We start from the raw sequence: 115,343 nt of genomic DNA on the forward strand, positions 1-115,343 counted from the left end.
ACTGCCCATTGGAAAAGCTGATATAAAAAAAGAAGGTTCGGATGTTACGGTAATCAGCTATGGTTTATGTCTTCACTTTGCTTTACAGGCAGCAGAAAAGCTAGAGGAGGACGGAATATCTACTGAAATACTTGATTTAAGAACGATCTATCCTTTAGATAAAGATGCAATTATAGAAGCTGTTTCAAAAACTGGTAAAGTACTGCTCGTAACAGAAGACAATAAAGAAGGAAGTGTTATGAGCGAAGTGTCTGCTGTAATTGCAGAAAACTGTCTATTTGATTTGGATGCCCCTGTCCAGCGTTTAGCAGGCCCGGACGTCCCAGCGATGCCTTATGCTCCTGCGATGGAAAAATATTTTATGATGAATCCGGATAAAGTCGAAAAAGCAATTCGTGATTTAGCAGAATTTTAGAAAGGAGGGGGCCATATGGCTGAAGAAATAAAAATGCCGCAGCTTGGTGAAAGTGTAACCGAAGGTACGATTACAAAATGGCTGGTAAAACCCGGGGATAAAGTGAACAAATATGATCCGATAGCAGAAGTAACGACAGACAAAGTGAATGCTGAAGTACCTTCTTCTTATTCAGGTACCATTACTGATATCGTGGCAAAAGAAGATGAAACTGTTCAGGTCGGAGAGCTTATTTGTTATATGGATACAGCTCAAATAATGAAAGAGACAACAAAAAAAACAGAAGACGATGCTTCAAACCCTGACCCTGCAGATAACTCTTCAATGAAAAAAAGGTATTCTCCTGCAGTAATGAAGCTGTCACAAGAACATAACATTGATTTATCTAACGTAGAAGGAACAGGAAGAAGCGGAAGAATAACAAGAAAAGATTTAGAGCATCTAATACGTTCGGAAAATGTTTCAGAAACAAAAGCTGCAACAAAGCCAGTTCAGGAAGAAGACGAAATATCCACTCCGATGTACCCGACGTATAAACAAAAGCCAGACGAAAAACCAGAAGCTGGTGATCAAGATACAGAAATACCATTAAGCGGGACGAGAAAAGCAATTGCTGCAAATATGGTGAAAAGTAAACAGGAAATTCCTCACGCTTGGACAATGGTAGAAGCTGATGTCACAAACCTTGTTTCTTATCGAGATAAAATTAAAAATGATTTTAAACAAAAAGAAGGATTCTCTATAACCTTTTTGCCCTTTTTTATAAAGGCTATTGTTGAAGCTCTAAAAGAATTTCCGGAAATTAATTCGGTATGGGGCGGTAATAAAATCATTCAAAAAAAAGGTATTCATATTTCAATAGCAGTTGGTACCAACGAGGCGCTTTATGTGCCAGTTATTAAAAACGCGGATGAAAAAAGTATTAAAGGTATTGCCAAGGAAATAAATGAATTGGTCCATAAAGTAAGAAGCGGGAAGCTTAGCAGTGAAGAAATGAAAGGTGGAACCTTCACTGTTAATAACACAGGGACGTTTGGATCTGTGCAATCAATGCCAATTATTAATTATCCACAGGCTGCAATTTTATCTGTTGAATCAATAAATAAAAAGCCGGTTGTTATGCAAGGAGACATGATTGCCATTCGAAGCATGGTGAATCTTTGTTTATCCCTCGACCACCGTATTTTAGATGGATTGATTTGCGGAAAGTTTTTAGCAAGAATTAAAGATAAAATGGAAAATTTTGATCCTGCATCAGCGAATATTTATTAAAGAAAGTCAGGAGCTGTTCCAAATTATATAGGAACAGCTCTTTTTTTCTATTTGCAGACACTAAAACCTTCAAATCACAAGCAGTGTTTTTCTAATAAAACAGAATGATTCTTGTTTACAAATCGTAACTTTTACGATAAAATGCTGAGAGAAAAAGCGTAATGATTACGAAAGGGGAAAGAAAATGAAAAAGCAAGGTATTTTCCTGCTGTTATTAGGAGCATCTATTTCTCTTGCAGCATGTGGAACAGAAGAACAAAATCAAGGTGACACAGAAGAAAATGAAAGCGAACCCCTGCAAATCTATACGACGTTGTACCCATGGGAAGAATTCACAGAGATAATCGGCGGTGATGCAGTTCAAGTAGAGAATCTAGTACCAGCTGGCAGTGATGTCCATAGCTTTGAACCAACAGCTCAAACAATGGTAAAAGTCGCAGAATCAGATGCTTTTATTTATAATGGAGCAGGTATGGAAGGGTTTGCTGATGCAGTTAAAGATACAGCTCAGCAAGAAGGTGCAGCAACAATTGAAGTAACAGAAGAGTTGGATTTAAATATTTATGATGCGCATTCTCACGAAGAAACAGAAGAAGAAGGGCATGATCATGGAAGTGGTGGACACGAGGAAGAAGAACATGATCATGGAAGCGAGAACCACGGAGAAGAAGAAAATGATGGAAAAGAAGATGACCATGACCACGGTGACCAAGACCCGCATGTTTGGTTAGATCCTATACTTGCTGGTGAAGCAGCCGAAAAGATTAAAGATGAACTAATTGAACTTCAGCCTGAAAATGAAGAAGTATTTGAAGAAAATTTTAATAATTTGAAGACAAAATTAAATAATATACATGAGCAATTTGATGAAATGGCAGCAAAAACGGAAAATAACACGTTTCTAGTATCTCATGCCGGATATGGGTATTGGGAGGAGAAGTATGGTTTACATCAAATCGGAATTTCAGGTCTTTCTCCTACAAATGAACCTTCTCAAAAGCAATTACAAAACATTGTCCAATTAGCGGAGGAAAACGGATTAAAACATGTTATGTTTGAACAAAATGTTTCCTCTAAAGTTGCACAAGTGGTTCAAAGTGAAGTAGGGGCTGAATCCTTGTATTTACACAATTTAGAATCTTTAACAGAAGAAGATATTGCTAATGACGAGGATTATTTTACTCTTATGAATAAAAATATTGAGAATTTAAATGAAGCATTAAATCACTGATTCTGAACATTTTTCTTTCAAAAAGTAAAGTTACTTGCTGTCTTTTCCATTTTTTCGATACAATAAGATCAGAACATTACATTTTGATATGAAAGGATGGATAAAATGGATTTTAACTTTATGATAAATGATGTTGTACAGACGGCAAGAAAGGAAATGGAAGAAGCAGGTTACGAATCATTGAGTACTCCCGAAGAAGTAGAAGAAGCATTAGGTGGAGAAGGAACAACACTAGTAATGGTCAACTCTGTTTGTGGCTGTGCAGGCGGGATTGCTCGTCCAGCAGCAGCGTATATGAGAAATTACGAAAAGAAACCTGACCGGTTCGTAACTGTCTTCGCTGGACAAGATAAAGAAGCAACCGAAAAGGCTCGTTCCTATTTTACAGGGTATCCACCATCTTCTCCTTCATTTGCGCTCGTTAAAGATGGGGAAATTCAAAAAATGGTTGAGCGTCATGAAATTGAAGGCCATGAGCCGATCGAGGTCGTTCAACAACTCGAAAAAGCATTCGACGAATATTGTAATTAATAAAAAGAAATACCGCTTTCCGTTTTACAGGTGGCGGTATTTTATTTTGAAAGGTAAGAAATTATAAATATTTGGCGTTTTACATGTCTAGCTTCAGCGCCCAGCCGCTCGGGGTTTCTTCCCTTTCGACTCCGGGCCGCAGGCGACCCTGCGCGAAAGCTCCAGAACCTGTCGCGGCTGACCAGGGCGCTTGCGCTTTTCTAATATGAGAACGATTATTCAACGTACAGGACATAAATTGCAGCCGTTTACAGAGGACGAAGTGTTTGAAACGTTTCTTATACGCGCAAACAAACAGAATTTTTCTAAACCTTGACTCTTCCAAAAATTGTTGTGATATAATAACGTAAGAATTCATACATAAAGGGCTGAAAAAACAATGGATAAATTATATGATCAAGTGCAGAAGTATTTAAATATGGATGAAGAAATTCCTTTTAAAGAATTTCAACAATTTTATCAGGACGTCATATCTAAATTAGACAGAGAAGCGGAAAGTTTTGAGGAAGACAGTATTTGGAAAGGTTTGTTTGTTGTAGAAAGCATTATGTCAAATGCTGAAAATCGTGCGAAGACAACTAAAAATGCGTCAGAAACAAAAAAATACAAAAAAATGGCTAAGCGAACTAAGTTATATGCCCAGAATTTCACGAAACGTCTTCACCAATTTGGATATACACAAGAACAAATTGGTGAAAAGTTTGAACAAATGCTTGAAGAAGGCACAAAGGAAGAGGTTGAAGAATAACCTTAGCTGCCGCAGCTGATATACTCAGCTGCCTTCCTTTTCTGATTTCTCCTTATATTTCTATTGACAGAGAATGGGAAATCAGATAGAATAGACGTTGTCTGAGAAAAAGATACGTTTGCGCCTATGGTGAAAGGGATATCACGCGAGATTCCGGTTCTCGTATTCCAGGTTCGAATCCTGGTAGGCGCGCCATAAATGAATACATACTAGCAGCACTGCACAATTAGTTTGTGCAGTTTTTTGTACTTCACAGCCGAATTTTTAAAATCGAAGGAGATACACATGCCAAAATGGAGAATTGGTTATAGAACGTTAAAAACAGCAGTCGGTGCGGCATTAGCTATTTTTATTGCACAGCTTTTACAGTTAGAATTTTTTGTTTCAGCCGGAATTATTACCGTTCTTTGTATATCTATAACAAAAAAAGAATCCGTGCGTGCTTCTTGGGAACGATTTGTCGCTTGTGTTATCGGATTAGGGTATGGAAGTGTTATTTTTGAAGTGTTAGGTTATCATCCTATTTCGATTGCCGTTCTATTTTTGTTGTTTATTCCAACGGCTGTAGCAGCAGGAGTAAAGAAAGGTGTAGTAACTAGTGTTGTAATCATGCTTCATCTGTATACCTATGGGAATGTTTCCGTTACTATATGGATAAACGAGATTTTTTTGATTACGATTGGAGTAGGTGTTGCTCTTGTAATGAACATGTATATGCCTAGTGCAGAAAAGACTTTGATTTGGAAACAAGTAAAGCTTGAGGAATGTTTTAAAAAAATATGGAAAGAATACGCTTCTTATCTCCGTTACGGTGATAATTCCTGGGACGGAAAGGAAATTGCAGAAGTTTCCTCTCTTATAGAAGAAGGAAAAAGTTTGGCAATGAAAAATATTGACAACCATTTTTTGCGGCATGATGACTATTTTTATCACTATTTTAATATGAGAGAAAAACAATTAGATGTTATAGAAAGTATTCTGCCTTTTATTTCGACTTTAGACAGAACGGTTATTCAAGGAGAAAAAATGGCAGGTTTTATGGAAGAATTAAGTCAAGCTGTTACTCCAGGCAATACAGCTGGATATTTTTTAATTAGACTGAATGAACTAAGAGAAGAAATAAAGAAAATGGAGCTTCCAAAATCAAGAGCAGAATTTGAAATAAGGTCGTCACTTTTTTATATTCTACATGAAATAGAAGAGTATTTACTGATAAAAAAAATGTTCAAACCAGATCCAAAGCGCACCCGTACAGTGTCTGAGAAACGATTGAATAGAGATCATAATGGGAGAGATACTAATTAAAACTTCATTCTCAGTAATGGACGCGGGGGCGTTGAGGAAAATGAAATTATGTAATATCGCTATAATTTCTTTCATGCTACAATCTGTTTTATGGCCGCTGAACGCAGTACCTGATGCAGGCGATCCCTATATTATAATAAACAAACGGACAAATCAGCTCGCTTTTATAGAAGGTGGAGAAATCGAAGAAACATATCATGTTGCGACCGGGAAAACAGAGTTATTGACACCTGAAGGAGAATTTACAGTCATTGTGAAAGCAATCCGGCCATATTATCGAAAGTTGGATATTAAAGGCGGTGACCCGAAAAACCCTTTAGGAAGCAGATGGATTGGTTTTGATGCTGAAAACACAAATGGAAGGATTTACGGGATACATGGCACGAACCGTCCTGAATCGATCGGCCGTCATATATCGAATGGATGTATCCGTATGAAAAATGAAGAAGTGAATCAATTATTTGAAAAAATTATTCCGGGAACAAAAGTATGGATCGAAAGCAGTCCAAAATCCATTTCCCAGATCGTTAATGAAAGAGGGCTTCGTTACGGAGATAAACCGTATTATTTAGAAGAAGATTTAAAATTGTTATAAATTAAGCAGTAAGCCCCTCCGAATGGCTGGGGGCTTTTTACATTCATTCAATTTTAACTTAAAAGAAAGTGGCTGCACCTGTGAGGACACTTCCGACGACTAATGTTATGATCATTATATAAATAATCGTTTTTTGAAATTTTTTAGGCATGTTTTTCCCTCCATACATATTGTTAGTTTATATTTTACGGGGCAAAAGGACAACACTCAACCTTTAATTGCTTTTGAAAACAGGAAAAAAGCTACTGCACCTAGAAGCTATACATGCTGAAAACGACTAATAAATACATAAAGTAGGGATGATAATGCAAAAACCACCAAAAAAAATCGATCATATTGGAATTGCAGTAAAGTCAATAGAAGAGCAATTACCTTTTTATGAAAATGTACTCGGGTTAGAACTTTTGAAAATGGAAGAAGTAAAAGCCCAAAAAATTAAAGTTGCTTTTATAGCTATCGGTGCTTCGAAAATAGAACTGCTAGAGCCATTAGACTCTTCAAGTCCAGTAGCAAAATTTATTGAAAAAAAAGGCGAGGGTATACATCATGTAGCACTTGGTGTAGCAGACATTGAAGAACGGCTCCGCGAAATAAAAAACGATGGCATCCAAACATTAAATGATAAACCGGTAAAAGGAGCCGGTGGAGCTGACATTGCTTTTTTACATCCGGCTTCAACAGGACGAGTGCTATTTGAGTTTTGCGAAAAGAAATAAAGCTTATTATATACTTTATAAACAAAAATTCATTAGGAAATGAACATAGCAGGAGGAACGCTTATGATTAATGAAGAACGCCTTGTTAATGAATTTATGGAGCTAGTACAAATTGATTCCGAAACAAAAAATGAAAAACAAATCAGTAAAGTGTTAACACAAAAATTTGAAGAACTTGGGATTAAAGTAGAAGAAGATGACGCGGGTGAGACAACGGAGCATGCTGCCGGGAATTTAATATGCACATGGGAAGGAAATACCGAGGCTGATTGTATTTATTTTACTTCCCATATGGATACCGTTGTCCCAGGACTTGGAATTAAACCGTTAATAAAAGACGGTTATATTCAAACAGATGGAAGCACTATTTTAGGCGCAGATGATAAAGCCGGAATTGCCGCAATGCTAGAATGCATCCGGGCAGTTCAAGAGAATAATTTAACTCATGGAACGATTCAATTTGTAATTACCGTAGGGGAAGAGTCCGGGCTGGTAGGCGCAAAAGCTCTGGATGAAACTTTATTAAAAGCCGAATACGGATATGCTTTAGATAGTGACGGAAAGGTTGGCAACATTATTGTCGCAGCCCCAACTCAATCAAAAATAATAGTAAAGGTGAAAGGGAAAACAGCACATGCCGGAGTTGCACCAGAGAAAGGAGTATCAGCAATAACAGTAGCGGCGAAAGCTATTTCGAAAATGCCTCTCGGTCGTATCGATGAAGAAACAACAGCAAATATAGGCCGATTTGAAGGAGGGTCACAAACGAATATCGTCTGCGACGAAGTTTATGTGCTTGCTGAAGCAAGGTCACTAGTTAAAGAAAAAATGGAAAAACAAGTTGAAAAAATGAAAACAGCGTTCGAACAAACAGCAAATGATATGGGTGCAAAAGCAGAAGTTGAAGTTACCGTTATGTACCCAGGTTATAAATTAAATAAAAATGATCATGTTGTTTCTACAGCTGTGAAAGCGGGACAAAAAATTGGACGAACTCCTAAACTGTTGAAAAGCGGTGGAGGAAGTGATGCGAATATTATTAGCGGTTATGGAATTCCAACGGTAAATTTAGCTGTGGGTTATGAAGAGATCCATACTACAAATGAAAAAATTTCTGTCGAAGAACTAGTAAAATTAACAGAAATGGTGACAGCCATTATTGAAGAAAGCAAATCTAAAAGATAACATTTCAAAAGTTCTAGGAAGTACTAAGTTAAACATATTAAGGGTGAAGAGGAACCATGGAAGATCAACATCTTAATTATCATTCCTATTTAAATTTATTGCGTGGAGCACTTAAGGTAGTCGAAGAAGATTGGCAGTCTGCTGCAAACGACTTAGGAATCACTCAGGCAGAACAGCATATTCTTTGGATTTTATTTATGGAAAAGAAAGCTACTATGTCCAAAATAGCGGAACTTGGGCTATGGGATTTATCCACTGTTATGCAGATTATAAAAAGATTAAAAAGTAAACAATTAGTAAAAATAGAAAAAAATGAAAATGATTTGCGCGTTTCTTATGTTACTCTAACGGAAAAAGGGGAAGAGATACGCAAAGCTTCAAGTGAAAAAACACATCGATTTTTACAGTTTATAGAAGAATACGGCAGATCTAACCAAGATTTTTTAAAACATTTTCATTTGTTTTTGCAAGCTGCTAACAGCCGTTTCCATGGTGAAAATTTTGTGCGCTGGGTCGAAAAAACGAGTGATTTTAGCAAACAATAAAATAAGGTGCTCTTATTCCCCTTATAGGGGATTTTCTTTTTTTTACACTGATAGGAAAGCATAAAATTTTAGCGTGGATGAATCATCGACGTCGTTAAAATGTTGAGGAAATTAGTATAAGTGCAACTAGGCAATCGCCTGTACCTAAAGGTATTTGCGCTAAGCCAAGTTTTCTTTATACTTTAGGCAGGCGATTTGCACTCGGCCCAACCAATTTTTTGAACAACGGCATTCGCTGCACTCGAGAAAGAACAAGGAGGATTCGATGGGAAGGCAATGGAAAGGAAAAGTAATTTTTCATGTAGATATTAATAGTTTTTATGCTTCAGTAGAGAGAATACACGATCCTTCTTTAGCCGGAAAACCATTAGCTATAGCAGGCAACCCAAAAGAAAGAAAAGGAATCGTAGTGACAGCAAGTTATGAGGCAAGAGCGTATGGAGTGAAGACTACGATGCCTGTTTGGGAAGCAAAAAGAAAATGCCCCGGTTTAATTATTCGACCTCCTGATTTTGATAAGTATAGAGCATCTTCTGCCGAGATGTTTCATTTATTAGAGGAATATACAGAGTTAGTAGAGCCTGTTTCCATCGATGAGGGTTATCTGGATATGACCATTCCTTTTAAAGAAGGAAAAACAGTTCAAAACGCATATGAATTGCAAAACAGAATGAATAGAGAGTTAGGATTGCCATGCAGTATTGGAATAGCTCCAAATAAATTTTTAGCAAAAATGGCAAGCGACATGAAAAAGCCGTTAGGCGTGACGGTCCTTAGAAAACGAGAAGTACCCCAAAAATTATGGTCTCTTCCCGTTGAAGAGATGCATGGTATCGGACATAAGACAGCCGTAAAATTAAAAGAGTGGAATATATTTACTATCGGAGATTTAGCTGTTTGTTCGGCTTCTTCTCTTAAAGGGCGCTTTGGAGTGAAAGGCAAAAAATTAAGTGAACGAGCCAATGGAATAGATTATCGTAGAGTGGACCCAGAAGCTGCAAAGGAAGTTAAAAGTGTGGGAAATTCAACAACGTTGTCTACCGACGTACAAGATAAAGAAGAGCTGATGAACGTTATTCAGACTCTTTCTGAAAAAGTAGAAATAAGATTAAAACGAAAAGGAGTGTCTTCGGCTAACATACAGTTGATGATTAGATATAGTGATCGACAGACGATAACAAGAAGCAGAAAACTTCCCAACCCGCTTTTTACGGCGGCAGAAATAAAACGACAGGCAGCCGAATTGCTCAATAAGCATTGGAATGGTAAACCGGTCCGATTAATAGGGTTGACCGCATTAAACGTTATTCCTCATTCAGAAGCTTATAAACAACTAGACTTATTTTCTTACAAAAAAGATGTGAAAGAAGCTGAACTATCTCATTCTATTGCTAAACTGACCAATAAGTATGGGGACAACATTATTTCAAAAGGAAGCTCTCATAAAAAATAGGCTGTGTGTGAAATACACAAGCTTTTTTAAAAGGTAAGAAATTAAAAAATTCGGCGTTTTATATGTCTAGCACAAGCGCCTACTCGCTCGAGATTCCTTCGGTTCGTCAATGGAAATCAAAGATCAGCTTTCCATATGCCGACCCTCCAGGACTTGTCGCTCGTGAGCAAGGCGCTTGTGCTTTTCTTAATTTACGAAAACGCCGTATTTTAATGTATCTAGTCCGTAAGTCTTATAAATATAACCATAATGAAACCGATAATAAAGATAGAGTGATTGATCGGGGTGAACAGCGTGAAATTGTCAGCAAATATATCTTCAAAACAAAACCACTCCCCCTCCTCTTTACCATTACGAGAGGGTGCTGTATATCGTGCGAATATATTAGAACGGCGAGGAAACAATGAAGCGACAATACGTCTGCAAAACACGAAAATAAATGCAACGTTTCAAGGTGCCATGCCTAAGCAGAACAACATTGCTTTTCAAGTAACTAACAGAAAAGATGACGAACTGCAGGTTCGAGCTATTACCAACAACCAAAATAATATAGCCGGACAAAACCGGGCAGTTTCTACTTCTTCTATTTTAAAAAACTTAGGAGTTCATCAGCCTTCCAATTCCGTAAAAAACGGAGCTTCAATTTTGTTAGATTCAGGCACAGCACTTACCAAAACATCCGCTCGCTCTCTACAAAACTTCATGGAAAAATCATCAGGTACAACAGAGCAAAAATTACAAACGGTGCAAGCGGCAGCTAATAAAAGGATTGAGATAACAGAAAATAACTTAAGGGATATACATGAAGGTTTACATAGTAAAAGTGCTGTTAATTTTATGAAAAGTCTCTCTGCATCTACTTCCAATCCTCAAGAATCACAAACTCAAATATCAGATGACCAAGTAAATGAGGCAGTAAAAAAAGGAATAAGAGCAGCGGAAGCGAGTGATAAAGAAGGATTAAAAGAAACAGTACAGAATTTACGAACGCAGCTGCAAAAAGGAGAGGAACCAGCTGCAACCATAAAAGAAATCAAAGAAAAGATAATCAATCATTCCGCTCTAACAGAAAGACAAAGATCAGATGTAGAAAAAGGAGTAAAAGAAGCAGAAAATTTTATTTCAAAAGGGAAGACACGTCAAGCAAAAGAAGTATTGTCTGATACGTTGAAAACGGTTGACGGGGCATTGCCTAGAGAGAAAGTTGGATCAGGGAGTTCGTCTTTAAAAGAAAATATTCAAGAAATTCGTCATGCATTACATAACGGAGGCTCTGCTAAAGAAGCGATTAAACAAATACAACGTGAAGTATTAAATCATTCGGAACTTACTAGAGAACAAGCTTCTCAATTAAAACAAGCTATAAAAGAAGCAGAACAACTAAGCAACGCTGGACGGGAAAAGCTCGATAATGCCTTGGGAACGTTAGCAAAAAGTGCAGGGACTAAAATTGTCCCCGCACCAATGGAAAGACTAGAAGAACCTTTGCATCAGCTGCGCAAGGATTTACAAGCTGGTGCACCTGCCGATAAAGTGCTTCAAAACATAAAACAGCTTTTACAACACGGGGATAAAAGGGAAATAGCACAAACATTAGATCGAATGCTTTCCCAAACAGCAAGTTCATCAGCCGGAAATAAGGGAGCAATACATCTTGACATCGAGCAAGCTTTAGAAAAAGCAGGATTTGATAGGGCGGCTGTGCGTGAAATTGCAAAACTCATTAATCAATCAGAACAGCTGCATGAAGCCGGAAGGAAGCACATGACAAATAGACTGGAAAAAATTGAAGTAACGGGAAAAGAAAGAACAAATGTTCAAGATTTGCTGCCATCTTTGACAAAAAAGGTAAATCAGGAACCTGACATGAACAAGTTATTAAATCAGGTGAGAGATGAATTGATTCCATCACTGCCAAACCGTTTGCAGCCATCGGCGGCTGAACAGACAGCCACGGCTCAAATCCTTTTAAATCAGGGAAAAGAATTAGCGTCGAGACAGCATACTCATCACTTACTTGAAGATTTAACTAAGACTGTGCAAGTAAATGACAATCAAAGTAAACTTTCTTCCTATGCAGTTAATGAAGCAATCCAGACATCGGTACCGTTTGAATCAAAACAGCTGCTTGAAACGAGAGTTACAGAGAAACTAATAAAAGTGACGGATGATTTTAAACAAATAAAACAAGATACATTAAAGCAATTAGAGCAAGCATCGAAATTAATACAGCAAGAGAAACATTCAGCGCCTCAAGCTAAACAAATTCTAGAGGCAGCTATTAAAAAATTAGATCGGGCCATTTTAAGAAGCGATGTCATGCTTTTTACGGATATGAAAACAGAACGCCAATTACTTCAAGCAAGTGGACAGCTTGCCGAAGCTAAACAATTGCTTGGAAAAGGAAAGATTGCAGAAGCTCATAAGGTTGTAAACGAGGTACAAGATTCAATGAGTAAATTAGAATTCAAACCAACCGAACAAAAAGTGAAACAATTTATTATGAATGAAGAAAGGCTGTTTGTTAACAAATCTTCAAATGCTTCTTTTCAGCAAACATCAGAGCAAGCTCGAGCTGTCATGCAGGAGCCGTCGTCAAGGCAAGTTTTTGAACTTGTTCGCAGCCTCGGCTTGAATAGAGAAAGTGAAATTGGACAAATGTTTGCATCTGCCAATAAAGAACAAAATAGTCAGCAGCAAAGTAATCAGCAAAACATGAAAAATGCATTGCTGCAGCTCATAAAACATGAGGAAGAAGGCAGCAATATCCAGCAGAAATCAAGTCAAGCTCTTTCGAATATTACAGGGCAGCAATTAATGAGTAAGGCAGATCACGGTAATAACTTGCAGCATTTATTGTTTAACCTTCCCGTACAATTGAAAGATCAACTACAGCAATTACAAGTATACGTTCAATCAAGACAAGAAGGAAGTCAACTCGACTGGGAAAATTGCAATCTTTATTTTCTTATTGAAACTCCTTCTTTAGGGGAAACAGGGATAATGGTGCAAGCTAGTGACAGGCAATTGTCTGTGACATTAAAAAATGATCATGAAGAATTTGAGCAAATGATGGAGCCGCTTGTAAACAAGACGCTAGAAGGCTTAAGCGAGCTTGGTTATAACATTAAAAGCATCAATTACCAATCATTGAATACAAAAGAAGAGGATGATTTTCAGGCAGAAAAACATGACACAGAAAATTTACCTTTTTATACCGAGAAAGGGTTTGATTATAAGGTATGATGATTTCTAACTATTATAATCACAAGCAGCGGAAAATAAAAAATGGACCGACCGCTGCTGTTATAAAATATGATGAGGGAGAATCTCCGAAAGTAACAGCACAAGGATCAGGAGAGGTAGCTCGCCGCATTTTATCATTGGCTGAACAAAATAATATTCATATGCAGGAAGACCCTGGACTACTAGAAAATTTATTAGATATGGACCTTGGTGATAATGTCCCTCCGCAGCTTTATTCTGTTATAGCAGAAATTTTGCTGCTTATCGAAGAAATGGAAAAGAAATATTAAGGCTGAGGGTCATAAAACCGATAGTAGTAATAGATCACCCGAAAGGGGCATGATAATGACTTTTTTATCAGATGAAATCCTACAACAAAAAACCTCACAAGAATTGACAATGATGTTATACGAAGCATGTGAACAAAGTCTAGAAGAAGCAATTTCCTCTATTGAAAAAAAAGATTATATGCTCGCAAACAAGAAATTTCAGCGGGCGGTAGATATTCTCGAACGCCTTGGTGTTGGCTTAAATTATGATGCCGGCATCATAGCAGATGAATTAGATGCTTTGTATAACTATATGAGTGAGCTCTTAATAATAGCGAATATCGAGAAAAATATAGAAAAAGCCAAAGAAGCAGCAAGTATATTGCACGTCATTTCTGCTGCCTGGAATGAGGCAATTCTTACACAAACAGATAAACAATCAAAAACTGTGCGGGCAAGAAAAAATGCTTATGAAAAGAATGCATTGTATGCTGAATAGTGGAAAAGGGGCGTAAAGAGTGAAGATAAATAATAACATTCAAGCATTAAATGCTTATCGGAATTTAAATCAAAACCAAAATCAAGTATCAAAAAACTTAGAAAAACTTTCATCCGGCCTTCGGATTAACCGTGCTTCTGATGATGCAGCTGGACTTGCGATTTCTGAAAAAATGCGTTCCCAAATTAGAGGGTTAAAGCAGTCTGAACGAAATTCAATGGATGGCATTTCATTAATGCAAACTTCAGAAGGTGCCATGCAGGAGATTCACTCAATGCTGCAGCGCATGAGGGAACTGGCAGTACAAGCATCCAATGATACAAATACAGAATATGACCGTGAACAGCTGCAAAAAGAAATATCAGAGCTGACAAAAGAAATTGACAGTATTTCTGATAAAACCGAATTTAATACGAAAAAACTGCTCGATGGGTCAAGTGCTGTTTACTCGTATTTAAACGAAGATGAAAATAATGCTAATCTAGCCTCTCCGCCAGTTCCGTTGGATACTGAAATGCAGCCAGGTGACTATAGTATATCTGTTACAGAAAAAAGTTTAAAAATAGATGGTGCAGACGAGGTGCTGTCAATCCAAGATGAAGTGACTGTAAATGAAAATCAGAGATTGGGTGAATACACTATAGAAGTAGAAGATTTAGACGATGAATCTGCATTCGTAACACTTTACGATGATAAAGGAATTGAAATAGACAGTCAAAAAATCTCAGATGAAGAACAATCGAACGTAGGCGGGATTGAATTATCCTTGGATGACATTACTGCAGAGGGTAAAAGCAAGTTCAGACTCGAAGCCGAAGGAACGTTTGAATTGCTTATCGGTGCTGAAGATAACATTGAATTAAAAGAAGAAGTTTCAACGAAAGATGGCAAAATCCAGCTGGGGGATTTAGAGTTGGAGTTTAGCGCTAACATTAGTGATGGGTCATCTAATTTTCATGTTATCAACAACTCTCTTGCTTTTCAAATCGGTCCAAATACAGGCCAGCAAGTCATGGTGGACATCCCTAAAATGGACGCAGAAAAATTAGGTGTTGATGAGGTGGATGTCTCAACTCACGAGGGTGCTAGCAAAGCGATTATACAATTTGACGATGCTATTAATCATGTGTCAGATGCAAGAGCAAAACTTGGAGCTGTTCAAAACCGTATGGAGCATACCGTAACGAATTTGCAGGTTACTCATGAAAACCTCACTTCATCCGAGTCAAGGATTCGGGATGCGGATATGGCTAAGGAAATGACTGAATTTACGAGAAATAACATTATTAATCAATCTGCAACAGCAATGCTGGCCCAGGCCAATCAGCTTCCACAAGGCGTTTTACAGCTGCTTCAATAAACGGGAAAAATCTGGAAGAGTGAAAAAGAGGCACTTTTCCGGATTTTTTTACTTTATAAAAGTTTAACTTGTTAAAGGAATTAATTTCAAAAGTGCTATTTGGTTATCAAAAACCAACATTATATCGGTGAATGCGTCTGCCTGAAGCGAATATTGAACAATAAATCTTTTCCGCCTTTTTGCTATGGTATGGTAAAATGTAACAAGAAATATAGTGTAAAGGTCGTGACAATAGTGGATATTCAAAAAGTCATGCAAACGGGTGTCCATCCGCCTTCTTCTAAAGGGAAAGAAACATCCCGGACAAGCGTCTCATTTACAGAAATAATGGATCAACGACGTCAGGATAAAGCATATGATCGTTTCACCAAAATGATTGAACAAATAGATGATCAAGGTAAAGTCTTATCTGAAACCCGTACTGTTGAAGAACTGCGCAAATATAAACAGCTGGTTAAAGATTTTATGAAGGAAGCTGTAGATCATGGCTTGAATTTAGAAGAAAAACGTGGTTTTAACAGGCGTGGAAGAACAAAAATTTATAAAGTAGTAGAGGAAGTTGATCGTAAATTGCTTGATCTAACAAACGCAGTAATGGAAAAAGAAAAACAGGCAATAGATATTCTTGATAAAGTTGGAGAAATTAGGGGATTGCTTGTTAATCTCTATGCCTAAAAAGATAAGGGGCTGTTTAACCGGATTAAGAATAAAAATGGACTTAGCCAATCACCAATTTGAATGGCAAACCTAATTTTTCTAATAAAAAATAAGAAGGCGTTTTCATCTAGAGGATTTCCATGAAAAAAGAATGATAGCAAAGATGAATTTACTAATCAGGGTATAAAACGCAAAATAATTGCATATAAAGTTATATTAAAGATTGCAAAATCCTTACATCTTTCATAAGATACAGGTTGTGCTTCAAACGAAGGGAGTGGTTAACTTCACCTGAAGACTTTCATATGATTTGTTTATCATTTACAGGTTGTTAACCCTTTTCGGCTATAAGAAGTATTTCGATAACGTGCCACGAGAAAAAACTACAAAGATAAGGAAGTGTCCATGTGATAGTACATGACCTGGTGGAAGCGAAAGAGTATTTCGAGAATGAAACAAAGAACGATTACCTAGTTCTTTATGAAAAGTTTCAAAATAGTAAATGTGACTTTGAGGAAAATGGACGGTTTTGTATGAAGGAAGCTGATCAAAAAGAAGTCGTTCAAATCCTAAGAGGTCGAGAAGACGATACGTTGTATAGTGTGAAAAATTATGACGTTAATGAGTTTTCTTCGGTAGAAGCCATTCTCGAAAAAGTAAAAACGGAATATCAAGAAATTTTTGTATAGCTTCACACCATAAATAGATATAAATCGCTGCCGCCTATAAAGTGGCAGCGATTTTTTAATAGGTTATATTTTCTATTTTCGTGTTTTAGCAGTTTTCTATTTTGGCTCTATACTAAATGTGGATGAAAACATTTAAACGTTGGAAACAAGAGATTCTACAGTCATTTTGTATCCGTTCAATATCGGGTGCATTGAAGGTGTGAACAACACCATTAAAGTGGTAAAACGTATGTCCTATAGGGTTAAAGACGTTGAACGAAAACATTGTTGGAGACAAGAGGTTAGAAAGGCTCTAGCCTAAAATAGGAATGGTTTACCTAGCAGAGGAAATATGCGAGACTCTGCGGAAAAACGGGCAACCGAGACCCCGTAGCGTGGGTTTGACGAGGATGCTCGGGCGTTCGTCCGCGGAAAGTGAATATATTCTCCTCAGCGGCCTATGTGAAATCACTATTTTTATTGAAAGAGCCTTTTAAAAATAGATGGTGGAGTGAAAATCACACCACCACATTTGACAGAGAAACTCTATTTTAAAAGATTCCTTATTGTAAATATCAAAAGTGTCCAGGATGCTTCTGTGTTTTTTTACACTGTCAAGAAAGTTTAAGATTTTATTGGTTAACAATATAAGAAAGTTTTGTCAGAAGTAACCGTGAGCAGTATAATAAGAATAAAAGGAGCATTCGCAGGAAATGAAAATTAATGTGTTATTTGTTTGTCTTGGAAATATTTGCCGTTCTCCTATGGCAGAAGCGGTATTTCGAAAAAAGGTCTCTAGTGCAAGGTTAAGTGATCAAATTCAAATGGATTCTGCAGGGACCGGTCATTGGCATATTGGCAAGCCGCCTCACGAAGGGACTAGAAGCATACTCAAGAAAAAGGCTGTATCTTATGAAGGAATAATAGCGAGACAGATAAGCACTGATGACTTCAAGAACTTTACATATATTATTTCGATGGATGAGGCTAACATATCAGAGGTTGAGAAACTACAAAAAGGTAAAACCGATACTTTATATGCAGGTAAACTTCTTGATTTTCATCCTGAATTTAGTGGCGGAGATGTTCCAGATCCGTATTTGACTGGAAATTTTGAAGAAGTTTACGATATGGTTGATTTAAGTTGTACAAACTTATTAGCATGGATTCGGAGAAGAGAAAGCGTATGAAGACATCTATTCATAGAGCATTGACAGGAGCAGGGATAAACGAAAAGATTGAAAGTATTCAACCGGTTTCTGGAGGCAGTATTAGTGCAGCTTATCTTGTACATACAAATAGTCAATCATACTTTGTGAAGTGGCACGAAGAGGCTCCTACTGATTTTTTCCGACAGGAAGCATTAGGACTGCGCTTTTTAGAAGAAGCAAAAGATCTTTTCGTTCCTAGCATATATGGGTGGGGCAAAAAATATATTGTGATGGAACCAGTTATAGGAACAGCTTCTATCCAGACAGAGGAAGAGCTCGGACGGGCGATAGCGTCATTACATTGCAGCAGCGGATCATTTTTTGGATTAGAAGAAGACAATTTCATTGGTGAATTACCACAAGTAAATGACTATGAAGAATCATGGGTAGCTTTTTTGCGTGACAAAAGACTGCAGCCTCAAATAGAACTAGCCAGATCTCTCGGCCGCATGCCGAAAGAACGTAACAGAAAAGCGCATTATATACTTGATCATTTAAATGATTGGGTTCCTGATCATAAGCATCCGGTAAAGCTCCACGGAGATCTTTGGGGAGGAAATTGGCTTCCTGGTGAAAATGGTCAGCCTTACTTTATTGATCCTGCTGTATGGTATGGGGATCATGAATTTGAACTAGCTTTCACTTATTTATTCGGTGGTTTTTCCAAAAAGGTGTATGATGCATATCAAGAAATGAAAACGATTGATGTTTTATTTGATGAGAGAAAAGCCCTCTATCAGCTTTATTATCTGCTCGTTCATTTAAACATTTTCGGTGAAAGCTACGGGAGACAAGTGGATCGAATATTAACAAAATACGCTAAATAAAAAAACTAATTAGCAGAAGGAAGTAAACGCCCATTAAGAAAGTTATAAACGTAACATGTATAAGGTTATTTTATAGAAACATAAAATAAAAGGGCACATTTCACCCCTGTCTGAATAGCATGAATTAGTATGTTAGACGGCATACTTTGCTGCAGAGAGGGGTTTTTTTAATGTGCGGAATTACAGGATGGCTGCAATTTAATAAGGACATGAAACAGGAACAATCTGAAATAAACAAAATGACAAATACCCTTCGTTACCGGGGCCCAGATGAACAAAACACGTATAGCAGCAAGCACATCATTTTTGGCCATTCTAGATTAATTGTCATTGATCCTGCAGGTGGAAAGCAGCCAATGCTTAAAGAACGAAATCAAAAACGTTATGTCCTCGTTTATAACGGAGAATTGTATAATACGGATGTGTTACGTTCTCAACTAAAAAAAGCAGGTCACACGTTTTCTTCCCATTCCGATACAGAAGTAGTGTTAACTTCTTATATAGAGTGGGGCAGCAGCTGCGTTGAGAAAATGAACGGTATATTCGCTTTTGCAATTTGGGATGAAGAGAATGAAAGTCTTTTTTTAGCAAGAGATCGATTAGGAGTCAAACCATTATTTTATACAGAAACTAAAAATGGATTTATATTTGGATCAGAATTAAAAGCTTTGTTAGCTCACAGAAGTGTAAAACCTATTGTTAAAGAAGAAGGTTTGCTTGATTTATTTAGTTTAGGTCCATCGAGAACCCCGGGATCTGGTATTTATGATGGAATCAGTGAATTAAAACCAGCACATGTTATGAATGTTTCTAAACAAGGTTCAAAAATGACACGTTATTGGAATGTACAAGGTAAACCTCATAACGCAACGGCAGAAGAGACCTCTGAAGCCATAAGAACTTTGGTTTATCAAGCTGCAAAACGACAGCTGATATCAGATAAGCCGGTAAGTACTTTTTTATCTGGAGGATTGGATTCTAGTGCCTTAACAGCTATAGCTGCCCAGGAATACGAAAAAGAACTGCATACCTACTCGATTGATTATGAAGATAATGAAAAATACTTTAAATCAAATGATTATCAACCAGATAGTGACCAAACATACATTGATAAAATGAGAAATACTTTTGGCACACAACATCATTACGAATCAATAACGATTGAGGAGTTAACGGACTCATTAAAAGAAGCAGTGCTTGCACGAGACCTGCCAGGGATGGCGGATATAGATTCTTCATTATTGTGGTTTTGCAAAAAAATAAAACAGCAAGCTGTAGTGGCTTTATCAGGGGAATGTGCCGACGAAATATTTGGAGGGTACCCTTGGTTTTATAGGGAAGATCTCATAAATAAAACTGGTTTTCCGTGGATTTCGTCGCTTAATGAACGACACCAATTACTAAATGATAAATATCGTAAAAACATAAACATGGAAGAATACGCTTTAAAAAGATACAGGGAAACGGTAAATGAAACTCCGTATTCCCCAAATGATAATGAAAAAGAGAAACGACACAAAGAAATGTCTTATCTAAACATGAATTGGTTCATGGCGACTTTGTTAGAAAGAAAGGACCGCATGAGCATGAGAGCTAGTCTAGAGGTAAGGGTCCCGTTTGCTGACCACGAGTTAGTAGAATACGTGTGGAATGTTCCGTCAGATTGGAAAAGATGGGGCGGGAAAGAAAAAGGGATATTGCGAAAAGCATTGGAAGGAATATTGCCTGATGATGTGTTATATCGAAAGAAAAATCCTTATCCGAAAACACACCATCCGAAATATACAACAATGATGACAGAAAAAATGAATGATATTTTATCTAAAAACGAAGCGCCTCTGTATGAGCTTATGGATCCAAGCCAGTTAAAAAAACTGGCAGAAAGTAACGGAGCTTCATTTAAAGTTCCATGGTTTGGTCAATTAATGACGGGGCCGCAGCTGCTTGCATATTTATGGCAAGTAAACTATTGGCTTGAGACTTATCAGGTAACAATAAAATAAACAATTACTGCCAACTTCTGCTGTGAGCGTAAGTTGGTTCTTTTTTAAAAGGTAAAAAATTATAAATAGTTGGCGTTTTACATGTCTAGCGCAAGCGCCTACTCGCTCGAGATTCCTTCGGTTCGTCAATGAAAAACAAAGATCAGCTTTCCATATGCCGCCCCTCCAGGACTTGTCGCTCGTGAGCAAGGCACTTGCGCTTTTCTTATTGAATCATCCAAAAAAAATAATATTTTTCCATATTCGCCCGGTCAAATGACTATCTCCATACATATAGTAATTCTGAAAATACAAAAAGGAGGAAATATATATGTCTGGTGGATATGGATATGGAGGCGGTTTTGCGTTAATCGTCGTTCTGTTTATCTTGCTTATTATCGTAGGAGCTGCGTGGGGTTATGGCGGATATTAAAAACCATTAAAAAAGGAACCGTTCCAATTGCGGAGCGGTTCTTTCCTTTTATACTGTGAGACCAAAAAATATAGCCAAATCTCTGCTTTCAACGTACAGGACGATCTGAATGTTATTGCTGCTGTTCTCAAGGTTCGTTAAAGAAAATCTTTTTCTAATTACACGAACGTTTTTCATGGGATTCCAATTATAAGGTTTTATGTCTTGAGTCTTTAAGCGGTGGATTCTCTTTACGTAACTGGAAACGGTTATTTCTTTAATCCAAATAGTAAAATGGCTTGATATTTGGGGGCTGCTTTAAAAGACTAGAGCAGCTTTAGAAGTGCTCTAGCCTCCGTGTACTAGATAGTGAGTCGCTAAAACCAAGAAAATCGCGGACGATCATCGTTTTCGGTATGCTCATCATTGCCTTCGTCTGTGTTAGAAGTAGGTTGCGGCCTTCCAAACAAGAGATCACTCCAAGGGTCTCGAGCTACTGGTTTTTCTTCCGTATTTTCTTCTTTTTCCGAGCGTTTAGCGTTATTATTTTCTTCTTTCAAGAAAGATGCGGAATAATATGGTGTATTTTGGTTAATCATTCTTTCACTCCGTTCCTCAACTTTTAGTAATGAATTCATTCATATTCACTATATTCATTGTTATGAAGTGTGTTTAGGCACTTATAAAAGTTTCCTAAATCAGGCTTTGATTTTTATACGGTTAAGAAAGGATGAGATTTTGTTAGGAATGAAATGGAAAAAAGAACAGGACTGTCCTGTTCTAGGAGCAGCCCTGTTCTCGAAGAGAGAAATGAGAGTTTTTCATTGATTCACTGCAATTCTTTTAACTGATTGCGTACTGTACTTTATGAAAAAAATCAAAAAATGGCAAGGTTAAAGCCTAATATGTATAAAGGAATCATGATAGTGTAAGAAAAGAAGGTTTGCTATATCATGTTAAATGGGTAAGAAGAAAAAATTAATGTATAGGATGCTGTAAACAAAATGTATAGACATTTAAATGCAAAGAAGTGGTTATATAGATTTTTCTCCTTGTTCATCGTTATCAGTTGTTTATATCTTTTTTTTGAAATAGCTGGCTATCTTCAAACAGATAAACTTATTATAGTTGACCAACTAGTCATGAAAAGTATTCCCTTTTTTCATTCTGAAGGTCTTACAGCTATTTTTTCATTTCTTACCTCATTAGCTTCTGTAACGTTTACTAGTGCAATTACCGTTATACTATGTGTATGTTTTTTCTTTTTTAAAAAAAGGAAAGAAGGATGGATATTGGCCCTTTCTGTCGCAGGAGGAGGCTTATTTAATTATGTACTCAAAGCTGTCTACGAAAGACAAAGACCTGATATTGACCAGCTTATTGAAGTCTCCGGCTTTAGTTTTCCGAGCGGTCATTCAATGAATGCTGTAACTTTATATGGTATGCTTGCTGTTCTATGTTTTTTTATGATGAATCGTTTAATATTAAAGCTTATGAATGGTATAGGTTTTTGTCTTTTGATTTTTTTAATAGGTGTCAGCAGGGTATATTTAGGGGTTCATTATGTAAGTGATGTTATAGCAGGATATCTTGCAGGATTTGCCTGGCTTAGTGCGGCAATATTATTTTATCGTTCCATGTCAGTTAGAAAGAAATAAGTTTAAAAATGTTTTCATTGCGCTGTGCAAAGGAATGCCTTATGATAGCAGAGGTGTTTGAAATATTAGTTTTTCGGCAATACATGGAATAATGAGGTGAGAGTAAATGTTGAAAAAGTTGTTTGGTAAAAAAGAAGAACCTAAAGATGTAAGTATCACATCACCTGCAACTGGTAAGTTTGTTGATTTAACGGATGTTCCTGATCCCACTTTTTCAGAAAAAATGATGGGGGATGGTTTTGCTGTAGAACCTACTGAAGGAAAAATAGTCTCGCCTGTTGACGGAAGAGTTGTACAAGTTTTTCCTACAAAACACGCAGTCGGTATAAAATCAAATGAGGGACTCGATGTACTTATTCATATCGGTCTTGAAACGGTATCACTAAATGGAGAAGGCTTCGAAGGGCGTGTGAGTGAAGGGGACAAAGTGAAAAGAGGAGATGTGCTAGTCGAGTTTGCTATCGAGGATGTTAAAGAAAAAGCAAAGAGTACGATTACTCCTGTTGTTTTCACAGAAGGTGACCAGGTTGATAACCTGGAAAGAAAAGAAGTTAGCAGTTTGACAGCTGGAGAAACGGAAATCATGACAATAACTGTAAAAGGTTAAAAGGCAGACAGAACGGAATCTGCAAGTATCCATTTTTAGGATGCTTGCAGATTTTCCTTTAAAAAAGAAAGGCTTTTCCTTACAATAATAATCATTACTAGTTTGTAAATGGAGAGGTCGACATGGTTATCCAAAAAGTATTAAATCACAATGCTGCTATAGTACTTCATAATGAAGAAGAAAAAGTCGCTATAGGCTCTGGCTTGGCTTTTCAAAAAAAGAAGCATGATAAGATTAATCCAGAAAAGGTAGAAAAACTTTTTGTTCACAACCCAAATAGTCAAACCCCGTTTGTTCATTTGTTAGCTTTAACAGAAAATGGCGATACGAAGTTAGTGCAGGAAATCGTTTCATGGCTGGAACAAAAACACGAAAAACATTTTGACAGTCATTCCTATGCACTGTTTTTTGATCATTTGGTTCATTTAATGAAAAGGCTTAAACAAGACAAGAAAATTAACAACCATTTGCTGCAGGAAATTAAAACCCTTTATCCTGATGCCTTCGAGCTCGCACAAAAAACAGCAAAAAAAATTGAGATATATGTCAATAAAGACGTAGCACAAGACGAAATTGGTTTTTTAGCATTACATTTGTATAAATCCACAAAAAAGAAAATGTCTCCTCAAATTTTAAAAGAGCATACAGAAGCATTACATTACATGGTAAACATTATGGAAGAGGAGTTAAATACTATTTTTCCTAAAAACACGATAGCTTATGAAGGTCTGATTAGTCATTTGCATGTCACCGTAAAAGCTGCCGAAGTAGAGGAAGAATTAACTAAAGCTCCAGCAGAATTAATAGAAATGATGAAGATGGGCTACCCAAAGGCTTTTCGAGCTGCAGAAATGGCAGTCTCTGCCTTTGAGAATCGCTATAGACTCTCCCTTCCCGAAGATGAGAGCGTCTATATTGCGATGCATACACAGCGGTTAGTGAGCAGAAGAACAAACTAATAATAAACAGCTGAAAGTGTGTCTATACCCAGTGGTCAAATGTCTTTTCATGTGCTATACTATGTGTCATCATTTTAATCGAAAAGTGTTTCAATTATTTGAGAAATTAAGAACGTAAAGTGGGGGAATGGCAGTGGCAGCACAGGTGAAGTTGTACGATACAACATTACGTGACGGCACGCAAGGGGAAGGAATCAGCTTATCTGTAGATGATAAAATAAAGATTGCAAATAAATTAGATCAAATGGGTGTTCATTATATTGAAGGCGGCTGGCCTGGAAGCAATCCGAAAGACTTGAACTTCTTTGAACGCGCAAAAGACTTATCCTTAGATCAAGCTATTATTACAGCATTTGGCATGACCCGCAGACCTGGTTTAAAAGCCGAAGAAGATCCTAATTTAAAAAGAATTTTAGAAAGCGGGGTAGAAGCCGCAGCCTTAGTCGGTAAAACGTGGGATTTTCACGTAACAGAAGCAGTCCAAACGTCTCTAGAAGAAAATGTAAATATGATTTATGATTCCGTATGTTTCTTAAAAGAACACGGTTTAGAAGTTATTTTTGATGCGGAACATTTTTTTGATGGATTCAAAAATAATAAAGCATATGCTTTAAAAACAATTTTAGCAGCCGAAGACGCAGGAGCAGATTGTGTAACGCTCTGCGACACAAACGGAGGGTCTCTTCCTTCTGACATAGCCGCCATACTAACAGAGGTCCAAAATGAACTAAAAGTAGAAATAGGCATTCATTGCCATAATGACGGAGAACTTGGAGTAGCAAATACACTCGAAGCAGTAAACGCCGGAGCTAGTCATATTCAAGGCACGATTAATGGCTACGGTGAAAGATGCGGCAACGCTAACTTAGTATCCGTAATTCCAAACTTGCAGTTAAAAATGGGTATAGAGTGCGTGTCTTCTGATCAGTTAAAACAATTAACAGAGACATCTAAATACATTCATGAATTAGCAAACCAAACACCGCCAAATGGTCAGCCGTTTACAGGGAAAAGTGCTTTTGCACACAAAGGCGGTATGCATGTGAGCGCTGTATTAAAACATCCAGAAACGTACGAACATGTTACCCCTGAAAAAATCGGCAATGAAAGAAGAGTACTAGTATCAGAATTAGCAGGTCAGAGCAACTTATTATTTAAGGCAAAAGAATTGGGTCTTTCTCTTGATAAAAGCAACCCGGCCGTCAAAGAAACGATTGAAAAAATGAAGGATATGGAGCATAAAGGCTATCAATATGAAGCAGCAGAAGCATCTTTTGAACTGCTTATCCGTAACGGCATGGGAGAAAATCACGATTACTTTCAACTGGATCATTTTAAAATCATTACCCATAAAGAAAAAGAAGGAAGCTTTACGACCGAAGCAGTTGTGAAAATGATTATTAAAGACCAAACCGTAATGACAGCTGCAGAGGGAAATGGCCCTGTGAATGCACTCGATCATGCTCTTAGAAAAGCAATAGGAGAATTTTATCCTCTTGTACATGAGATGTACTTGTCTGATTATAAAGTACGTGTTCTCGATGAGGCAGAGGCGACCGCTTCCACCGTAAGAGTCTTAATTGAATCTTCCGATGGAAAAGAAACGTGGAGTACTATTGGGGTGTCTGCTAACATTATTGAAGCAAGCTGGCATGCACTTGTTGACAGTATTCGTTATTATTTTATGAAACAAAGAAACAGACTCGAAGAAGTGGAACTTTTCTCTTCTATGCCTACAGAGGGTGTTAAAAACCATTAAGACAAAGATTTATTTAGGAGAGAGCAGATGATGAATAATTATTCAGAAGAAAAAGGTTATTTTGGAGAATTTGGCGGAAGTTTTGTACCGGAACAATTACAAGCTGTCCTCGAACGATTAGATGAAGCATTCTTAAGGTTTAAAGATGATCCCGAATTTTTGAGAGAATATCATTATTATTTAAAAGAATATGTCGGAAGAGAAAATCCTTTAACCTATGCAGAGCGTTTAACCAAAAAATTGGGAGGCGCAAAAATATATTTAAAAAGAGAAGATTTAAATCATACTGGTGCCCATAAAATTAATAATGTAGTAGGTCAAATCTTACTTGCTAAAAAAATGGGAGCTGCTCGCGTTATTGCTGAAACAGGGGCCGGCCAGCACGGGGTTGCGACAGCAACAGCATGTGCCATGATGAATATAGACTGCACTATTTATATGGGAAAAGAAGATGTGCGAAGACAGGAATTAAACGTGTTTCGTATGGAATTATTAGGAGCTGAAGTTGTAGCTGTTAACCAAGGGGGAGGCCGTTTAAAGGACGCGGTCGATGAAGCGTTAAAAGATCTGGTTGCAAACTATGAATCCACCTTTTACTTGATTGGGTCTGCAGTTGGCCCTCATCCATATCCGTCGATTGTTCATTACTTTCAATCAGTAATTAGTAAAGAATCAAAAAGACAAATTGTTGAAAAAGAAGGACGCCTGCCCGATGCTGTTGTTGCTTGTGTAGGCGGCGGAAGTAATGCAATTGGAGCGTTTTCTGCTTATCTGGAAGATAAAGACGTTCGTTTAATTGGGTCTGAGCCAGTTGAAGCGGCCACTTTAACACAAGGAAAGCCAGCAGTGCTGCACGGTTTTAATAGTCTTTGTCTTCAAGATGATGAAGGCAATCCGCTGCCGACAGAATCTATTGCAGCTGGTTTGGATTATCCTGGAATTGGTCCTGAGCATAGCTATCTTAAGATCTCGGGACGGGCCGAGTATGTTACCGTCACAAAAAAAGAAGTACTTGAAGCTTTTCAAGAAATCTCACGGACGGAAGGGATTATTCCTGCGCTTGAAAGTGCCCATGCGATTGCACACGTTATGAAATTAGCTCCATCTTTACAGGAAGATAATATAATTATCGTAAACTTGTCAGGACGAGGAGACAAAGATGTGGCTGAAGTGAAAAGACTTTTAGAATTAAATGTATAAATAACAAAAGTGCCCGAACTCAGTAAATTTCAGATTCGGGCACTTTTTTTACTTAGGAAAGTTTAACTTTGTTAAAGTGAAAAGAATAAGAAAAACTACGTCTTTTCGGCATAAGGACTTCGGGGACAAGCCAAATTTTAATCTATTTTATTCTGCTTGAATAATAGTGGAAGGATCGAGCATCGTAATAACGATGATAGCTAATAAAAAGCAGTAAATGGCAAAATAAATTAACTTTCCTTTGTTTAAAAAGTTAATCAACCATACAATCCCAATCCACGACGTAATAAAAGAGGCTATAAACGATACAATCAGCTGCATTGTACCAATAGAAGCGAGGGCACCTGTATTTAAGTCATCAATAGCAAGGACTGAAGAACCTAAAATGACCGGTATAGATAATAGAAAGGAATAGCGGACGGCTGTTTTTCTATTTAATCCAGCATATAGTGCAGCAATTAATGTGCTGCCCGAACGTGATATCCCTGGAAGTACAGCTAAAGTTTGTGCAAGTCCAACAATAACTGCATCAAGCAGGTTCATTTCTTTTTCTGTACGATGTCCAATTTTATGATATCTTTCGATTAATATTAAAAAAAAGCCTGTTATTGCTAGAGATGATGCTACAAAAATAGGAGTTTTAATAGATTCTGCAAGGAAGTCTTCCAATAACAGTCCTAAAAAGCCTGTAATCAATGTGGCAATGACAATGTAAATGGCAAAGAAAAATTCTGGACGATCCTCTGGATGCCTTTGGGCTATAAAACGGAAAAAAGCATTTATAAGATGGATAATGTCGCTGCGAAAATACAATACGACCGCTACTATCGAACCTAAATGAAGAATTACTTCAAATGATAACCCTGGAAAAGAATATCCAAATAATAATTGAGCAATTACAATATGTGCCGTACTCGATATAGGAAGGAATTCCGCAATCCCTTGTACGATTCCAAAAATCAAAGCTTCTATAACACTCATTTATTCCACTCCTTCATCCGTCTACATTTGTGTCTTGACAAACGGTTTTCATATCCCTTAGTTAGTGTAGCAAAACCAAGTCGAGGTGGGAAGAAAATTTTGGCTCAAAAACTCAATCATCAAAAAGCGTTCACAGAATGAAGGTAGGAGATAAAGTATAAAACTAGTAAAATAGAAATCAAGATACAGCGGGTTGAACAGGAGGATAATGGAAAATGAATAAAAAATTCATCACGAGCATGGTTCTTGTAGCAGCCATAATAATTATCAGTTATGTGATATTTACAAATATTTCTGCGCAAGAAGTTGGTACACAAGAAGGTGATGCTGCAGCTGACTTTACCCTTCCTTCGTATAATGGAGAGGAGCGCTCTTTATCTTCTTATGAAGGCAATATCGTAATTATGAATATGTGGGCTTCCTGGTGTGAGCCGTGTACCGAAGAAATCCCTGAATTAATGGAATTTCATGAACAATATGAAGAACAAGGTGTTGTTGTATTAACAATTAATATGAATTCTTTCGAACGAAAGCAAGAGCACGCAGAGAAATTTGTAGAACAATTTGATATGAGACAAACTCCAGCTTTAATTGATGAAGAAGGCGAAGTGGCTGATTTATACAACCTGCAGTATTTGCCGACAACATACATTATTACTAGAGATGGTACAATAGCTGAAAAAATAGCAGGAGAGATTGACTTTAAACAGTTAGAAGAAAAAGTAGCGGATCAGCTATAATTAATAATAATAGACCTGCACACGTAAAGTAGAAGAGAGGTGAAAAAAATGTATGAAGAGAAAACGGTGCAGGTTACAGATATTCTTGAAGAAGATCAATGGATTCAAAAACTAAAAACAAATGGAGGAGCAGGGCAGGCGATATTATATTTCGTTTGTAGCCCCCGTGTTAACATTGGAGATACAATAAAGGTAAATACTACGGCAGCTGAATTAAATTTAGGTACTGGTGGATGGGATATAGTCATAACTTCCTTTGAAAAGGATAACTATAACGAAGGCAGCGGTCATATCATGAAAGCACGTTATACTCCTTGCCAGCATAGTGTTTTTGCTGTAGATTCTCCAGAACACCCTGATCATGACCTTTTTAAGCTTCCATTTGAATTACACCAAAAGAAAGTTTTACTCGCTGAACTTCATAGTATGCTGCCGATAATTTTGGGAGCAGCCTTTATGTGTAAAAAAGATCAGCATATTGGGATTGTTTTATCAGATGAAGCTGCAATACCTGCAGGGCTTAGTGATCATATGAGAGCGTGGAAAAGTGATCCAAGAGTGCATGTCGTAACAACTGGTCAATCTTTCGGGGGGACGGCTGAGGCTGTAACAATTCCAAATGCCTTACAATGGTTAATATCGAAAAAACAAGTGGATGTAGTCATTATTTCTATGGGACATGGAACAGTTGGCACCAATACGCCTTTTGGGTTCAGCGGTATGGCACTGGCAGGATGGGCAAATATAGTAGGAGCGTTAAAAGGCGAATCGGTTTGGACGCCGCGAATTTCTTTTCATGAGAAAAGGAGCCGTCATTTTGGATTAAGCCATCATACGATAACACCGCTGCAACGTTTTACTTACGCACCTTCCACCCTGGCCCTGCCGGTTTTGGAAAGATATAAAAGGGAAAAGTTCGATGAGCAGACGCAGGCACTTCGACGTCATTCGTTTATTAAAATAAAATATGAAGAAGTAGAGAAGTGGATGCCGCTTTGGCTAGATTGGTATAAAACGAATCTCCCCTCTATACATACAATGGGGGTAAAAGTCGAAGAACATACCGACTATCTAAAAGGAATTATGGCTGCAGTGAAATATGTTCAAGAACCAATAGATAAGGACACGATACAATGATTGAGGAGGAAACGATGAAACTAACAGAAAAAACAACACACAAAGAATCAATTTATAAAGGAAGAATTGTTGATTTGAATCTTCATGAGGTAGAATTGCCTAATGGAAAAACTAGCAAGAGAGAAATTATTAATCATCCTGGAGCAGTGGCTTTAATTGCTTTAACGGAAGATGGCAAGCTTTTAATGGTTAAACAGTTTCGAAAAGCTCTCGAAAAAGAAATTGTTGAGATTCCGGCTGGGAAATTAGAAGCAGGTGAAAATCCTGAAGATACTGCTAAAAGAGAATTAGAAGAAGAAACAGGTTATAAAACGGGGCAATTGAAAAAGGTAATCTCTTTCTACACTTCTCCTGGATTTGCGGATGAAATTGTTCATATTTTTGAAGCAAATAACCTAACAAATGGATGCTCATCTACAGATGAAGATGAATTTGTGGAGGTAATGGAAGTGTCGTTAGAGGAAGCTGAGAAAATGATAGAAACAGAAGAAATCCATGATGCAAAAACTGTTTTTGCTGTTCAGTACATACGAAATAAGACAGCGGAAAGTTCATCCTAAACTTGATTACGAAATAAAAAAGGAACTGTAATAGAAAGGTTTCCCGGCTCATAGAGTGTAACATGTCCTATTAAGCAGGGAGGCAGTTTGAAATGTTCCAAACAACGTCTTTACTGATACAAAAACATTGGCTCGAATATCGTTCCTTTTATTGGTTTTCCCTCATATTGTTATTTATGGGAGTGATTTTTGGGGCAGTTTTAGTTAATAGTTTGTCGCTGCCTTTGAAAAATGACCTTTATTATTACCTTCAGCAATTTCTTACCCAATTTGAATCCGGGACAGATATTACTGCTCGTCAAATATTTTTACAGAGTATTTCTCACCACGCTGGTTATATAGGCTTAATGTGGGTGCTAGGGCTGTCCGTGGCAGGAGTTCCTTTTATTTTAATTCTGTTGTTTCTTAAAGGAGTTGTTTCTGGATTTACAATTGGATTTTTAGTTCAGCAAATGGGAAGCGGTGGATTTTTTCTAGCTTTTGCCTCCATTTTGCCGCAAAATATAATCGTTATTCCTGCTTATATAATTATGGCAGTTACTTCAATTGGAATATCATTAAGTATTATAAAACATTTATTTAAACAAAGCCGTTCCACACCGGTCCCTGCGGTAATCTTAAAATCGGTAATTATATCAGGAGGAATTCTCTTACTTCTCAGTGGGGCTGCAGCAATAGAAGGCTTTTTATCTCCTGCGATGATGAGAAATGTGATAGAGTGGGCAATTTAATTCTTACTTTATAATCATTTTAATTTAATGATAATTATTATTATCATTTGACACTCTTCCCAGCTCTCATTATAATAAAAACGTAGCCGCTTATCAGGGGGAGGGTAATCATGGAGCAAAGAATCGATAGGATTAAGAAGCAACTTCATTCTCAAAGTTATAAGCTAACGCCCCAAAGGGAAGCGACTGTAAGGGTGCTTCTTGAACATGAAGAAGATCATCTAAGTGCAGAAGATGTTTATCTGCTTGTGAAAGAAAAAGCTCCGGAAATCGGATTAGCTACCGTATATCGTACACTTGAGTTACTTAATGAATTAGAAGTCGTGGATAAAATAAATTTTGGGGACGGTGTTTCCCGATATGACCTTCGTAAAGAAGGAGCTGATCATTTTCATCATCATCTTGTCTGTATAGAATGTGGATCGGTAGATGAAATTCAAGAAGATTTATTAGGTGATGTTGAAAAAGTAGTTGAAAGAGATTGGCATTTTAAAATTAAAGATCACCGTTTAACCTTTCATGGTATTTGTCATCGCTGTCAAGAAGATGGAGATACAGAGAAAAAAAATCAATCTCCAGAAAAAGCAATTAATAAAGTGCGCTAAAACCTTTTCATCAGGAAGAGGTTTTTTTATTTTTTCTATAAAGTTTTCGCCATATTGACTTGAAGGAAGCAATTTTTGTAAACATACATCTGCATTTATTTATATACGGAATTGCTCGTCTATATAGTCAGGAAATTTTTAAGGATACGTATAATAAAGGCTGTTTTTGTCATAGATAATTCTAGCTGTGTTAGATAGGAGGGACTTCATCATGGAAAAATGGATGTCATATGGGGTAGAAACAATTAAAATTTTCTTTATTTTTATAGTGTGCCTTTTAGCTTTTTATTATGGTATTCTATGGTTAAGTGATAGTTATGAAGCTGACGAACGACTATATAAGCCAGAGAAAAATTATGAGGAAGTTAAATTAGATAGTGAATTAAGTTTTTATTAAGACAACAATATCAAGGGGGGGAAGGGTTTTGCAGCATGACGTATTAGATTTTCTCCACTATTGTCAAGTTGAAAAAGGATTATCTGAAAATACGCTTAGCTCTTATAAAAGAGATTTACTTAACTATATATCTCATTTAGAGAAAAATTATTTAAATGACATAGAACAAATAGAGCGTTCTCATATCGTTGACTTTCTATTTACATTGAAAGAAAGTGGACGCTCTGCCTCTACCATAGCAAGAACGATTTCATCTATACGAGCCTTCCACCAATTCTTGTTAAGAGACCAAAGATTAAAAAAAGACCCTTCTGAGTTAGTTGAAATCCCAAAAGGAGAGAAAAAACTACCAGATGTCCTTTCTGGCTCAGAAGTAGAAAAATTGTTATCTGCCAGTGAAGGTGTGACGGCCTTTGATCTTAGAAATAAAGCTATGCTTGAATTAATGTATGCAACAGGTCTTCGAGTGACTGAACTTTGTGAGCTTGAAGTTGGTGATATACATTTGCAAATGGGATTTGTACATTGCATCGGAAAAGGTAACAAAGAAAGAATCATTCCGCTTGGAAAGATGGCTCAGGAGGCATTAGAGCAGTACATACATAAAGGTCGGTCTTTTTTAATGAAAAAGAAAAGGCATGATGTTCTATTTGTAAATCATCATGGAAACCAGTTATCAAGACAAGGATTTTGGAAAATATTAAAGAGTGCTGCAGAGAAAGCCAATATCCAAAAAAAATTAACTCCACACACACTTCGTCACTCGTTTGCTACTCACCTTTTAGAAAATGGCGCCGATTTACGAGCGGTACAAGAAATGTTAGGGCATGCTGATATCTCCACAACCCAAATCTATACCCACGTTTCTAACCATAAATTAAAAGATGTCTACATCCATTTTCATCCAAGAGCTTAAAGGTGCAAAGCGTTTGCTATCAACATCGTTTAGAAACTACATTATGGAAAAGGTGGTAAAATGTCAAATTATCATTTTAAAAGAATATTTGTCATCGTTATGGATTCCGTTGGAATTGGAGAAGCTCCTGACGCGGAAGAATATAATGATAAAGGGGCTGATACATTAGGTCACATTGCTGAAAAAATGAATGGTCTCCATATGCCTCATATGGAAAAACTTGGGATTGGAAATATTAAAAATACAGATGGAATAGAAGCAGTAGATCAGCCGCAGGCTCATACCGGCATAATGGAGGAAGCTTCTCACAGCAAGGATACAATGACAGGGCATTGGGAAATTATGGGACTTCATATTAAGGAACCTTTTCGCACTTTTCCGGAAGGTTTTCCAAAAGAGCTTATTGCGAAACTAGAGCAGGAAACGGGACGAAAAATAATTGGAAACAAAGTGGCCTCTGGCACAGAAATTATTAAAGAGCTTGGCGGCGAACATATGTCATCTGGAGATCTTATCGTTTATACATCCGCTGATTCTGTACTGCAAATAGCCGCACATGAAGATGTTGTGCCAATTGAAGAACTTTACGATATTTGTGAAAAAGCAAGAGCAATGACTCATAAAGCGCCTTATATGATTGGCAGAGTTATTGCAAGGCCGTTCATAGGTCAACCAGGGGCATTTGAAAGAACAGCGAATCGTCATGACTATGCTTTAAAGCCTTTTGGCCGTACAGTAATGAATGAATTAGCGGATGCAGGATTAGACAGCTTGGCAATTGGTAAAATCAGTGATATATATAACGGGGAGGGAGTAACTAAATCCATTAGAACGAGTTCGAATAACGATGGTATGGATAAAATAATTCAGACAGCAAGGAAAGATTTTACCGGCTTATGCTTTTTAAACTTGGTAGATTTTGATGCTAAATTTGGCCATAGAAGAGATCCTTTAGGTTATGGAAAGGCACTTGAAGAGTTTGATGAAAGACTACCTGGCTTAATGGAAGAATGCGGAAGTGAAGATGTAATTATCATTACAGCTGACCATGGAAACGATCCCGTCCACCACGGAACCGACCATACTAGAGAATTAGTGCCATTGCTTGTTTATACCCCGGCATATACACCTGGAAATACCTTAGGAGTAAGAAAAACGTTTGCAGATATTGGTGCCACTCTGGCTGATAATTTTAACGTTAAACGCCCGGAAAACGGTACGAGCTTTTTGAAAAACATTACAAAATAAGGGTGATGCATTTGACAACCAAACGCCTCTTAGAGAACGCAGCAGAAAAACTTCAAGAAAAAGTTGATTTTGAGCCAAAAGCAGGGCTGATTTTAGGTTCCGGGTTAGGAGTATTGGCAGAAGAAATCGAAAATGCTGTAAAGGTACATTATGAAGACATTCCTGGTTTTCCTGTTTCTACAGTCATAGGACATGCCGGACAGCTAGTGTTCGGGCACTTAAAAGGAGTTCCTGTTGTAGCAATGCAAGGGAGGTTTCATTATTATGAAGGCTACACCATGCAGGAGGTGACATTTCCCGTCAGAGTCATGCGTGCACTTGGAGTGGATACACTGCTTGTTACAAATGCAGCAGGGAGTGTGAATGAATCCTATTCTCCTGGCCATTTAATGCTCATTAAAGATCACTTGAATTTACAAGGAGATAATCCGCTGCTTGGAAAAAATGATGCAACACTAGGACCAAGGTTTCCAGACATGTCATCAGCATACAGTGTGGAACTCATGAAAACAGCAAGAAAAGCTGCTTCTAGTCTTAACATTACGTTACAAGAAGGTGTGTACGCTGCAAACACAGGCCCAGCATATGAAACACCAGCAGAAATAAGAATGATTAGAACTTTAGGTGCAGATGCAGTTGGAATGTCGACTGTTCCAGAAGTTACGACTGCGGTTCATGGCGGAATGAAAGTGTTAGGAATTTCATGTTTGTCCAATATGGCAGCCGGTATTTTAAACCAGCCGCTAAGCCACGATGAAGTAATCGAAACAACTGAAAAGGTAAAAGAAGAATTTCTTTTGTTAATGAAAGAAATTATATACCAAATAGGTAAGGGAGAGGCTTAGCATGAAGCAATTATCGGAAAAAGTAACAGAAGCAGCCATTTATCTAGAAGAAAAAATTGTAGATAAGCCGAAAATTGGTTTAATATTAGGTTCTGGATTAGGTGATTTAGCAGAAGAAATTGAAGCAGCCGCAGAAGTTGAATACAGTTCTATTCCTTATTTTCCTATTTCTACGGTGGAAGGACATGCAGGAAAATTAGTTACAGGAAATTTACAGGGAAATGTAGTTATAGCTATGCAAGGGCGTTTTCATTACTATGAAGGTTACAGCATGCAAGAAGTAACATTTCCTGTAAGGGTCATGCAAGCATTAGGTGTAGAGACACTACTGGTTACTAATGCATGCGGTGGGATGAACCCGTCCTTTCAACCTGGAGATTTAATGGTAATAGAAGACCATATAAATATGACTGGAACAAATCCATTAATTGGACGAAATGATGATAAATTGGGACCACGCTTTCCTGATATGAGTCAGGCTTATGATAAGTCACTTCAAAAGATTGCAGAAAATGCGGCTGAGTCACTTGGTATATCGTTGCAAAAAGGTGTCTATACAGGGATTTCCGGACCTGCTTTTATGACGGCAGCTGAATTAATCATGCTAAGACGTCTAGGAGGAGATGTAGTTGGAATGTCTACTGTACCTGAAGTAATCACAGCACGGCATGCAGGCCTTAAAGTGCTTGGTATTTCGTGTATTACTGATATGGCAGTAGGAGAAGAAGTTGAGGGCGTGTCTCATGAGGAAGTTATGGAAACAGCCTCTAAAACAAAACCTAGATTTATTGCTCTCGTAAAACAAATACTTAAAATGATGTAAATTAAACTTTCCATTTACCGTGTATTATAGTTATATAGGATGCAGGTGATTAAACACTGCTGCAGTATGCGGCAGTGTTTATCTGCGTACCTTCTAATACTGTTGTTCTTACTCCTTTCTCAGAATATCATAAATGGGATAAGGAAATAGAATAGAAAGGGTGCGTGTAATATGAGAATGGTAGATATCATTGCAAAAAAACGTGACGGCGGGGAGCTTTCTGATGATGAAATTCGTTGGTTTGTAAATGGATACAGTAACGAAGAAATCCCAGATTATCAAGCTTCGGCATTTGCAATGGCTTTATACTTTCAAGGAATGACTCAAAAAGAAGCTGCTTCTCTAACATTTGCGATGGCTGAATCTGGTGATCAGCTTGATTTAACTGCAATAGATGGGACGAAAGTAGATAAACATTCAACAGGAGGAGTAGGAGATAAAACAACCCTTATACTAGGTCCGCTTGTGGCTGCTCTTGGAATTCCTGTTGCAAAAATGTCTGGGAGAGGATTAGGGCATACAGGCGGTACTATTGACAAGCTCGAGTCGTTTAAAGGGTTTCGAACAGAACTGAAACAAGATGAATTTATCAAGCTTGTAAATGAGAATAAAATAGCGCTTGCTGGTCAAAGCGGAAATCTAACTCCTGCCGATAAAAAGCTATATGCCTTAAGAGATGTGACAGCCACCGTTGATTCTATTCCGCTTATAGCTAGTTCTGTAATGAGTAAAAAAATTGCAGCAGGTGCTGATGCAATCGTATTAGATGTAAAAATGGGTTCCGGGGCCTTTATGGAAAATCTGGAAGATGCAAAAGCGTTAGCGCAAGCGATGGTTAAAATAGGACTTTCTTTAAACCGCAAGACGATGGCTGTTATCTCTAATATGGATCAACCTTTAGGGCGTCTTGTTGGAAATGCCCTCGAAGTAAAAGAAGCGATTGAGACCTTAAAAGGAGAAGGACCTGATGATCTTCATGAATTAAGCGTTACACTTGCTGCTCATATGGCAGTAGCAGGCGGAAAAGCTTCGAATGAAATAGAAGGCCGTCAGTTAATTGAAGAAGTAATCTCAAATGGCAAGGCGATTGAAAAGATGAAGCTGTTTATTGAAAAACAAGGAGGAGATGCAGCGGCAGTAGATAATCCGGATTTGTTAAGTACAGCAGCGTTTAAAAAGCAAATAAAAGCTCCAAAATCGGGATATGTAAAATCAATGCATGCTGCACAAATAGGAAGAGCAGCTATGGTGTTAGGTGCTGGCAGAGCAACAAAAGAAGATATGATTGATCACGCCGTTGGTATAGAGCTTCATAAAAAAATAGGCGATGAGGTACAAGAAGATGAATTAATGGCAACATTGCACAGTAATCAACCAGATACAGAACAAGCGGAAGAGATGGTAAAAAATGCTTTTTCTTTGGTGAAAACTAAAACAGAAAAGCCGCTTCTTATTTATGAGACTATTTATAATTAAATAAGGAAAACATTAGGGTCTGTATGGATGGAGTATGACATCTATGCAGGCTTTTTTAAAAGGTGAAAAATTATAAATATTTGGCGTTTTACATGTCTAGCGCAAGCGCCTACTCGCTCGAGATTCCTTCTGTCCGTCAATGGAAAGCCAAGATCAGCTTTCCATATGCCGCCCCTCAGGACTTGTCGCTCGTGAGCAAGGCGCTTGCGCTTTTCTTATTGTCTAATTATCAACGCGGAATACATTTAATAAAACTAGCCGGCAAGCAACTTTCTTTATTATGAAATTTCTTAGTATATACGATGAAAATAATGGAAAAAATAATCGTATCATTATGGGAGGTGTCTGGAATTGTTAAATAGTCTATCTGCGTTAAAAACCAGTTTTCTTTGTGTATTGACACTGGTTACATTCATACATTCTGAACCGGTTTTCGCAAATGAAGAAGAGGAAAAAAACCTTGAACTCGCGGAAGATGCTAAGTCGGCCATTATTATGGAAGTGGATACAGGACAGGTTCTATATAACAAAAATGAAAATGAAAAACTGCCTCCAGCTAGCATGACCAAAATAATGACTATGCTGCTAGTCATGGAAGCATTAGAAAGAGAAGACATTAGGTTAGATGAACAGGTTACGGCTAGTGAACATGCTGCCTCGATGGGAGGGTCGCAAATATTTTTGGAGCAAGGAGAGCAAATGACAGTTCATGAACTGTTAAAAGGGGTAGCAGTAGCTTCCGGAAACGATGCATCGGTAGCTCTGGCTGAACATATTGCAGGAACGGAAGAGAAATTCATTAAAAAAATGAACGATAAAGCAGACGAGCTGGAGCTTAAAAATACACACTTTAACAATACGACAGGATTAACCGAAAAAGATCATTACACTACAGCCAGAGATCTTGCGATTATGAGTCAAGCCTTGCTTCAATATGAAAAAATTTTAGAATATACAAGTATTTACGAAGATTATTTACGTCAAGGTACTGATAAAGAATTTTGGCTTGTTAATACAAATCGACTCGTAAAACATTATGATGGCGTAGATGGATTAAAAACAGGTTTTACCTCGGAGGCTAAATATAATTTAACCGCAACGGCACAAAAGGATGGAATGCGTATAATAACTGTTCTAATGGGAGCAGAATCACCGAAAAAAAGAAATAAACAAACAACTGAAATGCTCGATTATGGTTTTCAAAACTATCAAAAGGTTGTCTTAGCTAAAAAAGGAGAAGAAATAGCTTCTATTCCAGTTGAAAAAGGTAAAACCAAAACCGTACCAGTTACACTGGAAAGAAACGCTGCCATTGTCCTTCCGAAAGGCAAAAAAATTGAAAAAATCGATAGAGAGATAGATATTAACGACAAAGTTATTGCTCCAGCTGAAAAAGGTTCAGCAGCAGGTGTTGTACAATTTTATGATGGAGAGAAAAAACTTGCTGAAAAAGAGTTGGTATTAGATGAAGAAGCGCAATCTGCCAGCTGGTATGTATTATTTAAAAGAACTCTTTCTTCTTTAACGGGACAAATGTCGTAAAAAAGCGCTGAATGAAAATAGTCACTTGTTTTACCGAATAAACACTAGTTTTGTCATGAAGAAAGGAAATGTTTGAAAAGAATTGAATATTATCATCACAAAGCAATGACAAACGTTTAGGGGGGAAATAGGATATGAGTTTATCAGTCAATCTAGAGCAAGTCGGTGATGTCTTGTGTATTCGATTAAGAGGAGAATTAGATCATCATTCTGCAAGAGAATTGCGAAGTCAAGTTGACGAATACTTGGAAGCTCATCAAATACAGCATATCGTCTTAAATTTGGAAGAGCTTATTTTCATGGATAGTTCAGGTATTGGGGTGATTTTAGGCAGGTACAAACAAGTCAGGAGAAATGGAGGAGAAATGGTGGTCTGCTCTATTTCTACACCGGTAAAGCGGTTATTCGAGCTGTCGGGTCTCTTTAAAATTTTGCGTTTGGAAAACCGGGAGACAGATGCACTACGAAAGCTGGGGGTGGCCTAAAAGTGAAAAATGAGATGAAATTGGAGTTTTCCGCGGTGAGTGAAAATGAAGCATTTGCAAGGGTGAGTGTTGGTGCCTTTACTGCTCAGCTGGACCCTAATATGGACGAGCTGACAGAGTTAAAAACCGTAGTCTCTGAAGCTGTAACCAACTCCATTATACATGGATATGATGAGAACCCAGCCGGCACGATTACGATTATGGTGAAAATTGATACAGATATGGTAGAGCTAACCGTAAAAGACAACGGTGTAGGCATAGAAGATATAGGAAAAGCAAAGGAGCCTTTATATACGTCAAAACCGGAATTAGAACGCTCGGGGATGGGATTTACCATTATGGAGAATTTTATGGATGAAGTGGAAGTGATCTCCAAACCAAGTACCGGTACTACTGTTTACTTAAAAAAGCGTTTAGCTAAAAGCAGATCACTTTGTAATTAAGGAGAGTCTGTATGGATGTAAAATTAAAAAAGCACCAGCCTCTTCAAGATGACAAAGTAAGAGAGTTAATACGACAAAGTCAGGATGGAGATCAAAAAGCACGAGAAGAAATCGTAAATAAAAATACTAGGCTGGTTTGGTCGGTAGTTCAACGTTTTATTAATCGAGGATATGAAGCGGAAGATCTTTTTCAAATTGGTGTGATCGGGTTAATTAAATCGGTGGACAAATTTGATTTGTCCTATGATGTTAAATTCTCTACTTACGCTGTCCCAATGATTATTGGAGAAATACAGCGTTTCATTCGAGATGATGGTACAGTTAAAGTAAGTCGTTCCTTAAAAGAATTAAATAATAAAGTGAGAAAAGCAAAAGAAGAATTAACAAAAGAATTAGGCAGAGTTCCGTCACTTCAAGAAATTGCTGAATCTATGGAAATGCCAATGGAAGAAATCGTGTTTGCTACAGAAGCAACAAGAAGTTTATCGTCATTACATGAAACCGTGTATGAGAATGACGGCGATCCAATAACGTTAATGGACCAAATTGCTGATCAAGGAGACTCAAAATGGTTTGACCAAATCGCTTTAAAAGAGATAGTTGAACAACTAGAAGAACGGGAACGATTAATCGTTTATTTACGTTATTATAAAGATAAGACCCAGTCTGAAGTAGCACAAAGGTTAGGAATTTCTCAAGTACAAGTTTCACGGTTAGAAAAAAGAATTCTCCATAAAATGAAAAGTCAGTTGTCAGATTAGACAGCTGGCTTTTTTGTGATTAGTAAGTAGTGACCTTTACAGCAGCAATCTGCGTTTTTCTAAGTTATAGCACCGCTATTTACATATTTCTCCTAAAGGGATGAAGGCTATGGTATACGTATGCATCTTCAGTGAAACTTTCTTTTTCAGAGACTGAGCTCTTTACCTCCAGATTGAAGTATGATCCATTTGTTTACGTTCATACTAAGCAAAAAGGGAGGGACGGATATGCACCAACAAATATATATGCAGTTATATACCGGAATAACGGTAGAGCCAGGCCAGAATTTGTATCTTAAAGATGTTGCACGTCTCGAAGGGGAAGCAGAAACTGTTCATCCGCTAATGTCTGTTCACTTGTACAGTATAAGCCGCACAGATAAAACCCACGTTGTTCTTGATATATTAACTATATTACAAAAAATCCATAAACAATTCCCTGAAGTTGATATAACTGTAGTTGGGCCCGAGCAAACGGTAATTGAAGTAACGATTGAAAAAAAACTTATTTCTCCCCTGATGCTCGTTTTAGTCTGGTTTCTATTGTTTACTGGTGCTGCTCTGGCTATCATGAATTTTCACGAAGATGTCAGTATGCTGGCCGTTCATCAAAAGCTGTATACCCTTGTTACTGGAAAACAGAGTGAACAGCCTTTATTACTGCAGATTCCTTATTCGATTGGACTAGGCCTTGGCATGATCTTATTTTTTAACCATGTGTTCAAAAAAAGAATCAATGAAGAGCCTAGCCCGCTTGAAATTGAAATGTTTCATTATAAAAAAGATATTGAAGAATATTTAGCTGACACAGAATCTGATCGGAGTTCAAAACCTTGGCAGTCGAAGCTTTATTCGCCATCCTCATCGGATTAAGCGGCGGACTGGCTGTTGGAAGCGGGTTTGTGGCTTTTATAACTGTGTTAGGGATTATACCAAGGCTTGTCCAGCTGACAAAAACCCAAAAGGCTATTCAAGCATACGAAATAGCAGTCATTACAGGAGCTGTTATAGGGTCCATTGCAACTCTTCATGATATTAAAGGTACATTTCCAGCTTTGTTAACCATTCCAGTAGGCCTGGCTGCAGGAATGTTTGTAGGAATGCTTGCGGCAGCCCTGACAGAAGTTTTAAATGTATTTCCAATCTTGGCTCGGCGTATAGGAATGGAAAAAAATATTATCGTTCTTGTAATGGCGATTGTGTTCGGAAAAATTTTGGGGTCGCTTTTTCACTGGATATTTTTTGTGAAATTTTAATAAAAATGAATGGGGGAAAGTAATTTGATTCGAAGAAAGAAGTGGAAATTTCAAAGCCTTCACAGTGATCACCAACATAAGAGACAATCAGAGGATAAGAATGAAGAAACACCTATCTCTAAACAGATAGAGGTAAACGAAAAAGAATTAAAAGAACGCCTTGGTATTGGGGTAAGTTTTGATGTAGGTGTTAGAAAACTTAATATATTGGGGAAGGAAATTCAAATATATTTTGTTAATGGTCTTTGTGACATGGAATATATCATTGAATTATTAAAAGAATTAATGGACTTAGAAGCAAGAGGAAGAGAAACCCTCCATGTCAGAAAAGCTATTGAAAACCATCTGACTCATGTTCAAGTGGAATACAAAGATACATTAGAAGATTGTATAGTTGAAATGCTTTCGGGTCTTATTTTTATATTAGTCGAAGGCGAAGATAGAGCTTTTGTTGTAGATGTTCGGAGCTATCCTGGACGAGGACCAGAAGAACCTGATAATGAAAAAGTGATACGAGGTGCAAGAGACGGGTATACCGAAAATATCATCGAAAATACGGCACTTACAAGAAGAAGAATAAGGGATGAAAGGCTTCGTCATGAAATTTTGAGAGTTGGGGTACGGTCAAAAACTGATATTTGTATTTCTTATATTGAAGGAGTTGCCGACCCTAATTTAATAAAGATTGTTCGTAAAGAATTGGAGTCGATTGAAATAGATGGTTTGCCCATGGCGGATAAAGTAGTAGAAGAATATATGGTGAACCAGGGGAATAACCCGTTTCCTCTCGTTAGATATACCGAACGTCCTGATGTTGCAGCTCTTCATTTGTTTGAAGGACATGTTATTGTAATTGTTGATGCTACACCAAGTGTAATAATAACCCCCACTACCGTATTTCACCATGTGCAGCATGCTGAAGAGTATAGACAGGCTCCTTTTATAGGAACATTTGTAAAGTGGATTCGATTTTTCGGGATGTTTATTTCATTGTTTGTATTGCCGTTTTGGCTTTTATTTGTATTAGAACCAAATTTACTTCCAGCCCAATTTGACTATATTGGTCCCAGTGAAGATGCGAACGTGTCAGAATTTATGCAGATCCTTTTGGCTGATATTGGATTGGAACTACTAAGAATGGCAGCTATACACACGCCTTCTCCTCTGACCACAGCTCTTGGACTTGTGGCTGCGCTGTTACTTGGGGAGATAGCTATAGAAGTTGGACTATTTACGTCTGAGGTAGTATTATATGTTGCACTCTCGGCAATCGGTGCCTATTCTAATCCGAGTTATGAATTAGCAATTGCTATTAAAATGTTAAGGCTTCTATTATTAATTGTTGTAGTAAGTTTTGGAAGTATTGGGTTTGTTATTGCTAGTACGATTCTATTTTTAATGCTTATTCGAATTCGCTCTCTAAATAAACCTTATTTATGGCCATTAATACCGTTTGATCCTCAATCTTTATGGCAAATTGTGATGAGAACAACAGTACCAAGCTTACGCCGCAGACCTAGAATCGTACATCCGCAAGATACGATAAAACAGACTTCGGAATAGGAGTGTCGGATTTTTAGAGTCCGGCGCTCTGCTTTTTCAATGTTTAGTCCTTTTTATCCTGTGAAAATGATGCTAAAATGTAAACATTCATTTGTCGTAGATAAGGAGAGAACGAGTCATGTATTTACATGGAACGAGTAAAATAAACAGCCTCGGACACCTTGTAATAGGCGGGGTGGACACGGTTGATATTGCAAAAAATTATGGCACTCCTGTGTACGTGTATGACGTGGCACTGATTAGAGAGCGTGCCAGAGGATTTAAAAAAGCGTTTGAAGAAGAAGGGGTGCAGCATCAGGTAGCTTATGCCAGTAAAGCGTTCAGCTGTATCGCTATGGTACAGTTAGCAGATCAACTGGGTTTAAGTCTAGATATTGTTTCAGGCGGTGAATTGATGACTGCCAAAAAAGCAGGTTTTCCTATGGAGAGGGTTCATTTTCACGGAAACAACAAAAGTCCTGAAGAAATAAAATTTGCACTAGACCTTGGTGTAGGCTGCTTTGTACTTGATAATTTTTACGAAGTCGCTCTTTTACAAGAAGAAGCTGTTTCTAGAAACCAAAAAGTAGATGCTTTAATACGTACCACACCGGGTGTAGAAGCCCATACCCATGAATATATATCAACAGGTCAAGAAGACTCTAAATTTGGTTTTGACCTCTCAAGCGGTCAAGCCGATAAGGTAATTAAGATTCTTCAAGAAGATACAAATGTTAATTTACGAGGAGTCCACAGCCATATCGGTTCACAAATTTTTGACACGAATGGGTTTGTCCTAACGGTAGAAAAACTATTTTCTCAATTTAAAAGGTGGAAAGAGAAGTATGGTTTTGTGCCGGAAATTCTTAACGCTGGCGGGGGCTTTGGCATTAGATACGTGGAAGGAGATGAACCGCTCCCCCCTGAAGATTATGTAAAAGACTTAATAAAAGCTGTGAAAAAAGAATCTGAGAAAGCAAACATGGACGTTCCAGAAATATGGATTGAACCTGGCCGTTCTATTACAGGGGATGCAGGAACCACTCTTTATACTGTCGGTTCCAAAAAAGATATTCCAGGAGTACGGAGGTATCTTTCTGTCGATGGAGGAATGACAGATAATATCAGACCAGCTCTGTATCAAGCAGAATATGAGGGGATTTTGGCTAATCGAGCAAACGAGCAGGCAGAAGATCACTTCGCTGTGGCAGGGAAGTGCTGTGAAAGCGGAGATATGCTTATCTGGAAGCTGCCGCTGCCTGAAGCAGACCATGATGATATTTTGGCTGTATTTTGTACAGGCGCCTATGGATATTCGATGGCTAATAATTACAATCGCATAACAAAACCTCCTGTAGTCTTTGTAGAGGACAATCAAGCAGATCTAGTTGTTAAAGGAGAAACATTAGAAGATATAACGAAAAATGATCTTCCCTTACGTTCAAAAGAACGGGTATAATCATTATAAACAGCAGCAGGTGTTATTATTTCTGCCAGAATAGCTGCATTAAATATTTCTGATTATAAAATAACTATTTGAGGTGAGAATCACATGAAAAAAGGAAGCATCGCATTTGAAAATGGAGAACAAATTACGATTGAATTTTTCCCGGATGCGGCTCCGGGAACAGTAGAGAACTTTGAAGCCCTGGCAAACAAAGGTTTTTATAATGGTTTGAATTTCCACCGCGTTATTCCGGGTTTTGTAGCACAAGGAGGCTGTCCTAATGGAACCGGAACCGGGGGACCTGGCTACACGATTAAATGTGAAACAGAAGGCAATCCACATAAACATGGCCGTGGTTATCTTTCTATGGCACATGCTGGGAAAGATACAGGCGGAAGTCAATTCTTCATTTTATTTGAACCGCAGCCTCATTTAGATGGTGTGCATACTGTGTTTGGAAAAGTAACGGATGGTATGGAATCTGTTGATAGAATACAACAGGGTGACGTTATGAAAGAAGTAAAAGTATGGGATGAGTAAATGTAAAACCGGCAGGAATTAAATCTGCCGGTTTTTTCTATAGATTTGGGAAGGTCAAGCTGCAAAAGGAGGATTCCATGAAAGAAAAGGTCGGTAATTGTACGGTTTGTGGTAAAGAAGTGTTTTGCTTGAATGGATTTTTAAACGGTGTATTAGATGATCGAAAAAATTTATTTTGTTATAAATGTATAGAAAAAAAGGAAAAGCAAGCATAATGAGTTGACGTTTTATATAGAAAAAGGATAAAATCAGTTTATAAAGTTAGTAAACTTTATGACTAGTTTATTTAACGATATATTAAGCGGTACCTTCGGGGTCGGGTGTAATTCCCAACCGGCGGTGATAAAGCAAGCAATGTTTTTCAGTCCGTGACCCGTAGTAATTTCATTATTACGGTGGATCCGGTGGAAGTCCGGAGCCGACAGTAACAGTCTGGATGGGAGAAGGATAAGCCGTGTTCAAAAATTATCATACAGCAGTCTTAGGATACGTTTATGTTTTTTTAAATAATCCTATTGCGAGAGAATGATGTATAATCCCTTGAAAAAGGGCTTATTTGAGCACGTTTAAACCCTGAAGAATCCCTGTGTTCTTGAGGGTTTTTTATTATGTACGAATGAGCCAAACAAGTGAGGCTCATTCAAATATTTATCAAATAACACTCCGAGAAATGGGGGCGCTTAAAGCATGACAGATAAAGACTATATGAAGCTGGCTTTACAAATGGCCCATTCTACAAAAGGGCAGACGTCCCCTAATCCTGTAGTTGGAGCTATTGTTGTAAAAGATGGAAGAGTTGCCGGTATGGGCGCGCATTTAAAAGCTGGTACAGAACATGCAGAAGTCCTTGCATTGAATATGGCAGGCAGTGATGCAGAAGGCGCAACCATTTATGTTACTCTTGAGCCTTGCAGTCATTTTGGAAAAACACCGCCATGTGCTGATTTAATAATAGATAAAAAAATAAATCGGGCTGTTGTGGCAACACTAGATCCAAATCCTCAAGTATCTGGAAATGGTGTTGGAAAATTAAAAAAAGCAGGAATAGAAGTGACAGTAGGGGTGGAAAAAGAAGAAGCAGATTGGCTGAACCGGCATTTTTTTCATTATATCCGGACAGGACTACCATACGTAACCTTAAAATCAGCAGCTTCACTAGATGGAAAGACAGCAACTTATACAGGTGAAAGCCAGTGGATTACAGGACCTAGTGCACGTGAAGACGGACACGTTTTGCGTCATGAACATGACGCTATATTAGTTGGTATCGGTACGGTATTAAAAGATAATCCGTCCCTTACAGTAAGAACGTCTAATGGCGGTATACAACCAGTAAGAATAATACTCGACCACCGATTAAGAATACCTCTTACATCGAAATTGCTAACTGATAAGCAAGCTCCCACTTGGATTTTTTGTTCAAAAGAAGCTGACAGCGCCAAAATAAAACGCTTGGAGAAGGCGGGGGCTGAGGTAATACCGGTTCATTCAAAAATTGAGGCGGGGGAAGTACTGCAAATATTGGGGAATCGAAAGCTTCAATCTGTTTATGTAGAAGGCGGCGCAGCCGTTCACGGAAGCTTTTTAGAAGCAAAAGCTTTCCAAGAAATTGTTTGTTACATTGCACCTAAATTAATCGGAGGTGCAAGTGCTCCTACCGTGATAGGAGGAACAGGATTTTCTTCGATGTCACAAGTGCCTGAACTAGATGTAATTTCATTAGAACAGCTAGAGTCAGACATTAAAATGGTAGCAGTTCCCAAAAATAAGGAGTGACTGAATTGTTTACAGGGATTATAGAAGAAAAAGCCGCTATTAAAAAAATCGAGGAAACCGATGAGGCTATGATTTTAACCATTGAAGCTAACACTATTATGGATGGTATACGTCTTGGTGACAGTATTTCAGTTAACGGTGTGTGTTTAACGGTTACTTCCTTCCAATCAAATTATTTCACTGTGGATGTTATGCCTGAAACAATAAAATCCACCAGTTTAAGGATGCTCTCAGAAGGGGCTAAAGTAAATCTTGAACGGGCAATGTCTTTTGATGGCAGATTTGGAGGACATTTTGTTACAGGGCATGTTGACACAACGGGTACGATCCGTTCCATTACTCCATACGAAAATGCTTATTATATTGATATTGAGCTTCCTAGACAGATCATGACATACGTCATGGTGAAAGGATCAGTCGCAGTGGATGGTATAAGCCTGACTGTATTTGGAGCTGATGATGAAAATAGCATTTTAACTATTTCCATTATTCCCCACACGTGGCAAGAAACGATTTTAAGTGATAAAAAGATCGGAGACCCTGTGAATATTGAAGCAGATATGCTGATGAAATATACTGAAAAATTGTTAAATACCCGTCAAAAAACAACTGAAAATATAACGGCGGAAACATTAAAAGATAATGGTTTTATGTAATAAACATTAGGGGAAAGAAGGGATGAAAAAATGGCAGAGGACCGCGTGTTTGACCCAATCGAAGAAGCAATATATGATTTGATGCAAGGTAAGGTAGTAATTGTGTGTGATGATGAAGATCGTGAAAATGAAGGTGACTTTGTGGCTCTTGCTGAAAAAGTGACACCAGAAACAATTAATTTTATGATTACACATGGTCGTGGACTTGTTTGTACTCCTATTTTGGAAAAAAGAGCTCAGGAATTAGAGCTTGTTCCAATGGTGGACCATAATACAGACCCCCATGGAACTGCCTTTACAGTGAGTGTAGACCACAATTCTACGACTACTGGAATTTCTGCTCATGAACGGGCAGATACGATTAAGGCATTACTGCATCCGGAGAGTAAAAGCCATGATTTCAAACGGCCGGGTCATGTCTTTCCTTTAGTAGCAAAAAATGGCGGTGTCCTTCGAAGAGCAGGTCACACAGAGGCGGCTATCGATCTAGCTAGATTAGCAGGCTCTGAACCAGCAGGCGTTATTTGCGAAATTATTAAAGATAATGGAGAAATGGCAAGAGTACCAGATTTAAAAGTAATTGCAGATAAGCACGATTTAAAAATGGTAACTATAAAAGATCTCATTCAATACAGACATAAAAAGGATAAACTTGTCAAACGAGAAGCAGAAATTAAACTCCCTACCGACTATGGCGACTTTAAAGCGATTGGATATACATCTGTTGTTGATGATAAAGAAAGTATTGCTCTTGTGAAAGGACAGCTTCGCCCGAATGAACCGACACTTGTTCGTGTGCATTCAGAATGCTTGACTGGAGATGTATTTGGTTCCCATCGCTGTGACTGCGGACCTCAGCTTCAAGCTGCATTGCAGCAAATTGAAAAAGAGGGAACCGGCATATTATTATATATGAGGCAAGAAGGACGCGGAATTGGCCTCATTAATAAAATGAAAGCTTATCAGCTTCAAGAAGAAGGGTATGATACAGTAGAAGCTAATGAAAAACTCGGGTTTAAACCTGACTTACGGGATTATGGAATAGGAGCTCAGGTTTTAAGAGACCTTGGTATATCTAAAATGAAGCTTCTTACAAATAATCCAAGAAAAATTACAGGACTAAAAGGATATGGTCTTGAAGTTGTCGAACGAGTAGCATTACAGCTTCCTTATAACAAGGAAAATGAAAGATATTTACGAACAAAGTATACTAAATTAGGACATATGCTTCATTTTTAATTTAATGTACAGCTTGCTTTAACAACATTGTAGAACGAAAGTAGCTATTTAAAAAATAAAGGAGTTTGACAATGGCAAATATTTATGAAGGAACCCTTGTAGGAACCGGTTTAAAAGTAGGGATTGCAGCAGGAAGATTTAATGAATTTATTACGAGTAAACTTGTAAGCGGAGCTGAAGATGCGTTAAAACGTCACGGATTGGATGAAACGGATATTGATGTCGCATGGGTACCTGGAGCTTTTGAAATTCCATATGCTGCAAAAAAAATGGCCGAAACCGGCAAATATGATGCAATTATTACGTTAGGAACGGTCATTAAAGGATCGACACCACACTTTGATTATGTTTGCGGGGAAGTTGCAAAAGGGGTAGGAAACTTATCGTTAGAAAAAGGACTACCAGTCATTTTTGGTGTATTAACGACGAATACCATTGAACAAGCCATAGAAAGAGCTGGGACAAAAGCAGGAAATAAAGGTGCAGAAGCAGCTTTAGCAGCAATTGAAATGGCGAATCTTGATAAAAACATAAAAAAAGAGTAGACTATAAATAACACATTTAAAACTCGACTTGCCGCCTTGTGCTACCGGCGGCATTCGTATGTGTTCTGTACTTAGAACGCTGTAGTTTTTCTTCTGCTGTTTACCAATAATTATAACGATTGAACAGGGAAATAAAAAAACATGACGGTTTATCTGTCATGTTTCTTCTATGTCATGTGGGATGGTATAAGCTTTTTACTCTTTATAAAAATAAATACTATAAAATTGGGCGAAATTTACCAAGAAATTTGTATAAAATATTGATATGGTTGGCGAAGATAAAAAGTGCAAAGAAATATTTTATTGCTCCGCAACCTCTTTTCATAAATATGATTTGAAGTATAATGAGAGAAAAGCAATTACAAATTATTGTTTGGCAATAAACTTCTCTCAAAAATAAGGGATGATCAGTATGTTTATTAAATTCAAATCAGCCTATAAAAAAATTGCCATGGGATTGCTCTCTTATATGCCTGAAGAAAAGGACGTTAAGAAATTACAGGAAACAATAAGAAACTATGAAGAAAACGAACAGTGGCAGTTATATTTGTGGAAAGAAGCTGATGATATTATCGGTGTACTTGGTCTTTATTTTTATGAAGACAATACAGCGAGATTACAACACCTATGTGTAAATCCATCTTATCGGGATGAAGGAATCGGCAGAAAAATGGTGTTAACGATGAAAGAAAGATTAGATGGAGATCTTATTGGCTGTGATGAAACCATAGAGTTTTTAGGAGCATGTATAGAAGACAATGAAAAGAATAAACAAACAGATGAAGTGAGCGGGTAAGAGCAGGTTATTCCAAGCTTTTCATTATAAAAAAAGCTGTTCCGTAATTAACTCCGGGACAGCTTTTTTTGCTCTCTTAATAATTTCTGATGAAGCCGTTCTTCTGTGACACTTGTCCGGTCTCGTAAAATATGACGGTGAATAATATACGGATCATCAAGGTCACTGTCAGCTAACCATGTTACTTGATTCGCTTCGCATTCCTGTCTGCATTGTTCAATTAATGCTGTATCCGTAATAGGAAGGTTCATATCAGTGTAGCCCTTATGGAGTAAAAGGTCAGAAAGTCTTTCATCAATTAATTGAATTAATCGGCTTGTATCAAGACCTAACTGTTGTAGAGAAGTTTCATTTTCTTGTATTATACTCCGGGCATTTTGAAATGTTTTTCGAGCTCCGCGCCAATTTTCTCTTCTATGATGATAAAGGCCGACAGCCACTTGAATTAAACCTACCCAGTATTTGTCCCGATTTCGAACCTCTTTTTCTTTCCAATGTTCTTCAAGAATTTCGTGACATTCAAAAAAATCTCTATAACCATGAAATTGTATTAAATATTGAATGTATGCTTCAGGATACATAGTCCGTACCTTCTTTCCATACCGGTTTACTGTGCATAACATTTCCTAGTGTAACATATTCAAGAACGTAATATCTAATCTTACATAAAAAAATAGGTAACAGGATTTTAACAGTGTATATGGTATAATTTTTTCTAGAATCAGTACATAAGAATTATCGTTTACATTGCGGGGGTTAAAAATGAAGCGTTACAACGTTAAAATCGACAGCTTCGAGGGACCACTAGACCTTTTATTGCATTTAATTCATCAAGCAGAAGTTGATATTTATAATATACCGGTGGCTGTTATTACGGAACAATACTGTGAATATGTACAGACCATGCAGGAGCTTGAACTTGATGTTGCTAGTGAATATTTAGTTATGGCTGCGACATTGTTAGAAATTAAAAGCAAAATGCTTCTGCCGCAAGACTCAGAATATAGTGAAGAAGATCCTGTAGACATAGAAGAAGATCCGAGAGAAGAACTATTAAGCAGGCTAGTGAAGTATAAGAAATATAAAGAAGCTGCTTATCACTTAAAAGAAAAAGAAAAAGCAGCAAGCTCTTATTATGCTAAAGCTCCTACAGTACATCATCAAGATAACGATGATTCCTCGGAAAAAGAAAGTTCATTACCGGAAGGTTTAACTTTATTTGATATGCTTGAAGCTTATCAAAATCTGCAAAAAAGAATCCGAGTATCTTCTTCTCAAGTGACTACTGTTAAAGCGGAAGAAATTTCAATTGAAGAAAAAATGGAAGATATTGTACATATTTTAGAAAAAAAACAGGGAGAAATAAAATTTTATGACTTGTTTTTAACCCGTGAGAAGCCTCATATTGTCGCTACCTTTTTAGCCGTATTAGAGCTAATGAAACATAGGAAGGTAACATGTATACAAGCGGCTAATTTTGAAGATATCAAGGTGGAATATATAGAGGAGGCGGCTTATTAATGGAAGAATTAGAAATGCAAGCCGTAATAGAAGGCCTTTTATATGTTTGTGGAGATGAAGGTTTAAAACTAGAAGAAGCAGCACGGACATTAGGTGTTTCAGAACAAGAAGCAGAGAAACAATTATCTGTTTGTAAAGACAGAATTCAGAACAATTTGCTAGGACTAGAGGTCAAAATAAATGGAAATAAATATCAGCTTGTAACAAATGAAAAAACAGCTCCATTTATTGAAGCGTTAGCATCTGTTCCGGAAAGAGGTAAATTGTCCCAGGCCTCTTTAGAAACGCTTGCAATTATAGCGTACAATCAACCCATTACAAGAACAGAAATTGATGATATACGTGGTGTGAAATCGGAAAAAGCGATTCAAACATTAATAAATAAAGTATTAATAACTGATTCTGGAAGAGCGCAAAGCATTGGCCGGCCAAAACTTTATAACACTACCGATCGATTTCTAGAATATTTTGATCTTTCCTCATTAGATGAGCTGCCAACTTTAGATGATGTAGAAGAGCATGATGTAACCGAAGAAGCTGACCTGTTTTTTGATGCTTTAAAATAGTTTTTGTCAATAAAATCGCCTTAGCTGTTTATAAACATGAACAGAAGGCGATTTTTGTATCCTTGCTGAACCAATCAGTGTTAGTAATGTACATGTAAATAGTTCACATGACTTGGAATACATATCATAACGGACAGCTCTCCATTACGAATCATAAGTTTGAATAAATAAAGGAAACGAACCATTCCATTCTGCGTAAAGTATTCGATTTATTTCAGGAATATTTCTTGAGTAAATATGCTGAAGGATTTGTTCTTTGGAAACGCTTGTTTCCATAATATTATCCTCTATCCATTCCCCATCTAAAATAAGCGCCAATGGTAATTCAGGCTGTGGAGGAGATTCGGTCATCCACTGCTTATTTGTAGGGGTGGAAGCCTCCGAAGTTTTAAGTACATTAACAGTGCCGTTTGCTTCTAATATAGCGTAGTGTACATCTTGCAGACTGAATACATCCCTATCTCTCAACAAATGCTGAAGCTGATTTAAATCGAGTTTATTTTTTTTCATTGCCTCATAATCAAGCTTTCCTTTTCTAATAACTATAGAAGGTTTACCTTCAAGCAGACTCCTCGTCTTCTTTTGTTTTTGAGTAATGGTTTCAATCGTGCCAATAAGCAATGCCCACAAAACTATGGCATAGAGGACGTAATGGAGGCCAATTTCTCGATCATATATAGCATTACCGACTAACTCACCAAGGACAAGGGCAGAGATGAAATCAAAAGGCGTTAACTGGTTAATCTGCGTTTTCCCAAGTATTTTCGTGATTACAAGCAAAGCAAAAAAACCAATAATTAGTTCAAAAGTTAAATGTAAAAAATTAGTAGATTGCATAGCTGTCCTCCTGTTGTCAGTTATGCTTTTTTTAGTATGGCTTATCTATAAATTATTACCCTTCTAAAAATAGTAATAATAAAATATCCCGCCTAGTTTTTAGAGGAAAAAGGCGAGATGACGATCGAGTTTATTTAATAGCTGCACTGAGGCTGAAGTAATCTGTTCTCTTTCACTAAAGCCCTTATTTGAATTTGCTCGAAAAACTTTTTTTATTTGACCATTAGAAGTTTTCCAAAATACTTCGACGTATTCATTGTAGTAATTAAAAAACTCTTCCATCCCTTTTGCTTTTTCCGCAGTAAACGTTTTATAGATGGTTTCAATATTGTATGAAACCATTCCAGGAGTTTCTTCGATCGCTCTTGGATGGGGAGATTTTGTTTGTTTGTAAACAACATCTCTATTGCATATGAAGATGATGGCGCATTTCTTCTTTTAGCTCTTTATTATCCTGAATTTCTTTGTTTTTATGTAAAGTTTGCAGTTGTATTTCTAAATGTGCTTGGAGTTTTGCTATTTTTCTTACATGAAATAAAACAAATAACAAAATGGTGAAATTACATCCTATAAATAGAGCCAGTAAACCATGTAAGGCAATGTCTTTCATAAAAATCACCATACCTTTCAAGTAAAAACCAAAAATTGACATACAAAGATGTAAATAAAATAGATTACCCTATTTCATACTATAAAGGCAGGCATTGAGGGAGGAAAGAAAAAATGCAAAAAAGTTCAGGATTAAAAGTGATATTATTGACGAGTATTTTTTTGGTATATGCTGCAGGTTGTCAACAACATGAATCTCCTGAGCCAACACGTATTATTAATAAAGAAACGCATGAAGCAGAAGAGCTATTAGAAGAATTAGAACCAATAACAACAGCTGTTGCCATAACAAGCGGTAAAAAGTTATATGCCGCAGCAGAAGTGAAACAAATGGACAGATTTCAACTTGAATCAGTAAGAAAAACAGGTTATGACCGATTATCGAAACGATGGCCTGATTATAATATACATTTTTCTACAGATAAAAAAGCAATGCTGGAGTTGCAAAATTTAAATAAAGATATGTCCGCTATAAAAATGAAGAAAAAAGAAAGGGAGCAGCGTTTAACTAAAATTGAAGAATTCATGAAAGGATAACGGTGGTTGTTATGAGCCAGCAAAAAGAAGATTTAAAAACAACATATCAAAAATTTGCTTCTAAAGATGAACCTAAACGCCCGGTAGTAGCCAACTGTATTAAAGCATTTTTTATTGGAGGATTGATATGTATAGCAGGCCAGGCTATACAAAATTTCTTTTTATACAATTTTGATTTTAACGAGCAAACTGCAGGTAATCCAACGATAGCAGTATTAATTTTAATTGCAGTATTACTTACAGGTTTTGGCATATACGATAAATTTGCACAGTTTGCTGGTGCTGGGTCAGCTGTACCCGTGACCGGATTTGCCAATGCCATGGCTAGTGCAGCCATTGAATACAGAACAGAAGGACCAGTTTTTGGGATCGGGTCCAATATGTTTAAATTAGCTGGCCCTGTTATTGTGTTTGGTACGACGGCAGCGTTTGTTATTGCTCTTATTAAAACACTTTGGATACAGATTGGAGGATAAAAAATGCTGCAAGGGAGCCAGTCTTGGACATTTAATAATTCACCGGTCATTTTATCAACCGGGACAATAGGTGGTCCATTTGAAGCGGAAGGTAATTTAGGAAGAGATTTTGATCACCTTTTTTCTGATATTTGGATGTCCGAAGACTCATTTGAAAAAGCCCAAACGAAATTAATGGAAGAAGCAGCGTATGCTTCTTTGTCAAAAATTAATAAGAAACCAGAAGATATGCAATTTGTGTTTGCTGGAGACTTAATAAACCAAATAACGGCTACTAGTTTTGCATGCCGGTCTCTCGCAATTCCTTATATAGGTTTATTTGGTGCGTGTTCTACGTCAATGGAAGGGCTTGCATTAGGAAGCTTTATTGTTGACAAAGGCGGCGCGGACTATATTTTAACAGGTTCAGCGAGCCATAATGCAGCAGTAGAAAAGCAATTTCGTTATCCTACTGAATACGGGGCGCAAAAACCGCCTACTTCACAATGGACAGTGACAGCTTCCGGAGCAGCAGTAATTGGTAAAGCAGGTACAGGACCAAAAGTAACATCTGCTACGATTGGAAAAGTAGTAGATATGGGTTTGACTGATCCATTTAACATGGGAGGTGCGATGGCACCCGCAGCAGCTGACACGATTGAAGCGCATTGTACTGATTTAAACAGAGATCCTTCCTATTACGACTATATAGTAACCGGAGATTTAGGAAGCGTCGGCTTACCTTTAATGAAAGAATTGCTGCAGCAAAAGGGAGTAATGGTAACAGATGACCAATGTATTGATTGCGGACTTTTGATTTATAACGAAGATCAAAATGTACAGGCAGGAGCTAGCGGGTCAGGGTGCTCAGCAGCTGTTGTTTATGGACATTTACTTAATCGCATGAAAGATAAGGAGATAAATAAAATGTTAGTGGTAGCGACGGGAGCTTTATTAAGCCCTCTTTCATATCAGCAAAAAGAATCGATTCCATGTATTGCGCATGCTGTCTCTATTGAAAGGGGACAGAATTAACATGATGTTTTTCTGGGCTTTTATCGTTGGAGGAATAATTTGTGTTATTGGCCAGCTCTTAATGGATGTCGTAAAGCTTCCCCCTGGTCATACCTTGAGCGCTTTAGTGGTTGGAGGAGCCATTCTAGATGGGGTAGGGTTATACGAACCATTAATTGATTTTGCAGGAGCTGGGGCAACTGTACCTATTACTAGTTTTGGGAACTCCCTAGTTCACGGTGCTATGGCAGAAGCTGAACAGCATGGCATTATTGGCGTTATTACTGGAATTTTTGAAGTCACTAGTGCAGGTATCTCAGCTGCAATCATTTTTTCATTTTTGGCTGCTCTTTGTTTTAAACCAAAAGGGTAAGGCAAGAATTAGCGTCTTCTGTTTTTAACCAATAGAAGGCGCTTTTTTCTGGGTTATTATGGTGACACATTCGATGTCTCTTATTCTTTTTATTTAAGACGAGCATATTCTAATGATTTAAACATACTATTTAAACAAAGTTATTTGGTGGACAAGGTAAATTGTACAAGGAAGACGGGGTGGCAAATGAAAAAATTCTTCGTACTGTTTGTAATAACGATTGTACTAGCAGCAAGCATGCCTCCTTATAAACTAAATGCTGAAAATGAAGATGCAGTTAGTGTATCCGGGCGGACAGCTGTTTTGATCGAACAAGACAGCGGCCGGGTGTTGTATGGAAAAAAAGAGCATGAAACGCGCAAAATAGCAAGCATTACAAAGATTATGACTTCCATTTTAGCCATAGAATCGGGCGATTTTGAAAATACAATAAAAGTCAGCTCTAAAGCATCTGGAGTGGAAGGTTCTTCTCTGTTTTTAAAACCCGGAGAAAACATTAAATTAAAAGATTTAACATATGGATTAATGCTTCGTTCTGGTAACGATGCAGCGGTCGCAATTGCTGAACACGTGGGTGGCAGTCTAGACGGTTTTATATATATGATGAATGAGAAAGCAGAACAAATTGGAATGGAAAATACACAGTTTACCAATCCGCACGGCTTAGATGATGGGGACAATCATTACTCGACAGCTTATGATATGGCTTTACTCATGCAGTATGCCATGAAAAATGAACAATTTAGAGAAATTTCCCAAACAAAGCGTTATAAAGCTCCACAAGAAGGGGAAGCGTGGGATAGAATCTGGACGAATAAAAATAAATTATTAACTTCATTGTATGAGCATAGTACTGGCGGAAAGACAGGGTATACAAAAGCAGCTGGAAGAACGCTTGTTTCAACAGCTCAAAAAGATGATATGTCATTAATTGCTGTTACTTTAGATGCTCCCTCCGATTGGAATGATCATATTTCAATGTTTGAATGGGGGTTTTCTACCTTCCAAAAAGAAGAATTAGGAAAAAAAAGAGAAACAATGAATGTGAAAGACATGAAAGAGGGGACATTTTTTATACCGTATTCTGTTTATTATCCGTTAATGGAAGGGGAACAAGAAAAGCTAAAACAGAAAATAACGTTGAATGATAATTTTTTTCATAACCGTCAGGATGTAACAACAGCTGGAAAAATAGAGTGGTATATAGATAACACACTCATTCACAGCATGCCGCTTATGTATGAAAAAGAACAAGTGAAAAAAGAAGGCTTTTTTCATAAATTAGGAGATTTTATTCGGACGTTGACAGGAGGGACAGGTTGATGGTCCATGCCATTTGGATTTTTATGCTGACAACTGGAATAATTACAGCTATGTTCAACGGTCGAATGGAAAACGTCTCAGAAGCGATTTTTTCAGGAGCGGAAGAAGCAGTTACTCTTTGTTTTGGGTTAATTAGTATTATGGTTTTTTGGCTCGGCATTATGAATATTGCTAGAAAAAGCGGCCTTATGGATATTTTTACGAAGCTGCTGCGCCCGGTTGCTGTACGGTTATTCCCTGACGTACCAGCTGGCCATCCAGCGATGGGATATATTATGTCAAACATTACCGCAAATCTGATGGGACTTGGAAACGCTGCTACTCCGATGGGAATAAAAGCTATAAAAGAATTAAAGAAATTAAACGGCGGAAAAGATGAAGCAAGCCGTCCAATGATAACATTAATGGCTTTAAATACTGCAAGCTTAACATTAATACCAACCACCGTAATTGCTATTAGAATGAATTATGGCTCTGCAAGTCCAGCTGAAATTGTAGGAACGACCATTTTTGCAACTGCTTGTTCTACTATAGCTGCATTATGCATTGACAGATATTTCTATTTTAGAAGATTCCGGAAAAGGAAAGAGTATTCATGAGTTGGATAAGTACGGTTTCATTATGGATACTTCCTTTGTTACTGCTTACTGTACTGATTCACGCAGCTGTGAAAAAAATTCCTGCTTATGATTCTTTTGTGGAAGGCGGAAAAGACGGATTTCAATTAGCAATTTCTTTAATTCCATATTTGGTAGGCATGATGGTTGCCATTTCTGTTTTTAGAGCTTCTGGGGCTATGGAGCTGTTACTTGGTTCAATAAAACCATTCTTAATCTTTATTGGTGTACCGGCTGATATTGTCCCGTTGGCATTTATTCGTCCAATATCAGGAGCAGGTGCTCTTGGAATGATGAGTGATCTTCTAGCTGAGCACGGACCCGATTCATTTATTGGCAGGTTAGCTTCTACTATGCAGGGCAGTACGGATACTACCTTATATGTACTGACTGTTTATTTTGGGGCTGCAGGTATTAAATACATGGGAGACGCATTAAAAGTGGGTCTCTTGGCGGACGCCGCTGGAGTAGCTGCTTCTATCATCATTGTAACCATTGTATTTGGGTCATAATCACTTCCCATGTTATTGGAAGTGATTATTTTTTTTGAGGCTGTCTCAATAGGTTCGTTTTGGGTCTTTAAATTTGCTAAAAGGAGCAAAATATAAATAAAATTACGGCTCCGTCACACAAGGACTCGGCAGTATGCAGAGTTTTTCTAAAAAGGTAAGAAATTATAAATAGTTGGCGTTTTACATGTCTAGCGCAAGCGCCTACTCGCTCGAGCTTCCTTCGGTTCGTCAATGGAAAGCAAAGATCAGCTTTCCATATGCCGCCCCTCCAGGACTTGTCGCTCGTGAGCAAGGCGCTTGCGCTTTTCTTATTTTTCATAATAAAAATATTTTTTCAAACCTGCGCTCGGTTTGTTAAAACGCTTGTGAAATCAGATTTGGATGGTTATGATGGACAATGAGGTGAAAAACATTGGAACGAATTCAAAAAGTAATTGCGAATGCTGGAGTGACATCCAGACGCAAAGCAGAAAAATTAATAGAAGAAGGAAGAGTAAAAGTAAACGGAAAAACAGTGCGAGAGTTAGGTACAAAAGTTTCTCCCCATAAAGATACTGTAGAAGTAGATGGAGTGCCTGTTGATAAAGAGGAGCCAGTGTACTATTTATTTTATAAGCCTAAACAAGTAATCTCAGCAGTCGAGGATGATAAAGGAAGAAAAGTAGTTACAGATTTTTTTGAGGAAGTAGAGCAGCGTATTTTCCCGGTAGGCCGGCTCGACTATGATACATCAGGCCTGCTGCTTCTTACTAATGATGGAGACTTTGCTAATTTAATGATGCACCCTAAAAACAAAATTAACAAAACATACATTGCAAAAGTCGAAGGTAAACCTGATAAAGAAGCATTAAAGCAATTGAAAAGCGGTGTGAAAATCGATGGAAAGAAAACAGCTCCTGCTAAAGTTAGAATAAAATCAGCAAATAGAAAAACGAATTCCTCCATTGTCGAGCTTACTATTCATGAAGGAAGAAATCAGCAGGTGCGAAAAATGTTTGATGCTGTTGGTCATCCCGTAAAGAAGTTAAAGCGAGAACAGTATGGATATTTAACATTGGGAAACTTACAACCAGGAGAAAAACGTATTTTAAAACCGGTAGAAGTAAAAAAGTTAAAGGATAGTGCTGTCACATAAGTTTCATAAAAAGCAGTCTATAATAACCGATATTACAGAGTTATAATAAATAGTGAGTGATTTTTTCCACTCTGCGTTTTTTGCCATAAGAACTTGGTGAAAAGCCGCGCTTTATTATAAAAAGAAAGACTAGTGCGTTGATGTCCATTAAATACGCAGTCTTCATTCCCGGCCCGATATGAGGGGGGTAGCTCCGTTTTCTGCGTTAGATTTTGAGGGTATGATAGAAACCCATCAAGGCTCTTGTTTTTCTTGTCGAGGTGTTCTTATGAACGAAGTGAAATGTGATTGCGGCCATTCAAACCCATATGGCACAAATTTATGTCAGTATTGTGGAAAACCATTGCAAGATAAAGACAATAAAGCTTCTTTATTGGACATGCGGTATGAAGGAGCAGCCAGAAGGTCGCAGACTTATAACAAATCGATTGTAGATAAAATTTGGAACTTCTTTTCTTCAGTTAAAGTAGGTATATGGATAATTGTATTAACGTTGATTGCTTCTTCAATAGGTACTATTTTTCCGCAGGAAATGTACATACCAAATAATGTAGACCCGGCTGAACACTACAAAGATGAATATGGCATCGCTGGTCAAATGTATTACACGCTAGGTTTTCATAACTTATATGGATCCTGGTGGTATATGGCGTTAATTGCTTCTCTAGGTATTTCTCTTATAATAGCTAGTATCGACAGAGTAGTCCCCCTTTATCGTGCTCTGAAAAATCAAAGAGTAACACGGAATGATGCTTTTTTGAAAAGACAGCGTTTGTTTGGCAGAAGCAAGGTTGAACAAGCAGACAAAACGTTGATAAAAGCAAAATCGTTACTGGAAAAGAGAAAATTTAAAGTTCGAGAAGAAAATGGAAACTTACTAGCAGAAAAGGGAAGGTTCTCCAGGTGGGGACCGTATGTTAATCACCTTGGTCTTATAATTTTCTTATCGGGTGCAATGCTGCGATTTTTCCCCGGAATGTATGTAGACGATATCGTATGGGTGAGAGAAGGAGAGACGGAAGTAATACCCGGTACTGATGGAGAATTTTTTATTGAAAACGAACAGTTTTTCATTGAGCTTTACGATGAGGATGATGAAACCTTTGGTCCTGCAATGGAAAGAGCAGGCGGACAGACCATTCAGAACTACCAAACTAATGCTGTACTTTATGAGAGAGAAAAAACGGATACAGTTGGGGCGGTGCCTGAATTAGAGGAAGTTAAGAAAGATGAAATACGAGTGAACCATCCACTTCGGTTTAATAACTTTGCGCTCTACCAAATGGACTATAAGCTGAATGAATTAAACACGATGTCTTTTACGCTTGATAATCGAGAAACAGGGGAGAGTATAGGGACAATAGAAATTGACCTTTTTGATCCACAAGATGAATACGATCTTGGAGATGGCTACAAAGTAGTGATTGATTCTTATTTCCCAAATTTCGAATTTAATGATGATGGGGAACCATCTACCGTTTCAAGTATACCGGACAATCCGGCCTTTATATTTCAGATGTTTTCCCCTGAACATCCTGATGGAGAGTACAGTTTTGTAGGAATACAGCGGAATGAAGATGTGTTTGGAGAAAATGATTATGAAATGAGTTTTGCCGATGTGGATACAAAAAATGTAACAGCATTAACAGTTCGAAAAGATTTAACGCTTCCGTTCATCATTACAGGAGGAGTTATTTTTATGATAGGTTTAATTCAAGGCTCGTATTGGTCTCACAGACGAATTTGGCTTAAACGAACAGACCGGGAAATTTGGATGGCCGGTCATGCAAATAAACACTGGGAATCCTTAAAAAAAGACTTTCGAACATTGGCAGAAGAAACAGAGTTAATAATCCCGGAAGACCAATCAAAAAAGGCTAAAAAGGAAAGGTAACCACAAGGGAAGGGATGACGGGAATGGAAGCAGTCAGTGGAAATTTCTTATTAATAACGTTTTTTATGTATTTGCTCGCTACTATTTGTTTTACTGTTTCAGTAACGGGAAGAAAATGGCGTGATAAACAAGGAGAGATGAAAGGAAACCGCTGGGGTTCATTTGGATTTATCGTGACGCTCATTGGTTTTATATTTGCGCTTGGCTATTTTGTGACAAGGTGGATGACGGCCGGTCATGCACCAGTTAGTAATATGTTTGAATATACAACTTTCTTAGGGATTGCACTCAGTTTAGCTTTTATTATTTTATATGCTATATACAAGACAAATGTACTAGGTATGTTTACCATGCCGATTGTTATGCTGATTATTGCCTTTGCCTCTGTCTTTCCCTCTGAAGTGGAGCCGCTCATTCCGGCTTTACAGAGTAATTGGTTAAAAATCCATGTCACCACAACAGCATTAGGACAGGGGATTTTGTCAATTGGTTTTGCGGCTGGCCTTATTTATTTAATTCGGACATTGGATTTTACAAAACGGGACAAAAAAGTGTTTTGGCTTGAGTTTATTATGTACAGCTTAATAAGCATTATTGGTTTTGTGCTTGTACGATATATTTTTTCGATGTTTCAGTATCAAGCTGAATTTCAATATATAAATGAAACAGGAAATGAAGCAGAAATGACATATAATCTTCCTCCTCTATTAGGACCAAATGAAGGGGAGGTCCTGACCTCCGGTGCCATGGAGCCGCTGATTTCTATGCCTGCTTGGCTCAGAAGTGATGATGCGAACGCTGTTGTTTGGTCTTTAGGGGCAGGACTGATTTTGTATGTATTGTTACGAGTATTATTTCGAAAACCAGTCGGCGGCAAAATTCAGCCGCTCTTAAAAGGCATAAATCCAGACACGGTAGATGAAGTGAGCTATCGAGCTATTGCTATAGGGTTTCCAGTTTTCGCACTTGGTGGTTTAATTTTTGCAATGATTTGGGCGCAAATCGCATGGACAAGGTTTTGGGGCTGGGACCCGAAGGAAGTTTGGGCATTAATTACTTTTCTTTTCTATGCTGCTTATTTGCACCTTCGATTATCTCAAGGATGGCACGGCGAACGATCTGCCTGGCTTTGTGTAATAGGGTTTGTTATTATAATGTTTAACTTAATATTTGTTAACCTCGTCATAGCTGGTTTGCATTCCTATGCTTGATGAATAATAGAATAGCTGTTCCTGGAAAGCAATGCAGGGGACAGCTGTTTTGTAAGTTTAAAAAATGAACAGCAGGGGGATTGAAAAATGGCAGATGAAGCAAAAGTACTAGTCGTAGATGATGAAGAACGTATTCGCAGATTATTAAAAATGTATCTTGAAAGAGAAGATTATATTGTAGAAGAAGCAGAAAACGGGGAAGAAGCACTTGATTTAGCAATGAATAATGATTATGACGTCATATTACTCGATTTAATGATGCCTGGTATAGATGGGATAGAGGTTTGTCAAGAATTAAGAAAGTCGAAAGCTACACCAGTCATTATGCTTACAGCAAAGGGAGAAGAATCAAACAGAGTTCAAGGATTTGAAGTCGGTACGGATGATTATATTGTAAAACCCTTTAGTCCAAGAGAAGTCATATTACGGGTGAAGGCTCTTCTTAGACGCTCTTCATCTACTAAATTTCTTCAAACAGAAACACAGGCAAAGGATGTTCTGGTATTTCCTCATTTAACAATAGATAACGATGCTCACAGAGTAACAGCTAACAATGAAATCATTAGCTTAACCCCAAAAGAATATGAATTACTGCTATATCTTGCCCAAGCTCCTGATAAAGTATTTTCAAGAGAGCAGCTGCTAAAAGATGTTTGGAATTATGATTTTTTTGGTGATTTGAGAACCGTAGACACTCATATTAAACGGTTGAGAGAAAAGTTAAGTAAAGTATCACAAGAAGCTGCTGATATGATTTCAACAGTATGGGGAGTTGGCTATAAATTTGAGGCAGTGAACGAGTAATGCTTTGGAGAAGCGTCGTTGGTAAGCTATGGATCACGATATTACTATTAGTACTTGTTGTTCTTTTAATACTAACCGTCTTGCTGCTGCAATTTTTTGAACGGTTTCATATTACAGAAGCAGAAGAACAATTGACGAATCATGCAAATGTTATCGTATCTGTATTAGAGGAGTATGACAATCCGTCCGAAGCGCTTAATACCGTAGAAAAAATTGCAGATTCGTATGATACCACTGTAGTTGTTTTTCAAAATGGAGAGGAATGGGAATCTTCGAATTCGGAAACAGAAATTCATCTGCCGCTATCCTTGTTTAAAGAAGATGAAAGGTTATCTCTTGTTAGTGCTGATGAATCAGTTATAACTCACGGTGATTTTCCTATCTATGAAGATGGAGAAGAAATCCATAATGAGATTTTTGTCGTAGGGATGCCGTTTGAAACAACAGATGGAGAAGCAGGTTCTTTATATCTATATCAATCGCTGTCTATTATTGAAGATACAACCGGAGAAACAAAACAAATTATTTTATTATCTGCTGGAATAGCCATTATTTTAACGACAGTATTTGCTTTTTTTCTTTCTACTAGAATAACTGCTCCTCTTCGCAAAATGCGCGAGCTCGCATTAGAAGTGGCAAAAGGAAATTTTGAAACAAAAGTCCCGATATTGACTAATGATGAAATCGGTCAATTAGGTAACGCCTTTAATAAAATGAGGCGGGAATTAAACCAAAACATAACTGCTTTAAACCAAGAGAAAGAGCAATTGAGCAGAATTCTAAGCAGTATGGCTGACGGAGTTATCACAATGGATAGAAAAGGGACAATAGTGGTGACTAATCCGCCGGCAGACCGTTTTTTACAGTCATATCAATATGAACACTATCATGAATTAAACAATGAAAAAGAGCTTCTTCCAAAAGAAGTTAAAAAATTGTTTCAGAGGGTTGTGGCATTAGAACAAGAACAAATGATAGAAATGGACGTACAGGGTCGAAGTTATGTCGTACTAATGACACCGCTCTATGATAAACAATTTGTACGAGGTATTGTGGCGGTCATACGGGATATGACAGAAGAAAGGCAGCATGACAAACTCCGTAAAGATTTTATAGCTAACGTATCACATGAACTGCGCACCCCTATTTCTATGCTACAAGGCTACAGCGAGGCAATTATCGATGATATTGCGGCTAGCGAAGAAGATAAAAAAGAAATCGGCCGTATTATTTATGATGAGTCTATGAGAATGGGCAGGTTGGTTAATGAACTTCTGGACCTGGCACGCATGGAGGCAGGTCATATACAACTTGAAAAACAATGGATTCATATACCATCATTCAGCGAAAGAATTCATAAAAAATTCCAAGGTTTAGCTAAAGAGGCAGAGGTAGAACTGAAATTAATCCAAAATAATGAATTTGAACAAGCATATTTAGACCCAGACCGTGTGGAACAAGTGATGACCAACCTTATTCATAACGCCATACGCCATACAAGTGTACACGGCTATGTGAAGATAATGATTCATAATTCAGCAAACGGTGTAACGGTAGAAATAAAAGATAGTGGTTCTGGAATACCAGAAGAAGACTTGCCGTATGTGTTTGAGCGTTTTTATAAAGCAGATAAAGCAAGAACGAGAGGAAAAGGCGGTACTGGGTTAGGTCTTGCTATTGCTAAGAATATTGTCGAAGCTCATAGCGGTGAAATAACTGTTCACAGTAAGCTGCATGAAGGGACGACATTTCGTTTTTATATTCCAAGAGAAAAAGATAAGGAATAAGAATGTATAAACATTTGGAGGAAACCTATGAAATCATGGTTTGAAGAACATTTTCAAGAAGACTACCTGCGTATTTATGACCATAGAGACGAAGAAAAAGCAGCAAATGAACTAACTCATATCATGAAATATTTACCGCTTGAAAGAGGGATGAAAGCGATAGATTTATGCTGTGGCAACGGCAGACATGCAAGGTGGCTGGCAAGAAAAGGGCTGCATGTAACCGGAATAGATTTGTCACCAGCTCTATTGAAAAAAGCCATCGATCTAACTGCCGGCCTTTCCGTTCATTATCAGAGAGCAGACATTAGGGATGTGCCTTTGCTGCAGGAGTTTGACGCTGCCTTTAACTTATTTACGAGTTTTGGCTACTTTTCGGATGATGCAGAAAATGAACTTGTATTTACCCGAGCTGCAGAAGCATTAAAAAGCTGGGGCTGGTTTTGTTTTGATTATTTAAACCCTGCTTATGTTAAAAATACACTCGTTCCAAAAGATGAATCCATCAAAGATGGTCTGCACGTGATCCAAGAACGTGAAGTTTCACCAGAGTTTGTTTTTAAGCGAATTACAATAAAAGAAGGCGACACAAAAAGAGAATATCAGGAACGTGTTAAGTTATACGAACAAGATGCTTTAAAAAAAATGCTTGAAAGAAATGATTTTAAAGTTTTACACCTTTTCGGTGATTATGATGCTTCTTCTTATGATAGTGAGAGTTCACCTAGACAAATTTTCATCTGCCAAAAAAATTAGCTGAAAATATATTACATATGAAGTTTTTTTATGTATAATTAAAAATAACTGTAAAATAAAAAAATCATGCTAAAGGTCATACATGAATACATGAAAATGTATGTTAAAAGGGAAGTCCGGTGTAAATCCGGCACGGTCCCGCCACTGTAATCGCACGCTGTAAAATTTGTTCTTCATGCCACTGTCTAATAGATGGACGGGAAGGTGAACATTTTTGCGTAAGTCAGGAGACCTGCCTTTAAGCACGGTGATGAACCTTCGAGGAAAAGGTGCGGCCGAATGACTGACCTGTACTGGTAACAGTAAGATCATGAACATTCCGCGCTCTCCTTTTTGAAGGGGAGCTTTTTTAGTATCCAATTACGTACATACAAGGGGGAAACATTATGAAAAAGTGGATAGGATTCATTTTTACTTCTATTAGTATTTTATTTATGTCAGCATGCGGGACGGATGAAGAAAATCCTTCTTCTGATGGGAATGAAGAAAATAAACAAGAAGAACAATCAGCTGGAGATTTTCCGATTGAAGTAACAGATGGCATGGGGGAAGAAGTGAGTATTGAAGAAAAGCCTGAACGTATCGTAAGCCTCGTGCCAAGTAATACAGAAATAGCATTCGCACTTGGGCTTGGTGATGAGATCGTTGGGGTAACAGATTATTGCAATTACCCAGAAGAAGCCACAGAAAAACAAAGCGTCGGGGATATGGAGTTTGACGTCGAAACTCTTCTATCATTAGAGCCGGATCTCGTTTTAGCACACGCCTCTTCGGCTCATGGTTCAGAAGAAGGCTTAAAGCAGATTGAAGAGGCTGGTATTGATGTATTAATCGTAAATGACGCTTCTTCATTTGAAGATGCGTATGGCTCCATCGAAATGATTTCACAAGCTACCGGAACAGAAAAAGAAGCAGAAACGATTATTTCAGATATGAAAGAAGATATAACTGAAATTGAAGAACAGGCAGAAAGTATAACGGAGGATGACCGCAAAACGGTTTGGGTAGAAATACAGCCACCTCCTGAAATCTTTACAACGGGAAAAGGAACTTTTATAAATGAAATGCTCGAAACGATTAACGCAGAAAACGCAGCTAGAGAGGAAGAAGGCTGGATTCAATATAGTGAAGAGGAGGCAGTTGCTCATAATCCAGATGTGATTATAACTACATACGGACATTATGTAGATGAGCCATCAGCTGAAATCAAGGAACGGGAAGGGTGGGAACAGGTGCCTGCTGTTGAAAACGATGAAATTCATGATATTGACAATGATACTGTAAGTCGTCCTGGTCCACGGCTGACTGAAGGAACGGAACAATTAGCTGAGCTGGTATACCCAAATGAATTCTCAGAACAGTAATGCGATCACTTGTTATTTAATCGGTGCAGTATTTCTATGCGTTTGTATTACCATTGGTATTTCAGCAGGCAGTTTATCCATCCCTTTTTTGACGAGTGCGGAAGTTTTATGGCGTTCGATATGGAATTTGGATATGCCAGCTGAAATAAATGAAACGCATGCAGCGATAATATGGAATATACGGCTGCCGCGCGTACTATTAGCTGCTCTGGTTGGCTCATCTCTAGCTTTAGCTGGAGCAGCATTTCAAGGTTTGTTAAAAAATCCTCTAGCAGATCCCTATACTCTTGGTGTGTCTTCAGGGGCAGCTTTAGGAGCTGTTTTCGTATTATTTTTAGGATTGTCGCTTCCGCTTTTAGGTAGCTTTACTTTACCTGTTGTCAGTATACTTACTGGATTTCTAACCTTGTTCTTCTTATTGGGCTTTGTGCGTTTCATAGAAAAATCATTAACAACAGAAACCATTATATTAGCAGGTATCATTGTTAGTTCATTTTTAGGATCAATGATCTCTTTTATCATTGCTTTAACAGAGGATGAGTTAAGGCAGATTGTATCGTGGCTGATGGGCAGTGTAGCAATGAAAGGCTGGGACTATATATGGTTAAATGTCCCTTTTTTTGTATTAGGAGCAGGTTTGTTGTTCGCAAACAGAAAAGAGTTGAATGCATTAGTGTTTGGAGAGGAAACGGCAAAAACGTTAGGCGTAGATACGGATAAGCGCAGGATGACTATTCTAGCTGGTGCTTCTCTGTTAACCGGTGCAGCTGTTTCTGTGTCTGGAACAATTGGGTTTGTTGGACTAGTCGTTCCTCATTTGGTTCGACTGATATTTGGCCCCGACCATAACCTGCTTTTGCCAATGTCGATCTTTGCGGGGGGAGGATTTCTCGTTTTAACCGATTTAGCAGCCCGAACTATAATTGCTCCGACAGAATTGCCTATTGGAGTTATAACGGCAATTATTGGAGCGCCAATATTCGGAATTCTTTTGTTTCAAGAGCGGTGCAAAAGGATGAAATAATCATACATACCGGGGGTGATGAATTGCTCGAGTTAAAAGGTGTAACTGGCGGCTACGGATCTATTCCAGTAGTAAAGAATATTAACTTTCAAATGAATGCTGGTGAAATATTGGGAATTATCGGCCCTAATGGAAGCGGGAAATCAACATTATTAAAATTCATCTATGGCTCTCTTCATCCAGAAAAAGGTCAGATTGTGATTGATAATCAGCCCCTTGACCGCTATTCTCAAAAGAACTTAGCCAAAAAGATTGCTGTCCTTCCTCAACAGACTGATAGTGCTTTTTCTTATACGGTAAGACAGGTAGTTGAACTTGGAAGATATCCTCATCAAACCGGTTGGTTTTCTTCTAACAGTGATAAAGATGAAAAAGTAGTCAATAAAGCAATGACCGAAACCGGAGTTTTTTCATTTGCTGATCAGCCCATTGATAGTTTAAGCGGAGGAGAAAAGCAAAGAGTGCTGTTAGCCAGGGCTTTGGCGCAAGAGCCTGATATTTTACTTTTAGATGAACCAACCAACCATTTGGATATCTCTTATCAGCTCAGTTTACTTGATACGTTAAAAGAATGGACCGATTCAAAACAATTAACAGTTATAGCTGTACTGCATGACTTAAACATGGCGGCCATGTACAGTCATCGGATTCTTCTGATGGACCAGGGAGAGCAAAGAGCACTCGATAAACCATCGTATGTGTTGGAAAAGACAGTATTAGAAGAAGTATATGACGCCCATCTGCAAAGAAAAGAGCATCCTTCCGTTCCGAGCCCGCTGATTACCTTGGAACCTTCTAAAAGATCATTTGACGAGCGATTTGATTTACTAGATACGTTGACATTTGATGAAACAGAAGAGAGAGTTTGCATTTCTTCTCAGTTTTATTGGAAAACTTTATCATCAGCAGTTATTGGAGCAGGATTTGGATGGCATCGATTTTTTGTTAACAGGCACGTCGAAAAAGACTATCATTGTGATAATCCACAAGAAGAGTACGGTGCTTATCTCCAAAATATTTCTTTGGACACAGCTGATACTGCGGGGATGATGACGGCTGCTTTATTGAAAGACGGATCATTCATACGTTTGAAAGATTCTGAAGGGGACATTCTTGTATATGCTACTGCCGGTACTTCTAATGCTGTTGATGTCTCCAAAGCATATGAAAATACAGACCTGTCTTTTGCAATTGGCACGATTAATATTTGGATATTTATTGATGGCAAACTAAACGAAGCTGCTTATGCTCAAGTTATGATGACAGCAACAGAAGCTAAATCAAAAGCTTTGCTAGATCATAAAATTATCGATAACCATTCTAGAACGCTTGCTACAGGCACGTCTACAGATAGTATGTTAGTAGCTGCTGTTCACCGTGGCAAAGAATTTATGTATGGCGGCACAGCATCTACTCTCGGGAAGAAAGTTGGTAAAGCTGTGTATGATGCAGTTACAGAAACATTAGAAAAATATAATCAAAGAAAGAATGAGAATGAAAAATGGGAATAATTGCTGCCCACCTAATCGCCATTACAGTTTCATATCTTTTAGACAGATTATTTGGGGACCCGCACTTTTCATTCCATCCGGTAGTATTAATGGGGCGGATGATTTCTTATATAGAGAAAAAATGGAATAAGGGACGTTGGATTAAAGGAAAAGGTATTCTTGCTAGTTTTCTTCCGGCCATTTTATTGTTCGGTCTTTCTTATGTTTTAACGTTTACAGCATATCAGTTTTCAATATGGACTGGGATTTTAACAGAAGCGCTTATCATATGGTTTATGATCGGCGGCACAAGTATGGTGAAAGAAGCCAAGCAAATATACGATTATTTATCGCAGGATGATTTAGCAAAAGCCAGAGAACAAACGGCGATGATTGTATCTAGAAATACAGATCAAATGGATGACACACAAATTACTCGTTCTGTATTAGAAAGTACTGGGGAAAATATTTCTGACAGTGTGACAGCTCCGTTCTTTTATGCGTTCATTGGTGGTGCACCGTTAGCTGTCTTTTATCGTTATATTAATACATCTGATGCGATGATTGGCTACACATCAAAACGTTTTAAGGAATTCGGCTGGGCGGCTGCCCGGTCTGATGATGTTTTAAATTACTTACCAGCACGTTTGACTGCATTAGTGATGACATTGACGGTTTGGAAAATAAAAGCATCTTCTTGGCTTTCAACAGTATTAGTGATTAAACATTACGCTCCCTTACATGAAAGTCCAAATAGCGGGTACGGAGAGGCAGCAATGGCGGGAATTTTACATGTGAAACTTGGCGGCCCAACACCTTACCTGGATAAATGGGTGAAGCGTCCTTATTTTGGCAATGGAGATCGTTGTTTACATGCTGAGCTTATTAAAGAAGGATTAATAGTTTGGCATCTTTCTATTATTTATTTCATCAGTTTACTATGGATAACAGGAGGCTTATATTATGTCTTGGCCTGAACACGGAGCGATGCCGGCGGCTCTTTCTAAACAACTGAGTCAAGCCCGCTGCAGAGAAATAATAGATTTCAGTGTAAATACCAACCCTTTTGGACCTCCCGCTGATTTAAAAAGAAAACTAAAAGAATGGACAGATACTATTTACCAGTATACTGATCCGAGCCACTGTACTTTAAGAGAACATATGGCGGAGAAAATCAGCTGCAAGCCTGATCACGTTTTGCCTGGTAATGGAGGAGCAGAATTGATTTTTGCAGCAGCAAGGCTCTTTGCTAATAAAAAGGTTGTTTTAATAGAACCGACTTTTACTGAGTATAAACAAGCATTACAAGCAAATGGTGCAGAGGTTATTTCTTTTTACACAAATGAAGAAACAAGATGGCAATGGTCATTTCAACACCTCAAGCCATTGCTAGAAAAATCAGATGGCATATGGTTTTGTCATCCGAACAATCCTACCGGAAGCGTCTCTGCCAAAGAAGATATAGTGCAGCTTTTAACATACTGTCGTGCCGCTAACAAACTATTAGTAGTAGATGAGGCCTTTTATGATTTTCAACAAGATCCGTTTTTATTTCACCGTTATATAAAGGGAAATGATCCTATCATTCTCCTTCGGTCTATGACAAAAATGTATGCCGTTCCAGGCTTGAGGCTTGGATATATGCTCGCTTCAGAAAATTTAATAGAAAAAATAAATAACTATTTACCACCATGGAATGTGAACAGTATTGCTGAACAGGCAATGAGCTATTTGCTGAATCAAGAAGCATTTGTGAACCAAACAGTTCAACGACTTCATAAAGAAAAAAACCGTGTATTAAAAGGGTTACAGACTTTAAAAGAGATAGAAGTTTTTCCATCAGCGGTGAACTTTTATTTAATACGGCACATAAAAAATATTGATATGCGGCCCCTGTTAACGTTTTTAGCACAAGAAGGAATTCATGCTAGACATACTTATCATTTTCCTGGGTTAGATGGAAAATATCTTCGATTAGCAGTAAAAACAAAAAGTGAAAATGATCAATTACTACAAAGTCTTGCGAGGTGGAGTGGAGGATGCTGACTTTTGTATGCGGGGGTGTAAGAAGCGGAAAAAGCAGTTGGGGAGAAAAAGCTGCAGAAAAATTAAGACGAGCAGACGGAAAGCTTATCTATTTAGCAACTGCTAGGCAAAGCGATGCGGAAATGAAAAATAGAATCCTTCTTCATCAAAGAGAACGGCAAGCAAAATGTGCAGAATGGACCACCATAGAACAGTCTATAAAATTAGAAACCTGTGCAGACTTTTTAAGAAATCATGATATTCTTTTTTTGGATTGTTTAACGACCTGGCTAAGTAATGAAATGTTTAAAGATTTTAACCAACCAGTACAACCAAAAGATATAAAACGTCGTATTATTGCAGCGGTGGCAGCCTTAGAGGGAGCCTGCAATCACGTTATTATTATTAGTAATGACTTATTTCACGAACCTATCCCTCGTGACAAACACGTGTACAGGTACATAAGGGTACTCGGAGAACTCCACCAATACTTTGTCCACCATGCAAAAACAGCAGTGAAAATGGAAGCAGGCAGACCAGTAGTGATGAAAGGGGAAGTTCTCAGATGAAAGGTTTAATCGTGTGGGGAACAACGTCAGATGCAGGCAAAAGTTATATCGTAACGGGATTGTGCCGTGCACTAGCCAATCGCGGTTTGAAAGTTGCACCTTTTAAAGGACAAAATATGTCAAACAATTCCTATGTTACATTATCTGGACATGAAATCGGCAGATCACAGGGTTTGCAAGCAGAAGCTGCTAAAGTTGCTCCTACTGTACATATGAATCCTGTATTATTAAAACCTAGAAGTGACCGGAGCGCAGAAGTAATTATGCAAGGGGAATCGCTAGGCAGTCCTGTTGCAGCAGAATACCGAAAAAGCTTTTTTGAAAAAGCGAAGCAAGCAGTAGAAAATTCTTTAAATATTTTATCAAAAGATTATGACGTCATATTAATGGAGGGGGCAGGCAGTCCGGCAGAAGTTAATTTAATGGATAAAGATCTTGCAAATCTTGTAACGGCGGAAATGGCTAATGTTCCTGCCTTGCTTACTGGTGATATAGAAAGAGGCGGCATTTTTGCAAGTATTACCGGAACCCTTAATCTTCTGCCAAGTATTCACAAACAAAGAGTCAAAGGGCTGATTGTTAATCGTTTTCGGGGAGATCCTGCTCTATTTCAAAACGGAATATCCTGGCTGGAGAAAAATACAGATATCCCCGTACAAGGTGTTCTGCCCACTCTAGACATCAGAATGGAACAAGAAGATTCCCTATCATTTGCTGTTCTTAATAAAATTAACAGTTCTAGAAAGTTAAACATTGATATCGCTGTTATCGCCATGCCTTATGTCTCAAATTATACAGATTTAGAACCATTTGCTGCAGAGCAAGATGTATCCGTTCGTATTGTGAAAGAAGCTGGCGAATTCGGTTCACCTGATGCCGTTATCATACCAGGTACAAGAAGTACCATTCATGATTATGAACACTTGCATAGCAAAGGAATTTTAGAAAAGATCCTTGAACATAAAGATGATACGTTCCTTGTTGGGATATGCGGCGGATTTCAAATGATGGGAGAACTGTTAATCGATAAATATGGGGCTGACACCGGGCATGTAGGGAAAACAGCCAAGGGGCTTGAAATGTTTCCGATGCGTACCATTTTTATGGAAAGGAAAAAAACGACGCAATGGAAAGGAACCTTTCAAGAAAACGAGAAAAATATGGAATTAACAGGTTTTGAAATACACACAGGAATAGAAGAAGTCGATTACGGAGAAGAATGGCAGCCGCTTTTTATTGATGAAAACAATAATCCAGAAGGTTTAATCTCATCCGATAAAAAATGTTTTGGCACTTATGTACATCATGTGTTTCATAACGATAACTGGCGGAATTGGTGGCTTAATCTTATAAGACGAAGGAAAGGACTAAAAAATATGCCAGCCGTTCATTATTCTGCCAATAAAGATAAAAGGCTGGATGCTTTGGGAGAAGCAGTGGAATCTCATCTTGATGTGAGCAGCATTATTCGAATAATGGAAAAGGGATTGTCATGAAAGTAAAAGCACATCTTATGCTGCAAGGTTTTCAGATGGCGGTCGCTTTTCTCACTGTGTTTCCTTCAAAAAATGGGGTTTGGAAAGAATCTGCTGCACGTTTTTCAATTTTCTTTTTTCCGGTATGCGGATTATTCATCGGTGCTGCCGCTGTGTTTGTAATTTACGTACTGCTTGCTCCTTTTGCATTACCCGATTACATTATCGCTTTTTTTATAGTTGCTGCATTGTTAGTGATGCATGGGGGACTGCACCTTGATGGCTGGATGGATGTTAGTGATGCGGCAGCTTCTTGGCAGAGTAAAGAAAAAAAATTGGAAATCATGAAAGACAGCAGAACAGGATCTGCTGCTGTCTGGACAACGGTTTTATTACTTGGCGGCCGATTTCTATTTGTTTTATTTGTCCTTCAAACGGATGTTTTGGCCGCATGGTTCCTTCTAATCCTTATTCCTGTTTTAACTCGCACCGCAATGGGACATTTAATTATTGCAGCCCCGCTTGCTAAAAATAATGGGCTGGCTTCTTGGTTTAGAAAGGAATCTAAAAAGTATGATACTTGGATTGTTATTTTCATATGCGCTTTATTGATTAGTTTTCTATTTATACTTCAATCTGATTTTTTAGCGGCCGGGTTGTTTATTACAGCAATAGTTATAGTTGTATACTGGCTTGCACGATATTTATTTTTCTCTATGTTTGGAGGCATTAATGGTGACATGGCTGGAGCACTATGTGAGGGGATGGAAACAGTAATATGGTTGAGCAGCGCATTGTATATTTCTTACGTCATGGTATGACAAGCAGTAATTTTCATAAACAGTATTGCGGCTGGTCAAACCCTCCGTTATTAAAATCAGAGGTGGAACGATTGAAATGTTATGCATGGCGCGTGTTGGTAGACGAGGTGTGGTGCAGCGATCTGTTAAGAGCGGTACATACAGCAGATTTATTATTTCCCAATGCCTCGTTACGTAGTATAAAAAGCTTAAGGGAAATACATTTTGGAGATTTTGAAGGAAAAACATATAAAGAATTGAAAGAGAACAGTGAATACCAAGCCTGGCTGGAGGATTTTTTTCATACTGCTCCAAAAAATGGAGAAAGTTTAACAGCTTTTAGAAAACGTATTCAATATGGATGGGAAAAAGTAACGCAAAGCAAACAAAAATCAATTGCGGTTGTTACGCATAGTGGGTGGATCAGAGAATGGTGCCGACTTTACATCTCTGAGAGTAAAGCAAACTGCTTATGGAATATACCGTATGGCGGGGGAGTGGCTGCAAGATTTGAAATGAAAGGAGGAGATTGGCATTGTATTTCATTACAGGAGGTGCGTTTAACGGAAAAAAAAGATGGGTTTTAACGAAATACTCGTATGATGTGAATGATGACTGTAAATGGTATCACTGTTATACGGAAAAAAACAAATATATTATGACCCTGCCCTATTCAAAAGAAAGTACATTAGTGATAGAAGGAATAGAGAAAAGTTTGGAAGAATATTTAAAGAATGGTCATGGCACAGCAAAAGATTTTTACGATAGATACTTATTAAAGTTATTAACATGGGAACAGCAAGATGAGAAAAGAAAACTTATTATTATAGGTACGGATATGACAAAGGGAATTGTACCAATCGATAAAGATGTCAGGCATTTTCGAGATGAATTGGGGCGTCTTTATCAAAAGCTTGTACAGATGGCTGATGACACCATTATTGTATGGTTTGGACTGGGGCAATCATTATCCTAGGGGAGGAATTATGATGAGACTATATACAAAAAGCGGCGACAAAGGCAAGACTAGTATAATAGGCGGAAGAAGAGATAAAGACCATATAAGAGTAGAAGCTTATGGCACGTGTGATGAATTAAATGCGTTTGTAGCAAAAGCATCGGCAGCACTTGATAAAAATGTGTTTCCTGACATTCAACCTGAACTAATAAAAATCCAGCATGAATTATTTGACTGCGGAAGCGATCTTGCTAATATTAAAAAAGATAGAGAATTTAAAGTCAAAGAAAGTATGATTACTTTTTTAGAAGAACGTATTGATGAATATATTAAAGAGCCGCCAGAATTGGAACGTTTTATACTGCCAGGAGGATCTCCTGAAGCAGCTGATATGCATGTGTGCAGAACAGTGGTAAGAAGAGCAGAACGAGTAACAGCAGCGCTTATGAAAGAAGAAGAAATCAATAACGAAGTCTTCAAGTATTTAAACCGGTTATCAGATTACTTTTTTGCAGCAGCGAGGGTTGTCAATTATCGGCTGAACGTAGCAGATGTAGAATATGAAAGAAGTGCTGTCGTATTTCGGTCTCCCAAAAAAAAGAAACAAGAATAGTTTTAAAGATTGCAAGCTTTCCCATCCATTCGGGAAAGCTTTCTTATGTTTTAAGAAAATTCGATTTTGCTAAAAGGAAAAATATAAGAAAAACTACACTTCCGCTATAGCGACTCGGCGGCAAGTAGAGGTAGAGTTTTTTCTAATGGCTAAAAAAGTATAAATATCAAATATTTTCTCATACTAACTGTGACTTTCATATGGAAAGGAGCAGAGTATGAATTTTTTTAAGCGAAAAAAAAGTTTTCAAGCAGCTTCACCGAAATCAAAAAATTTATCGGAGTGGCTTTCTGCTCTTTCTGATGGAAATGAAGATTTCATGGAAGAAATAATTGAAACGCCTTATGGAAATATAAAGATTTGTTACTATACTACGCTTATCGACCACCAACGTTTGAATGTCGATTTTTTGCAGCCTCTGAAAACAACACCGTGGAGAACCTATAAAGACATTCAGCGAAATATATACGTAGACGATACAGCAGTCACCAATGATATCCCTACTACTAATGAAAGGCTGTTACAAGGATTTGCAGCATGTCAGCTTCCTGATCGAAAAGAAGAAGTGCTGTTAATTAACGCACCAGCTGATGTGCAAAGAGAGGTTAGTATTCCCGAAACAGAATTTAGTGTAATCGGTCCACAGGAAGCTTTTGTAGAAAAATTAGAGACGAATATTTTTTTAATACGAAAACGGCTGCCTATTGAAGATTTGCGGATTCGAAAGTTGAAAATAGGGACACTCTCCAGTACAGAAACAGCTGTTTTTTATATAGATGGAATCGCCGATCAAGAAAATGTGAACACAATTATCCAACGGCTTAAGGAAGTAAATTTTGATGACGTGTTAGGCGCTAATGCGCTGGCACAAATGATCCAGGATCATTCTTATACAGTATTTCCACAATTTGTCAATACTGAAAGACCCGATCGGGTGGCTGCTTCATTAGCAGAAGGTAAAGTAGTTTTTATGAGCAACGGGTCTCCACAGGCAATTATTGGACCATCTACATTAGTTGAATTATTTTCATCTCTTGAAGATTATTATCTTCCATGGCATATTGCCTCTTTTGTACGTATGCTCCGTTTATTTTCTGTCGGTTTTTCTATTCTGGCTACTCCTGTTTATGTAGCCGTGCTCACATATCATTACGAAATGATTCCAAAAGATTTACTTTCTACGTTAATAGCTTCTCGTAGCAATATTCCATTTCCACCGCTGATAGAAGCGTTGTTTTTGGAATTTACGATTGAACTTTTAAGAGAGGCAGGTGCTAGACTGCCGACAAAAGTAGGCCAAACGATTGGTATTGTTGGCGGTATTGTAATCGGGCAGGCTTCTGTTGAAGCTGGCTTAACAAGTAATATTTTGTTAATTGTTGTAGCGCTTGCTGCTCTTGCTTCTTTTACAACACCAGTTTATCAGATGGGTAACACAGTTCGTATTATAAGATTTCCATTTATTGTAATGTCAGCAATGTTTGGAGCAATTGGTATTGCTTTAATGCTCGCTTTTGTCATTGCTCATTTAATTCGTCTTGAATCATTAGGGCGTCCTTATTTAGCACCTTTTTATCCGCTGCGTTTCACAGATTGGAAAGATACATTTGTACGCTTGCCCTATAATATGTTTCAGCAGCGTCCACAGCAAATGCGCCCAAAATCAAAGGCAAGAAAAAAAGCTTCCAAAACACAGAAAAATAAGGATATTGATGAATGACAGATAGAAATAAAGGGAGGAACAGAAAATGCATTCGAAAGTAAAAGAGCAATTTCAAGTTTCTCCTCCTATGGTGTTTTTTTTGATACATGCTATGCAGGTTGGAGTAGGGATGCTCGGTTTTCAACGAATTGTTGCGAAATACAGCGGCTACGATAGCTGGATAGCAGTACTTATTGCAGGAGTACTAATCTCTATTCTTATAAGTATGATGTATTTTGTATTAAAAACGAATCATAACGATATTATTGAAATCCATCGCAACCTTTTTGGCAAATGGGCAGGTGGAGTATTAAGCCTAATTATAATTCTGTATTTTTATGCGCTTGGGATTCTTGTTATAAGAACATATATTGAAGTTATTCAAGTTTGGGTGTTTGAAGATATGCCTACTTGGATTTTAGCATTATTAGCTGGTTATTTTTTTTATTATGTAATTGAAGGCGGCTTTCGAACAGTGACCGGCCTCTGTGTAGCAGGAGTTTTTATTCCTTCTATATTATTTTTTGTTCTATTAATGCCTCTTCAATATGCAGATTTTTTAAACTTTCTGCCGGTATGGAAACATTCTGTGAAAAATATTCTTTTAGGTGCGAGAGAAACGACACTCACATATTTAGGTTTTGAACTGCTGCTCTTATTTTATCCATTTATAAAGGACGGGCAGCGTTCTCAAAAATGGGCTCAGCTTGGCCACTGGGCCAGTGTGTTTGTTTATACGCTGTTAATGTTTGTAACTTTGTCTTTTTTTAGTGAAGGTCAATTAGACATGACAATATGGCCTACTTTGACTCTTCTAAAAGTTATTGAATTTCCTTTTATCGAACGATTTGAATATTTAGGGATATCACTATGGCTTATTATTGTTATCCCTAACATTGCTATGGCATTTTGGGGAGCAAGCAGAGGTGTAAAGCGATTGTTTTCTATAAAACAGCGTTACGTCATTATTGTCATGATGATTGTGATGGTCTTTATCCTTCCACCGCTCGACAATCGCCAAGCTGTAAATACATTAAACGATATTATTTCACAAATTGGATTTTGGGTAATAGTAGCTTATATTACATTCATATATATTGTTCAATTTATTGTTCAAAAAATAGGAAGGAAGCGGAGTTCATGAAGAAAAAAAAATTTATATCCTTATCCGTTCTTATCTTATTAACTGGATGTCTTGATACTCAAATTATCGATGAAATTCTATTAATACAAACAGTAGGTATTGATAAGCATGAAGAAAACAAACTCAAATATACGGTTACCTATCCATTTTTTTTAGAACAAGGCGAAGAAAGTACACTAAATATGGAGCAGCTCTCTGTTATTTCAGAAACAACCGAAGAAGCACGCAGTCTTTTGAACACTAGGGCGCAGCAGCCGCTTAGATATGGTCAAGTAAGAGTTATTATGTTCGGCAAAGAGGTAGCAGAAGAAGGATTAGAGAAATACGTCAAATCTTTTTATCGTAATCCAAGAATAGGCAGTCAAATTTTTTTATCGCTTGCAGAAGGAAAAACAGAAGAAATTTTAAGACTGAAAGGAGAAAAACAGCAGCGTATAGGTATGTATTTTTCAGACCTTATTGAGCAGAATATCGAGTTTGAGAATATACCAGAAACGAACATGCATCTTTTTTTGTTTGATTTGTACAGCGACGGTAAAGATGCCATTTTGCCGTTAATAACAAAAGAAGGAGAAGAGCCTAAGTTAATTGGTACGGCATTGTTTGATTTTGATCGTTACATCGATAATATCGACTTAAATGAGACCTACATTTTCAAGCAATTACGAGACGGCAGTGAGGGTGGAACTAGCCAATTTATGGTAGAGCATGAAGGGAAAAAAGAGTACGTTGTAATCGAAAATGTGTTTACCGACGTCCAGTATAAAGAAAAAAAACGAACCCCCTATCCTGAATATGATATTCAGGTGGAAATCCAAGGAGAGATTACTGATAATACTGGTAATATCGATCTGAATGATTCTAATCAAGTTACAAAAATAGAGGAATCTGTAGGAAAGCAGATTAAAACAGAAAGTGAGAAATTAATAAAGAGATTTCAGGAATTAAAAGTTGATCCTTTAGGGTTTGGTGAAAAGTATAGAAGTAAGACAAGAAATTGGAAACCAAATGAATGGAAAGAAAATATTTATCCTCAAACAAAATCGAATGTAAAAGTAGACTTAGAAATTTTACAATCTGGAGCCATTGAGTAAACAAATCAGTTACACATAAGTAATACAAGCTTTCATAAGGTAAATATGTGATGATTTATAAGTGGAGGCAGATATGAATTATTTGAGACGGTTTGTTATTGTAGGGATTTTTTCTGTTGTCCTGTTTCTCATTTACTTATTTATTGGTGTGTCGGCCACATATGCAAGTGAAGGTGAATATATTTGGCCGGTACATGGGGAATTAAGTGACACATTTGGTACAAGAGATGGAACACATTACGGAATTGATATAGCTGTAGAGAAGGGTACAAAAGTATACGCTGTAAAAAGAGGTGAGATAGTAAAATCCTATTTATCATCTTCTTACGGCAATGTCATTATTGTTGCGCATGCAGATAATGAGGAAACGTTGTATGCACACTTAGATAAAAGGTTAAAAGATGAAGGAGATTCGGTTAAACAAGGGGACGTGATCGGAACAATAGGCACTACTGGCCATTCCACGGGACCACACTTGCATTTTGAGTTGCACGAAAATGAATGGAGAGAAGATAAAAAATTTGCAGAAGATCCTTTAACGGTCTTAAATACTGCTTCGTTAAAGGAAGGATATTCGACGGAAGTGAGGTCACGTGATACCAATAGAAAGGAGAGATCAAGTGGAAAAAAGTATAAAGTTCAATCTGGTGATACTCTTTGGGAAATAGCAAAACAATACGGTACTTCTGTTGAAGTTTTGATGCAGTCAAATAAACTTAATGATTCTGTTATTCACACAGGACAATTATTAATCCTGCCTTAAACGTTCGCAGCAAAAAATATGATAAAATGTTAGAAGCATAAAATAAAGGAAGATAAATCGATGAATTATCAGACAAACCAAGCCATTTATATTGACACGTCCTTTTTGATTTGGCTTAACAAACAGAGTGGCGGGCACCAGGAAGAATGGATGCTTGACGGATTTTTGTTTGTGTTAAAAAAATTATCACTACATCAGCAAATTAGGCTGGATCGGGATGGACACCTTCACCGGCGGTTTTGGAAAGGAATGGAACAAGTTTTTCAAAGACAGTTATTAACGAAAAGTAAAAAACCAAAAGATGTGTTTTATTATCAATTTATTGAGATGATCGCTGTCAAAGAGGGATGGATAGAAAAAGGCAGCCATTACGCGTCTATTACATCCCACGGACGTGAGTTTTTAGATTTGCCAAGACGAATGCAATGGAATCATATTCTTAGATACATATGGCCCGAAAAATAAAGAATCCCTATGTTCAAATGCATAGGGATTCTTTATTATTTATACCTCAATTTTGTCTGCGTGTTTAATTTCGTCAATAGATGTTAAGTCAGCCAGTACCTCTTCATTCGCTTCTTTATCAACAGCAAGCATCATAATAGCGTCTCCGCCTTCTTCTTTACGGCCTACTTGCATTGTCGCGATATTCACTTGATGTTTTCCAAGAAGCTGTCCCATTTTACCGATTACCCCAGGTTTATCCGTATGTTTAATATAAATTAAATGACCTGTTGGATAAAAGTCGACATTAAAATCATTAATTCGAACAATTCTTGGTCCATATTCTTTTACATACGTTCCATGAATTGTAAATGTCCGGTTTTCACCTTGTACTGTAGCTTGAACTAAATTTGAGTAGCCAAGAGCATTCGTCTGATGTTTTTCTCCGTAAGTAATTCCTCGCTCTTTAGCAATTAAAGATGCATTTACATCGTTTACCGGAGCATCAATACGGCTCTGTAAAAAGCCTGCAATCAAGGAGCGGGTAAGTACGGATGTCTCTAATTCTGTTACTTCACCGCTATAATGTACATCAATATCTTGTACTGGTCCTTTCATGCTTTGAGATAAGATATGCCCCATTTTTTTTGAAAGCTCATAATAAGGCTGAAGGGTTTCAAATTTCTCTTTAGACATAGCTGGAAGATTTATGGAATTTAATGCCGGCATACCTTTTAAAAACTGCAGTACTTCTTCAGAAACTTGAGCGGCAACGTTTAATTGAGCTTCTTTTGTAGATGCAGCAATGTGTGGTGTAGAGATTACCTGGTCAAAATTCAACAGCTCATTGTGTTGGGCAGGCTCTTCTTCAAACACATCGAGGGCTGCTCCAGCAACATGGCCATTTTCAAGATAGTGTTTTAAAGCTTCCTCATCAATGATCCCGCCGCGCGCGCAGTTAATGAGAAATACACCTTTCTTTGTTTTATTGATGTTCTCCATGCCAAGTAAACCTTTTGTGTCTTTTGTCAGCGGTGTGTGAACTGTAATAATGTCAGCTTCAGTAAATAATTCTTCAAGCTCAGCGAGGCGGACACCAGATTTTTCAGCTCGTTCTTTGGTTAGAAATGGATCATATACTACTGTAGACATATCAAAGCCGCGTGCACGCTTTGCAAGTTCGGAACCAATCCGTCCAAAACCAACAATACCGAGAGTTTTTCCACGAAGTTCTGTTCCTTGAAAAGCCTTTCTGTTCCATTCTCCGCCTTTAATGGATGCATTAGCTTGGGGTACTTTTCTTGCTAGGGAAATAATCATAGCAAACGTATGCTCAGCTGTGGAGATTGTATTTCCATCTGGAGCGTTAATTACTACGATACCGCGCTTTGTTGCAGCCTCAATATCAATATTGTCAACTCCAACCCCTGCACGTGCAATAATTTTTAAACGGTCCATTTTGTCCATTAACTCAGCTGTTACGGTTGTACCGCTTCTTATGAGGAGCGCGTCATACTCTTCAAGATCGTTTGTTTCATCTACATTCTGCTGTACACATTGCATGTTCTCATTTTTTAGTAACGGTGCAAGACCTTCTTCGCTCATGGGATCAGATACGAGAACCCGATAAGTCCCATTGATGGTTTTCTCTTCTGCTTTCTCTGCTACTGGCTGTTGAATCATCTAACTCTCCACTCCTTTTTTGTATCTAAAATATGTAAACCAAGTTCCGCCACTTCACTTTTTTATCTAAGTGTGTGTATGGGTCCTGGTTTATTCGCTTTGTTATTGAAAGCGCTGTAATGTAAAAAAACTTCCACCCACACGAATATTTTCGTGAGGGGCGGAAGTTTCCGCGGTACCACCCTCATTTTCAGAATTAAGCATTCTGACTCTTAGGGAGCTCCTGCTCCAATATAACGGGTCATCCGTCCGCTTCTACTTTACTGTTCGAAGCAGCTGCTAAGAAGTGCTATCAGAAATGGATCATACCGGTTCCCAGCTATGCCGGCTCTCTGAAATGATAAACATTTCTTCATTCTTCCTCATTGCATTATCTATATACTTGTTCACTCTTGAAAGACAACTATCTATCGATTACTTACTTAGTTGTTTGCAATTTATCATATGTTAATGTAAATGTCAATTCTATTTATAGTAGAAAGACATATCATTGCAATGAGTGTACTAATCAAAAAGGGGGACCGCAATGATTTCTTATAAAGTAAAAAAAGGAGATACTTTAGCAAAAGTTGCTTACAATAATAAAGTAAGGATAACAGATCTGCTTTTTTTTAATAGAGACATTTTATCAGAAATGGACTATATCACCCCAAACACTTATCTTCAAATACCCGAACCTGGGCCTGTCTCTCATATAATGGAAAAATCCGCTTGTTTGTTTGAATATGGCTTTCGAGAACTTGAAAAAGATAGAGAAGTCTTAGCGGAAAGTTTTCTTTCAGAAAAAATCGGTACGTCTAGACTGGGAAAACCGATATGGTTGTTTAAAGCGGGACAGGGGAAAAAGAAAATTTTTTTCTCGGGGACATGGCATGGGAATGAATGGCTGAACACTTGGCTGTTAATGGAGTTTCTAAAAGTTTTGCAAAAAAAAATGAAAAATAAAGAACAGTGGCACGGAATAGATATAAATGTGTTGTTAGATCAAACAAGTATTTACATTGTCCCATTAGTAAATCCAGATGGAGCCGAGTTAGTACAAGAAGGCCTTACCGAACAACACCAGTACTATAATGAAATATACGAAATAAATCAAGGATTTAATGTTTTTCATCATTGGTCTGCAAATGCTCTTGGTGTCGATTTAAATCACCAATGGCCAGCTGGCTGGAAAGAAGAAGCAGCTTCGAGTCCAAAATGTCCATTTCCACGGCATTACGGTGGAGAAGCTCCTTTGACCGAACCAGAAGCAAGAGCGATTTACGAACTCACAATGAAAGAAGAATTTTCCTGCGTTCTGGCCTTTCATTCCCAAGGGGAAGAAATATATTGGGGATATCGGGAGAAGGAACCGTCGATAAGTTTCGAACTAGCAGAAAGGCTGGCAGGAGCAAGTTCTTTCAAAGCTGTTCAAACGGCAGATAGCAAAGCAGGGTATAAAGACTGGTTCATAAAAGAATTTAAACGTCCGGGATTTACGATTGAGACAGGAGTAGGACAAAACCCGCTTCCTTTAAAATCCTCTGTAAGAATTTGGATAACTTCGATACCTCTTATTTTAGAAAGTCTTACTTTTCCAGATTTTTCATAAAGAAAACGGACCCAATCAGACGGGTCCGTTTTCTTTATCATTTTATTTTTTATATCGTTCAAGGCAAGCATCGGTAAGTTCAGCTGCAGCTTGGGCATCTTCCCAGCTTCCGATTTCAGTCTTTTTGTTTTCTAAATCTTTATATGTTTTAAAGAAGTGAGCAATTTCCTCGAGTTTATGAGAAGGAACATCATTGATAGAATGAACATCTTTAAATCTTGGATCTTCAGTAGGTACAGCAAGCAGCTTTTGGTCTTCTTCCCCGTCATCAATCATATTTAGGTATCCGATAACACGTGCATCGATCACGCATCCTGGGAAAGTTGGGTTGGTAACAAGTACTAAAATGTCTAATGGATCACCATCAAGCGCAAGTGTTTCATCAATGTAGCCGTACTCTGCTGGATAAAACATGGAAGAAAAAAGGACACGGTCTAGTTTGTAAACCCCTTTTTCTTTATCAAATTCATACTTGTTTTGACTGCCAGTCGGAATTTCAATAATAGCTTCTACTACTTTATTTTCTGCAGCCATACGTTTCGCCTCCTTTATTATGTATAACAACACGGTTAAAATTATAGCAGGAAACAGCACAGATTAAAATCTAACAAAAGAAAAAGTAAGTAATATTGTATTGGACCAAGTCCAAATAGTGATATGCTTTGCTCCTTCAGCAACGATTACACTTCTTAATATAAAAAAACACCGGGAGATACCGGCGTTTTCAATTCTATTCATATTTTAATGCATCACCATCAAATGGCTGATCTGCAATTTTAATAGAATCTGTTGGGCAGCCCTCAAAGCCGTCCATCATGTCTTCTTCGAGTTCTTCTGGAACTTCGACCGTTCCTGTGTTATCGTCAAGGATCACTTCCGCGAGTCCTTCATCATCATAATCATAAATATCGGGTGCCGCAGCCCCGCATGCTCCGCAGGCGATGCATGTATCTTTATCTACGATAGTATATTTTGGCATGAAAAAACCTCCTGAAGAATCATTTAATCTCCAAAAACAGTGATAAAGGCCTCACATAAATCGACTATTTAACACTGTAAGGAAAATATAAAATGTTATTAATAAACAATATTAGAGAAACCACGGCCATTCGCTGTATAGACTCGGCGGCAAGCCGAGATTTTCTAAGGACATTTCCTAAACCGAGTTTCTTTAATGTCTATTTCATATTGTATGCTTTCGTGATAAACTTTTCAACAGAAAAACAGTAAATTCGAGCCTGATCCCAGAATGAAAACGCTGTTATTTCAAGTTCTTTGATAGATTCCTACTATTAATTTGGAGGCTGGGATTATTGAAAAACCTCTCCTTCCGCCATTTCCTTTTCCTTTATTTACTAAGTCGTTTTAAAGGTGATCGTACAATAAAATCTGTTTTTCACCTCTTAAATGGAAAACGGTCTTCACAAACAATACAAGATATTAAATGGTATGGTTTGACAGAATTTTTTTCGATGCTTCCAACTTGGAAAGTTTCTGTTTTTGAACAAGAGACTAAGTGGATGGAAAATCACTTGTTTACAATTAATAGTGATAATAAAGCACATGTGACGAAAAAAGGTAATATAGTTGTTGAAAATTATTTTAATAATTACGACTGGCCGCCGCAAATGAATGGATGGAAATATGGACATACTGCTGCTATTTTCTGGAAAAGGCTGGCTTTACTCGTCCAGTGTTTGTCATTTTCATTAGAAGGAAACCGTTCGTATGTGCCTGTTTTTGATGACCGTGATATTCAGCAGTGGCTAAAACAAAGGTGGCCGCGAAACAGAACGGCCAAAAAAGAGATGGCTTTTCATCTATATAATGAATTATTTATTTTGTTAGACAGACTCCCTGAAAAAGATGCTTTTTTGTTTACGCACAGACTTTCAGGGCATCAACATACGGGAAAAACGATACAGCAGTTAGCAAGTTTAATGAATCAGGATCCTGATGAAAGTTACTTCCGCTTTCAATCTACCCTTCATTATTTGTTAGCAAATGCACATCAAACAACCTACATAAAGGACACAGCAGGTGGGCTGCTTCAAAAGCATGTTTTAACAGACACCGCCAAAAAAACAAACATGTATTTACAAAAAGGTTTAACCATACAAGAAATAGCAGCAATAAGAGGATTGAAAAGCAGTACGATCGAGGATCATATTGTAGAACTGGCATCAGAAGGAGCTGACTTTACAATAGACTGCTATGTCTCTACCCATTTGCAAAGATATATTACAGATACCGTTCAACGGTTACGTACATTTCGCTTGAAGTTAATTAAAGAAGCACTAGAATATGAAAATATTCATGCAGACTACTTTTCAATACGAGTGACTTTAGCTTATTTTGGAGGAATCCATGAAAATGCTTGATCATTATTTATATAAATATTTTGGTTACAAGTCATTTAAAGAAAACCAGCAAGAAATTATTGAGGAAGTAATGGCCAAAAGAAACGTGTTTGCAATGCTGGCTACTGGTTCGGGTAAATCCCTTTGTTATCAACTTCCTGCCTTAATTAATGAAGGGTTGACGATAGTGATTTCGCCGCTATTGGCTTTGATGGAAAATCAAGTGCAGGAATTGAAACAAAAAGGAATAAAACGTGCAGCTGCCTATAATAGTTTTTTATCATTTAAGGAAAAAAAATATATATTAAACAATTTGTCTTCCTATAAAATCCTTTACATATCACCTGAGAGCATTCAACAACAGGATGTATTGTTTCAACTTGCTAAACAAAACATTTCTTTGTTTGCTGTAGATGAAGCTCATTGTATTTCACAATGGGGGCATGAATTTCGAACGGATTATTTGAAATTAAGCAATGTACGCGACGCATTAGGAGCCCCTCCTTGTTTGGCTTTAACAGCTTCGGCAGCTCCAGAAGTAAAAAATGATATTCTAGAGCAATTACAACTAAAGGAACCTGTCATTTTCTGTGATTCTATTGATCGTAAAAATATCTCTATAGAAGTTGTGCCAGCTAGTAATGAAGAGGAGAAGAAAAAAGCATTACTTGATTTCTTAAACGTACTTCCTATGCCTGGAATGGTGTACGTATCAAGCAGAGAAAAAGCTGAGAAGTTATCCATTATGATAAAAGAGGAAACTGCTCTCACTGCCTTTTCGTATCATGGAGGGATGACACAAGAAGATCGAAATTTAATACAGCAGCAATTTTTAGCAGGAGAAACGAATGTTATATGCTGCACGAATGCATTTGGTATGGGAATAAACAAACCAGATATTCGGTTTGTACTCCATTACCACTATCCAAAAGACTTAGAATCATATATTCAAGAAATAGGCAGAGCAGGAAGGGATGGATTTCGAAGCACTGCGATACTTTTAAGGTCCGATGAAGACAAAATTTTTCCCCGCCGATTAATTGAAAATGAGTTCCCTGCCGAAAAACTAATTAATGAAGTAAGTATTGAATTGGAAAAAAACGAACAGCCAGAGTGTTCTGAACGATTTTTGATAGAAAGATATGGATTTGAAGAAACTCATGCTCGTTTTTTTACTCATTATTGGAATGAATGGCACAAACACTCATACAAGCTGAACGAAGTGAAAGAATACATTTTAAAAATTATTGATAAAAGAAAGAGATGGAAATTTACAAAACTGAAGCAAATGGAAGAATGGATATGGAATGATGACACATGCAGAAGAAAAAGGTTATTGGAATATTTTGGGGAGAGACAGCTGACAAAGCCGGAACAATGCTGTGGAATATGTGGAGCGGCTCCGTTAAAAAAGGAAAGACATATAAACAAATCATTTCAAAACATGACTTGGAAAGACCGCCTGGCTTCCTTGTTTCATCAGTGCAGTTAAGCACTTAAAAGGGAGCTTGAAACCTGAAGATGTGTTAAAATGATAAAACAAGCCTTTTCTATCGTACAAAAAGGGTGATGGTAATGACGAATTCTAGCCGTCAAGGAGACCAGGCTGAAAGTCTTCGCAAACGAACACATCAAAATAAGATAAGTGAAGATAGATCCATTGACGTTAATTCACTTCCTCCAAGAAGTGAAGCGCATAAGAAGAGAAAGAAAGTTATGCTTAAATATCCGATGATACGTTTTTTGCTTATTTTATTTATCCTTATCGTACTGATTGCTGTATTCGTTTCAATTCAAATAGGTTCGAATGTATAAAAAATGTTATGAAGTGACCTGCTCTAGTTGTCTCTGACCTATAAAAATAAAATCCTGTCTGTCAAAACATGAACCAGCTACGCAAATAATGTGATGGGAATATCTTTCAATTTGTCCAAATGCAATGGTTGACTCTGAATGAGTACAAAAGACTTCTACAGGGATACCCAGCCGGAAGTTGTAGTCAACATCTTTGTCAGTTATAAGCGAGCGGCACGTCAATTTGTTTAATAACATTGGTTCCGCCTCCTGTTTAAATGAAAGGTTATGTACAGTATAACGCAACTTGTTAGAATTTTCAAATAAATATAAAAGTTAACCCCTCTGCGAGAGAGGACTTCAGCTAGTACACATGGGAACGTTTACCGATACAAAAACTGTTTTTTCATCGTCACACTATGTAATGTAAGTTGAGCTTCTTCTGTTAAAGGAGAAGAAAGCAGCAGTCCAATAAAGCAAACAATCACTCCAACCCCCATTAATACAAAGGGCACAACCAAACTTTTTTTCTTTAACAATAAAAAAAGCAAAAGAAAGAATCCTCCTCCAAATAAACCAGCACCAATTAAGAATATGGTTAAGTCCACTCTTTACTGCCTCCTTCTTCATGTTTTCCTTATTATTATAATTCAGTCTAAAAGCTATTTTCCATCATGAATGTAAAAAAATTACGAAAACGTTCTTAATAATACGGATCTATTATGTAACAGATTAAGGTTGTTTCATTGATTTAAGTAACGATATACGTGTATGTTGTTGGCCGGATTTAACAAAAAGTGCAATGTAATAAGGTTTGGTCATGGAAGTTACTAGGCATTTGTCTCCAATTTAACCTTTTTATAATAAAGAATAATTAGGCAAAAAATGTTCTAAAACAAGTTGACAAAAATAAAACTGTTATAATACAATGAATGTAAGAAAAGATCGAAAGGGGAACTTGTTAAATGAAAAAAATTACTGAATTTTTCAGAAATCTGCCGCCAAAACATTGTTCGGATTGTGGAGAAGTGATGGAAGAAATGCATGAGTCCTATATGAATCAATGCGATAAATGTTTGAGAAACACCGATATATAAAAACCTGATATTCATTATATGATAGAACGGGCAACCGTTCTTTTTTTTGTACTTTTAAAGAGTTTAAGATTCCATTTTATTAACCAATACTCTTATGCTATTATTTTAGCTGCTGATAATATGAAGAAGTGAAAATAAAGATTGGGTAGGCGATTAGAAAATGAAATGGTTTAAGGTGTTGTTTTATCTTTTATCCTTGTGGGTTTTACTGATGTTTATTGAAGGAAAGCGAACGAGAATACGAAACGAAAATCTATACTTAACTCACTTACCTAAAAGTTTCTGGGAGAGAAATATTTTTTTTATCTCAGACATACATTTCCGCTCTATTCCCAATCGGTTAATAAACAAGGTGAAAAATAAAGCAGAACTCGTTATTATTGGCGGGGACATTATGGAAGAAAATGTTCCTTTAGAGAGAGTACGAAAAAACATTAGAAAACTAAGTGAAATTGGCCAAGTTCTGTTTGTTTGGGGAAACAATGATGCAGAAACGAAAGAATGTTTACAGGTTTTACTTGAAGAAGAAAAGGTTATTACTTTAGAAAACAGTATTTTCAACTGGCAAATAAATAATGAAGAATTAAAAATTGCCGGTTTATTGGATAAGGAACAAAGATTAAACGAAGCAGTGTTAACTGATAAAAAAGAAAAAGGAATTCCTATATTAGCTGTACATGATCCAGCAGTATTAAATCAATTGTCAAATCCATCTGTATTTGAAGCTGTTTTAAGTGGACACACACACGGAGGACAAATACGATTAGGGCGTATAGGCCTGCGTGAGAAAGGCGGCTGGAAAAGTCGCCGAGGTGTTAAGCTGTTGATAAGTAATGGATATGGGACGACTTCGTTACCTCTCCGCTGGGGAGCTCCAGCCGAATCGCACCTTATCACTTTGAAGGCAAAAGCCTAATATATCTTCACCCCTCCTTGCCGACATGAATATAGTATAGCAAGTTTCGCAAGTAAAGACGGGAACAATGGCAAATTCAGGAGGACACAAAATGGAGATATATACATGGCCTGGAGATCGTTTGAAAGTTCATCTTAGCCAGCAAGAGCTTTCCCAATACGGAATCGATCCATACAATGGCTTAGTTAACAATGATCGTGCCGAATTGTTTTTTTCCTCCCTTCTTTGGATGGTTTCCAACCACTTCAATATCGACCAAAATGCACAAGTTGACGCAGAAATCAACGAAGGAGAAGAAGGTACTATTTATCTTATTATCAGTTTTTTTGATGAAGAGGGCAGTAAAATGAACGTATTAAACGAAACAAAAAAAAGTGATTTTATGGTCTTGTTTCGTTTTTCGCGTAAAGAAGATCTATTTGCTTTAGCAGAACGTGCCGCACATCATAATATAAAAGGCGGTATGTTAATCGAATGGCCCCCGTATTATTATCTTTATTTTACTTTCTATCAATCAAAACAGCCTGTTCTTCTTATACCGTTACTCGAAGAATACGGAGAAAAGGCATATGTAGATCCAGTCATTGTAAGAAAAAAAGGAAAAATACTAAAAACGAAATCGGCTCTTCAATCTTTGGCCTCTAGTAAATTATAATTTTACGTTTCCAATATTTGAGTGGAAATAATGGCAGTAATTCTTTATAGTAGTAATTAATTAGGTACCGTAAAAAGGCAGACATCAAGCAAATGTTTCAGAGGTGAGAAGTGATGGAGGAACATGAGAAAAAAGATCATGAACATCCTAAGAATGAGCAGCTTGAAAATATGAATGTACTTGATTCTACCCAAACAGTTATTAAAAATGCTTTAGATAAATTAGGTTATCCTGAAGAAGTATTTGAACTAATGAAAGAACCGATGCGATTATTGACCGTTCGCATTCCTATACGAATGGACGATGGTTCTACTAAAGTTTTTACAGGCTACCGGGCTCAGCATAATGATGCAGTTGGACCAACCAAAGGCGGTGTCCGGTTTCATCCGGATGTTACAGAACAAGAAGTAAAAGCACTTTCTATTTGGATGTCATTAAAAGCAGGCATTGTTGACCTTCCTTACGGAGGTGGAAAAGGCGGCATTATTTGCGATCCAAGGAAAATGTCGTTTCATGAATTAGAACGATTGAGCCGTGGATATGTACGTGCTATAAGTCAGGTAGTAGGCCCGACTAAAGATATTCCTGCTCCTGATGTTTTTACAAATTCTCAGATTATGGCATGGATGCTTGATGAATACAGCAGAATTCGCGAGTTTGATTCACCGGGTTTTATTACCGGAAAGCCCATTGTTCTTGGAGGATCTCACGGCAGGGAATCTGCCACAGCAAAAGGCGTTACGATCTGTATCAGAGAAGCTGCAAAGAAAAAAGGGTTAAATATAAAAGATGCAAGAATAGCTGTTCAAGGCTTTGGTAACGCAGGAAGTTTCTTAGCTAAATTTATGCACGATGCTGGAGCGAAAGTTGTTGGAATTGCAGATGCTCACGGGGCTTTATATGACGAGGATGGACTTGATATTGATTATTTACTAGATAGAAGGGATTCCTTTGGAACGGTAACAAACCTTTTTAAGGACCGGCTCTCTAACCAGGAGCTGCTTGAAGTAGAGTGTGATATTCTAGTGCCCGCTGCGATTGAGAACCAAATCACCGAAAAGAATGCTCAAAACATAAAAGCTGGAATAGTAGTAGAAGCTGCAAATGGACCAACGACATTAAAAGCCACAAAAATATTAGCGGACAGAGGAGTTTTATTAGTACCAGATGTGCTTGCAAGTTCAGGTGGCGTTACGGTTTCTTATTTTGAATGGGTCCAAAATAACCAAGGATATTATTGGACAGAAGAGGAAGTAGAAACAAAACTGGAACAAGTTATGGTTCAAGCCTTTGAAAACATATATAAACTCTCTCATGGAAGAAGAATAGATATGCGGTTAGCAGCCTATATGATCGGTGTCCGTAAAATGGCCGAAGCTTCACGGTTTCGCGGCTGGATTTAACAAACATAAAAGGGTTAAAAAATATGCTCAGAGACTCGCCCATTATCCTGGCGAGTTTTCTTTCATTCAACCGAACAAAAGATAGAGAAATGGTTAAGGAGAGATACTTAATATGCAAGAAGAAGAGATTATCATTATCGGGGCTGGGCCTTGTGGACTAGCGACAGGAATTGCCTTGCAAAAAAAGGGGTATAATCCGCTGCTTATAGAAAAAGCAAATATCGTACATTCTATATACAGCTATCCGTCTCATCAAACGTTCTTTAGTTCTAGTGAAAAATTAGAGATAGGAGACATACCTTTTTCTTCCATTGAAAGGAAGCCAAAACGTCATGAAGCGCTTGTGTATTATCGGCAAGTAGCAAAGCGGCGTCAGCTGAGAATTCATTCGTATGAAAAAGTACAGAAAGTTCACAAATCAGCGGATGGATTTAATGTTTTAACGTTATCAAAAAATGGAAAAGAAAAAGTTTATCATTGCAATTATATAGTAGCTGCTACGGGGTACTATGATAATCCGAATATAATGGAAATAGAGGGAGAAGAGCTTCCTCATGTATTTCACTATTTTAAAGAAGCTCATCCTTTTTTTCAAAAAAAAGTGACAGTCATTGGAGGCAAAAACTCTGCCGTTGATGCTGCTCTTGCTTTAGAACAAGCAGGTGCAGAGGTCACCGTGTTGTATAGAGGCAAAGCATTTTCAGATGCAGTAAAGCCTTGGATTCTGCCTGATTTTTATTCGCTTGTAAGACAGAAAAAAGTGGACATGGTTTATGAAGCAGATGTAAAGAAAATAACGCCAACGTCTGTATATTATGTAAAAAAAGGCAAGGAACACTGTGTTGAGAGCGAATTTGTGTTTGCTATGACGGGTTATCATCCAGATCATTCATTTCTGCATAGTATGGGTGTTAAAACAAATTCTGATAGCGGACGTCCCATATTTAATAAAGATACAATGGAATCGAATGTACAGGGGCTTTATATTGCTGGTGTATTAGCAGCAGGTAATGATGCCAATGAAATATTTATTGAGAATGGTCGTTTTCATGGCGAATATATTGCAAATTCAATAGAAAACAAAATAAATAACGAATAAATCAAAACGTGAGCATGTAGTGAGGTGAGAGTATGAAAAGGGTGGTTTTAGTCGCTACAGGCGGTACAATTGCAAGTAAAACAAAAGAAGGTTCAGGTTTATTAGCTGCCGGTGAGCTGACAGGAGAAGAACTTGCTTCTATGTTTGATTTGCCAAACCATGTGGAAGTAATCATAGACTCTTTTATTCAAAAGCCAAGTATTCATTTAACATTTGATGATTGGCTGAATTTAAGGCAAAGAATTCAAGATTATTTAAATAACAATACGATTGACGGTGTAGTAGTCACACATGGAACAGATACATTGGAAGAAACAGCCTATTTCCTTGATATAACGATCAACAATAAAAAGCCAATTGTTATGACCGGTTCCCAAAGAGCTCCAGAAGCATTAGGTAGTGATGCTTACATAAATATCCGCTACGCGATTTTGTCTGCATGTGCTAATGATTTAAAGGGTTTAGGGACGGCCGTAGTATTTAATGAAAGAATTTTTTCAGCAAGGTACGTGAAAAAAGAACATGCTTCTAATATTCAAGGATTTAATTCGTTTGGTTATGGATATATAGGCATTATTGACAATGATAAAGTAATCCTTTACCAAAAGCCGATTAGAAGAGATTATTTAGAATTAGGAAATCATTTACCTAGAGTAGATATTGTAAAAGTACATTTAAATGCAGATGGCAGTCATATCGATGCCTCAGTAAATAGCGGTGCGAAAGGTATTGTGATAGAAGGCGTTGGGCGTGGGCAAGTTACTCCGAAAATGGTAAATAGTATAAAGAGCGCAATCGACAAAAACATTAAAGTTGTTCTTACCACAAGTGCCGAAGAAGGCCATGTCTATACGACTTATGATTATGAGGGAAGTGCTTATGATTTAGAGAAAATCGGGGTGGAATTAGGAGGAGATTTAGATTCTAAAAAGGCGAGGATTAAATTAGCTGTTTCATTATCTTTAAATAATGAAAAACGTAATCTCTAATTTAATGTTTAGTTTATATAATAAAGAATAAGAGTAACATAAGAAGAGAAAAGTGTATGGATATTCTTACCCGGAACCCTTATTTTCATCGATAAAATAGCGTGTTACGATAATATAATAAGAGGGGACGGGATGAAAGTGATTGCGCTTATTATTGCAGCTTTGGCACCTGCCATTGCTCTGCTAAGTTATTTTTATTTAAGGAATGAATATGAATCCAATATTCTTTTACAAGTAGTAAGAACTTTTATTATTGGCGCATTGCTTGTGTTCCCTATTTTGGTTCTGCAATATGCTTTAGAAGCAGAAGGTGTTTTGCGTACTGAATGGTTACATGCATTTCTAGGAGCAGCTGGATTAGAAGAGTTTTTTAAATGGTTTTTATTGTTTTTTACTATTTATAAATTTGTAACTTTCCATTCTCGCTATGAGGGAATTGTATATGGTGCATCGATTTCTTTAGGGTTTGCTTCGGCTGAAAATGTAATATATCTCATGGCGACTGGAATTGATTATGCAATCGGTAGAGCTCTCCTTCCAGTTTCCAGCCATGCTTTATTTGGAGTAGTAATGGGGTATTATATAGGATGTGCTCAAATTGCATCAACAAAGATAAAGAAAGTAATCTGGATGATACTCTCGCTTATTGTGCCTCTTGTTTTACATGGATTATATGATTTGATATTATTGACCGTCCATGAAAATGTACTAATTATCATTGTACCATTTATGTTTTTCTTATGGTGGTTCGCATTGTCGAGGTCAAAAAAAGCGAATGAAAAAATGGCATAAGAAAGGATGGAAGTTATGGCTGTTCAGACTCGTTATCGTGTAATTGTCCGCTGTCCGAAATGTGGTGAAAAATATATTCTTCGAGGAAGAAACAATGAAAAAGGTGAACTTGAAACAGGATTTAAACGATGCGTATGCGGTAATGAAACCAATCTTCACATTGATGCAACCCCGGAATAATTTGTTATTGCAATTATGCTTTTTATCGTGTACGGTTTTACTAACAACAATTACATTTTTATATTCTTATCGAGAGAGATGGAGGGATAGGCCCTATGAAATCTCAGCAACCAGCCACGCCGTGGTCAGGTGCTAAATCCGGCAGACGATATACCAACTCGTCTGAAAGATAAGATGAAGTGTACATGCCTTTATAAAGCAGGCCTTCTTCTTATCGAGAAGAAGGCTTTCCTATTAGAGAAAAAAGAATGACTGTAAAGCAAATACATAAAAATGAGGTGCATTAAAAATGAGCAGTAAACACCATATAGAAACAAACTTAGCACAAATCGGCAATAATCAGGATGAAAAAACAGGGGCAGTCAGTGCTCCCGTGTATTTTTCAACTGCTTATCGTCATGCTGGAATTGGACAATCCACTGGTTATGATTACTCTAGAACAGGCAATCCGACAAGAGAAATACTTGAAAATGCAATTGCTGCACTTGAAAATGGAAGAAAAGGATTTGCTTTAAGTTCTGGAATGGCAGCTATACAAACGCTCTTTGCTATTTTTGAAAGCGGAGATGAAATTCTGGCATCACAAGATTTGTACGGAGGTACTTACAGGCTTTTTGAAGAAGGCTGGAAAAATTGGGGAGTAACTATACAATATGGTGATCCGCGTAATGTAGAAAATTTTGAGAAGTTGATAAATGAGAAAACTCGTGCTTTGTTTATCGAAACACCAACGAACCCATTGATGCAAGAAGCTGATATTGACGCTCTTGCTGCACTCGCAAAAGACAATCAACTACTGCTTATCGTAGATAATACCTTTTACACTCCTGTTTTGCAGAAGCCTTTAGACATGGGAGCTGATATAGTTATCCATAGTGCTTCTAAATACTTAGGAGGTCACAATGACGTTATTGCTGGACTAATTGTTGCTAATGATGAAAATATTTGTGAACGTATAGGAGCTTTTCATAATGGGATGGGCACTATTTTATCACCGATGGATTCTTGGCTGCTTATGAGAGGGATGAAAACATTATCCCTTCGTATGGATAAACATACAAAAAATGCACAAGAAGTTGCAGACTTTCTAAATAAACATGACAAAATTGCAGATGTTCTTTATCCAGGTAAAGGTGGAATGTTATCTTTCCGTGTTCAAAATGAAGAATGGGTGGATACTCTTCTCCAGGAACTGAACTTAATAACATTTGCAGAAAGCCTTGGCGGTGTGGAAAGCTTCATGACCTATCCTGCAACCCAAACTCATGCGGATGTACCAAAAGAAGTAAGAATAGCAAATGGTGTATGCAATCGGCTGCTTCGTTTTTCTGTTGGTATTGAAAATGCTGAAGATTTAATTGCAGATTTAGACCAGGCTTTAGCTAAATTATAAGGGCGCTCTTAAAAAGAAAGGATGACAGAGTAGTGAAATTTCTTAATAAATTGCAGCAAAACATGCTTGTCGGTGACGGTGCTATGGGTACTTATTTATATGATAAAGGTATTACTGGTTGTTTTGAAATGTTGAACTTGAGTGATCCAAATAAAATTAAATCTGCTCATAAGGAATATGTGAAAGCAGGTTCTGATATCATTCAATCAAATACATATGCTGCAAACAAAATAAAACTTGAAAAATACGAGCTAAGTGAAAAAACAGAAGAAATAAATAAGGCGGGAATTCGCATTGCAAAAGAAGCTGCTGGTTCAGAAGCTTTTGTTTTTGGGACGATCGGCGGCATCAAAGGGGTACAGCAGCTCGATGTCAGCAGTGAAGATATACAAAATGCTTTTAAAGAACAAGCAGAAGCATTACTTTCAGAAAACCCTGACGGTTTAATGTTGGAAACCTTTTATGACTTAAAAGAAACAATAGATGCGGTACAATTAATTAGAACGTTGACGGATTTACCGGTAATTGCTCAAGTCGCATTAGGCGAAGTTGGGGTAATGCACGGAGGCACTCCAGTTAGTGAAGTCTTTCAAAAGCTTAAAGATGCGGGTGCTGACATAGTAGGGCTAAATTGCAGAATGGGCCCATATCACATATTGCGCTCATTAGAAACTGTCCCTTTAATGAAAGACACCTATTTTTCTGCATATCCGAATGCGAGCCTGCCTGATTTAGATGATGGTAGATTTGTGTATCAATCGAATCCGGACTACTTTTATGAGAGAGCACAAGATTTAAAACAACAAGGAGTAAGATTGATTGGAGGGTGCTGCGGAACTACTCCTGATCATATTGCAGAGGTAGCTCGTGCCGTAAAAGGGACGGCGCCCGTAAGAGAAAAAGTAACAGTAGAGGAAGCGTCGGCTGATCAGCCAGTATCTGCACAAGTGCCGTCCAACATCGTTCGTTTAAACGAAAAAAAGCAAAAACCTTCTGTAATAGTCGAATTGGACCCACCTAAAAAACTAGCAACTGAAAAGTTCATTCAAGGTGCTCAAGAATTATATAAGGCTGGAGCAGATGCTGTTACGATGGCTGATAATTCCTTGGCTACGCCTCGCATTGATAATTTAGCGATGGGAGCAATGGTTAAAAATAAAACGAGTGCAAGACCACTTCTTCATGTTGCGTGCCGTGATAGGAACTTAATAGGATTGCAATCTCATTTATTAGGTATACATGCACTTGGTATTCAAGATGTATTAGCGGTTACTGGTGACCCGACGAAAGTGGGTGACTTTCCTGGGGCAACCTCTGTATACGATGTTAATTCTTTTGATTTAATTTCTTTGATGAAGGAAATGAATGAAGGGCGTTCCTTCTCTGGTAAATCGTTAGGGGAAAAAACGTCGTTTACAGTAGCAGCCGCTTTTAATCCAAACGTAAGAAATCTGGAACGTGCCGTGAAAAGGCTGGAGAAAAAGATAGAAGCTGGTGCTGACTATTTTATGAGTCAGCCTGTATATGGAAAAGAGCAATTTAAAGAGATATATGATGCAACAAAGCATTTAACCGTTCCAATATATATAGGAATAATGCCTCTTGTTAGCAGTAGAAATGCAGAATTTCTCCATAATGAAGTACCAGGGATTAAATTAACAGATGAAACAAGGCAGAAAATGGCAGCGTGTGGAGAAGATAAACAAAAAGCTCAAAAAGAAGGAACAGCAATAGCAAAATCCCTTATTGATGAGGCCTTAAATTATTTTCATGGAGTATACCTCATCACCCCATTTTTGCGGTATGATATAACAGCAGAATTAACAGCGTATATAAGAGAATCGGCTTTACAGCGTTAGCAGCAGCTACATGAAGGAGTGGAAGACTACAATGGTTCAATTTAAAGAAAGATTGAAACAATCGATATTGTTACTAGACGGTGCAATGGGAACGATGCTTCAAAATGCAAATTTAAAGCCGGAGGATTTCGGAGGAGAACATTATGATGGGTGTAATGAATATTTAAATGTTACATCTCCGCATGTAATTGATCGAATACACCGCGAGTATTTAGAAGCTGGTGCCGACATTATAGAGACAAATACATTTGGGGCAACCAGCATTGTACTTGCCGATTATGATCTTGAAGAAAAAGCAGAAGAACTGAACATAGCTGCAGCAAAGCTTGCCAAAGCCGCAGCTGATGATTATTCAACTCCGGAATTTCCAAGATACGTGGCTGGAGCGATGGGACCGACGACAAAATCATTATCGGTAACGGGAGGCACAACATTCGAACAATTAGCGGATGCTTATGAAGAGCAAGCTGCAGGATTAATAAAAGGCGGCATTGATGTGTTCCTGTTAGAAACAAGTCAGGATATGCGTAATGTAAAAGCAGCTTATGTTGGTATTAAACGTGCAGAAGCAAACGCAAAAATAGAATTGCCGCTTATTGTCTCAGGAACAATAGAACCGATGGGGACTACTCTGGCAGGACAGACGATTGAATCTTTTTATATTTCACTAGAACATATGAAACCTACTGTTGTTGGGTTAAATTGTGCTACGGGTCCAGAATTTATGAGGGACCATCTGCGTTCCTTATCTGATTTAGCTACGACCTATGTTCATTGCTATCCAAACGCAGGATTACCTGATGAAGAAGGACATTACCATGAATCGCCTGAATCTCTTGCTTCCAAATTAAAAACATTTGGAGAAAAAGGCTGGCTTAACATTGTAGGCGGCTGCTGCGGGACAACCCCGGAACATATTAAAGTAATGAGAGATACTCTGAAGGATTACTCTCCAAGAGTACCTGTTGAAACTCACCCGCACACTGTTTCTGGAATCGAGCCGCTTGTCTATGAAGAAGACATGAGACCGCTGTTTGTTGGGGAACGGACAAATGTCATTGGTTCTAGAAAATTTAAAAGACTTATTAACGAAGAAAAATTTGAAGAAGCTTCGGAAGTGGCGCGGGCACAAGTGAAAAGAGGTGCTCATGTTATTGATGTTTGTCTAGCTGATCCTGATCGTGAAGAGTTAGAGGATATGGAAAAGTTTCTCAGTTATGTAATAAACAAAGTAAAAGTACCGTTAATGATCGATTCAACAGACGCTCATGTTATTGAAAAAGCACTAACCTATTCGCAAGGTAAAGCAATCATCAATTCTATTAACTTAGAAGACGGGGAAGAACGTTTTGATGATATTATTCCAATAGTGAAACGATTTGGAGCAGCAGTTGTGGTAGGAACCATCGACGAACAAGGAATGGCTGTTACTGCCGAAAGAAAACTTGAAATTGCTAAACGTTCACATGATTTGCTCGTCCATAAGCATGGCATGAACGCTAAAGACATTATTTTTGATCCGCTGGTATTCCCGGTTGGAACGGGAGATGAGCAATACATCGGGTCCGCTGAGGCTACCGTTGAAGGAATTCGTTTAATTAAACAACAACTCCCTGATTGCTTAACAATTTTAGGAATAAGCAACGTGTCATTTGGACTTCCTCCAGTTGGTCGAGAAGTTCTAAATGCAGCTTTTATGTATTACTGTACCAATGCAGGTTTAGACTATGCAATTGTTAATACAGAAAAACTCGAACGTTTTGCAAGTATTCCAGATAACGAAAAGGAAATGGCCAGAAAATTATTGTTTGAAACTTCGGATGAAACATTGGCAGAATTTACTGCTCATTATCGAGGGAAAAAAGCCGAGAAAAAGAAAGTCGAAAAGAACCTTTCTCTTGAAGACAGATTAGCTGAGTATATAGTGGAAGGAACAAAAGAAGGGTTGTTTGAAGATTTAGATGAAGCACTGAAAAAATTCGATGATCCTCTTGATATTATTAATGGTCCACTAATGAACGGAATGGATAAAGTCGGAAAATTGTTTAATAACAATGAATTGATTGTAGCTGAAGTGCTGCAAAGTGCAGAAGCAATGAAGGCGGCCGTTGCCCATCTTGAACCCTACATGGAGAAAAAAGAAGATGATGATTCAGGAAAAGGGAAAATATTGCTTGCTACTGTCAAAGGTGACGTTCATGATATCGGGAAAAATTTAGTAGATATTATTTTATCAAATAACGGGTTTAAAATCGTTAATTTAGGAATCAAAGTCACTTCAAACGAACTAATCGAAGCAGTTAATAAAGAAAAACCGGATGCTGTAGGTTTAAGCGGTCTGCTTGTTAAGTCTGCTCAACAGATGGTACTTACAGCGCAAGATTTAAAAAACCAAGAAATATCCATACCTGTGCTTGTAGGCGGAGCAGCTTTAACACGTAAATTTACTGAAGAAAAAATAAGTGCAGAGTATGATGGAATGGTTTTATATTCAAAAGATGCAATGAACGGTTTAGATATAGCAAATAAACTGGCTGTACCTGAAGAACGGACCAAACTGCAGCAAGAATTGATAGAAAAACGGAAAAAACGGTTAGATAATGTGCAACGAAAAAAAGTTGTAAAAACGGTAAGCGAAGAAACACCGGCTCGTTCAGAGGTATCGACAGAAGTGCCTGTACAAACTCCTCCAGATTTAAAAGAACATGTGCTGAAAGATTTCAGTATTGCTCATTTAGAACCGTACGTAAACTTGCAAATGCTCATGGGGAAACATTTAGGTTTGCAAGGAAAAGTCAGCCGGTTATTAAATGAAAAAAATGATAAAGCAGTCGCGTTAAAAGAAAAAGTAGATCATTTAATGAATAGAGCTAAAAAAGAAGGTCTTTTAAAAGCGCACGGGATGTATAGATTTTACCCGGCTCAGTCAGATGGAAATGAGATATACATCTATAATGATCCAGTAGAAAAGAAAGTGCTTGAACGCTTTTCATTTCCAAGACAGCCTCGCGCTCCTCATTTATGCCTTGCTGATTTTATTCGTTCTGTTGACAGTGGTGATATAGATTATGTTGGATTTTTAACTGTCACGGCTGGAGAAGGTGTAAGAGAAATGTCTGCCGAAACGAAAGAAAACGGAGATTATTTATTTAGTCATTTAGTCCAAGCTGCTGCCTTAGAAGTGGCGGAAGGATTTGCGGAAAAAATTCATCAAATGATGAGAGATCAATGGGGGATTCCGGATTCTCCTGAATTGACAATGGAAGACCGTTTTTCTGCCAAATATCAGGGAATAAGGGTTTCTTTTGGTTACCCTGCTTGTCCTGATTTGAATGATCAAGCTAAATTGTTCCGATTGCTAAGACCAGAAAAAATCGGTGTTCAATTAACAGATGAATATATGATGGAACCTGAAGCTTCCGTATCTGCGATGGTTTTTGCCCATCCCGAAGCAAGATATTTTAGCGTTCTATAAAGATAAGCATTTTTGGCCCTTTTCGACTTGTTGTCGAAAAGGGTCTTTTTGCACTTTATGAATGTATAACTTTGTTAAATGAACAAGTTATAAGTAAAACTACAGCTTATGCCTAACTTGGCGGCAAGCCAAGTATTTAATTAATAATGAAAGTATTTCCTGGTAATAGGTAGGAAAACTAAGTCGTTTACCATAATGATTCGGCAAAAGCAGAGCTTTTTAGATAAATAGCATGGAATAAATAACTCTTTATGAATAAAAAAACCAGCACAGAAGAAAATAAGAGCAACCAAGTGTTATGGAGTAAAAGGAGGGACAACCGTAATGAAAATATATCAAAAAAAATTAACCAAACTTATTTTCATTTCCTTATGCTTTTTTATTTTCAGCTATGCTTATCCCAATTCAACAGCAGAAGCTTTTACAGATCAAGTCATTCAAAAGGGTGCTACTGGTGATGATGTGGTAGAACTGCAAGCAAGGCTTCAATATAACGGTTTTTACAACGACAATATTGATGGGGTATATGGCTGGGGTACCTTTTGGGCTGTTAAGAACTTTCAAGAAGAATTTGGTTTAGAAACAGACGGCCTTGTTGGGAAAAAAATGAAAAGCATGCTTGAAAAATCTACCGAATATGACGAAGCGTTTGTAAAAGACGCTTTAGAAAATGGTAGGAAATTCACCCATTATGGCGGTACACCAAAAGAAATTCAAAGAGGTGAGAAAGGAAGCAAAAATAAGAAAGGAAAACAACAGCAAAAGCAGCCCCAGCAAGAACAACAGCAAGGCGGCAGTCAGCAGCGTAATGGACAGCGCAGACAAGATGGAAATCAAGGAACAGAAACAGAGCAGCCGCAAACAGATCAAGAGCAAGTAGATGAAGATCAATCAAATGAACCTAATATTCAAAAAGCAATGAATGTCCCGGAAGGTTATTCTGAAAATGATATTCAAATCATGTCGAATGCTGTGTATGGTGAAGCGAGAGGAGAGCCATACGTCGGCCAGGTAGCTGTTGCTGCAGTTATTATAAATCGAATAAACAGTTCAACATTTCCAAATACGGCAAGCGGTGTCATATTTGAACCGAGGGCATTTACTGCAGTTGCTGATGGTCAAATATACATGGAACCTAATGAAGAAGCTAGAAAAGCTGTTCTTGATGCTTTAAATGGACAGGATCCTTCTGAAGGATCACTATATTACTATAATCCAGTGACAGCAACATCGGGTTGGGTGGCGCAAAGACCAGAAGTGAAAACGATTGGAAAACACGTATTTGCTAAATAACGGAGGTGAACATTCATATGGTTCGTAACGTCTTAATAGGTTTATTAGTCATCGCCTTGATTGGAACAGGCTGGTGGGGAGCTAATCAAGCAAATCAAAAAGAAGCTCTGCTTGTGAATAACGAAAACAATTATCAGCGTGCTTTTCATGATTTATCTTTTCATCTTGACCAAATAGAAGATGAAGTAGGTTCTACGCTAGCCATGAATTCGAGAAAGCAGTTATCGAGCTCGCTTGCGCAAGTTTGGCGCCTTACATCGTTGGCCCAAAGTGAGTTGGGACAGCTGCCGCTTGGAATGATGGCTCTTAACGAAACAGAAGATTTATTGCATAAAATTGGAAATTTCAGCTATGAAACGACGATTCGTGATTTAGGAAAAGAACCGCTGTCAGATAAAGAATATAAACAGTTGAACAATTTCTATAAAGAGGCAGGAGAAATTAAACATGATTTAAGAAAACTGCAAGCATCAACGTTAAAAGAAAATGCTAAATGGACAGATGCAGAAGAAGCAATGGCCAATAACGATGAGCCAATGGATAATTCGATTGTGAATGGGTTTCATATGATAGATGACAAAGTTAAAGGTTTTTCTGAAGCAGAATTTGGCCCGGAAATGGAAGAAGGATTTGCCCCAGATTTAGATAAGAAAATTGCTGAAAATGTTAAAGGGAAAGAAGTAAGTAAAAAAGAAGCAGCCAAAAAAGCGAAAGAATTTGTAGGCCTTCCAGATTCAATGAGTGTTAATATTGATGAATTAAATAAAAAAGGTGTTGAATTCGAAGGATATACGTTAACTATAGAGGAGCCTGAGGGAGAAGACGAAATTTACATGGACATGACGAAAAAAGGCGGACATCCTCTTTGGTTTTTGCAATCTAGACCAATAGATGAACCAGAAATTAGTTTAAATAAAGCTTCAAAAAAAGGTTTAGAGTTTCTAGAGAAAAATGGATTCGAAAACATGGAAATGGTAGATGGTAAGCAATATGACACGGTGGGAGTATTTCAATATGTATCCATGCAAGACGAAGTAAAGATGTATCCGGATACTGTTTATGTAGAAGTGGCTCTTGATGATGGAGAGATTGTTGGTTACAAAGGAGCAGAATATATAACGAACCACAAAGAACGAAATGACTTTAATCCATCTCTTAGTATAGAAGAGGCAAGAGATGAAATTAATCCAAATGTTGAGGTTAGAGAAGAGGGTCTAGCGTTAATTCAAAATGAAGATGAAGAAGAAATTTTGTGTTATGAATTTTACGGTACTATTGATAAAGATACCTACAGAATTTATATCAATGCAGAGAACGGAGACGAAGAAAGCGTGAAAAAATTGGAACAAGCCGAACCAGTATATGATACAATGTAATCGAAAAAGTAATGACCAATATAAAAAGTGAGAAAAAGAAGAGGCTCTCTGCTTCTTCTTTTTCTCACTTAAAAGAATTATTACTCTATAGTCAAGTTAAGGGTCAAACCATTAAAAATATGAATTAAAAAGCGAGTGAAAATTGTACAGCAGAATGATTGATAAATAAGAATGATTTATCAAGCGGTGAACCCAACTATAACATTAATGAAAAGGAATGCTTAAAGTCGGAATCGTTAGATTTGTTCATTGCTTTATGGTATGATACTCTGTGAATATATAAGTTTTAGGGAATCTTAACCGCCCTTAATCATCGCAGTAATACATATCGTCTCGATGGGGTGCACTATGAAAAAAATCAACATTGCTATTGATGGACCTGCGGGTGCAGGAAAAAGTACGGTCTCAAGAAAAGTAGCCTCTGCATTGGGGTATATTTATATTGATACAGGGGCAATGTATCGTGCTTTAGCATGGAAAGCCATTCACTCGAACGTAGATATTCAGGATGGACACGTTCTATCTTCGATGTTAGAGTCAACAAATTTGCAATTAACTTATGCAATCGATGGAAACAGGATTTTTGTTGATGATAATGAAGTCACTGACGATATACGCTCAAGTGAAGTAACAGCTTCCGTTTCTGCTGTGTCTGCACATGCAGGAGTCAGGGAAAAAATGGTAAAAAAACAACAAGATTTAGCCAGCAGCAAAGGTGCAGTTTTAGATGGAAGGGATATAGGAACGACCGTTCTTCCACAAGCCGAACTAAAAGTATTCCTGACAGCTTCTGTTGAAGAAAGAGCAAAACGCAGACATTTTGAAAATGTAGAAAAAGGGAGAAAATCAGATTTACAAATGATCATGAATGATATTCAATTAAGAGATGACAAAGATTCTACGAGAAAAATATCTCCTTTAATAAAAGCCGAAGATGCTGTGGAGATTGATACAACAAGTTTATCAGCAGATGAAGTGGCAGAGAGTATATGTTCATTAGCGTTAGAAAGGATTCAAGAGCAATGAGCGTGTATTCAATAGGTAAAGCGATATGCAAAATGTATTTATCATTGGTTATTCGTGTAGAAGCAATAGGTGAGGAAAATATTCCAAAAGAAGGACCGGTGTTGCTTTGTTCTAATCACATTAGCAATTATGACCCTCCATTAGTAGGTTCTTTTATGAAACGAAAGATTCACTTTATGGCAAAAGAAGAGCTTTTTAGTCAAAAGATTCTAGGTACTCTATTGCCTTTCCTCGGAGCTTTTCCTGTAAAAAGAGGAGCAGGCGACCGTCAAGCGTTACGAAAAGGTTTGAGTTTATTAGAAGAAGGGAAGGTTTTATGTCTTTTTCCGGAGGGTACAAGGAGTAAAACCGGTGAAGTTGGAAAAGGGCTGTCCGGATCAGGTTTTTTCGCTCTTAGATCCGAAGCAGCTGTCGTCCCGGTTGCCATTTTTGGAAAATATAAGCCTTTTCAAAAAGTGACGGTGGTTTATGGGAAACCATTGAATTTTCAACACTTACGAAATCAAAAAACAAGCGCTTCTGACGCTACTGAAGAAATTATGGAAAATATCCGTAAGTTAATGGCTCAACACCAAGCTGAAAAAAATAAATAGAGCAGAAAAAAGCTGGAGTCATTTTGTTTAATGTGTTTGGTGAGATAAATTCTTTAGCATAAGGAATTTATTATATTTTAGTTTTATGTTCCCTAAAGGAAAGTGAAGGAGGCAAATGTCAATGGTTGATGAAATGAATAATGAATTGGTCGGTATGCAGGATTTAAATGTAGGGGATCTTGTTACCGGAAAGATTACTAAAGTTGAGGACAAGCAAGCCTACGCGGACGCTGGATATAAAGTGGACGCAGTGATACCGATCAGCGAGCTTTCAAGCCTTCATGTAGAAAAGGTTAATGATGTACTTCATGAAGGCGACGAACTAGAGCTAAAAGTCATTAAACTTGAGGACGATGAACTTGTATTATCACGCCGCGCTGCTTTGGCGGATAAAGCATGGGGGGGAACTCCAGGAGAAATTTGATACTGGTGAAATTATAGAAGCTGAGGTTGCAGAAGTGGTAAAAGGCGGACTCGTTGTTGATCTTGGTGTTCGCGGATTTATCCCTGCATCTTTAGTTGAACGTCATTTTGTGGAAGATTTTAGTGATTATAAAGGAAAAACATTACGATTAAAGGTAGCTGAAATTGATCCAGAAGAAAATAAACTTATTCTCTCTCAACGTGCTGTTCTTGATGAAGAAGCAGACAAGCAGAAAAAAGAATTACTTGAAAATCTTCAAGTTGGAGATGTGGTGAAAGGTACAGTACAGCGATTGACAGATTTTGGTGCTTTTGTTGACATAGGTGGAGTAGACGGCCTTGTTCATATTTCACAAATGGCTCATCACCGGGTAGAATCGCCTGGAGAAATCGTAAAAGAAGGCGATGAAATCGATGTGAAGATACTTGCTGTTGATTCCGAAAGTGAAAGAGTTTCTCTTTCCATTAAAGAAACATTGCCAGGACCTTGGACAACCATTGAAGGACAATTCGAACCCGGCGATGTTATTGAAGGTCAAGTGAAGCGTCTCGTTTCTTTTGGAGCGTTTGTAGAAGTGGCGCCTGGAGTAGAGGGTTTGGTTCATATTTCCCAAATTGCTAACCGTCATATTGGCACACCAGGAGAAGTTCTTGAAGAAGGGCAAACCGTGAAGGCAAAAATTCTCGATATCAGCCCATCAGAACAACGCATTTCACTGAGCATTCGTGAACTAGAAAAAGAAGATACTCCTGATGAAAAAGTTCAGGAAGAGTATGAAGCGCCTGAAGAAGACCATTCTGGCTTTTCATTAGGTGATATGATTGGTGATCAATTAAAAAAGTATAAAAAATAAGGAGTTTGGTTTTCAGGTGTCTCGTGCTGAACGAAAGAAGGATCATATAAATTACGCATTAAGTGCAGAAACAAAAACAAAGAACAGCTTTGATGATGTTCGTTTCGTTCATAACAGCTTGCCGGAGACTTCTGTTTCACAAATAGACCAATTCGTATCAATCGGCGAACTTTGTTTAAGTTCGCCGATTATTATTAATGCTATGACAGGAGGCGGCGGCAAGGAAACAGAAAGAATGAACGAATGTCTTGCAGCAGCAGCAAGAGATACTGGAGCGGCTATGGCAGTTGGTTCTCAAATGGCAGCTTTCAAAGATCCAGCAGAAGAAAGAACGTATAATGTTGTTAGGAAAGTAAATAAAGATGGTGTAATATTTGCTAACTTAGGAAGTGAATTAACGTTAGAGCAAGCAAAGCAGGCTGTAGACATGGTAGATGCAAATGCTTTACAAATTCATTTAAATGTTATTCAAGAATTAGTAATGCCTGAAGGAGACAGGGATTTTAACGGTGCTCTTGAAACTATTTCAGAAATTGCTGCATCTTTACATGTACCTGTCATTATAAAAGAAGTTGGATTTGGATTGTCCTATGAGGCTGTAACACAATTAAAACAAACGAACGTCCAAGTTGTTGATACGGGAGGAAATGGCGGAACAAATTTTGCAGAAATTGAGAATAAAAGAAGAAATGAGCCTTTTGAGTTTTTTAATAAGTGGGGTTTGGCTGCAGTTCCATCGATTGTAGAGTCCGTACACGCAGCTTCACGTTCTATTTCAGTTATAGGATCAGGCGGAGTAAGAAACGGGTATGATATCGCAAAAGCCATTGCTTTAGGAGCTGATGCAGCTGGTATGGCAGGGAAAGTATTAGCGGCTGCAGACCAAGGCGGTAAAGAAGGTGCTAAGCGGTTTATCAATAAGTGCCAGGAAGAATTAAAAATGATAATGACTGCTGTTGGTGCAAAGCGAATAAGTGATCTGAAAAATGCCCCCCTTGTACTTACAGGGGAATCTAATCATTGGTTAGAAGAAAGAGGATTTCCCCCTTCATATTACAGCAGAAAAAGGCTCGGGAAATAAAAACTGGTTATCTGTTTGATAAACCAGTTTTTTTTTCGAAAGGTAAGACACTATAAATAGTTGGCGTTTTACATGTCTAGCTCCAGCGCCCAGCCGCTCAGGCGCACACGATGTGGTGACTTCTACGTTGCACACTCGTCGCCAAAAACGCCACGTCCTGTGGCATTGGCGCCATTAGCACATCCTATGCGTCGACGTGTGCGATCTTAGTAGAAGTTCATGAAAATGAGCTGAACGTCTTATGTCTTCCCTTTCGACTCCGGGCCGCAGGCGACCCTGCGCGAAAGTTCCAGAACCTGTCGCGGCTGACCAGGAAGCTTGCGCTTTTCTTATGTGTCATTGTGAATAGATAATGAAATATTGTCCATACTGAAGAAAAAAAGGAAAAAAATGGAGAATATTTTATTACTTATCATTAGTTGGTATTTATGGATGATTCAGACTTTTTTAATAGGAAAACAAAATAGATATCGTTTTGTTTCGTCCCTGTTCTTGCTAGTAATAATTAGTTTTTATCCGTTGGACTGGTCTTTCATGCAGGTGACCATCAAGCCTGTATTTATTTTGTTTTTTGCAGGAGGTTTTCTCTGTTTATGCAAGCAAACCTCCGTAAATAAATGGAAGATATTTTTTATGTCTATTAGTTTTGCATATTTGTTTGCAGCTTTACGGTTAACCGAATGGTATGAACCAGTCATTTTCCTATTTGGTCATTTATTGACGTATATTATTTGTTTCACTTTTATATTTTTTCTCTTTTTTCATTCATTTAAGGAACGTTTAGCTTGTGCGATAATAGCTTCTTGCAGCGGAGAAATCATTTACCAATTGCATATATTTCCATTAACTTCGTTACTTCATATTGGTGAAGTGTTCTTTTTAAATTACCTTATTACCTTAATTGCAGCATTATACAGTTTAGAATTGTTACACAAATTAGTAACCATGATTAATAATGTAGTATCTCCATCTCGTTCTAACTTGCCCGGGTAGAGAAAAATCTGCTAAAATAAACAAGTTGAGGTACTAATACTTTAGGAAAAAGAACTCGGCGTGAAGCCGAGTTCTTTCTAAAAAGGTAAGAAATTATAAATAGTTGGCGTTTTACATGTCTAGCGCAAGCGCCTACTCGCTCGAGATTCCTTCGGTTCGTCAATGGAAAGCAAAGATCAGCTTTCCATATGCCGACCCTCCAGGACTTGTCGCTCGTGAGCAAGGCGCTAGTGCTTTTCTTAATAAAGTAAAAAGCTGTTCCAAGTAGTGACTTAAGTATGTAAGTCACTGGATTTATTGAATAAACTAGCTAAGTGGTTAAGGGAGAAAGGAAAGAAAAAATTATGCCAAAACCGGTAGCAGCCATCGTTGGAAGGCCTAATGTTGGAAAGTCTACTATTTTTAACAGGATTGTAGGAGAGAGACAGGCAATTGTAGAAGATATACCCGGCGTTACTAGAGATCGTATTTACAGTAAAGCTGAGTGGTTAAACCGTGAGTTTCATGTAATCGATACCGGTGGAATAGAAATTGGAAATGAACCTCTTTTAGAGCAAATGAGAGAGCAGGCTCAAATTGCCATTGATGAAGCCGATGTAATTATTTTTTTAGTGAACGGAAGAGATGGAATGACGGGAGCAGATGAAGAAGTTGCTTCCATTTTGCACCGTTCCAAAAAGCCTGTCGTTTTAGGGGTTAATAAGATTGACAACTTTGAAATGCAGGATAAAGTATATGAATTTTATGCTCTTGGTACTGGTGAAGTTTTTGGGATTTCCGGGGCTCATGGTCTTGGCCTAGGTGATTTACTCGATGAAGTCGTTCGCCATTTTCCAGCTGACCAAGAAGAAGAATATGAAGAAGATACAATTAGAATGGCAGTTATCGGCCGGCCTAATGTAGGGAAGTCTTCACTTGTTAATGCGGTTCTCGGGGAAGAAAGAGTTATTGTAAGTGATATTCCTGGAACTACCAGGGATGCAGTGGACACGGTTTTTGAAAAAGATGATCAGGAATATGTACTAATAGACACTGCTGGGATGCGAAAACGAGGTAAAGTATATGAATCGACTGAAAAGTACAGTGTTCTTCGTGCTCTAAGGGCAATGGAGCGTTCTGATGTAGTATTGATGGTGATAAACGGGGAAGAAGGTATAAGAGAGCAAGATAAGAAAATTGCAGGGTATGCCCATGAAGCAGGAAGGGCTATGCTAATTGTGGTTAATAAATGGGATGTCATAGAAAAAGATGATAAAACCATGGCACGGTATACAGAAAAAATACGTGATGAATTTCAATTTTTATCTTATGCTCCAGTCCTTTATCTCTCGGCCAAAACAAAACATAGATTGCAGCATTTACTGCCTGCTGTAAAACAAGCTGCAGACAACCATAACCTTCGCGTCCCTACAAATGTGTTAAATGACGTCATTATGGATGCAGTAATAATAAATCCTACTCCTACTGAGAACAATCGCAGGCTGCGGATAAATTACGCAACTCAAGTGGCAGTGGCTCCACCTACTTTTGTGTTGTTCGTAAACGACCCTGAGCTCTTGCATTTTTCATATAAACGATATATAGAAAATAAACTGCGCGAAGCATTTCATTTTGAGGGAACACCACTTAAAATTATAGCAAGAAAAAAGAACGAGTAAATTTTTAGTAAAAATTATGTCAATTAATCGGGGGAAATGGGAGAAATGGAATTATTAGTGTCTATAATCGCTGCTTATTTATTAGGGTCGATTAGTTTTAGCTATGTGGTTGCACAAAAATTGATGAAAATTGACATTCGGCAGCACGGGAGCGGGAATCCAGGAGCTACCAATATTTTAAGAGTGTTAGGCAAAGGCCCGGCTATTTTAGTGTTGAGTCTTGATATATTAAAGGGGATCGCGGCAGTATGGTTGGCAAAATGGTTGGAAATATCGGGTATATTTCCGGTATTTACTTCTGTCGGAGAATTGGATGGCCTTGCTCCCGCATTAGCAGGTTTAGCTGCGATTCTCGGGCACAATTGGCCGATATTTTATGGGTTTAAAGGTGGAAAAGGGGTAGCAACAGCAGTTGGAGTAGTGGGCAGTCTTGTATTTTTCCCAGCAATTTATGTCGGCATTGTTTCCATTTTAGCCATCGTGGTTACGAGATACGTTTCGTTAGGTTCTTTGATTTTTGCCGTTGCAACTCCCATATTAATCTGGTTTACAAAAGAGCATTATGGACATCCCGATCCATACTTTTACTTAACTGCACTATTAGGACTAATGTCGATTTGGAAACATAGAACAAATGTTGAAAGGTTAATAAAAGGTACCGAAAACAAAATCGGGGAAAAGAAATTATCATAAACGAGGGGGAAAAGAATGAACTCAAACGTTGCGGTAATAGGGGCAGGAAGCTGGGGAACAGCTTTAGCTACAGTGTTAGCAGATAACGAGCACAATGTAAAAATTTGGACAAGAAGACAAAAACAAGCAGACGAAATAAACAATTCTCATACAAATACAAAATATTTGCCCGGCTTTACCCTTCCACATACTATTCAGGCTTCAAGTGATTTAGCATGGTGTACAAGAGATGTTAAATACGTCCTCCTCGTTGTCCCTACAAAAGCTATTAGGGATACAGTGACTCAATTAAAACCACACGTTAAAGATTACAACATTCTTATTCATGCCTCTAAAGGCATTGAACCTGGAACCTCAAAGCGGATTTCAGAAATGGTGGAAGAAGAGCTGGATGAAAAAAAAGGAGAAGCTACTGTAGTGTTGTCTGGCCCGAGTCATGCTGAAGAAGTGTGTGAAAGACAGCCAACTACCGTTACGGTGTCGTCTCACATAGCTCAAGCGGCTGAAGAGGTGCAAGAATTGTTTATGAATAATAATTTTCGCGTGTATACTAATCAAGATTTAATTGGAGTGGAAATAGGCGGTGCGCTAAAAAATATCATTGCCCTCGGTATTGGATTGACAGAGGGCCTAGGTTACGGCGACAATGCAAAGGCTGCTCTTATGACTAGAGGGCTGGCCGAGATTGCACGTTTAGGTATTAAACTTGGTGCAAACCCGCTCACTTTTACCGGGCTCTCTGGATTGGGAGACTTAATTGTTACCTGTACCAGCCAGCATAGCCGTAATTGGCGGACTGGATATAAACTAGGTATGGGGAAAAACCTTGAGAACGTGCTGGATGAAATGGGGATGGTTGTAGAAGGAGTAAGAACGACAAAGGCAGTAAAAGAGCTTTCAAATAGACTAAAAGTAGAAATGCCAATTACAGAGGCACTGTTTGAAGTTTTGTTTAATGAAAAAAAACCCGAAGCTGCAGCATATCAATTAATGGGAAGAGTAAGGAAACATGAAGTAGAGAATGTCTCACTTTTGTTAGGACCCGACTTTCAAGAAAAATGGCAGGGGAAGTCATGGAGTCCGAATGATAATGAGTAACAATTGGCACGCCTCCTATAATCATGCATAGGATAATTTGAATAGTGATTAAGGGAGGCTGTTACATGCGACACCGTCAAAACGATTCATTTTTTGACCAGATTGAGAAAAAAACGAATGTAAAACAAGAAGATTTATTTAAACTGGTACAATCCTTAAATGGAGCTGACTTCCAAGATGAGCAAACGGTACGCCGTGTCATTTCTGATGTAGGTAAACTTGCTGGAAAAACTGTATCCAAAAAACAAGAAGATGAATTAGTCAAAGCCATTGTGAACAACAATATCCCGTTTGATTTGGCTTCTCTAAGCAAGTGGTTCCAGTCAAAATAATTTCAGATTTCTTTATGCTTCAAAGGCATATGCTCATTCCAATGGATACCTTTATGAATACAGTAAAAAGAATAGAATAAAGGCTGTAGAAAAAAAGGAAAGAATATAGCAAAAGCCAGCTGGATCAGCCCCGGTTCAGCTGGTTTTTGATGGAAAAAGAAACGGTTGGATTTAATTTTTCTACAAAACATTGAAAACAAATCGGACATGCAGTCACAGTTTGTTTCCTGTGTTATAATATGGGCTGAATTAAAGGAGGTTGCGGTTGATGACAGCTTTACAAAACATGTGGTTTTCCTTTTTTGGTATATTTTTAATGTTTGTGTCGGCCGGGCTTACCGTGTTATCACAAAAGCTTCCTGGATTTTGGAGAGTATTATTACTTATATTGTCATTTTTATGTCTAATGGTAGCTGGTCTAATT

At 37.8% G+C, this 115,343-nt stretch carries 125 protein-coding genes, 1 tRNA gene, 2 pseudogenes, 3 riboswitches and 1 other annotated feature (2 of these 132 running past the window's edge); of the genes and pseudogenes, 116 read left to right on the forward strand and 12 right to left on the reverse strand.

Annotation, left to right across the window (positions count from 1 at the left end; all coding sequences use genetic code 11):
• The 8 genes from FZF09_RS03605 to FZF09_RS03640 all read left to right on the forward strand — a co-directional run.
• Positions 1-415, forward strand: partial view of an alpha-ketoacid dehydrogenase subunit beta gene (locus tag FZF09_RS03605; RefSeq protein ID WP_158735210.1) — the end only. The gene continues 569 nt to the left of window position 1, outside the view; the window shows 415 of its 984 coding nt (coding positions 570-984); the start codon falls outside the window, past its left edge; it ends in the stop codon at positions 413-415.
• Positions 416-430: 15 nt separating this feature from the next.
• Positions 431-1,687 (forward strand): dihydrolipoamide acetyltransferase family protein, encoded by a 1,257-nt coding sequence (locus tag FZF09_RS03610; RefSeq protein ID WP_158735211.1) that lies wholly within the window; start codon positions 431-433, stop codon positions 1,685-1,687.
• A 184-nt stretch (positions 1,688-1,871) separates the two neighbouring features.
• On the forward strand, positions 1,872-2,918 hold the full coding sequence (locus FZF09_RS03615) for a metal ABC transporter solute-binding protein, Zn/Mn family (RefSeq protein ID WP_158735212.1): 1,047 nt from the start codon (positions 1,872-1,874) through the stop codon (positions 2,916-2,918).
• Positions 2,919-3,023: 105 nt separating this feature from the next.
• Positions 3,024-3,449 carry a BrxA/BrxB family bacilliredoxin gene (locus FZF09_RS03620; RefSeq protein ID WP_158735213.1) on the forward strand — a complete coding sequence of 142 codons (426 nt, stop codon included), beginning with the start codon at positions 3,024-3,026 and terminating at the stop codon, positions 3,447-3,449.
• Positions 3,450-3,828: 379 nt separating this feature from the next.
• Positions 3,829-4,197, forward strand: a complete 369-nt coding sequence (locus tag FZF09_RS03625; RefSeq protein WP_158735214.1) for a hypothetical protein — start codon at positions 3,829-3,831, stop codon at positions 4,195-4,197.
• A 120-nt stretch (positions 4,198-4,317) separates the two neighbouring features.
• Positions 4,318-4,392: transfer RNA gene (locus FZF09_RS03630), tRNA-Arg, on the forward strand.
• A gap of 90 nt (positions 4,393-4,482) precedes the next feature.
• Positions 4,483-5,502, forward strand: coding sequence for an aromatic acid exporter family protein (locus tag FZF09_RS03635; RefSeq protein WP_158735215.1), 1,020 nt, complete (start codon positions 4,483-4,485; stop codon positions 5,500-5,502).
• 40 nt (positions 5,503-5,542) lie between these two features.
• Entirely contained in the window at positions 5,543-6,097 is a 555-nt protein-coding gene (locus FZF09_RS03640) for a L,D-transpeptidase (protein WP_158735216.1), read from the forward strand.
• Positions 6,098-6,155: 58 nt separating this feature from the next.
• On the opposite strand, the gene prli42 is transcribed toward FZF09_RS03640, so the two are convergent.
• Positions 6,156-6,248, reverse strand: a complete 93-nt coding sequence (gene prli42, locus FZF09_RS03645; RefSeq protein WP_158735217.1) for a stressosome-associated protein Prli42 — start codon at positions 6,246-6,248, stop codon at positions 6,156-6,158.
• A 154-nt stretch (positions 6,249-6,402) separates the two neighbouring features.
• On the opposite strand from prli42, the gene mce reads away from it, so the two are divergent.
• The 16 genes and pseudogenes from mce to FZF09_RS03720 all read left to right on the forward strand — a co-directional run bounded on the left by mce (position 6,403) and on the right by FZF09_RS03720 (position 21,148).
• Positions 6,403-6,813 (forward strand): methylmalonyl-CoA epimerase, encoded by a 411-nt coding sequence (mce, locus tag FZF09_RS03650; protein ID WP_158735218.1) that lies wholly within the window; start codon positions 6,403-6,405, stop codon positions 6,811-6,813.
• 63 nt (positions 6,814-6,876) lie between these two features.
• On the forward strand, positions 6,877-7,998 hold the full coding sequence (locus FZF09_RS03655) for a M20/M25/M40 family metallo-hydrolase (RefSeq protein ID WP_158735219.1): 1,122 nt from the start codon (positions 6,877-6,879) through the stop codon (positions 7,996-7,998).
• A gap of 56 nt (positions 7,999-8,054) precedes the next feature.
• Entirely contained in the window at positions 8,055-8,543 is a 489-nt protein-coding gene (locus tag FZF09_RS03660; protein WP_158735220.1) for a transcriptional regulator, SarA/Rot family, read from the forward strand.
• A 265-nt stretch (positions 8,544-8,808) separates the two neighbouring features.
• Positions 8,809-9,996 (forward strand): DNA polymerase IV, encoded by a 1,188-nt coding sequence (locus FZF09_RS03665; protein ID WP_158735221.1) that lies wholly within the window; start codon positions 8,809-8,811, stop codon positions 9,994-9,996.
• Positions 9,997-10,058: 62 nt separating this feature from the next.
• Positions 10,059-10,403: a hypothetical protein gene (locus FZF09_RS03670; RefSeq protein WP_158735222.1), complete on the forward strand. Its 345-nt coding sequence runs from the start codon at positions 10,059-10,061 to the stop codon at positions 10,401-10,403.
• Complete coding sequence (locus FZF09_RS03675) at positions 10,291-13,242, forward strand: hypothetical protein (RefSeq protein ID WP_158735223.1); 2,952 nt, start codon at positions 10,291-10,293, stop codon at positions 13,240-13,242. The genes FZF09_RS03670 and FZF09_RS03675 overlap by 113 nt, the downstream gene beginning before the upstream one ends.
• Complete coding sequence (locus tag FZF09_RS03680; RefSeq protein ID WP_158735224.1) at positions 13,239-13,532, forward strand: EscU/YscU/HrcU family type III secretion system export apparatus switch protein; 294 nt, start codon at positions 13,239-13,241, stop codon at positions 13,530-13,532. The genes FZF09_RS03675 and FZF09_RS03680 overlap by 4 nt, the downstream gene beginning before the upstream one ends.
• 55 nt (positions 13,533-13,587) lie before the next feature.
• Positions 13,588-14,010, forward strand: coding sequence for a flagellar export chaperone FliS (gene fliS, locus FZF09_RS03685; RefSeq protein WP_158735225.1), 423 nt, complete (start codon positions 13,588-13,590; stop codon positions 14,008-14,010).
• Positions 14,011-14,029: 19 nt separating this feature from the next.
• Positions 14,030-15,370, forward strand: a complete 1,341-nt coding sequence (locus FZF09_RS03690) for a flagellin N-terminal helical domain-containing protein (RefSeq protein WP_158735226.1) — start codon at positions 14,030-14,032, stop codon at positions 15,368-15,370.
• Positions 15,371-15,604: 234 nt separating this feature from the next.
• Positions 15,605-16,045 (forward strand): YaaR family protein, encoded by a 441-nt coding sequence (locus tag FZF09_RS03695; protein WP_158735227.1) that lies wholly within the window; start codon positions 15,605-15,607, stop codon positions 16,043-16,045.
• Between the two features lie 389 nt (positions 16,046-16,434).
• Positions 16,435-16,716, forward strand: a complete 282-nt coding sequence (locus tag FZF09_RS03700; RefSeq protein WP_158735228.1) for a hypothetical protein — start codon at positions 16,435-16,437, stop codon at positions 16,714-16,716.
• Positions 16,717-16,841: 125 nt separating this feature from the next.
• A pseudogene (locus FZF09_RS23445) lies at positions 16,842-17,017 on the forward strand (transposase); the annotation flags it as partial.
• A 391-nt stretch (positions 17,018-17,408) separates the two neighbouring features.
• Positions 17,409-17,885, forward strand: a complete 477-nt coding sequence (locus FZF09_RS03705) for a low molecular weight protein-tyrosine-phosphatase (protein ID WP_158735229.1) — start codon at positions 17,409-17,411, stop codon at positions 17,883-17,885.
• The gene (locus FZF09_RS03710; RefSeq protein ID WP_158735230.1) at positions 17,882-18,733 is read left to right on the forward strand and encodes a fructosamine kinase family protein; all 852 of its coding nucleotides are present in this window, start codon (positions 17,882-17,884) and stop codon (positions 18,731-18,733) included. Before FZF09_RS03705 ends, FZF09_RS03710 begins: the two co-directional genes overlap by 4 nt.
• A gap of 170 nt (positions 18,734-18,903) precedes the next feature.
• The gene (asnB, locus tag FZF09_RS03715) at positions 18,904-20,736 is read left to right on the forward strand and encodes an asparagine synthase (glutamine-hydrolyzing) (RefSeq protein ID WP_158735231.1); all 1,833 of its coding nucleotides are present in this window, start codon (positions 18,904-18,906) and stop codon (positions 20,734-20,736) included.
• Between the two features lie 310 nt (positions 20,737-21,046).
• Positions 21,047-21,148 carry a YjcZ family sporulation protein gene (locus tag FZF09_RS03720; RefSeq protein WP_091579377.1) on the forward strand — a complete coding sequence of 34 codons (102 nt, stop codon included), beginning with the start codon at positions 21,047-21,049 and terminating at the stop codon, positions 21,146-21,148.
• A 356-nt stretch (positions 21,149-21,504) separates the two neighbouring features.
• Here FZF09_RS03720 and FZF09_RS03725 read toward each other — a convergent pair whose 3' ends face one another.
• Positions 21,505-21,726, reverse strand: a complete 222-nt coding sequence (locus tag FZF09_RS03725) for a hypothetical protein (RefSeq protein WP_158735232.1) — start codon at positions 21,724-21,726, stop codon at positions 21,505-21,507.
• Between the two features lie 405 nt (positions 21,727-22,131).
• On the opposite strand from FZF09_RS03725, the gene FZF09_RS03730 reads away from it, so the two are divergent.
• The 5 genes from FZF09_RS03730 to trpB all read left to right on the forward strand — a co-directional run bounded on the left by FZF09_RS03730 (position 22,132) and on the right by trpB (position 27,310).
• Positions 22,132-22,785, forward strand: a complete 654-nt coding sequence (locus FZF09_RS03730; protein WP_158735233.1) for a phosphatase PAP2 family protein — start codon at positions 22,132-22,134, stop codon at positions 22,783-22,785.
• Between the two features lie 106 nt (positions 22,786-22,891).
• Positions 22,892-23,392 (forward strand): PTS sugar transporter subunit IIA, encoded by a 501-nt coding sequence (locus FZF09_RS03735; protein WP_158735234.1) that lies wholly within the window; start codon positions 22,892-22,894, stop codon positions 23,390-23,392.
• A gap of 122 nt (positions 23,393-23,514) precedes the next feature.
• Entirely contained in the window at positions 23,515-24,351 is an 837-nt protein-coding gene (locus tag FZF09_RS03740) for a PRD domain-containing protein (RefSeq protein WP_158735235.1), read from the forward strand.
• 133 nt (positions 24,352-24,484) lie between these two features.
• On the forward strand, positions 24,485-26,110 hold the full coding sequence (gene cimA, locus FZF09_RS03745; protein ID WP_158735236.1) for a citramalate synthase: 1,626 nt from the start codon (positions 24,485-24,487) through the stop codon (positions 26,108-26,110).
• 30 nt (positions 26,111-26,140) lie between these two features.
• Positions 26,141-27,310, forward strand: coding sequence for a tryptophan synthase subunit beta (trpB, locus tag FZF09_RS03750; protein ID WP_158735433.1), 1,170 nt, complete (start codon positions 26,141-26,143; stop codon positions 27,308-27,310).
• A 147-nt stretch (positions 27,311-27,457) separates the two neighbouring features.
• On the opposite strand, the gene uppP is transcribed toward trpB, so the two are convergent.
• Positions 27,458-28,291, reverse strand: coding sequence for an undecaprenyl-diphosphatase UppP (gene uppP, locus FZF09_RS03755; protein ID WP_158735237.1), 834 nt, complete (start codon positions 28,289-28,291; stop codon positions 27,458-27,460).
• 215 nt (positions 28,292-28,506) lie between these two features.
• On the opposite strand from uppP, the gene FZF09_RS03760 reads away from it, so the two are divergent.
• The 27 genes from FZF09_RS03760 (at position 28,507) to FZF09_RS03885 (ending at position 50,797) form a co-directional block, all read left to right on the forward strand.
• Complete coding sequence (locus FZF09_RS03760; protein WP_158735238.1) at positions 28,507-29,031, forward strand: peroxiredoxin family protein; 525 nt, start codon at positions 28,507-28,509, stop codon at positions 29,029-29,031.
• A gap of 48 nt (positions 29,032-29,079) precedes the next feature.
• Positions 29,080-30,168, forward strand: coding sequence for a DUF3866 family protein (locus tag FZF09_RS03765; RefSeq protein ID WP_158735239.1), 1,089 nt, complete (start codon positions 29,080-29,082; stop codon positions 30,166-30,168).
• 14 nt (positions 30,169-30,182) lie between these two features.
• Positions 30,183-30,728 carry an NUDIX hydrolase gene (locus FZF09_RS03770; RefSeq protein WP_158735240.1) on the forward strand — a complete coding sequence of 182 codons (546 nt, stop codon included), beginning with the start codon at positions 30,183-30,185 and terminating at the stop codon, positions 30,726-30,728.
• A 92-nt stretch (positions 30,729-30,820) separates the two neighbouring features.
• Positions 30,821-31,459 (forward strand): stage II sporulation protein M, encoded by a 639-nt coding sequence (gene spoIIM / locus FZF09_RS03775; RefSeq protein WP_158735241.1) that lies wholly within the window; start codon positions 30,821-30,823, stop codon positions 31,457-31,459.
• A 110-nt stretch (positions 31,460-31,569) separates the two neighbouring features.
• The gene (fur, locus tag FZF09_RS03780; RefSeq protein WP_158735242.1) at positions 31,570-32,064 is read left to right on the forward strand and encodes a ferric iron uptake transcriptional regulator; all 495 of its coding nucleotides are present in this window, start codon (positions 31,570-31,572) and stop codon (positions 32,062-32,064) included.
• A gap of 211 nt (positions 32,065-32,275) precedes the next feature.
• Positions 32,276-32,461, forward strand: coding sequence for a DUF4227 family protein (locus FZF09_RS03785; RefSeq protein ID WP_158735243.1), 186 nt, complete (start codon positions 32,276-32,278; stop codon positions 32,459-32,461).
• Between the two features lie 28 nt (positions 32,462-32,489).
• Positions 32,490-33,377, forward strand: coding sequence for a site-specific tyrosine recombinase XerD (xerD, locus tag FZF09_RS03790; RefSeq protein WP_158735244.1), 888 nt, complete (start codon positions 32,490-32,492; stop codon positions 33,375-33,377).
• A gap of 60 nt (positions 33,378-33,437) precedes the next feature.
• Positions 33,438-34,625, forward strand: coding sequence for a phosphopentomutase (gene deoB / locus FZF09_RS03795; protein ID WP_158735245.1), 1,188 nt, complete (start codon positions 33,438-33,440; stop codon positions 34,623-34,625).
• Between the two features lie 11 nt (positions 34,626-34,636).
• On the forward strand, positions 34,637-35,470 hold the full coding sequence (locus FZF09_RS03800; protein ID WP_370514419.1) for a purine-nucleoside phosphorylase: 834 nt from the start codon (positions 34,637-34,639) through the stop codon (positions 35,468-35,470).
• A 1-nt stretch (position 35,471) separates the two neighbouring features.
• Positions 35,472-36,293 (forward strand): purine-nucleoside phosphorylase, encoded by an 822-nt coding sequence (locus tag FZF09_RS03805; RefSeq protein ID WP_158735247.1) that lies wholly within the window; start codon positions 35,472-35,474, stop codon positions 36,291-36,293.
• A gap of 171 nt (positions 36,294-36,464) precedes the next feature.
• Complete coding sequence (locus tag FZF09_RS03810; RefSeq protein WP_158735248.1) at positions 36,465-37,769, forward strand: pyrimidine-nucleoside phosphorylase; 1,305 nt, start codon at positions 36,465-36,467, stop codon at positions 37,767-37,769.
• Between the two features lie 92 nt (positions 37,770-37,861).
• A complete protein-coding gene (locus FZF09_RS03815) occupies positions 37,862-38,053 on the forward strand; it encodes a hypothetical protein (RefSeq protein ID WP_158735249.1) in 192 nt (63 codons plus the stop codon).
• Positions 38,054-38,120: 67 nt separating this feature from the next.
• Positions 38,121-39,311 carry a D-alanyl-D-alanine carboxypeptidase family protein gene (locus FZF09_RS03820; protein ID WP_158735250.1) on the forward strand — a complete coding sequence of 397 codons (1,191 nt, stop codon included), beginning with the start codon at positions 38,121-38,123 and terminating at the stop codon, positions 39,309-39,311.
• Between the two features lie 134 nt (positions 39,312-39,445).
• Positions 39,446-39,796: an anti-sigma F factor antagonist gene (spoIIAA, locus tag FZF09_RS03825; RefSeq protein WP_158735251.1), complete on the forward strand. Its 351-nt coding sequence runs from the start codon at positions 39,446-39,448 to the stop codon at positions 39,794-39,796.
• A 2-nt stretch (positions 39,797-39,798) separates the two neighbouring features.
• Complete coding sequence (gene spoIIAB / locus FZF09_RS03830) at positions 39,799-40,239, forward strand: anti-sigma F factor (RefSeq protein ID WP_158735252.1); 441 nt, start codon at positions 39,799-39,801, stop codon at positions 40,237-40,239.
• Between the two features lie 11 nt (positions 40,240-40,250).
• Positions 40,251-41,000 (forward strand): RNA polymerase sporulation sigma factor SigF, encoded by a 750-nt coding sequence (gene sigF / locus FZF09_RS03835; RefSeq protein WP_158735253.1) that lies wholly within the window; start codon positions 40,251-40,253, stop codon positions 40,998-41,000.
• A 228-nt stretch (positions 41,001-41,228) separates the two neighbouring features.
• Positions 41,229-41,873 carry a stage V sporulation protein AA gene (locus FZF09_RS03840; RefSeq protein ID WP_158735254.1) on the forward strand — a complete coding sequence of 215 codons (645 nt, stop codon included), beginning with the start codon at positions 41,229-41,231 and terminating at the stop codon, positions 41,871-41,873.
• Positions 41,834-42,256 carry a stage V sporulation protein AB gene (locus FZF09_RS03845; protein WP_158735255.1) on the forward strand — a complete coding sequence of 141 codons (423 nt, stop codon included), beginning with the start codon at positions 41,834-41,836 and terminating at the stop codon, positions 42,254-42,256. The genes FZF09_RS03840 and FZF09_RS03845 overlap by 40 nt, the downstream gene beginning before the upstream one ends.
• 114 nt (positions 42,257-42,370) lie before the next feature.
• On the forward strand, positions 42,371-43,819 hold the full coding sequence (locus FZF09_RS03850; protein ID WP_233269398.1) for a spore germination protein: 1,449 nt from the start codon (positions 42,371-42,373) through the stop codon (positions 43,817-43,819).
• A gap of 118 nt (positions 43,820-43,937) precedes the next feature.
• Positions 43,938-45,257, forward strand: coding sequence for a diaminopimelate decarboxylase (lysA, locus tag FZF09_RS03855; protein ID WP_158735257.1), 1,320 nt, complete (start codon positions 43,938-43,940; stop codon positions 45,255-45,257).
• A 93-nt stretch (positions 45,258-45,350) separates the two neighbouring features.
• Positions 45,351-45,785 carry a peptidylprolyl isomerase gene (locus FZF09_RS03860; protein ID WP_158735258.1) on the forward strand — a complete coding sequence of 145 codons (435 nt, stop codon included), beginning with the start codon at positions 45,351-45,353 and terminating at the stop codon, positions 45,783-45,785.
• 77 nt (positions 45,786-45,862) lie between these two features.
• Positions 45,863-46,000, forward strand: coding sequence for a hypothetical protein (locus FZF09_RS22605; RefSeq protein ID WP_199256750.1), 138 nt, complete (start codon positions 45,863-45,865; stop codon positions 45,998-46,000).
• An 87-nt stretch (positions 46,001-46,087) separates the two neighbouring features.
• Positions 46,088-46,237: riboswitch (FMN riboswitch) on the forward strand.
• A gap of 235 nt (positions 46,238-46,472) precedes the next feature.
• Positions 46,473-47,561 carry a bifunctional diaminohydroxyphosphoribosylaminopyrimidine deaminase/5-amino-6-(5-phosphoribosylamino)uracil reductase RibD gene (gene ribD, locus FZF09_RS03865; protein WP_158735259.1) on the forward strand — a complete coding sequence of 363 codons (1,089 nt, stop codon included), beginning with the start codon at positions 46,473-46,475 and terminating at the stop codon, positions 47,559-47,561.
• Between the two features lie 5 nt (positions 47,562-47,566).
• Positions 47,567-48,217: a riboflavin synthase gene (gene ribE, locus FZF09_RS03870; RefSeq protein ID WP_158735260.1), complete on the forward strand. Its 651-nt coding sequence runs from the start codon at positions 47,567-47,569 to the stop codon at positions 48,215-48,217.
• 30 nt (positions 48,218-48,247) lie between these two features.
• A complete protein-coding gene (locus tag FZF09_RS03875) occupies positions 48,248-49,456 on the forward strand; it encodes a bifunctional 3,4-dihydroxy-2-butanone-4-phosphate synthase/GTP cyclohydrolase II (RefSeq protein WP_304503050.1) in 1,209 nt (402 codons plus the stop codon).
• A 71-nt stretch (positions 49,457-49,527) separates the two neighbouring features.
• A complete protein-coding gene (ribH, locus tag FZF09_RS03880; protein WP_158735261.1) occupies positions 49,528-50,001 on the forward strand; it encodes a 6,7-dimethyl-8-ribityllumazine synthase in 474 nt (157 codons plus the stop codon).
• A 412-nt stretch (positions 50,002-50,413) separates the two neighbouring features.
• Positions 50,414-50,797, forward strand: coding sequence for a GNAT family N-acetyltransferase (locus FZF09_RS03885; protein WP_158735262.1), 384 nt, complete (start codon positions 50,414-50,416; stop codon positions 50,795-50,797).
• Positions 50,798-50,844: 47 nt separating this feature from the next.
• On the opposite strand, the gene FZF09_RS03890 is transcribed toward FZF09_RS03885, so the two are convergent.
• Positions 50,845-51,378, reverse strand: coding sequence for a DUF309 domain-containing protein (locus FZF09_RS03890; protein WP_158735263.1), 534 nt, complete (start codon positions 51,376-51,378; stop codon positions 50,845-50,847).
• 181 nt (positions 51,379-51,559) lie between these two features.
• Between FZF09_RS03890 and FZF09_RS03895 the strand changes: the two genes are divergently transcribed.
• Both FZF09_RS03895 and scpB read left to right on the forward strand, forming a co-directional pair.
• Complete coding sequence (locus tag FZF09_RS03895; RefSeq protein ID WP_158735264.1) at positions 51,560-52,318, forward strand: segregation/condensation protein A; 759 nt, start codon at positions 51,560-51,562, stop codon at positions 52,316-52,318.
• Entirely contained in the window at positions 52,318-52,884 is a 567-nt protein-coding gene (gene scpB / locus FZF09_RS03900; protein WP_158735265.1) for an SMC-Scp complex subunit ScpB, read from the forward strand. The genes FZF09_RS03895 and scpB overlap by 1 nt, the downstream gene beginning before the upstream one ends.
• A 144-nt stretch (positions 52,885-53,028) precedes the next feature.
• Here scpB and FZF09_RS03905 read toward each other — a convergent pair whose 3' ends face one another.
• The 3 genes from FZF09_RS03905 to FZF09_RS03915 all read right to left on the reverse strand — a co-directional run bounded on the left by FZF09_RS03905 (position 53,029) and on the right by FZF09_RS03915 (position 54,331).
• Positions 53,029-53,721 (reverse strand): DUF421 domain-containing protein, encoded by a 693-nt coding sequence (locus FZF09_RS03905; RefSeq protein WP_158735266.1) that lies wholly within the window; start codon positions 53,719-53,721, stop codon positions 53,029-53,031.
• Positions 53,722-53,820: 99 nt separating this feature from the next.
• On the reverse strand, positions 53,821-54,063 hold the full coding sequence (locus FZF09_RS03910; RefSeq protein ID WP_158735267.1) for a hypothetical protein: 243 nt from the start codon (positions 54,061-54,063) through the stop codon (positions 53,821-53,823).
• 61 nt (positions 54,064-54,124) lie between these two features.
• Positions 54,125-54,331, reverse strand: coding sequence for a hypothetical protein (locus tag FZF09_RS03915; RefSeq protein ID WP_158735268.1), 207 nt, complete (start codon positions 54,329-54,331; stop codon positions 54,125-54,127).
• Positions 54,332-54,444: 113 nt separating this feature from the next.
• On the opposite strand from FZF09_RS03915, the gene FZF09_RS03920 reads away from it, so the two are divergent.
• From FZF09_RS03920 to FZF09_RS04065, 30 genes are all read left to right on the forward strand, one after another.
• Positions 54,445-54,867 (forward strand): hypothetical protein, encoded by a 423-nt coding sequence (locus FZF09_RS03920; RefSeq protein WP_158735269.1) that lies wholly within the window; start codon positions 54,445-54,447, stop codon positions 54,865-54,867.
• 11 nt (positions 54,868-54,878) lie between these two features.
• Positions 54,879-55,343: a stage V sporulation protein AC gene (spoVAC, locus tag FZF09_RS03925; protein WP_158735270.1), complete on the forward strand. Its 465-nt coding sequence runs from the start codon at positions 54,879-54,881 to the stop codon at positions 55,341-55,343.
• A gap of 3 nt (positions 55,344-55,346) precedes the next feature.
• Complete coding sequence (gene spoVAD / locus FZF09_RS03930; protein ID WP_158735271.1) at positions 55,347-56,357, forward strand: stage V sporulation protein AD; 1,011 nt, start codon at positions 55,347-55,349, stop codon at positions 56,355-56,357.
• 1 nt (position 56,358) lies between these two features.
• On the forward strand, positions 56,359-56,709 hold the full coding sequence (gene spoVAE, locus FZF09_RS03935; RefSeq protein WP_158735272.1) for a stage V sporulation protein AE: 351 nt from the start codon (positions 56,359-56,361) through the stop codon (positions 56,707-56,709).
• Positions 56,710-56,895: 186 nt separating this feature from the next.
• The gene (locus FZF09_RS03940; RefSeq protein ID WP_158735273.1) at positions 56,896-58,032 is read left to right on the forward strand and encodes a D-alanyl-D-alanine carboxypeptidase family protein; all 1,137 of its coding nucleotides are present in this window, start codon (positions 56,896-56,898) and stop codon (positions 58,030-58,032) included.
• Positions 58,032-58,631, forward strand: coding sequence for a nucleoside recognition domain-containing protein (locus tag FZF09_RS03945; RefSeq protein ID WP_158735274.1), 600 nt, complete (start codon positions 58,032-58,034; stop codon positions 58,629-58,631). The genes FZF09_RS03940 and FZF09_RS03945 overlap by 1 nt, the downstream gene beginning before the upstream one ends.
• Positions 58,628-59,161 carry a spore maturation protein gene (locus FZF09_RS03950; protein WP_158735275.1) on the forward strand — a complete coding sequence of 178 codons (534 nt, stop codon included), beginning with the start codon at positions 58,628-58,630 and terminating at the stop codon, positions 59,159-59,161. Before FZF09_RS03945 ends, FZF09_RS03950 begins: the two co-directional genes overlap by 4 nt.
• A gap of 184 nt (positions 59,162-59,345) precedes the next feature.
• Positions 59,346-59,519, forward strand: a complete 174-nt coding sequence (locus tag FZF09_RS03955; protein WP_158735276.1) for a hypothetical protein — start codon at positions 59,346-59,348, stop codon at positions 59,517-59,519.
• 54 nt (positions 59,520-59,573) lie between these two features.
• Complete coding sequence (locus FZF09_RS03960) at positions 59,574-60,296, forward strand: pseudouridine synthase (RefSeq protein ID WP_158735277.1); 723 nt, start codon at positions 59,574-59,576, stop codon at positions 60,294-60,296.
• Positions 60,297-60,564: 268 nt separating this feature from the next.
• Complete coding sequence (resB, locus tag FZF09_RS03965; RefSeq protein ID WP_158735278.1) at positions 60,565-62,190, forward strand: cytochrome c biogenesis protein ResB; 1,626 nt, start codon at positions 60,565-60,567, stop codon at positions 62,188-62,190.
• A 23-nt stretch (positions 62,191-62,213) separates the two neighbouring features.
• Positions 62,214-63,401 (forward strand): cytochrome c biogenesis protein CcsA, encoded by a 1,188-nt coding sequence (gene ccsA, locus FZF09_RS03970; RefSeq protein WP_158735279.1) that lies wholly within the window; start codon positions 62,214-62,216, stop codon positions 63,399-63,401.
• Between the two features lie 87 nt (positions 63,402-63,488).
• Positions 63,489-64,205, forward strand: a complete 717-nt coding sequence (locus tag FZF09_RS03975) for a response regulator transcription factor (RefSeq protein WP_158735280.1) — start codon at positions 63,489-63,491, stop codon at positions 64,203-64,205.
• Entirely contained in the window at positions 64,205-65,992 is a 1,788-nt protein-coding gene (locus tag FZF09_RS03980; protein ID WP_158735281.1) for an ATP-binding protein, read from the forward strand. Before FZF09_RS03975 ends, FZF09_RS03980 begins: the two co-directional genes overlap by 1 nt.
• 27 nt (positions 65,993-66,019) lie before the next feature.
• The gene (locus FZF09_RS03985; protein ID WP_158735282.1) at positions 66,020-66,748 is read left to right on the forward strand and encodes a class I SAM-dependent methyltransferase; all 729 of its coding nucleotides are present in this window, start codon (positions 66,020-66,022) and stop codon (positions 66,746-66,748) included.
• Between the two features lie 56 nt (positions 66,749-66,804).
• Positions 66,805-67,003, forward strand: a riboswitch (cobalamin riboswitch).
• A gap of 131 nt (positions 67,004-67,134) precedes the next feature.
• Positions 67,135-68,112: an ABC transporter substrate-binding protein gene (locus FZF09_RS03990; RefSeq protein ID WP_158735283.1), complete on the forward strand. Its 978-nt coding sequence runs from the start codon at positions 67,135-67,137 to the stop codon at positions 68,110-68,112.
• Positions 68,093-69,136, forward strand: a complete 1,044-nt coding sequence (locus FZF09_RS03995; protein ID WP_158735284.1) for a FecCD family ABC transporter permease — start codon at positions 68,093-68,095, stop codon at positions 69,134-69,136. The genes FZF09_RS03990 and FZF09_RS03995 overlap by 20 nt, the downstream gene beginning before the upstream one ends.
• A gap of 23 nt (positions 69,137-69,159) precedes the next feature.
• The gene (locus tag FZF09_RS04000) at positions 69,160-70,647 is read left to right on the forward strand and encodes a heme ABC transporter ATP-binding protein (protein ID WP_158735285.1); all 1,488 of its coding nucleotides are present in this window, start codon (positions 69,160-69,162) and stop codon (positions 70,645-70,647) included.
• Positions 70,638-71,603, forward strand: coding sequence for an adenosylcobinamide-phosphate synthase CbiB (gene cbiB, locus FZF09_RS04005; protein ID WP_158735286.1), 966 nt, complete (start codon positions 70,638-70,640; stop codon positions 71,601-71,603). The genes FZF09_RS04000 and cbiB overlap by 10 nt, the downstream gene beginning before the upstream one ends.
• On the forward strand, positions 71,590-72,672 hold the full coding sequence (cobD, locus tag FZF09_RS04010; protein ID WP_158735287.1) for a threonine-phosphate decarboxylase CobD: 1,083 nt from the start codon (positions 71,590-71,592) through the stop codon (positions 72,670-72,672). Before cbiB ends, cobD begins: the two co-directional genes overlap by 14 nt.
• Positions 72,666-73,220, forward strand: coding sequence for a bifunctional adenosylcobinamide kinase/adenosylcobinamide-phosphate guanylyltransferase (locus FZF09_RS04015; protein WP_158735288.1), 555 nt, complete (start codon positions 72,666-72,668; stop codon positions 73,218-73,220). The genes cobD and FZF09_RS04015 overlap by 7 nt, the downstream gene beginning before the upstream one ends.
• Positions 73,217-74,716, forward strand: a complete 1,500-nt coding sequence (locus tag FZF09_RS04020) for a cobyric acid synthase (protein WP_158735289.1) — start codon at positions 73,217-73,219, stop codon at positions 74,714-74,716. Before FZF09_RS04015 ends, FZF09_RS04020 begins: the two co-directional genes overlap by 4 nt.
• Positions 74,713-75,516, forward strand: a complete 804-nt coding sequence (locus tag FZF09_RS04025) for an adenosylcobinamide-GDP ribazoletransferase (protein WP_158735290.1) — start codon at positions 74,713-74,715, stop codon at positions 75,514-75,516. The genes FZF09_RS04020 and FZF09_RS04025 overlap by 4 nt, the downstream gene beginning before the upstream one ends.
• Positions 75,474-76,082 carry a histidine phosphatase family protein gene (locus tag FZF09_RS04030; protein ID WP_158735291.1) on the forward strand — a complete coding sequence of 203 codons (609 nt, stop codon included), beginning with the start codon at positions 75,474-75,476 and terminating at the stop codon, positions 76,080-76,082. Before FZF09_RS04025 ends, FZF09_RS04030 begins: the two co-directional genes overlap by 43 nt.
• Entirely contained in the window at positions 76,031-76,471 is a 441-nt protein-coding gene (locus FZF09_RS04035) for a bifunctional adenosylcobinamide kinase/adenosylcobinamide-phosphate guanylyltransferase (RefSeq protein ID WP_158735292.1), read from the forward strand. Before FZF09_RS04030 ends, FZF09_RS04035 begins: the two co-directional genes overlap by 52 nt.
• A 13-nt stretch (positions 76,472-76,484) precedes the next feature.
• The gene (locus tag FZF09_RS04040; protein ID WP_158735435.1) at positions 76,485-77,066 is read left to right on the forward strand and encodes a cob(I)yrinic acid a,c-diamide adenosyltransferase; all 582 of its coding nucleotides are present in this window, start codon (positions 76,485-76,487) and stop codon (positions 77,064-77,066) included.
• Positions 77,067-77,283: 217 nt separating this feature from the next.
• A complete protein-coding gene (locus tag FZF09_RS04045; RefSeq protein ID WP_158735293.1) occupies positions 77,284-78,786 on the forward strand; it encodes a spore germination protein in 1,503 nt (500 codons plus the stop codon).
• 28 nt (positions 78,787-78,814) lie between these two features.
• The gene (locus FZF09_RS04050) at positions 78,815-79,912 is read left to right on the forward strand and encodes a GerAB/ArcD/ProY family transporter (RefSeq protein WP_158735294.1); all 1,098 of its coding nucleotides are present in this window, start codon (positions 78,815-78,817) and stop codon (positions 79,910-79,912) included.
• Positions 79,909-81,006, forward strand: a complete 1,098-nt coding sequence (locus FZF09_RS04055) for a Ger(x)C family spore germination protein (protein ID WP_158735295.1) — start codon at positions 79,909-79,911, stop codon at positions 81,004-81,006. Before FZF09_RS04050 ends, FZF09_RS04055 begins: the two co-directional genes overlap by 4 nt.
• 73 nt (positions 81,007-81,079) lie before the next feature.
• A complete protein-coding gene (locus FZF09_RS04060) occupies positions 81,080-81,769 on the forward strand; it encodes a peptidoglycan DD-metalloendopeptidase family protein (RefSeq protein WP_158735296.1) in 690 nt (229 codons plus the stop codon).
• A gap of 60 nt (positions 81,770-81,829) precedes the next feature.
• Positions 81,830-82,234, forward strand: coding sequence for a hypothetical protein (locus FZF09_RS04065; protein ID WP_158735297.1), 405 nt, complete (start codon positions 81,830-81,832; stop codon positions 82,232-82,234).
• 39 nt (positions 82,235-82,273) lie between these two features.
• Here FZF09_RS04065 and serA read toward each other — a convergent pair whose 3' ends face one another.
• The gene (gene serA / locus FZF09_RS04070; protein WP_158735298.1) at positions 82,274-83,896 is read right to left on the reverse strand and encodes a phosphoglycerate dehydrogenase; all 1,623 of its coding nucleotides are present in this window, start codon (positions 83,894-83,896) and stop codon (positions 82,274-82,276) included.
• A gap of 153 nt (positions 83,897-84,049) precedes the next feature.
• Positions 84,050-84,271: a binding site (T-box leader), on the reverse strand.
• A gap of 151 nt (positions 84,272-84,422) precedes the next feature.
• Between serA and FZF09_RS04075 the strand changes: the two genes are divergently transcribed.
• Positions 84,423-85,487, forward strand: coding sequence for a M14 family metallopeptidase (locus FZF09_RS04075; protein ID WP_233269391.1), 1,065 nt, complete (start codon positions 84,423-84,425; stop codon positions 85,485-85,487).
• 42 nt (positions 85,488-85,529) lie between these two features.
• Here the strand turns inward: FZF09_RS04075 and FZF09_RS04080 are convergent, their stop codons facing one another.
• Together FZF09_RS04080 and FZF09_RS04085 are read right to left on the reverse strand one after the other, a co-directional pair.
• Positions 85,530-86,021, reverse strand: a complete 492-nt coding sequence (locus tag FZF09_RS04080; RefSeq protein WP_091579553.1) for an inorganic diphosphatase — start codon at positions 86,019-86,021, stop codon at positions 85,530-85,532.
• A 196-nt stretch (positions 86,022-86,217) separates the two neighbouring features.
• Entirely contained in the window at positions 86,218-86,466 is a 249-nt protein-coding gene (locus FZF09_RS04085; RefSeq protein ID WP_158735299.1) for a ferredoxin, read from the reverse strand.
• Positions 86,467-86,800: 334 nt separating this feature from the next.
• On the opposite strand from FZF09_RS04085, the gene FZF09_RS04090 reads away from it, so the two are divergent.
• The 3 genes from FZF09_RS04090 (at position 86,801) to FZF09_RS04100 (ending at position 89,662) form a co-directional block, all read left to right on the forward strand.
• Positions 86,801-87,868, forward strand: a complete 1,068-nt coding sequence (locus tag FZF09_RS04090; RefSeq protein WP_158735300.1) for a YpbB family protein — start codon at positions 86,801-86,803, stop codon at positions 87,866-87,868.
• The gene (locus tag FZF09_RS04095) at positions 87,855-89,339 is read left to right on the forward strand and encodes a RecQ family ATP-dependent DNA helicase (RefSeq protein WP_158735301.1); all 1,485 of its coding nucleotides are present in this window, start codon (positions 87,855-87,857) and stop codon (positions 89,337-89,339) included. Before FZF09_RS04090 ends, FZF09_RS04095 begins: the two co-directional genes overlap by 14 nt.
• An 83-nt stretch (positions 89,340-89,422) precedes the next feature.
• Positions 89,423-89,662 (forward strand): hypothetical protein, encoded by a 240-nt coding sequence (locus FZF09_RS04100; RefSeq protein ID WP_158735302.1) that lies wholly within the window; start codon positions 89,423-89,425, stop codon positions 89,660-89,662.
• Positions 89,663-89,668: 6 nt separating this feature from the next.
• On the opposite strand, the gene FZF09_RS04105 is transcribed toward FZF09_RS04100, so the two are convergent.
• Complete coding sequence (locus tag FZF09_RS04105) at positions 89,669-89,899, reverse strand: hypothetical protein (protein ID WP_158735303.1); 231 nt, start codon at positions 89,897-89,899, stop codon at positions 89,669-89,671.
• Positions 89,900-90,024: 125 nt separating this feature from the next.
• Positions 90,025-90,249 carry a hypothetical protein gene (locus FZF09_RS04110; RefSeq protein ID WP_158735304.1) on the reverse strand — a complete coding sequence of 75 codons (225 nt, stop codon included), beginning with the start codon at positions 90,247-90,249 and terminating at the stop codon, positions 90,025-90,027.
• A 357-nt stretch (positions 90,250-90,606) separates the two neighbouring features.
• Here FZF09_RS04110 and yhfH point away from each other — a divergent pair, with 357 nt between their 5' ends.
• From yhfH to FZF09_RS04225, 24 genes and pseudogenes are all read left to right on the forward strand, one after another.
• Positions 90,607-90,738 carry a protein YhfH gene (yhfH, locus tag FZF09_RS04115; RefSeq protein ID WP_091579572.1) on the forward strand — a complete coding sequence of 44 codons (132 nt, stop codon included), beginning with the start codon at positions 90,607-90,609 and terminating at the stop codon, positions 90,736-90,738.
• 160 nt (positions 90,739-90,898) lie between these two features.
• Complete coding sequence (locus FZF09_RS04120) at positions 90,899-91,654, forward strand: metallophosphoesterase (protein WP_158735305.1); 756 nt, start codon at positions 90,899-90,901, stop codon at positions 91,652-91,654.
• Positions 91,655-91,745: 91 nt separating this feature from the next.
• Complete coding sequence (locus tag FZF09_RS04125) at positions 91,746-92,309, forward strand: adaptor protein MecA (protein WP_158735306.1); 564 nt, start codon at positions 91,746-91,748, stop codon at positions 92,307-92,309.
• Between the two features lie 170 nt (positions 92,310-92,479).
• The gene (locus FZF09_RS04130; RefSeq protein WP_304503051.1) at positions 92,480-93,712 is read left to right on the forward strand and encodes a Glu/Leu/Phe/Val family dehydrogenase; all 1,233 of its coding nucleotides are present in this window, start codon (positions 92,480-92,482) and stop codon (positions 93,710-93,712) included.
• 112 nt (positions 93,713-93,824) lie between these two features.
• On the forward strand, positions 93,825-94,811 hold the full coding sequence (locus FZF09_RS04135) for a YpdA family putative bacillithiol disulfide reductase (protein ID WP_158735308.1): 987 nt from the start codon (positions 93,825-93,827) through the stop codon (positions 94,809-94,811).
• A 32-nt stretch (positions 94,812-94,843) separates the two neighbouring features.
• Positions 94,844-95,800: an asparaginase gene (locus FZF09_RS04140; protein ID WP_158735309.1), complete on the forward strand. Its 957-nt coding sequence runs from the start codon at positions 94,844-94,846 to the stop codon at positions 95,798-95,800.
• A gap of 132 nt (positions 95,801-95,932) precedes the next feature.
• Entirely contained in the window at positions 95,933-96,592 is a 660-nt protein-coding gene (gene prsW, locus FZF09_RS04145) for a glutamic-type intramembrane protease PrsW (protein ID WP_370514420.1), read from the forward strand.
• A 15-nt stretch (positions 96,593-96,607) separates the two neighbouring features.
• Positions 96,608-96,772, forward strand: coding sequence for a hypothetical protein (locus FZF09_RS22610; protein WP_170031545.1), 165 nt, complete (start codon positions 96,608-96,610; stop codon positions 96,770-96,772).
• A gap of 63 nt (positions 96,773-96,835) precedes the next feature.
• A riboswitch (SAM riboswitch) is annotated at positions 96,836-96,948 on the forward strand.
• Between the two features lie 113 nt (positions 96,949-97,061).
• Positions 97,062-98,165, forward strand: a complete 1,104-nt coding sequence (locus FZF09_RS04150; protein ID WP_158735310.1) for a methionine biosynthesis PLP-dependent protein — start codon at positions 97,062-97,064, stop codon at positions 98,163-98,165.
• 32 nt (positions 98,166-98,197) lie between these two features.
• Positions 98,198-100,024 carry a bifunctional homocysteine S-methyltransferase/methylenetetrahydrofolate reductase gene (locus FZF09_RS04155; protein WP_158735311.1) on the forward strand — a complete coding sequence of 609 codons (1,827 nt, stop codon included), beginning with the start codon at positions 98,198-98,200 and terminating at the stop codon, positions 100,022-100,024.
• Positions 100,025-100,055: 31 nt separating this feature from the next.
• Entirely contained in the window at positions 100,056-103,499 is a 3,444-nt protein-coding gene (gene metH / locus FZF09_RS04160) for a methionine synthase (protein ID WP_158735312.1), read from the forward strand.
• A 324-nt stretch (positions 103,500-103,823) separates the two neighbouring features.
• Entirely contained in the window at positions 103,824-104,792 is a 969-nt protein-coding gene (gene sleB, locus FZF09_RS04165; RefSeq protein WP_158735313.1) for a spore cortex-lytic enzyme, read from the forward strand.
• 17 nt (positions 104,793-104,809) lie between these two features.
• Complete coding sequence (ypeB, locus tag FZF09_RS04170) at positions 104,810-106,168, forward strand: germination protein YpeB (protein WP_158735314.1); 1,359 nt, start codon at positions 104,810-104,812, stop codon at positions 106,166-106,168.
• 348 nt (positions 106,169-106,516) lie between these two features.
• Complete coding sequence (gene cmk, locus FZF09_RS04175) at positions 106,517-107,194, forward strand: (d)CMP kinase (protein ID WP_158735315.1); 678 nt, start codon at positions 106,517-106,519, stop codon at positions 107,192-107,194.
• Positions 107,191-107,787, forward strand: coding sequence for a lysophospholipid acyltransferase family protein (locus FZF09_RS04180; RefSeq protein ID WP_158735316.1), 597 nt, complete (start codon positions 107,191-107,193; stop codon positions 107,785-107,787). The genes cmk and FZF09_RS04180 overlap by 4 nt, the downstream gene beginning before the upstream one ends.
• A gap of 121 nt (positions 107,788-107,908) precedes the next feature.
• Positions 107,909-109,064: pseudogene (rpsA, locus tag FZF09_RS04185) on the forward strand (30S ribosomal protein S1).
• Between the two features lie 16 nt (positions 109,065-109,080).
• A complete protein-coding gene (gene fni / locus FZF09_RS04190) occupies positions 109,081-110,145 on the forward strand; it encodes a type 2 isopentenyl-diphosphate Delta-isomerase (protein WP_158735317.1) in 1,065 nt (354 codons plus the stop codon).
• 390 nt (positions 110,146-110,535) lie between these two features.
• A complete protein-coding gene (locus tag FZF09_RS23450; RefSeq protein ID WP_483296078.1) occupies positions 110,536-111,138 on the forward strand; it encodes a YphA family membrane protein in 603 nt (200 codons plus the stop codon).
• Positions 111,139-111,253: 115 nt separating this feature from the next.
• Positions 111,254-111,406, forward strand: a complete 153-nt coding sequence (locus tag FZF09_RS04200) for a hypothetical protein (RefSeq protein ID WP_158735319.1) — start codon at positions 111,254-111,256, stop codon at positions 111,404-111,406.
• Positions 111,407-111,482: 76 nt separating this feature from the next.
• Positions 111,483-112,796, forward strand: coding sequence for a ribosome biogenesis GTPase Der (der, locus tag FZF09_RS04205; protein WP_158735320.1), 1,314 nt, complete (start codon positions 111,483-111,485; stop codon positions 112,794-112,796).
• A 45-nt stretch (positions 112,797-112,841) separates the two neighbouring features.
• Positions 112,842-113,489 carry a glycerol-3-phosphate 1-O-acyltransferase PlsY gene (gene plsY / locus FZF09_RS04210; RefSeq protein WP_158735321.1) on the forward strand — a complete coding sequence of 216 codons (648 nt, stop codon included), beginning with the start codon at positions 112,842-112,844 and terminating at the stop codon, positions 113,487-113,489.
• 15 nt (positions 113,490-113,504) lie between these two features.
• Complete coding sequence (locus FZF09_RS04215) at positions 113,505-114,587, forward strand: NAD(P)H-dependent glycerol-3-phosphate dehydrogenase (protein WP_158735322.1); 1,083 nt, start codon at positions 113,505-113,507, stop codon at positions 114,585-114,587.
• A gap of 65 nt (positions 114,588-114,652) precedes the next feature.
• On the forward strand, positions 114,653-114,919 hold the full coding sequence (locus FZF09_RS04220) for a stage VI sporulation protein F (RefSeq protein ID WP_091579622.1): 267 nt from the start codon (positions 114,653-114,655) through the stop codon (positions 114,917-114,919).
• Positions 114,920-115,187: 268 nt separating this feature from the next.
• A protein-coding gene (locus FZF09_RS04225) for a DUF2768 family protein (RefSeq protein ID WP_233269392.1) crosses the window boundary here: on the forward strand, positions 115,188-115,343 show its 5' portion. Its footprint extends 39 nt past the window's final position; the window shows 156 of its 195 coding nt (coding positions 1-156); the start codon lies at positions 115,188-115,190; its stop codon lies beyond the right edge, outside the window.

The organism is Alteribacillus sp. YIM 98480 (assembly GCF_009765375.1).
Taxonomy (GTDB): Bacteria; Bacillota; Bacilli; order Bacillales; family Marinococcaceae; genus Alteribacillus.

Coding starts and splice junctions, on each gene's coding strand:
- FZF09_RS03610 (WP_158735211.1), top strand. CDS start 431: ATGGCTGAAGAAATAAAAATGCCGCAGCTTGGTGAAAGTGTAACCGAA.
- FZF09_RS03615 (WP_158735212.1), top strand. CDS start 1,872: ATGAAAAAGCAAGGTATTTTCCTGCTGTTATTAGGAGCATCTATTTCT.
- FZF09_RS03620 (WP_158735213.1), top strand. CDS start 3,024: ATGGATTTTAACTTTATGATAAATGATGTTGTACAGACGGCAAGAAAG.
- FZF09_RS03625 (WP_158735214.1), top strand. CDS start 3,829: ATGGATAAATTATATGATCAAGTGCAGAAGTATTTAAATATGGATGAA.
- FZF09_RS03635 (WP_158735215.1), top strand. CDS start 4,483: ATGCCAAAATGGAGAATTGGTTATAGAACGTTAAAAACAGCAGTCGGT.
- FZF09_RS03640 (WP_158735216.1), top strand. CDS start 5,543: ATGAAATTATGTAATATCGCTATAATTTCTTTCATGCTACAATCTGTT.
- prli42 (WP_158735217.1), bottom strand. CDS start 6,248: ATGCCTAAAAAATTTCAAAAAACGATTATTTATATAATGATCATAACA.
- mce (WP_158735218.1), top strand. CDS start 6,403: ATGCAAAAACCACCAAAAAAAATCGATCATATTGGAATTGCAGTAAAG.
- FZF09_RS03655 (WP_158735219.1), top strand. CDS start 6,877: ATGATTAATGAAGAACGCCTTGTTAATGAATTTATGGAGCTAGTACAA.
- FZF09_RS03660 (WP_158735220.1), top strand. CDS start 8,055: ATGGAAGATCAACATCTTAATTATCATTCCTATTTAAATTTATTGCGT.
- FZF09_RS03665 (WP_158735221.1), top strand. CDS start 8,809: ATGGGAAGGCAATGGAAAGGAAAAGTAATTTTTCATGTAGATATTAAT.
- FZF09_RS03670 (WP_158735222.1), top strand. CDS start 10,059: ATGTCTAGCACAAGCGCCTACTCGCTCGAGATTCCTTCGGTTCGTCAA.
- FZF09_RS03680 (WP_158735224.1), top strand. CDS start 13,239: ATGATGATTTCTAACTATTATAATCACAAGCAGCGGAAAATAAAAAAT.
- fliS (WP_158735225.1), top strand. CDS start 13,588: ATGACTTTTTTATCAGATGAAATCCTACAACAAAAAACCTCACAAGAA.
- FZF09_RS03705 (WP_158735229.1), top strand. CDS start 17,409: ATGAAAATTAATGTGTTATTTGTTTGTCTTGGAAATATTTGCCGTTCT.
- FZF09_RS03710 (WP_158735230.1), top strand. CDS start 17,882: ATGAAGACATCTATTCATAGAGCATTGACAGGAGCAGGGATAAACGAA.
- asnB (WP_158735231.1), top strand. CDS start 18,904: ATGTGCGGAATTACAGGATGGCTGCAATTTAATAAGGACATGAAACAG.
- FZF09_RS03720 (WP_091579377.1), top strand. CDS start 21,047: ATGTCTGGTGGATATGGATATGGAGGCGGTTTTGCGTTAATCGTCGTT.
- FZF09_RS03725 (WP_158735232.1), bottom strand. CDS start 21,726: ATGATTAACCAAAATACACCATATTATTCCGCATCTTTCTTGAAAGAA.
- FZF09_RS03730 (WP_158735233.1), top strand. CDS start 22,132: ATGTATAGACATTTAAATGCAAAGAAGTGGTTATATAGATTTTTCTCC.
- FZF09_RS03735 (WP_158735234.1), top strand. CDS start 22,892: ATGTTGAAAAAGTTGTTTGGTAAAAAAGAAGAACCTAAAGATGTAAGT.
- FZF09_RS03740 (WP_158735235.1), top strand. CDS start 23,515: ATGGTTATCCAAAAAGTATTAAATCACAATGCTGCTATAGTACTTCAT.
- trpB (WP_158735433.1), top strand. CDS start 26,141: ATGAATAATTATTCAGAAGAAAAAGGTTATTTTGGAGAATTTGGCGGA.
- uppP (WP_158735237.1), bottom strand. CDS start 28,291: ATGAGTGTTATAGAAGCTTTGATTTTTGGAATCGTACAAGGGATTGCG.
- FZF09_RS03760 (WP_158735238.1), top strand. CDS start 28,507: ATGAATAAAAAATTCATCACGAGCATGGTTCTTGTAGCAGCCATAATA.
- FZF09_RS03765 (WP_158735239.1), top strand. CDS start 29,080: ATGTATGAAGAGAAAACGGTGCAGGTTACAGATATTCTTGAAGAAGAT.
- FZF09_RS03770 (WP_158735240.1), top strand. CDS start 30,183: ATGAAACTAACAGAAAAAACAACACACAAAGAATCAATTTATAAAGGA.
- spoIIM (WP_158735241.1), top strand. CDS start 30,821: ATGTTCCAAACAACGTCTTTACTGATACAAAAACATTGGCTCGAATAT.
- fur (WP_158735242.1), top strand. CDS start 31,570: ATGGAGCAAAGAATCGATAGGATTAAGAAGCAACTTCATTCTCAAAGT.
- FZF09_RS03785 (WP_158735243.1), top strand. CDS start 32,276: ATGGAAAAATGGATGTCATATGGGGTAGAAACAATTAAAATTTTCTTT.
- deoB (WP_158735245.1), top strand. CDS start 33,438: ATGTCAAATTATCATTTTAAAAGAATATTTGTCATCGTTATGGATTCC.
- FZF09_RS03805 (WP_158735247.1), top strand. CDS start 35,472: ATGAAGCAATTATCGGAAAAAGTAACAGAAGCAGCCATTTATCTAGAA.
- FZF09_RS03810 (WP_158735248.1), top strand. CDS start 36,465: ATGAGAATGGTAGATATCATTGCAAAAAAACGTGACGGCGGGGAGCTT.
- FZF09_RS03815 (WP_158735249.1), top strand. CDS start 37,862: ATGTCTAGCGCAAGCGCCTACTCGCTCGAGATTCCTTCTGTCCGTCAA.
- spoIIAA (WP_158735251.1), top strand. CDS start 39,446: ATGAGTTTATCAGTCAATCTAGAGCAAGTCGGTGATGTCTTGTGTATT.
- sigF (WP_158735253.1), top strand. CDS start 40,251: ATGGATGTAAAATTAAAAAAGCACCAGCCTCTTCAAGATGACAAAGTA.
- FZF09_RS03840 (WP_158735254.1), top strand. CDS start 41,229: ATGCACCAACAAATATATATGCAGTTATATACCGGAATAACGGTAGAG.
- lysA (WP_158735257.1), top strand. CDS start 43,938: ATGTATTTACATGGAACGAGTAAAATAAACAGCCTCGGACACCTTGTA.
- FZF09_RS03860 (WP_158735258.1), top strand. CDS start 45,351: ATGAAAAAAGGAAGCATCGCATTTGAAAATGGAGAACAAATTACGATT.
- FZF09_RS22605 (WP_199256750.1), top strand. CDS start 45,863: ATGAAAGAAAAGGTCGGTAATTGTACGGTTTGTGGTAAAGAAGTGTTT.
- ribD (WP_158735259.1), top strand. CDS start 46,473: ATGACAGATAAAGACTATATGAAGCTGGCTTTACAAATGGCCCATTCT.
- FZF09_RS03875 (WP_304503050.1), top strand. CDS start 48,248: ATGGCAGAGGACCGCGTGTTTGACCCAATCGAAGAAGCAATATATGAT.
- ribH (WP_158735261.1), top strand. CDS start 49,528: ATGGCAAATATTTATGAAGGAACCCTTGTAGGAACCGGTTTAAAAGTA.
- FZF09_RS03885 (WP_158735262.1), top strand. CDS start 50,414: ATGTTTATTAAATTCAAATCAGCCTATAAAAAAATTGCCATGGGATTG.
- FZF09_RS03890 (WP_158735263.1), bottom strand. CDS start 51,378: ATGTATCCTGAAGCATACATTCAATATTTAATACAATTTCATGGTTAT.
- FZF09_RS03895 (WP_158735264.1), top strand. CDS start 51,560: ATGAAGCGTTACAACGTTAAAATCGACAGCTTCGAGGGACCACTAGAC.
- scpB (WP_158735265.1), top strand. CDS start 52,318: ATGGAAGAATTAGAAATGCAAGCCGTAATAGAAGGCCTTTTATATGTT.
- FZF09_RS03905 (WP_158735266.1), bottom strand. CDS start 53,721: ATGCAATCTACTAATTTTTTACATTTAACTTTTGAACTAATTATTGGT.
- FZF09_RS03910 (WP_158735267.1), bottom strand. CDS start 54,063: ATGGTTTCATACAATATTGAAACCATCTATAAAACGTTTACTGCGGAA.
- FZF09_RS03915 (WP_158735268.1), bottom strand. CDS start 54,331: ATGAAAGACATTGCCTTACATGGTTTACTGGCTCTATTTATAGGATGT.
- FZF09_RS03920 (WP_158735269.1), top strand. CDS start 54,445: ATGCAAAAAAGTTCAGGATTAAAAGTGATATTATTGACGAGTATTTTT.
- spoVAC (WP_158735270.1), top strand. CDS start 54,879: ATGAGCCAGCAAAAAGAAGATTTAAAAACAACATATCAAAAATTTGCT.
- spoVAD (WP_158735271.1), top strand. CDS start 55,347: ATGCTGCAAGGGAGCCAGTCTTGGACATTTAATAATTCACCGGTCATT.
- spoVAE (WP_158735272.1), top strand. CDS start 56,359: ATGATGTTTTTCTGGGCTTTTATCGTTGGAGGAATAATTTGTGTTATT.
- FZF09_RS03940 (WP_158735273.1), top strand. CDS start 56,896: ATGAAAAAATTCTTCGTACTGTTTGTAATAACGATTGTACTAGCAGCA.
- FZF09_RS03945 (WP_158735274.1), top strand. CDS start 58,032: ATGGTCCATGCCATTTGGATTTTTATGCTGACAACTGGAATAATTACA.
- FZF09_RS03950 (WP_158735275.1), top strand. CDS start 58,628: ATGAGTTGGATAAGTACGGTTTCATTATGGATACTTCCTTTGTTACTG.
- FZF09_RS03955 (WP_158735276.1), top strand. CDS start 59,346: ATGTCTAGCGCAAGCGCCTACTCGCTCGAGCTTCCTTCGGTTCGTCAA.
- resB (WP_158735278.1), top strand. CDS start 60,565: ATGAACGAAGTGAAATGTGATTGCGGCCATTCAAACCCATATGGCACA.
- ccsA (WP_158735279.1), top strand. CDS start 62,214: ATGGAAGCAGTCAGTGGAAATTTCTTATTAATAACGTTTTTTATGTAT.
- FZF09_RS03975 (WP_158735280.1), top strand. CDS start 63,489: ATGGCAGATGAAGCAAAAGTACTAGTCGTAGATGATGAAGAACGTATT.
- FZF09_RS03980 (WP_158735281.1), top strand. CDS start 64,205: ATGCTTTGGAGAAGCGTCGTTGGTAAGCTATGGATCACGATATTACTA.
- FZF09_RS03985 (WP_158735282.1), top strand. CDS start 66,020: ATGAAATCATGGTTTGAAGAACATTTTCAAGAAGACTACCTGCGTATT.
- FZF09_RS03990 (WP_158735283.1), top strand. CDS start 67,135: ATGAAAAAGTGGATAGGATTCATTTTTACTTCTATTAGTATTTTATTT.
- FZF09_RS03995 (WP_158735284.1), top strand. CDS start 68,093: ATGAATTCTCAGAACAGTAATGCGATCACTTGTTATTTAATCGGTGCA.
- cbiB (WP_158735286.1), top strand. CDS start 70,638: ATGGGAATAATTGCTGCCCACCTAATCGCCATTACAGTTTCATATCTT.
- cobD (WP_158735287.1), top strand. CDS start 71,590: ATGTCTTGGCCTGAACACGGAGCGATGCCGGCGGCTCTTTCTAAACAA.
- FZF09_RS04015 (WP_158735288.1), top strand. CDS start 72,666: ATGCTGACTTTTGTATGCGGGGGTGTAAGAAGCGGAAAAAGCAGTTGG.
- FZF09_RS04020 (WP_158735289.1), top strand. CDS start 73,217: ATGAAAGGTTTAATCGTGTGGGGAACAACGTCAGATGCAGGCAAAAGT.
- FZF09_RS04025 (WP_158735290.1), top strand. CDS start 74,713: ATGAAAGTAAAAGCACATCTTATGCTGCAAGGTTTTCAGATGGCGGTC.
- FZF09_RS04030 (WP_158735291.1), top strand. CDS start 75,474: ATGGTTGAGCAGCGCATTGTATATTTCTTACGTCATGGTATGACAAGC.
- FZF09_RS04040 (WP_158735435.1), top strand. CDS start 76,485: ATGAGACTATATACAAAAAGCGGCGACAAAGGCAAGACTAGTATAATA.
- FZF09_RS04045 (WP_158735293.1), top strand. CDS start 77,284: ATGAATTTTTTTAAGCGAAAAAAAAGTTTTCAAGCAGCTTCACCGAAA.
- FZF09_RS04050 (WP_158735294.1), top strand. CDS start 78,815: ATGCATTCGAAAGTAAAAGAGCAATTTCAAGTTTCTCCTCCTATGGTG.
- FZF09_RS04055 (WP_158735295.1), top strand. CDS start 79,909: ATGAAGAAAAAAAAATTTATATCCTTATCCGTTCTTATCTTATTAACT.
- FZF09_RS04060 (WP_158735296.1), top strand. CDS start 81,080: ATGAATTATTTGAGACGGTTTGTTATTGTAGGGATTTTTTCTGTTGTC.
- FZF09_RS04065 (WP_158735297.1), top strand. CDS start 81,830: ATGAATTATCAGACAAACCAAGCCATTTATATTGACACGTCCTTTTTG.
- serA (WP_158735298.1), bottom strand. CDS start 83,896: ATGATTCAACAGCCAGTAGCAGAGAAAGCAGAAGAGAAAACCATCAAT.
- FZF09_RS04075 (WP_233269391.1), top strand. CDS start 84,423: ATGATTTCTTATAAAGTAAAAAAAGGAGATACTTTAGCAAAAGTTGCT.
- FZF09_RS04080 (WP_091579553.1), bottom strand. CDS start 86,021: ATGGCTGCAGAAAATAAAGTAGTAGAAGCTATTATTGAAATTCCGACT.
- FZF09_RS04085 (WP_158735299.1), bottom strand. CDS start 86,466: ATGCCAAAATATACTATCGTAGATAAAGATACATGCATCGCCTGCGGA.
- FZF09_RS04095 (WP_158735301.1), top strand. CDS start 87,855: ATGAAAATGCTTGATCATTATTTATATAAATATTTTGGTTACAAGTCA.
- FZF09_RS04100 (WP_158735302.1), top strand. CDS start 89,423: ATGACGAATTCTAGCCGTCAAGGAGACCAGGCTGAAAGTCTTCGCAAA.
- FZF09_RS04105 (WP_158735303.1), bottom strand. CDS start 89,899: ATGTTATTAAACAAATTGACGTGCCGCTCGCTTATAACTGACAAAGAT.
- yhfH (WP_091579572.1), top strand. CDS start 90,607: ATGAAAAAAATTACTGAATTTTTCAGAAATCTGCCGCCAAAACATTGT.
- FZF09_RS04120 (WP_158735305.1), top strand. CDS start 90,899: ATGAAATGGTTTAAGGTGTTGTTTTATCTTTTATCCTTGTGGGTTTTA.
- FZF09_RS04125 (WP_158735306.1), top strand. CDS start 91,746: ATGGAGATATATACATGGCCTGGAGATCGTTTGAAAGTTCATCTTAGC.
- FZF09_RS04130 (WP_304503051.1), top strand. CDS start 92,480: ATGAATGTACTTGATTCTACCCAAACAGTTATTAAAAATGCTTTAGAT.
- FZF09_RS04135 (WP_158735308.1), top strand. CDS start 93,825: ATGCAAGAAGAAGAGATTATCATTATCGGGGCTGGGCCTTGTGGACTA.
- FZF09_RS04140 (WP_158735309.1), top strand. CDS start 94,844: ATGAAAAGGGTGGTTTTAGTCGCTACAGGCGGTACAATTGCAAGTAAA.
- prsW (WP_370514420.1), top strand. CDS start 95,933: ATGAAAGTGATTGCGCTTATTATTGCAGCTTTGGCACCTGCCATTGCT.
- FZF09_RS22610 (WP_170031545.1), top strand. CDS start 96,608: ATGGCTGTTCAGACTCGTTATCGTGTAATTGTCCGCTGTCCGAAATGT.
- FZF09_RS04150 (WP_158735310.1), top strand. CDS start 97,062: ATGAGCAGTAAACACCATATAGAAACAAACTTAGCACAAATCGGCAAT.
- metH (WP_158735312.1), top strand. CDS start 100,056: ATGGTTCAATTTAAAGAAAGATTGAAACAATCGATATTGTTACTAGAC.
- sleB (WP_158735313.1), top strand. CDS start 103,824: ATGAAAATATATCAAAAAAAATTAACCAAACTTATTTTCATTTCCTTA.
- ypeB (WP_158735314.1), top strand. CDS start 104,810: ATGGTTCGTAACGTCTTAATAGGTTTATTAGTCATCGCCTTGATTGGA.
- cmk (WP_158735315.1), top strand. CDS start 106,517: ATGAAAAAAATCAACATTGCTATTGATGGACCTGCGGGTGCAGGAAAA.
- FZF09_RS04180 (WP_158735316.1), top strand. CDS start 107,191: ATGAGCGTGTATTCAATAGGTAAAGCGATATGCAAAATGTATTTATCA.
- FZF09_RS23450 (WP_483296078.1), top strand. CDS start 110,536: ATGGAGAATATTTTATTACTTATCATTAGTTGGTATTTATGGATGATT.
- FZF09_RS04200 (WP_158735319.1), top strand. CDS start 111,254: ATGTCTAGCGCAAGCGCCTACTCGCTCGAGATTCCTTCGGTTCGTCAA.
- der (WP_158735320.1), top strand. CDS start 111,483: ATGCCAAAACCGGTAGCAGCCATCGTTGGAAGGCCTAATGTTGGAAAG.
- plsY (WP_158735321.1), top strand. CDS start 112,842: ATGGAATTATTAGTGTCTATAATCGCTGCTTATTTATTAGGGTCGATT.
- FZF09_RS04215 (WP_158735322.1), top strand. CDS start 113,505: ATGAACTCAAACGTTGCGGTAATAGGGGCAGGAAGCTGGGGAACAGCT.
- FZF09_RS04220 (WP_091579622.1), top strand. CDS start 114,653: ATGCGACACCGTCAAAACGATTCATTTTTTGACCAGATTGAGAAAAAA.